This window comes from Kangiella shandongensis (assembly GCF_020005365.1).
In the GTDB taxonomy this organism is placed as follows: Bacteria; Pseudomonadota; Gammaproteobacteria; order Enterobacterales; family Kangiellaceae; genus Kangiella; species Kangiella shandongensis.
Genome location: NZ_JACNML010000009.1, coordinates 1 through 115,343, shown reverse-complemented (window position 1 = coordinate 115,343; position 115,343 = coordinate 1). Strand labels below are relative to the sequence as shown.

General features: G+C 44.4%; 102 protein-coding genes, 4 tRNA genes, 1 other RNA gene and 1 pseudogene (1 of these 108 running past the window's edge). 77 read left to right on the top strand and 31 right to left on the bottom strand.

Annotated elements, in window-relative coordinates; translation table 11 throughout:
* From lolA to H7708_RS10860, 6 genes are all read left to right on the top strand, one after another.
* Positions 1–429, top strand: the 3' portion of a protein-coding gene (gene lolA / locus H7708_RS10885; protein WP_223670807.1) for an outer membrane lipoprotein chaperone LolA. 252 nt of this gene lie to the left of the window's left edge; the window shows 429 of its 681 coding nt (coding positions 253–681); the start codon falls outside the window, past its left edge; the stop codon is at positions 427–429.
* Positions 430–441: 12 nt separating this feature from the next.
* A complete protein-coding gene (locus tag H7708_RS10880; RefSeq protein ID WP_223670806.1) occupies positions 442–1,779 on the top strand; it encodes a replication-associated recombination protein A in 1,338 nt (445 codons plus the stop codon).
* Positions 1,780–1,801: 22 nt separating this feature from the next.
* Complete coding sequence (locus H7708_RS10875; RefSeq protein ID WP_223670805.1) at positions 1,802–2,185, top strand: fluoride efflux transporter FluC; 384 nt, start codon at positions 1,802–1,804, stop codon at positions 2,183–2,185.
* A gap of 25 nt (positions 2,186–2,210) precedes the next feature.
* Positions 2,211–3,479 carry a serine--tRNA ligase gene (gene serS, locus H7708_RS10870; RefSeq protein WP_223670804.1) on the top strand — a complete coding sequence of 423 codons (1,269 nt, stop codon included), beginning with the start codon at positions 2,211–2,213 and terminating at the stop codon, positions 3,477–3,479.
* Between the two features lie 160 nt (positions 3,480–3,639).
* The gene (locus tag H7708_RS10865) at positions 3,640–5,907 is read left to right on the top strand and encodes a mechanosensitive ion channel domain-containing protein (protein ID WP_223670803.1); all 2,268 of its coding nucleotides are present in this window, start codon (positions 3,640–3,642) and stop codon (positions 5,905–5,907) included.
* 7 nt (positions 5,908–5,914) lie between these two features.
* A complete protein-coding gene (locus tag H7708_RS10860) occupies positions 5,915–7,312 on the top strand; it encodes an amidohydrolase family protein (protein ID WP_223670802.1) in 1,398 nt (465 codons plus the stop codon).
* Between the two features lie 43 nt (positions 7,313–7,355).
* On the opposite strand, the gene H7708_RS10855 is transcribed toward H7708_RS10860, so the two are convergent.
* Together H7708_RS10855 and pheA are read right to left on the bottom strand one after the other, a co-directional pair.
* The gene (locus H7708_RS10855; protein ID WP_328798981.1) at positions 7,356–8,390 is read right to left on the bottom strand and encodes a 3-deoxy-7-phosphoheptulonate synthase; all 1,035 of its coding nucleotides are present in this window, start codon (positions 8,388–8,390) and stop codon (positions 7,356–7,358) included.
* A 3-nt stretch (positions 8,391–8,393) separates the two neighbouring features.
* A complete protein-coding gene (gene pheA, locus H7708_RS10850) occupies positions 8,394–9,617 on the bottom strand; it encodes a prephenate dehydratase (RefSeq protein ID WP_223670801.1) in 1,224 nt (407 codons plus the stop codon).
* 306 nt (positions 9,618–9,923) lie between these two features.
* Here pheA and H7708_RS10845 point away from each other — a divergent pair, with 306 nt between their 5' ends.
* Positions 9,924–10,418 (top strand): DUF2489 domain-containing protein, encoded by a 495-nt coding sequence (locus H7708_RS10845; protein WP_223670800.1) that lies wholly within the window; start codon positions 9,924–9,926, stop codon positions 10,416–10,418.
* Positions 10,419–10,428: 10 nt separating this feature from the next.
* Here H7708_RS10845 and H7708_RS10840 read toward each other — a convergent pair.
* The 4 genes from H7708_RS10840 to cmoA form a co-directional block, all read right to left on the bottom strand.
* Positions 10,429–10,505: transfer RNA gene (locus tag H7708_RS10840), tRNA-Arg, on the bottom strand.
* Between the two features lie 142 nt (positions 10,506–10,647).
* Positions 10,648–11,340 (bottom strand): pseudouridine synthase, encoded by a 693-nt coding sequence (locus H7708_RS10835; RefSeq protein ID WP_223670799.1) that lies wholly within the window; start codon positions 11,338–11,340, stop codon positions 10,648–10,650.
* Between the two features lies 1 nt (position 11,341).
* A complete protein-coding gene (gene cmoB, locus H7708_RS10830; RefSeq protein WP_223670798.1) occupies positions 11,342–12,337 on the bottom strand; it encodes a tRNA 5-methoxyuridine(34)/uridine 5-oxyacetic acid(34) synthase CmoB in 996 nt (331 codons plus the stop codon).
* A gap of 1 nt (position 12,338) precedes the next feature.
* Positions 12,339–13,067 carry a carboxy-S-adenosyl-L-methionine synthase CmoA gene (gene cmoA / locus H7708_RS10825; RefSeq protein ID WP_223670797.1) on the bottom strand — a complete coding sequence of 243 codons (729 nt, stop codon included), beginning with the start codon at positions 13,065–13,067 and terminating at the stop codon, positions 12,339–12,341.
* 85 nt (positions 13,068–13,152) lie between these two features.
* Here cmoA and H7708_RS10820 point away from each other — a divergent pair, with 85 nt between their 5' ends.
* The 3 genes from H7708_RS10820 (at position 13,153) to H7708_RS10810 (ending at position 16,244) form a co-directional block, all read left to right on the top strand.
* A complete protein-coding gene (locus H7708_RS10820; protein ID WP_223670796.1) occupies positions 13,153–13,416 on the top strand; it encodes a chorismate mutase in 264 nt (87 codons plus the stop codon).
* A gap of 274 nt (positions 13,417–13,690) precedes the next feature.
* On the top strand, positions 13,691–15,760 hold the full coding sequence (locus H7708_RS10815) for a S9 family peptidase (RefSeq protein ID WP_223670795.1): 2,070 nt from the start codon (positions 13,691–13,693) through the stop codon (positions 15,758–15,760).
* A 79-nt stretch (positions 15,761–15,839) separates the two neighbouring features.
* Positions 15,840–16,244, top strand: a complete 405-nt coding sequence (locus H7708_RS10810; protein WP_223670794.1) for an ACT domain-containing protein — start codon at positions 15,840–15,842, stop codon at positions 16,242–16,244.
* Here H7708_RS10810 and H7708_RS10805 read toward each other — a convergent pair.
* Positions 16,138–16,938, bottom strand: coding sequence for an esterase/lipase family protein (locus H7708_RS10805; RefSeq protein WP_223670793.1), 801 nt, complete (start codon positions 16,936–16,938; stop codon positions 16,138–16,140). The two genes, H7708_RS10810 and H7708_RS10805, sit on opposite strands and share 107 nt — an antisense overlap.
* Positions 16,939–17,119: 181 nt before the next feature.
* On the opposite strand from H7708_RS10805, the gene H7708_RS10800 reads away from it, so the two are divergent.
* Positions 17,120–17,602: an Lrp/AsnC family transcriptional regulator gene (locus H7708_RS10800; RefSeq protein WP_223670792.1), complete on the top strand. Its 483-nt coding sequence runs from the start codon at positions 17,120–17,122 to the stop codon at positions 17,600–17,602.
* Positions 17,603–17,638: 36 nt separating this feature from the next.
* On the top strand, positions 17,639–18,850 hold the full coding sequence (gene megL, locus H7708_RS10795; RefSeq protein ID WP_223670791.1) for a methionine gamma-lyase: 1,212 nt from the start codon (positions 17,639–17,641) through the stop codon (positions 18,848–18,850).
* 74 nt (positions 18,851–18,924) lie between these two features.
* Here the strand turns inward: megL and H7708_RS10790 are convergent, their stop codons facing one another.
* Complete coding sequence (locus H7708_RS10790) at positions 18,925–20,685, bottom strand: hypothetical protein (RefSeq protein WP_223670790.1); 1,761 nt, start codon at positions 20,683–20,685, stop codon at positions 18,925–18,927.
* A gap of 122 nt (positions 20,686–20,807) precedes the next feature.
* Between H7708_RS10790 and H7708_RS10785 the strand changes: the two genes are divergently transcribed.
* The 3 genes from H7708_RS10785 (at position 20,808) to H7708_RS10775 (ending at position 24,258) form a co-directional block, all read left to right on the top strand.
* Positions 20,808–21,092 carry a DUF4404 family protein gene (locus H7708_RS10785; RefSeq protein WP_223670789.1) on the top strand — a complete coding sequence of 95 codons (285 nt, stop codon included), beginning with the start codon at positions 20,808–20,810 and terminating at the stop codon, positions 21,090–21,092.
* Positions 21,093–21,261: 169 nt separating this feature from the next.
* Entirely contained in the window at positions 21,262–22,035 is a 774-nt protein-coding gene (locus tag H7708_RS10780) for a DUF2884 family protein (protein WP_223670788.1), read from the top strand.
* Between the two features lie 93 nt (positions 22,036–22,128).
* Positions 22,129–24,258: an amidohydrolase family protein gene (locus H7708_RS10775; RefSeq protein WP_223670787.1), complete on the top strand. Its 2,130-nt coding sequence runs from the start codon at positions 22,129–22,131 to the stop codon at positions 24,256–24,258.
* 60 nt (positions 24,259–24,318) lie between these two features.
* Here H7708_RS10775 and fdxA read toward each other — a convergent pair whose 3' ends face one another.
* Together fdxA and mutS are read right to left on the bottom strand one after the other, a co-directional pair.
* Positions 24,319–24,642 carry a ferredoxin FdxA gene (gene fdxA, locus H7708_RS10770; protein WP_223670786.1) on the bottom strand — a complete coding sequence of 108 codons (324 nt, stop codon included), beginning with the start codon at positions 24,640–24,642 and terminating at the stop codon, positions 24,319–24,321.
* A gap of 39 nt (positions 24,643–24,681) precedes the next feature.
* Positions 24,682–27,297 (bottom strand): DNA mismatch repair protein MutS, encoded by a 2,616-nt coding sequence (gene mutS / locus H7708_RS10765; protein ID WP_223670785.1) that lies wholly within the window; start codon positions 27,295–27,297, stop codon positions 24,682–24,684.
* Between the two features lie 166 nt (positions 27,298–27,463).
* Here mutS and H7708_RS10760 point away from each other — a divergent pair, with 166 nt between their 5' ends.
* Positions 27,464–27,994 (top strand): CinA family protein, encoded by a 531-nt coding sequence (locus H7708_RS10760; RefSeq protein ID WP_223670784.1) that lies wholly within the window; start codon positions 27,464–27,466, stop codon positions 27,992–27,994.
* Positions 27,995–28,028: 34 nt separating this feature from the next.
* Here H7708_RS10760 and H7708_RS10755 read toward each other — a convergent pair whose 3' ends face one another.
* Both H7708_RS10755 and H7708_RS10750 read right to left on the bottom strand, forming a co-directional pair.
* Positions 28,029–28,415 carry a hypothetical protein gene (locus H7708_RS10755; protein ID WP_223670783.1) on the bottom strand — a complete coding sequence of 129 codons (387 nt, stop codon included), beginning with the start codon at positions 28,413–28,415 and terminating at the stop codon, positions 28,029–28,031.
* A gap of 118 nt (positions 28,416–28,533) precedes the next feature.
* Positions 28,534–28,917 carry a MerR family transcriptional regulator gene (locus H7708_RS10750; protein ID WP_223670782.1) on the bottom strand — a complete coding sequence of 128 codons (384 nt, stop codon included), beginning with the start codon at positions 28,915–28,917 and terminating at the stop codon, positions 28,534–28,536.
* 94 nt (positions 28,918–29,011) lie between these two features.
* Between H7708_RS10750 and H7708_RS10745 the strand changes: the two genes are divergently transcribed.
* Positions 29,012–29,773 carry a MauE/DoxX family redox-associated membrane protein gene (locus tag H7708_RS10745; RefSeq protein WP_223670781.1) on the top strand — a complete coding sequence of 254 codons (762 nt, stop codon included), beginning with the start codon at positions 29,012–29,014 and terminating at the stop codon, positions 29,771–29,773.
* A gap of 168 nt (positions 29,774–29,941) precedes the next feature.
* On the opposite strand, the gene H7708_RS10740 is transcribed toward H7708_RS10745, so the two are convergent.
* A complete protein-coding gene (locus tag H7708_RS10740; RefSeq protein ID WP_223670780.1) occupies positions 29,942–31,042 on the bottom strand; it encodes an alkane 1-monooxygenase in 1,101 nt (366 codons plus the stop codon).
* Between the two features lie 91 nt (positions 31,043–31,133).
* Between H7708_RS10740 and H7708_RS10735 the strand changes: the two genes are divergently transcribed.
* The 11 genes from H7708_RS10735 (at position 31,134) to H7708_RS10685 (ending at position 38,731) form a co-directional block, all read left to right on the top strand.
* A complete protein-coding gene (locus tag H7708_RS10735; RefSeq protein ID WP_223670779.1) occupies positions 31,134–31,493 on the top strand; it encodes a VOC family protein in 360 nt (119 codons plus the stop codon).
* Positions 31,494–31,675: 182 nt separating this feature from the next.
* The gene (gene recA / locus H7708_RS10730; protein ID WP_223670778.1) at positions 31,676–32,707 is read left to right on the top strand and encodes a recombinase RecA; all 1,032 of its coding nucleotides are present in this window, start codon (positions 31,676–31,678) and stop codon (positions 32,705–32,707) included.
* Between the two features lie 23 nt (positions 32,708–32,730).
* Positions 32,731–33,228, top strand: a complete 498-nt coding sequence (recX, locus tag H7708_RS10725; protein ID WP_223670777.1) for a recombination regulator RecX — start codon at positions 32,731–32,733, stop codon at positions 33,226–33,228.
* A gap of 62 nt (positions 33,229–33,290) precedes the next feature.
* Positions 33,291–35,915, top strand: coding sequence for an alanine--tRNA ligase (gene alaS, locus H7708_RS10720; protein WP_223670776.1), 2,625 nt, complete (start codon positions 33,291–33,293; stop codon positions 35,913–35,915).
* 93 nt (positions 35,916–36,008) lie between these two features.
* A complete protein-coding gene (gene csrA / locus H7708_RS10715) occupies positions 36,009–36,221 on the top strand; it encodes a carbon storage regulator CsrA (protein ID WP_223670775.1) in 213 nt (70 codons plus the stop codon).
* A 108-nt stretch (positions 36,222–36,329) separates the two neighbouring features.
* A complete protein-coding gene (locus H7708_RS10710) occupies positions 36,330–36,983 on the top strand; it encodes a hypothetical protein (RefSeq protein ID WP_223670774.1) in 654 nt (217 codons plus the stop codon).
* Positions 36,984–37,233: 250 nt separating this feature from the next.
* Positions 37,234–37,461, top strand: coding sequence for a carbon storage regulator CsrA (gene csrA, locus H7708_RS10705; RefSeq protein WP_068991165.1), 228 nt, complete (start codon positions 37,234–37,236; stop codon positions 37,459–37,461).
* Between the two features lie 62 nt (positions 37,462–37,523).
* Positions 37,524–37,614 (top strand) — tRNA-Ser (locus H7708_RS10700).
* A gap of 173 nt (positions 37,615–37,787) precedes the next feature.
* Positions 37,788–37,864, top strand: a tRNA-Arg gene (locus H7708_RS10695).
* 29 nt (positions 37,865–37,893) lie between these two features.
* Positions 37,894–38,041: non-coding RNA, RtT sRNA (locus tag H7708_RS10690), on the top strand.
* Positions 38,042–38,254: 213 nt separating this feature from the next.
* Positions 38,255–38,731: a hypothetical protein gene (locus tag H7708_RS10685; RefSeq protein ID WP_223670773.1), complete on the top strand. Its 477-nt coding sequence runs from the start codon at positions 38,255–38,257 to the stop codon at positions 38,729–38,731.
* Positions 38,732–38,789: 58 nt separating this feature from the next.
* Here H7708_RS10685 and H7708_RS10680 read toward each other — a convergent pair whose 3' ends face one another.
* Positions 38,790–39,836 (bottom strand): NAD(P)-dependent alcohol dehydrogenase, encoded by a 1,047-nt coding sequence (locus H7708_RS10680; protein ID WP_223670772.1) that lies wholly within the window; start codon positions 39,834–39,836, stop codon positions 38,790–38,792.
* Between the two features lie 223 nt (positions 39,837–40,059).
* Here H7708_RS10680 and H7708_RS10675 point away from each other — a divergent pair, with 223 nt between their 5' ends.
* Genes H7708_RS10675 through astE form a run of 3 tightly spaced genes read left to right on the top strand, consistent with a single transcriptional unit; the run spans position 40,060 to position 43,426 of the window.
* On the top strand, positions 40,060–41,541 hold the full coding sequence (locus tag H7708_RS10675; protein ID WP_223670771.1) for a DNA recombination protein RmuC: 1,482 nt from the start codon (positions 40,060–40,062) through the stop codon (positions 41,539–41,541).
* A 20-nt stretch (positions 41,542–41,561) separates the two neighbouring features.
* A complete protein-coding gene (locus H7708_RS10670) occupies positions 41,562–42,392 on the top strand; it encodes a M23 family metallopeptidase (protein ID WP_223670770.1) in 831 nt (276 codons plus the stop codon).
* Between the two features lie 5 nt (positions 42,393–42,397).
* Positions 42,398–43,426, top strand: coding sequence for a succinylglutamate desuccinylase (gene astE / locus H7708_RS10665; RefSeq protein ID WP_223670769.1), 1,029 nt, complete (start codon positions 42,398–42,400; stop codon positions 43,424–43,426).
* Positions 43,427–43,650: 224 nt separating this feature from the next.
* Here astE and ppsR read toward each other — a convergent pair whose 3' ends face one another.
* Positions 43,651–44,472, bottom strand: coding sequence for a posphoenolpyruvate synthetase regulatory kinase/phosphorylase PpsR (gene ppsR, locus H7708_RS10660; protein ID WP_223670768.1), 822 nt, complete (start codon positions 44,470–44,472; stop codon positions 43,651–43,653).
* 136 nt (positions 44,473–44,608) lie between these two features.
* On the opposite strand from ppsR, the gene ppsA reads away from it, so the two are divergent.
* From ppsA to H7708_RS10535, 25 genes are all read left to right on the top strand, one after another.
* On the top strand, positions 44,609–46,984 hold the full coding sequence (gene ppsA, locus H7708_RS10655) for a phosphoenolpyruvate synthase (RefSeq protein WP_235727594.1): 2,376 nt from the start codon (positions 44,609–44,611) through the stop codon (positions 46,982–46,984).
* 160 nt (positions 46,985–47,144) lie between these two features.
* Positions 47,145–47,552 (top strand): hypothetical protein, encoded by a 408-nt coding sequence (locus H7708_RS10650; RefSeq protein WP_223670766.1) that lies wholly within the window; start codon positions 47,145–47,147, stop codon positions 47,550–47,552.
* Between the two features lie 75 nt (positions 47,553–47,627).
* On the top strand, positions 47,628–48,059 hold the full coding sequence (locus tag H7708_RS10645; RefSeq protein ID WP_223670765.1) for a GNAT family N-acetyltransferase: 432 nt from the start codon (positions 47,628–47,630) through the stop codon (positions 48,057–48,059).
* Between the two features lie 22 nt (positions 48,060–48,081).
* The gene (locus H7708_RS10640; protein ID WP_223670764.1) at positions 48,082–49,737 is read left to right on the top strand and encodes an AMP-binding protein; all 1,656 of its coding nucleotides are present in this window, start codon (positions 48,082–48,084) and stop codon (positions 49,735–49,737) included.
* A 115-nt stretch (positions 49,738–49,852) separates the two neighbouring features.
* Complete coding sequence (locus H7708_RS10635; protein ID WP_223670763.1) at positions 49,853–50,107, top strand: GlsB/YeaQ/YmgE family stress response membrane protein; 255 nt, start codon at positions 49,853–49,855, stop codon at positions 50,105–50,107.
* A gap of 87 nt (positions 50,108–50,194) precedes the next feature.
* Complete coding sequence (locus H7708_RS10630; protein WP_223670762.1) at positions 50,195–50,767, top strand: glycine zipper 2TM domain-containing protein; 573 nt, start codon at positions 50,195–50,197, stop codon at positions 50,765–50,767.
* A 44-nt stretch (positions 50,768–50,811) separates the two neighbouring features.
* On the top strand, positions 50,812–51,102 hold the full coding sequence (locus H7708_RS10625; protein WP_223670761.1) for a PepSY domain-containing protein: 291 nt from the start codon (positions 50,812–50,814) through the stop codon (positions 51,100–51,102).
* Positions 51,103–51,131: 29 nt separating this feature from the next.
* Positions 51,132–51,806: a response regulator transcription factor gene (locus H7708_RS10620; RefSeq protein WP_223670760.1), complete on the top strand. Its 675-nt coding sequence runs from the start codon at positions 51,132–51,134 to the stop codon at positions 51,804–51,806.
* Between the two features lie 17 nt (positions 51,807–51,823).
* The gene (locus H7708_RS10615; RefSeq protein ID WP_223670759.1) at positions 51,824–53,197 is read left to right on the top strand and encodes an ATP-binding protein; all 1,374 of its coding nucleotides are present in this window, start codon (positions 51,824–51,826) and stop codon (positions 53,195–53,197) included.
* Positions 53,198–53,345: 148 nt separating this feature from the next.
* Positions 53,346–54,461: a DNA polymerase IV gene (dinB, locus tag H7708_RS10610; protein WP_223670758.1), complete on the top strand. Its 1,116-nt coding sequence runs from the start codon at positions 53,346–53,348 to the stop codon at positions 54,459–54,461.
* An 88-nt stretch (positions 54,462–54,549) separates the two neighbouring features.
* The gene (locus tag H7708_RS10605; protein WP_407929740.1) at positions 54,550–56,241 is read left to right on the top strand and encodes an alanine/glycine:cation symporter family protein; all 1,692 of its coding nucleotides are present in this window, start codon (positions 54,550–54,552) and stop codon (positions 56,239–56,241) included.
* Positions 56,242–56,451: 210 nt separating this feature from the next.
* Entirely contained in the window at positions 56,452–58,149 is a 1,698-nt protein-coding gene (locus H7708_RS10600; RefSeq protein WP_223670756.1) for an acyl-CoA dehydrogenase family protein, read from the top strand.
* 199 nt (positions 58,150–58,348) lie between these two features.
* Positions 58,349–59,767 carry a sodium-dependent transporter gene (locus tag H7708_RS10595; RefSeq protein ID WP_223670755.1) on the top strand — a complete coding sequence of 473 codons (1,419 nt, stop codon included), beginning with the start codon at positions 58,349–58,351 and terminating at the stop codon, positions 59,765–59,767.
* A 25-nt stretch (positions 59,768–59,792) separates the two neighbouring features.
* A complete protein-coding gene (locus tag H7708_RS10590) occupies positions 59,793–61,202 on the top strand; it encodes an amidohydrolase (protein WP_407929739.1) in 1,410 nt (469 codons plus the stop codon).
* Positions 61,199–62,476 (top strand): amidohydrolase family protein, encoded by a 1,278-nt coding sequence (locus H7708_RS10585; RefSeq protein WP_223670753.1) that lies wholly within the window; start codon positions 61,199–61,201, stop codon positions 62,474–62,476. Before H7708_RS10590 ends, H7708_RS10585 begins: the two co-directional genes overlap by 4 nt.
* A gap of 9 nt (positions 62,477–62,485) precedes the next feature.
* Entirely contained in the window at positions 62,486–64,135 is a 1,650-nt protein-coding gene (locus H7708_RS10580) for a Na+/H+ antiporter NhaC family protein (protein ID WP_223670752.1), read from the top strand.
* The gene (locus H7708_RS10575) at positions 64,119–65,525 is read left to right on the top strand and encodes a transglutaminase-like domain-containing protein (protein ID WP_223670751.1); all 1,407 of its coding nucleotides are present in this window, start codon (positions 64,119–64,121) and stop codon (positions 65,523–65,525) included. Before H7708_RS10580 ends, H7708_RS10575 begins: the two co-directional genes overlap by 17 nt.
* Positions 65,526–65,535: 10 nt before the next feature.
* A complete protein-coding gene (locus H7708_RS10570; RefSeq protein WP_223670750.1) occupies positions 65,536–66,417 on the top strand; it encodes an MBL fold metallo-hydrolase in 882 nt (293 codons plus the stop codon).
* Between the two features lie 260 nt (positions 66,418–66,677).
* Positions 66,678–67,559 carry an alpha/beta fold hydrolase gene (locus H7708_RS10565; RefSeq protein ID WP_223670749.1) on the top strand — a complete coding sequence of 294 codons (882 nt, stop codon included), beginning with the start codon at positions 66,678–66,680 and terminating at the stop codon, positions 67,557–67,559.
* Between the two features lie 95 nt (positions 67,560–67,654).
* Positions 67,655–69,310 carry an AMP-binding protein gene (locus tag H7708_RS10560; protein ID WP_223670748.1) on the top strand — a complete coding sequence of 552 codons (1,656 nt, stop codon included), beginning with the start codon at positions 67,655–67,657 and terminating at the stop codon, positions 69,308–69,310.
* A complete protein-coding gene (gene rnd, locus H7708_RS10555; protein WP_223670747.1) occupies positions 69,311–70,471 on the top strand; it encodes a ribonuclease D in 1,161 nt (386 codons plus the stop codon).
* A 28-nt stretch (positions 70,472–70,499) separates the two neighbouring features.
* A complete protein-coding gene (locus H7708_RS10550) occupies positions 70,500–70,763 on the top strand; it encodes a YcgL domain-containing protein (RefSeq protein WP_223670746.1) in 264 nt (87 codons plus the stop codon).
* A 5-nt stretch (positions 70,764–70,768) separates the two neighbouring features.
* A complete protein-coding gene (locus H7708_RS10545; RefSeq protein ID WP_223670745.1) occupies positions 70,769–71,215 on the top strand; it encodes a YcgN family cysteine cluster protein in 447 nt (148 codons plus the stop codon).
* 168 nt (positions 71,216–71,383) lie between these two features.
* Positions 71,384–71,460 (top strand) — tRNA-Asp (locus H7708_RS10540).
* 826 nt (positions 71,461–72,286) lie between these two features.
* Positions 72,287–73,087 (top strand): putative porin, encoded by an 801-nt coding sequence (locus H7708_RS10535; RefSeq protein WP_223670744.1) that lies wholly within the window; start codon positions 72,287–72,289, stop codon positions 73,085–73,087.
* Between the two features lie 76 nt (positions 73,088–73,163).
* Here the strand turns inward: H7708_RS10535 and H7708_RS10530 are convergent, their stop codons facing one another.
* The gene (locus tag H7708_RS10530; RefSeq protein WP_223670743.1) at positions 73,164–73,958 is read right to left on the bottom strand and encodes a hypothetical protein; all 795 of its coding nucleotides are present in this window, start codon (positions 73,956–73,958) and stop codon (positions 73,164–73,166) included.
* A gap of 257 nt (positions 73,959–74,215) precedes the next feature.
* Between H7708_RS10530 and H7708_RS10525 the strand changes: the two genes are divergently transcribed.
* Positions 74,216–76,174, top strand: a complete 1,959-nt coding sequence (locus H7708_RS10525; protein WP_223670742.1) for a GspE/PulE family protein — start codon at positions 74,216–74,218, stop codon at positions 76,172–76,174.
* A 66-nt stretch (positions 76,175–76,240) separates the two neighbouring features.
* Here H7708_RS10525 and sppA read toward each other — a convergent pair whose 3' ends face one another.
* Positions 76,241–78,112, bottom strand: a complete 1,872-nt coding sequence (gene sppA, locus H7708_RS10520; protein ID WP_223670741.1) for a signal peptide peptidase SppA — start codon at positions 78,110–78,112, stop codon at positions 76,241–76,243.
* 229 nt (positions 78,113–78,341) lie between these two features.
* Here sppA and H7708_RS10515 point away from each other — a divergent pair, with 229 nt between their 5' ends.
* The gene (locus H7708_RS10515; protein ID WP_328798983.1) at positions 78,342–80,369 is read left to right on the top strand and encodes an NADPH-dependent 2,4-dienoyl-CoA reductase; all 2,028 of its coding nucleotides are present in this window, start codon (positions 78,342–78,344) and stop codon (positions 80,367–80,369) included.
* Between the two features lie 26 nt (positions 80,370–80,395).
* A complete protein-coding gene (gene trhA, locus H7708_RS10510; protein WP_223670739.1) occupies positions 80,396–81,067 on the top strand; it encodes a PAQR family membrane homeostasis protein TrhA in 672 nt (223 codons plus the stop codon).
* Between the two features lie 34 nt (positions 81,068–81,101).
* Here the strand turns inward: trhA and H7708_RS10505 are convergent, their stop codons facing one another.
* A complete protein-coding gene (locus H7708_RS10505) occupies positions 81,102–81,575 on the bottom strand; it encodes a nuclear transport factor 2 family protein (RefSeq protein WP_223670738.1) in 474 nt (157 codons plus the stop codon).
* Between the two features lie 149 nt (positions 81,576–81,724).
* On the opposite strand from H7708_RS10505, the gene H7708_RS10500 reads away from it, so the two are divergent.
* Complete coding sequence (locus tag H7708_RS10500) at positions 81,725–82,507, top strand: hypothetical protein (RefSeq protein ID WP_223670737.1); 783 nt, start codon at positions 81,725–81,727, stop codon at positions 82,505–82,507.
* Between the two features lie 112 nt (positions 82,508–82,619).
* On the opposite strand, the gene H7708_RS10495 is transcribed toward H7708_RS10500, so the two are convergent.
* A complete protein-coding gene (locus H7708_RS10495; RefSeq protein WP_223670736.1) occupies positions 82,620–84,464 on the bottom strand; it encodes a M2 family metallopeptidase in 1,845 nt (614 codons plus the stop codon).
* A gap of 193 nt (positions 84,465–84,657) precedes the next feature.
* Between H7708_RS10495 and nagZ the strand changes: the two genes are divergently transcribed.
* Both nagZ and H7708_RS10485 read left to right on the top strand, forming a co-directional pair.
* Positions 84,658–85,674, top strand: a complete 1,017-nt coding sequence (gene nagZ / locus H7708_RS10490) for a beta-N-acetylhexosaminidase (protein ID WP_407929738.1) — start codon at positions 84,658–84,660, stop codon at positions 85,672–85,674.
* 28 nt (positions 85,675–85,702) lie between these two features.
* On the top strand, positions 85,703–86,047 hold the full coding sequence (locus H7708_RS10485; protein ID WP_223670734.1) for a DUF2288 domain-containing protein: 345 nt from the start codon (positions 85,703–85,705) through the stop codon (positions 86,045–86,047).
* A 68-nt stretch (positions 86,048–86,115) separates the two neighbouring features.
* Here H7708_RS10485 and H7708_RS10480 read toward each other — a convergent pair whose 3' ends face one another.
* Positions 86,116–86,412, bottom strand: coding sequence for a hypothetical protein (locus H7708_RS10480; RefSeq protein WP_223670733.1), 297 nt, complete (start codon positions 86,410–86,412; stop codon positions 86,116–86,118).
* A gap of 148 nt (positions 86,413–86,560) precedes the next feature.
* On the opposite strand from H7708_RS10480, the gene H7708_RS10475 reads away from it, so the two are divergent.
* Positions 86,561–87,808: a lipoprotein-releasing ABC transporter permease subunit gene (locus H7708_RS10475; protein WP_223670732.1), complete on the top strand. Its 1,248-nt coding sequence runs from the start codon at positions 86,561–86,563 to the stop codon at positions 87,806–87,808.
* The gene (gene lolD, locus H7708_RS10470) at positions 87,801–88,490 is read left to right on the top strand and encodes a lipoprotein-releasing ABC transporter ATP-binding protein LolD (RefSeq protein ID WP_223670731.1); all 690 of its coding nucleotides are present in this window, start codon (positions 87,801–87,803) and stop codon (positions 88,488–88,490) included. The genes H7708_RS10475 and lolD overlap by 8 nt, the downstream gene beginning before the upstream one ends.
* Position 88,491: 1 nt before the next feature.
* Here lolD and H7708_RS10465 read toward each other — a convergent pair whose 3' ends face one another.
* The gene (locus tag H7708_RS10465) at positions 88,492–89,100 is read right to left on the bottom strand and encodes a DUF2062 domain-containing protein (RefSeq protein ID WP_223670730.1); all 609 of its coding nucleotides are present in this window, start codon (positions 89,098–89,100) and stop codon (positions 88,492–88,494) included.
* Positions 89,101–89,175: 75 nt separating this feature from the next.
* On the opposite strand from H7708_RS10465, the gene H7708_RS10460 reads away from it, so the two are divergent.
* From H7708_RS10460 to H7708_RS10410, 11 genes are all read left to right on the top strand, one after another.
* A complete protein-coding gene (locus tag H7708_RS10460) occupies positions 89,176–91,500 on the top strand; it encodes a DNA internalization-related competence protein ComEC/Rec2 (protein WP_223670729.1) in 2,325 nt (774 codons plus the stop codon).
* 238 nt (positions 91,501–91,738) lie between these two features.
* Positions 91,739–92,362, top strand: a complete 624-nt coding sequence (locus H7708_RS10455) for a MotA/TolQ/ExbB proton channel family protein (RefSeq protein WP_223670829.1) — start codon at positions 91,739–91,741, stop codon at positions 92,360–92,362.
* An 18-nt stretch (positions 92,363–92,380) separates the two neighbouring features.
* Complete coding sequence (locus H7708_RS10450; RefSeq protein ID WP_223670728.1) at positions 92,381–92,800, top strand: ExbD/TolR family protein; 420 nt, start codon at positions 92,381–92,383, stop codon at positions 92,798–92,800.
* A 16-nt stretch (positions 92,801–92,816) separates the two neighbouring features.
* The gene (gene msbA / locus H7708_RS10445; protein ID WP_223670727.1) at positions 92,817–94,565 is read left to right on the top strand and encodes a lipid A export permease/ATP-binding protein MsbA; all 1,749 of its coding nucleotides are present in this window, start codon (positions 92,817–92,819) and stop codon (positions 94,563–94,565) included.
* A gap of 5 nt (positions 94,566–94,570) precedes the next feature.
* Positions 94,571–95,530 (top strand): tetraacyldisaccharide 4'-kinase, encoded by a 960-nt coding sequence (gene lpxK, locus H7708_RS10440; protein WP_223670726.1) that lies wholly within the window; start codon positions 94,571–94,573, stop codon positions 95,528–95,530.
* Between the two features lie 12 nt (positions 95,531–95,542).
* Positions 95,543–95,731: a Trm112 family protein gene (locus H7708_RS10435; protein ID WP_223670725.1), complete on the top strand. Its 189-nt coding sequence runs from the start codon at positions 95,543–95,545 to the stop codon at positions 95,729–95,731.
* Complete coding sequence (gene kdsB, locus H7708_RS10430; protein WP_223670724.1) at positions 95,724–96,494, top strand: 3-deoxy-manno-octulosonate cytidylyltransferase; 771 nt, start codon at positions 95,724–95,726, stop codon at positions 96,492–96,494. Before H7708_RS10435 ends, kdsB begins: the two co-directional genes overlap by 8 nt.
* Positions 96,495–96,505: 11 nt before the next feature.
* Positions 96,506–96,994, top strand: coding sequence for a low molecular weight protein-tyrosine-phosphatase (locus H7708_RS10425; RefSeq protein ID WP_223670723.1), 489 nt, complete (start codon positions 96,506–96,508; stop codon positions 96,992–96,994).
* Complete coding sequence (locus H7708_RS10420) at positions 96,984–97,523, top strand: DUF924 family protein (protein WP_223670722.1); 540 nt, start codon at positions 96,984–96,986, stop codon at positions 97,521–97,523. Before H7708_RS10425 ends, H7708_RS10420 begins: the two co-directional genes overlap by 11 nt.
* A gap of 116 nt (positions 97,524–97,639) precedes the next feature.
* On the top strand, positions 97,640–99,406 hold the full coding sequence (gene argS / locus H7708_RS10415) for an arginine--tRNA ligase (protein WP_223670721.1): 1,767 nt from the start codon (positions 97,640–97,642) through the stop codon (positions 99,404–99,406).
* 96 nt (positions 99,407–99,502) lie between these two features.
* The gene (locus H7708_RS10410; RefSeq protein WP_223670720.1) at positions 99,503–100,936 is read left to right on the top strand and encodes an NAD-dependent succinate-semialdehyde dehydrogenase; all 1,434 of its coding nucleotides are present in this window, start codon (positions 99,503–99,505) and stop codon (positions 100,934–100,936) included.
* Positions 100,937–100,993: 57 nt separating this feature from the next.
* On the opposite strand, the gene H7708_RS10405 is transcribed toward H7708_RS10410, so the two are convergent.
* The 4 genes from H7708_RS10405 to H7708_RS10390 form a co-directional block, all read right to left on the bottom strand.
* Positions 100,994–102,604 carry a BCCT family transporter gene (locus tag H7708_RS10405; protein ID WP_223670719.1) on the bottom strand — a complete coding sequence of 537 codons (1,611 nt, stop codon included), beginning with the start codon at positions 102,602–102,604 and terminating at the stop codon, positions 100,994–100,996.
* A 15-nt stretch (positions 102,605–102,619) separates the two neighbouring features.
* On the bottom strand, positions 102,620–103,726 hold the full coding sequence (locus tag H7708_RS10400) for a hypothetical protein (protein WP_223670718.1): 1,107 nt from the start codon (positions 103,724–103,726) through the stop codon (positions 102,620–102,622).
* A gap of 180 nt (positions 103,727–103,906) precedes the next feature.
* Positions 103,907–105,295: an MBL fold metallo-hydrolase RNA specificity domain-containing protein gene (locus H7708_RS10395; protein ID WP_223670717.1), complete on the bottom strand. Its 1,389-nt coding sequence runs from the start codon at positions 105,293–105,295 to the stop codon at positions 103,907–103,909.
* The gene (locus H7708_RS10390) at positions 105,285–106,880 is read right to left on the bottom strand and encodes a Na/Pi cotransporter family protein (RefSeq protein WP_223670716.1); all 1,596 of its coding nucleotides are present in this window, start codon (positions 106,878–106,880) and stop codon (positions 105,285–105,287) included. Before H7708_RS10390 ends, H7708_RS10395 begins: the two co-directional genes overlap by 11 nt.
* 172 nt (positions 106,881–107,052) lie before the next feature.
* On the opposite strand from H7708_RS10390, the gene H7708_RS10385 reads away from it, so the two are divergent.
* On the top strand, positions 107,053–108,042 hold the full coding sequence (locus H7708_RS10385; RefSeq protein WP_223670715.1) for an NAD(P)-dependent oxidoreductase: 990 nt from the start codon (positions 107,053–107,055) through the stop codon (positions 108,040–108,042).
* On the opposite strand, the gene H7708_RS10380 is transcribed toward H7708_RS10385, so the two are convergent.
* Genes H7708_RS10380 through H7708_RS10365 form a run of 4 tightly spaced genes read right to left on the bottom strand, consistent with a single transcriptional unit; the run spans position 108,026 to position 113,421 of the window.
* Positions 108,026–110,677, bottom strand: a complete 2,652-nt coding sequence (locus H7708_RS10380) for a cation-translocating P-type ATPase (protein ID WP_223670714.1) — start codon at positions 110,675–110,677, stop codon at positions 108,026–108,028. The two genes, H7708_RS10385 and H7708_RS10380, sit on opposite strands and share 17 nt — an antisense overlap.
* Entirely contained in the window at positions 110,674–111,585 is a 912-nt protein-coding gene (locus tag H7708_RS10375) for a ribose-phosphate diphosphokinase (RefSeq protein ID WP_223670713.1), read from the bottom strand. The genes H7708_RS10380 and H7708_RS10375 overlap by 4 nt, the downstream gene beginning before the upstream one ends.
* Positions 111,582–113,096 carry a thymidine phosphorylase family protein gene (locus H7708_RS10370; protein WP_223670712.1) on the bottom strand — a complete coding sequence of 505 codons (1,515 nt, stop codon included), beginning with the start codon at positions 113,094–113,096 and terminating at the stop codon, positions 111,582–111,584. The genes H7708_RS10375 and H7708_RS10370 overlap by 4 nt, the downstream gene beginning before the upstream one ends.
* Positions 113,097–113,130: 34 nt before the next feature.
* Positions 113,131–113,421 (bottom strand): hypothetical protein, encoded by a 291-nt coding sequence (locus H7708_RS10365; RefSeq protein WP_223670711.1) that lies wholly within the window; start codon positions 113,419–113,421, stop codon positions 113,131–113,133.
* 183 nt (positions 113,422–113,604) lie between these two features.
* On the opposite strand from H7708_RS10365, the gene H7708_RS10360 reads away from it, so the two are divergent.
* Entirely contained in the window at positions 113,605–113,877 is a 273-nt protein-coding gene (locus H7708_RS10360; RefSeq protein ID WP_223670710.1) for a DUF5676 family membrane protein, read from the top strand.
* A gap of 61 nt (positions 113,878–113,938) precedes the next feature.
* Here H7708_RS10360 and H7708_RS10355 read toward each other — a convergent pair whose 3' ends face one another.
* Both H7708_RS10355 and H7708_RS10350 read right to left on the bottom strand, forming a co-directional pair.
* A complete protein-coding gene (locus H7708_RS10355; protein WP_223670709.1) occupies positions 113,939–114,166 on the bottom strand; it encodes an Hsp20/alpha crystallin family protein in 228 nt (75 codons plus the stop codon).
* Between the two features lie 294 nt (positions 114,167–114,460).
* A pseudogene (locus H7708_RS10350) lies at positions 114,461–115,198 on the bottom strand (ATP-binding protein); the annotation flags it as partial.
* Positions 115,199–115,343 lie beyond the last annotated feature (145 nt).

Sequence of the window (115,343 nt, the reverse complement as noted above, 5' to 3'; positions counted from 1 at the left end):
GAACTTGTTGCAGACGGTCAAAACCTCTGGCAGTTTGACCGTGACATTGAGCAAATTAACGTTTCCGGTTTGGAGAAAAGTTTAGAAACTACCCCTGCTGCAATCTTGACTAAAGAAAAAGTGGAGATCGTTGATAAGTACAATGTGGCAGAAATAGACACTGATCAAGACGATGTCAGTTTATTTCAACTGAGCTCTCGCAACGAAGAAGCATTATTTGAGCGCCTGATGATAGAGTTTAAGGGCGATGAGCTGGTGGCATTGAAAGTCAGCGATAATTTAGGCCAAACCACGCTTATTGAGTTCAATAATGTGAGCCTTGAGCCAGACTTTGGTGATGAGTATTTCAAGTTCGTTGCCCCGGAAGATGTAGACGTTATTGATAATCGTGAAAAAGTGGCGGACAATGTTTCTCAAGAAGCGTTGTAACCAAGATATTGAATGAGTCAACAAAACCAACTGTTTGAAGATTCCCAAGTTTACGTACCGTTGGCCGACAGGATGCGGCCACAACAGCTCGAAGAGTATGTTGGTCAGGAACATCTGTTAGCCAGCGGTAAGCCGTTATATCAGGCGATTGAAGCGCAAAAGCCGTTCTCCATGATTTTCTGGGGCCCTCCAGGTACCGGGAAAACAACGTTGGCACGTCTCATTGCTAACACCTCTAATGCCCACTTCATTACTATCTCGGCAGTCCTCGCTGGCGTGAAAGATATTCGGGCGGCCGTAGAAGAAGCTAAACAATATCAAGCACAGGGCAAGCAAACCCTTTTATTCGTCGATGAGGTGCATCGATTTAATAAGGCGCAGCAGGATGCCTTTTTGCCCTACGTAGAGAACGGAACAGTTACTTTTATCGGCGCCACTACAGAAAACCCTTCATTTGAACTGAACAACGCACTACTATCGCGAGCCCGGGTTTTTGTATTAAAGGACCTTTCAGAGCAAGCTTTACGAGAATTAATAAAAAGAGCCATTAAAGACTGTGATAAAGGTTTGGGGGCCCTGAATTTAACGATAGAAGAAGATGCCGTTGAAATCTTAGTCCAGGCATCTGACGGCGATGGCAGGCGCTTATTAAATTTTCTTGAGCTAGCATCTGAACTGGCTTTGGCTGAAAACGATCAGGCTCCAGTCATCAACAATAAGGTTCTTGAGGAAACCTTAACTCAGTCTTTACGTCGTTTTGATAAGGGTGGTGAGCATTTTTACGATCAGATTTCAGCCCTGCATAAGTCTGTTCGTGGTAGTGATCCTAACGCTGCGCTCTATTGGTATTGTCGGATGCTGGATGGTGGTTGTGATCCACTGTATGTAGCCCGAAGAGTCGTTAGAATGGCCAGTGAGGATATTGGTAACGCTGATCCTCGAGGCCTTGCGCTGGCATTAAACGCATGGGACGTACAGGAACGTTTAGGCAGTCCAGAGGGAGAGCTCACCATTGCCCAGGCTATTCTGTATTTGGCTTGTGCACCCAAGAGTAATGCTGTTTATAAGGCCTATAATCATGCGCGTAAGGAAGTCAGTAATGAACCGACTTATGACGTACCGATGCACATTCGTAATGCACCAACCACTCTTATGAAGGAGCTGGATTATGGGCAGGGCTACCGTTATGATCATGACGAGCCAGATGCTTTTTCAGCAGGGCAAACTTACTTCCCTGAAGAGAAGGAGCCTGTAAATTATTACCAGCCAGTCGAGCGCGGGTTAGAGAAAAAGATTGCGCAGAAAATGCAGTGGCTACAACAACGAACTGATGAAGCCAATAAACGATAACGTGACAATAGTGGGACATTGAATGAATTTGGCAGTAATAGGGGCTATTGGAGCCGGAGGTGCCTTAGGTGCTGTTATACGATTTAAGATTCGCCACCTGTCGGAGTGGATGCTTGGTGAACAATTTCTTTATGGCACCCTGATAGCTAATATCCTAGGTTGTTTTCTGGCAGGCTTTCTGATTAATTACTGGGAAGGCAGCGATGCATCTGTGGCCGTTAAAGACGGTGTGATTATTGGTTTTCTCGGTGCCTTAACGACATTTTCCACCTTCTCATTAGAGACTTTGTATTTGCTGGAGCAGCAGGTATGGCTTAAGGCCGGCATGAATATTCTTGGAAATTTACTACTTTGCCTGCTTTTCGTGTTTGTCGGCGCCTGGCTTGGTGGTAGAATGTCGGGCTAATTGTCCACTAAACCTATAAAAAGTAATGCTTGATCCAAAATTATTACGTAATGACATTGACGCTGTAGCGGCCAACTTAGCCAAACGAGGCTTTGAGTTGGATGTTGCGACTTATCAAAAACTGGAAGATGAACGTAAAACTATCCAAGTTGAAACTCAGGAGTTACAAAGTAAGCGTAACTCGAGTTCTAAATCAATTGGACAAGCAAAGGCACGTGGCGAGGATATCCAACCTCTACTGGATGAAGTCGCCGACTTAGGAAAAAAACTGGATGCAGCTAAAGAACGCTTGAATGAAGTGATGGTTCAGCTGGACGATATGCTATACGGCATTCCGAATTTACTGGATGAATCGGTTCCAGTCGGTAAAGATGAAGACGAAAACGTTGAGATTCGTCGCTGGGGTACGCCAAAAGAGTTTAGTTTCGAGCCGAAAGACCATGTTGAAATCGGTGAAAACCTGGGAGGCATTGATTTTGCCAGCGCCGCCAAGATTTCAGCGAGTCGTTTTGTGGTTAAGAAGGGTGTCGTAGCTAGACTGCACAGAGCCTTGATTCAATTTATGTTGGACTTACATGGAAAGGAGCATGGTTATGAAGAAATATATGTTCCTTACATGGTCAATGCCGAAAGTTTAATGGGGACAGGGCAGCTTCCAAAATTTGAAGAAGACCTGTTTAAGGCCCAGGGCAAAAACCAGGATGGTAAGCAGCTTTACATGATCCCAACCGCAGAGGTCCCAGTGACCAATATGGTTCGTGATGAAATCATCGAGGTGGAGCAGTTACCACTGAAGTTCACCGCCCATACTCCATGCTTTCGCAGCGAAGCCGGTTCTTATGGTCGTGATGTTCGTGGCTTGATTCGATTGCATCAGTTTGAAAAGGTTGAGCTGGTTCATATGACCAAGCCTGAAGACTCGATGCAGGCACTTGAAGAGCTGGTTGGGCACGCCGAGAAGGTGCTTCAACTACTCGATTTGCCATACCGCGTGGTTAACCTGTGTTCGGGTGATATTGGTTTTGGTGCGACTAAAACTTACGACATCGAAGTCTGGTTACCGAGTCAGGATACCTATCGTGAAATTTCATCGTGCAGTAACACGGGAGATTTTCAGGCTCGTCGTATGCAGGCGCGCTGGAGAAACCCGGAAACAGGTAAACCAGAATTACTTCATACATTAAATGGTTCGGGCCTGGCTGTTGGTCGTACACTCGTTGCTATTTTGGAAAACTATCAGAAAGAGGATGGCACGATAGATATTCCTGAGGCTCTGAAGCCATATATGAATTAGTTTTAAAAAGCTGCTTTTTAGCAGCTTTTTTTATGGCTGTAGATTATAGCCGTTGAGTTTTGACAACTTTTTATGGAATAGCATCGACTGCCGCTGGTCTAGTGGTACACTATTTATACTGTAGTCATAATGTAGGTTAAGGGAGCGTAAACTGACCGCTATGAAGAACATATTGCCCAATAAGCTATTGTTGCTGCTAGGAGTCCTATTGTCATTGGGGATTAACCCTGTTTATTCAGCAAGCGGCAGCGATCCATTAAACTTACTGGGACAGAAAGAGCAAAGTGACGAGCCGGAGCTGCCAAATATTCGGGATATGAGTAGCCGCTGGTGGAACCAGTATGCAGAGTTGGAAGAAGCCAAAGCGTTCGAAACCTACTTTATCAAGTTCGTTGACAAATTGGAGCAGGCGGTACAGCAGGTTGAAAGCGAGCGCAAAGATACATTGTTAGAGCGGGTTGCCATTATTCGTAATCTCTCCCAGGAATACAAAAAGCTGCGTTATAAAACCAAGGATGATTACAGTGTTCCTCAGGCTTTTGTTTTAAAAGAGCAATACAGCGTTGATGAGTTTCTAGAAATTAATCAGTTAAGGCGGCAAATAGACTTCCTACGCGACCAGACGTTGGATGAAGTTGAACGCGTCACTCAGAGCATTCAACAGACTACCAATACCATTGATATCCTGAAAGTGTCTTACCTTAATAGTGAGGAGGGCAGTATTGAGCAGCTGGCGGTGGTTCTTAACTGGGTCAACAGCCAACTGAGCAAAGCCATCGAAAGCCAGTTACTGGAAAATTTAGAACGACGTGAAGACAGCCTCAGAGCTGAACTTGATACCATTATAAGCAGTCTTGAAACCGCCAAAGAAAGGATTCTATTTGAACCTTTCCCTGATGACAGAAGGGGGCGTCTGCAAGAGCAAAAGACCGAGCTGGAAGATGAACTTAAGCAGCTGAACTTGAAGTTGAGTCGCGATATTTCTGAAACCAGTATTGGTTTTACCAGCTACGAGATATTAAAGCTGGATCTTTCCTTAACACTTCTGGCCTACCGTGATGTTCTATTAAATCTGCAACGAGCGACTGAACAGGACAAGTTAGCTGAAATATCAAAGCTCGAATCGCCGGTAATGGCGGATATTGATGAAGTGCGAGAGGTGATCACTCAGTCTGAAGAAGCCATTCGACTTGCGGAAGAAGAAATTGATAAAGCCGAAGCGTTGGCACGCGATACGTTACTGTCGTCTGATATCAATCTGCAGCAACAAAGCACCGGTGATAGCCAGAATCTCTTGAAGTTATCAGAGGAGCGCCGCAAGAAGGCTCAGCAGTTGTTGAAGTCGATGTCTGACGTGCGTGCCAGCATCAGTGATAACCAGCTGCTGTTATCAATATTAAAAGATATAGAAGATATTCAACAGTCGGGTCTGAATAAGACCTGGGATTCTGTAAAAGAGTTTACTGGACAGGTGTGGGATAAAACCGTTGCTTTGGTAAACCGGCCTTTGTTCAGTATTAATGAGCGGCCAATAACTCTGCTACCGCTTATTCAGTTATTTTTTATTATTTTAATAGGTTACTTGGTTTCAAAGCTGGTTAATTTCTTAGTGCACCGGTTTGAGAAGAAGCATGAAATTAAAAATAATTCATCGCTTTATCTATTGCACAGACTAATCCACTATTTAATTATTTTTATTGCGGCGGTTGCTGGCTTTAGTGCGCTTGGACTTAACCTCAGTAATATCACCTTAATTGCTGGTGCTCTATCGGTTGGTATCGGTTTTGGTCTACAGAATCTGGTCAGTAACTTTGTTTCCGGTTTAACCATTATGTTCGAAAAGACGCTCAAGGTTGGCGATTACATTGAGCTTGAAGATGGTACGACAGGTCAGGTTAAAGAGATTAAAACCCGTAGCACACGAATTAATACGAACGATAATATTGATGTCATCATTCCGAACTCCTATATGGTGACTAATATCGTTACCAACTGGACGCTTAAAGAATCGACGCGTCGCGTTAAGATTCCATTTGGCGTTGCTTATGGAACCGATAAGGAAATTGTTAAAAAAGCGGCTATCGAGGCCGCCAATAACGTGCAGTACACTTTAAGAAACGTTCCGGGAAAAGAACCCGATGTGTGGTTGACAGAGTTTGGCGATAACAGTGTCAACTTCCTGTTGCTGGTCTGGGTTGCGCACTATGGAGTCCGGCGGCCAACGCGTATACAAAGTATTTACATGTGGGAGCTGGATACTGCTTTAAATAAATATGGAATTGAGATCCCATTCCCACAAAGAGATGTCCATCTAAATGTGGTTAAAGAAGAGGATAAACATTCTTTGCCCTTACAGTCTGTGACAGGGGAGTCGTTGCCTTTAGATGAGGACGCAGAAACTGAAGATAATGAATCAAAAAAGAAATGAGGTGTTTATGTCTCGATATCTAGTGGTTGTATTAGCAGCTTTACTAAGTCTCGTAAGCTTCAAAAGTTCTGCTAATGAATTAAAAGCTTTTGTCGGTGGTATGTTGGTTGATGGAACTGGTGGTAAAGTCATCCATGACAGCGTTATTTTGGTCAAAGGTGAGCGAATTGTTGCTGTTGGTACAGAGTCGAGTCTAGATGTACCGAACGAGTACCAGATGGTATCTACCGAAGGTATGACTGTCATGCCGGGTTTGTGGGATATGCATGTTCACTTGATGATCAATGGGCACTCAGATTATAAGCACTGGGATAAAGCTTATATTGATAAACTTGGCACGGAAATCATGCCTGCTTCAGCCGAACAACTGTTGTTGGCGGGCGTGACTAGCGCAAGGGATTTAGGGGCGCCGCTGGAGGAGTCTCAAACTATAAAAGCAAAGATTCAGTCTGGTGAGTTAAGTGGGCCCCGAATGTTTATGTCTGGTCCATTTATTCAGCATAAACCATACCCTGGTACGGAGGCTTTTCGATGGGGCGTGGACAACGAAAGAGATGCAAGGCGTAAGGTGCGTAAGTTAAAAGATGCCGGGATGGATGTGGTAAAACTTATCGACCATGATGTGATGCCTATAGAGCATGCTAAAGCTGTGGTCGATGAGGCTCATAAGCTGGACATGAAGGTTGTGGGTCATTCCCATAAGCCGGATGAAATCCGAGTTGGCTTGAAAATTGGTATTGATAACTTTGAACATACCGGCTTAACCACCGCGCCTGAGTATCCAGAAGATATTATGGAGCAGCTCAAGGAAAGAACGGCCAAAGGTAGAATCAGTGGTGGCCCCTTGTATTGGACGCCGACCGTAGAAGGGCTATGGAATTACGAATATATTAGAGAAAATTCTGAAGCGTTGGATAATGCCTGTTGGAAGCGAGGGTTAAGCAAAGAGACGATTCTGGATATAAAGCAATCCATTCAACATCCTGAGCGACTCGGTTATATGCAGTTGACTCCAAAACGTAAACCCACGCTTAAGACCAAATTTAATCAGCTGAGAGAGTCCGGTGCTATATTACTAGTCGGAACGGATAGTGGTATTCCGATGAAGTTTCACTGTCAGTCAACCTGGAATGAGCTGGATGTCTGGGTTAGAGAATTTGATGTGCCGGTAATGGAAGCGATTCAGGCAGCAACCTATTGGCCCGCCAAATTCATGGGAGTTGATAAGGACGTGGGAACCATCGTTCCTGGTAAGTACGCAGACATTATTGCCGTCAAAGGTGATGTATTGAAGTATATAAACTTGCTACAACGAGTGGACTTGGTGGTGAAGGGAGGTGTTATTTATAAACAGGATGGTAAGCCGCAGGAGCAGAACCTAACCCGCAAGTTTCCTCGCCTATAGGCTATTGAAAGGGTGCAGCCCGCATAAATCGTGCGGGCTGATATTACAGTAAAGAACCTAATAGCTTTTCAGTTGTTTCCCAATCGATACAGCTGTCTGTAATAGACACTCCATATTCTAAATTATCTGATAGTGACTGATTCCCAGCTTTTAAGTGGCTCTCTAGCATGATCCCTTTAAGCGCACTATTACCACTCTTGATTTGTGCGGCAACACTTTCTGCTACTGCTGGTTGTTTTGTGTGATCTTTACCGGAGTTACCGTGGCTGGCATCGACAATGATTTTCGGTGTAATCTTTGATTGCTCCAGTTCCGCGATACACTCTGCAATACTGCCTACATCGTAGTTCGGGTGCTTTCCACCTCGAAGGATGATGTGGGCATCAGGATTACCCTTAGTCCGAAGTAGCGCTGTACTGCCGCTATTATCAATACCAATGAAAGTATGCTCTGATTGCGCACTGATAATGGCATTGACTGCAGCGGTGAGCGAACCGTCAGTACTGTTTTTAAAGCCGACTGGCATAGAAAGTCCGGAAGCCATTTCACGGTGAGTCTGCGATTCCGTGGTTCTGGCACCGATAGCTGACCAGCTGATGAGATCGGCAATGTATTGAGGTGTCACCGGATCCAGCGCTTCGGTCGCAGCCGGTAAACCTAAGTCGGCTAACCATGCCAAAAACTCTCGAGCTTTTCTCAAACCAGAATTCATATCGTTGCTGCCATCCAGGTTGGGGTCATTAATTAACCCTTTCCAACCAATGTTGGTTCTAGGCTTTTCAAAATAGCAACGCATCACGATGTAGATCTTATCGGCCAACTTATCATGCAGAGCCTTTAAGCGCTCAGCATACTCCTTAGCGCTGCTAATATCATGGACAGAGCAGGGACCAACGATGGCTAATAAACGGTTATCTTTTCCGTTCAAGATATTTTTTATCGTTTGTCGGCCCGAGAGCACTGTGTTTGCCGCATTATGTGATAACGGGATATCCTGCTTTAATGATTCTGGCGTCGCTAATAAATCCAGCCGTTGTATATTAATATTTTCAATTGTTTGTATCGAAGACGTCATCATGATTTACCTTTGGATCGAATCAAATTCATTGCTGAGCGCATGGTTGTCGAGTTTTGTCGCTAAAATATCATGCAAAGGATAGCTACCAAGAATAGTGACCTCTGATGCTGTTTGTTTGAGTTCCATAAGCGCTTTTTCAATTACCAAATCATTGGAGTTGCCTTCGAAGTCAATATAAAACAATTCCTGCCAAGGCTTGGTCGGAATAGGGCGTGACTCCAGCTTGGTCATATTAATGCCATGGCTTTTGAAAACCTGTAAGCAGTCCAGCAGAGCACCTGGCTTTTGTGGCGTCTGCAACGTGACTGTGGTTTTAGCTGGCACGGCTGATGGAACCGTGATTCCTTGTTTGGAAATCAACAAAAAGCGTGTGTAGTTTTCCTGGTAATTGTTAATACCGTAACGCAAAACTTTCAGGCCAGAGTTTTCAGCAGCCTGTTCACTGGCTATAGCACCAATACTGGGGTTTTGATATTCAGCAACGAGCTTCAGTGCTGAGCTCGAACTACTGCGGTAATGACCCGTTATATGCGGATGTTGAGTGAAAAAGTCTTTGCATTGAGCGATAGCCTGTGGGTGTGAGTAAACATCCTTTAACGTTTCAATACTGGCATCCTGTGTCGCCACCAGACAGTGTTTTACCTTAAGCTTTTCTTCGCCAACGATGCTTAGTTTGTGGTGCATTAACAGATCGTAGACCTCAGTAATGTTACCTGAGGTGGTATTTTCGATTGGTACTATGCCTAATTCTGCCTGGCCCTCCTCAATGGCTTTGAAAATTGCCATGAAACTGGGGCAGTGAAGCGGTTCGAAGGAGCGCTTTTTGGTTGCAAAATGGTGTTGAGCGGCCAAATGACTGTAAGAATCTGGCCCGCCTAATACGGCAAGCGATATTGGTTCCAACGACTCGGGAGGTTGATTTTCAAGAAAATAGTCGTACTGAGAACGTACTGAGTCCTCAATAATATTATGGAACAGGCTCAAGGTAACGCTTGGCTCGATACCCAGGGCTTGACCTTTTTGAGTCAGGTTCGTCAGCAAGTTTTTCTCCTGAGCCTGATCCCTGACTTTCCTGTTTGCCGTGAGCTTATTAGCCGCAACGGCTATGCTCAATTTACGGCGCTCGGCGAAGATCTTTAATAAGTCCTCATCAAGACGTCCTATGGAATGGCGTAAATTGTCTAACTGATTCGCCTCATCAGTGGTGGTGTTTGTATCTCTGGTCATAGTCAACTCTACATACTCTCTTAAAATAATCAGGCAAAAAAAAACCTCCCAGTTGGGAGGTTTTCTTGCGATGCTCAATTTTCTTTAGACGAACACAGCTCCTCCCAACGAATCTGGAGTAAAAAAGTAAAAATAAAATTGCTGTGCTACTATATTCATGACTTCGATACTACACTCAAGTTTTCAATTAAGTCAATGTTTAATTAGTTATAAGGCCAGGAACGCAGCAAAAATGGGCGTGGTTCTACTATAAAAGCCAGCAGAATACCGGTATCCTAGCGACAAGTATTACTAGTGACCTACTATATGACCATTTTTTACTATATCGCATCTTTTATAACACTTTGTCTGGCTGTTTATGCAACTTATCTGTTGGTTAAGTTAAGACAGCAAAAAAGAATAGTGAAATCTGCAGAATCCGATTTTGCTATAAAGCAGCAGGCTCAATTGAACTCTGTGATTGAAAGTATCGTTACCATTGCTAAAGGGATGCAGCAAGGACAGTGCCCGACGATTGAAGGATGTATTCGTCTTAAGGTATTAATTGATCAGCTACGGCTGGATGAAGACAGTCGTAAACCTTTTGCGATCTTCTATACCATTTATGATAAAACCGAACATATTCCAACACATCAGGCCTGGGTAGAATTAGAAAAGCGGCAGAAGATGGCCTTTACCCGAGATATGATGCTTTTGGAAAGCGAGTATCAGGAGGAAATTGATAAAGCCGTTGAGCATGCCGTAGAGCACTTTAAAGAAGTCGAGAAAAAGTCAAAGTTTGATTTAGGGAAGGCTATCTAGAATCAGTAAATGGCGCACCCGGCAGGAGTCGAACCTGCGGCCTTCGCCTCCGGAGGGCGACGCTCTATCCAACTGAGCTACGGGTGCGTAATTGATAATGTAACTTCTTTTTAATCTATCAGTTAACTGATAATTCTTGGAACTTCGTTCCGTCCAACTGTACCCCGTGGGGCAGACCCAGCTACGGGTGTCTAGTCAAGTGCGCGGTATTTTTACAATTCTTCCGATTTTAATCAAGCAAAAATGTACAAGGGGCTGATGCTGTTACTGGTTCTCCTGTTTTGGGGTGCTTAATTGTTAGACTCTCAGCGTGAAGTAAGAGCCTGGAAGCTTTCTTTTCGGAACCGTTTTTATGGTAAAGATTGCAACCGAGAATAGGGTGCCCCAGTTCAAAGCAGTGTAAACGCAGTTGATGGCTACGCCCAGTTATGGGGATTAGTTTCAGGCGTGTTCGTTGGTTTTCATGATCGCGCTCAAGAACCTTCCATTCGGTGACTGCTTTTTTTCCCTGTTCAAAGTCAATTTTTTGTTTGGGTCGGTTCGGCCAGTCGGCAATCATGGGTAGATCAATCACGCCTTCATCCTTTTCAACGATACCATCGACCATGGCGATGTAGTGTTTCTGAGTTTCACGATGCTCAAACTGGCGACTTATTTCTCGGTGAGCCATTTTGCTTAGGGCTACCACCATAATGCCTGACGTTGCCATATCGAGGCGGTGAACCACCGTCGCTGTTTTCGACTTGTGATGACTTTGTAAGCGGGTAATGAGGCAGTCTTTGTTCTCTTCACGACGGCCGGGGATGGTTAACAGGCCGGCAGGCTTTGCCACAAACAAAAAATGCTTATTGGGCTTGATAATGCGTACGGGAGCCGGACAAAACGGCACTACGTGATAACTTTCCTGGTTTGACTCAGCCATATTATTTCTTATTCTTACGCAGTGGTTTTTGGGCAATTATAAAGGCCCGCTTGGGAGCGGGGTAGCCTTCGATGGTTAGAGTCCTATCTTGCGGATCAAGGTAATCTTCCAGCGACTGAAATGTCATCCAGTCGGTTGCCCTTTGTTCTTCGGTACTGGTCGTTGAGACATTAGCAACTTGTACATCCTCCAGACCGCATTTTTTCATCCAGTTTTTGAGCATGCCTGTGGTTGGAATAAACCAGACATTATTCATCTGTGCATATCGGTCTTTAGGGATTAAGCATTGATCGTCTTCGCCGTCGATAACCAATGTTTCCAATACCAGTTCGCCACCTGGCTTAAGCAGGTTTTTCAGGTGGAGGATATGATCGATCGGTGAGCGGCGGTGATACAGTACACCCATCGAAAAAATTGTATCAAAACCCTGCTTGTCCAGATTTTGTGGCAAGTATTCAAGGCCAACTGGCAGGTAATGGATTGGGTATTGCTCCAAGTATTTTTGCATGACGGCAAACTGCATTAAAAACAATTGTGACGGGTCAATCCCTAGAACCAGTCTGGGGTTTTGCGCGGCCATGCGCCAGCAGTGGTAGCCGTTGCCACAGCCGACATCCAATACCATGCGATCGTCGAGTGGTGAAATATGATCTTTGATACGATCCCACTTCCAGTCTGAGCGCCATTCGGTATCAATATGCTGCCCAAATAAGTGATAAGGGCCTTTACGCCATGGGTGAAATTGTTTTAATAGCTGCTCCAGTTTTTGTTGCTCGCCATCTGTGAGCTGTTCTCGCGAGCCAATAGATACTTTATTTGTGATGTCTATGCTGTCCGGCTCGATGTCGGGGAGCTGCTTTAATAGCTCTATCCACTGGGTAATGTTGCCATGAGTATAGTCACCCATGCGTTTATGAACGGCGTTTTTAAAGTCATCAACCCACAGGTGTAAGCGGGTATTGGCTATAGCGTTGTAGGTATCACTGAAATTTATCATGCTATTTTACGGCAATTAACGAAGCGAAATTATAGTATTGGAACCAGGTGTCGTATTGGCTGAAGCCTGCTGATTTGAAGCGCTGGTAGTGCTGTTCGCGGGTATCGGGAATCAATACATTTTCCAGCGCAGCGCGCTTTTGTGCAATCTCCATATCACTGTAACCATTTTGTTTTTTAAAGTTATGGTGGATATCAATAATATTTTGATCGATTTCAGAAAACCCCATAGTGAGCTTTTCTGATAGTACCAGAGCTCCACCATCATTGAGTCCGCTGTAAATCTTATTGATGAGGTTTTGTCTCTGGTCGCGAGGTAAAAATTGCAGTGTAAAGTTCAGTACGACAAAACTGGCATTTTCAAATTCGATATCGTTGATATCGGCTTCCTGAACATCCACAGGCGTTTCAAAGTTATAGCCTGACTGGATTGACTGACAACGCTCGATCATGGCTTTTGAATTATCAACAGCCATGATCTGGCAATCGGGCACGGTAATTGCCTGACGAATTGCCAGAGTCGCAGCACCCAATGAGCAACCGAGATCGTAGATTCGGCTGTTCGGCTGGACGTATTTCTTTGCCAGCTGTCCGATACCATCGATAATAGTGGTATAGCCGGGTACAGATCGCTTGATCATGTCTGGAAAGACTTCAACTACTTTCTGATCGAAGCGAAAGGTATCGACCTGATCTAAGGGGTTCGCGTATATATCGTCTGTTTTACTCATGCTGTCATAATGGATTCAACATATTGAGCGTAATTCTACTATAATAAGAAAAGGTTACCATGATTTATTCGTCACAAGGGTAGATATGTATTCGGTAGATGCAGTTCGTGAGGAAATTGACCAGCTGGATGAGAAGCTCGTACAGTTAATTGAACAGAGAGCAGAGTTAGTGCAGTCATTGGTTGCGCATAAACGGGAGCAGGGGATGAGCGCTCGACAGCCTGAGAGAGAAAAAGCCATTGTCTCGGCGCTTTATCAAAAGCACGGAAACCATTTTACGTTTGCTGAGCTGGAGGCCATTTATCGGCCCATATTTGATGCGTGCGTTAGAATGCAGATAACGGATTGATAATAAAGAAAAAAGCCCCCAAAACGGGGGCTTAAAGTCGCGTCTCAAAATGAGAAGGAGATATTTTGAGATGCGAGCGTACGATTAGGGGGTAAATTAATCGTTACACTCAAGAAGTACTTTAAATGACACCTTTAAATTTGGCTACGAGCTAATTGTAACAGTTTGTAACAATCCTGATTTACATTTACCTGCACTATTCACGAGAACGTCTAGATCTAGTTCACATTTTCTAATATGCTAACCTCGAAATCCTAAAAACATAGAGATGACAATGAAAAAAATCCTGTTTTTCATAGGGTTGGCTGCAATTTCTTCAATGGCTTCGGTGAAAGCTCAAGCTGCTGAAGAAAAAGGCCTGACTCTAGAAGATATCGCTAAAATCGAGTCAGTTAACTCGGTCAATGTATCACCGGACGGCAAGTGGATTGCTTATACCCAGAGCAAGAAGCGCGAGCCATATGTTGATGATGATGGTCCTGCCTGGGCAGAGCTATACGTTAAGCCGGTTGGCGGTGAAGCAAAGCCGTTTATTACGGGCAAGGTGAATATTGGTTCAGTACACTGGTCGAAAGACAGCAAACGTATTTACTACATTGCCATGCGCAATGACGATACTTTTGCCGGTGTTTACAGTATCGCTGTTGACGGCGGTGAGTCGCAAAAAGTGGTCGGCATTAAAAACAATATCTTAAGTTATACTCTGAACAAGAAAGGCGATAAGTTAGTCTTTATTGCGTCAGAAGAGTTGCCAGAGCATACGGAAAAACTGGTCCAAAAAGGCTTCCAGGCGAAGGTGTATGAGGAAGACATCAATAACGTTCATGCCTGGTTATATCCTCTGAATAACGATGAAGCGGAGCCATCAAAGTTGGAAATTGAAGGCAGTGTTATCAGCGCAAAGTTCAGTCCAGTCAATGATCAGTTATTGGTTCAAACCTCGCCGACACCTTTAATTGATGATATTTACATGAAGAAGTCTCTTCAAGTTATTGATTTGGAAGGCAATGTTATTACTGGTTTCGACACAGAAGGTAAGCAGGGTAAGGCTATCTGGTCGACAGATGGTAAGCAGGTGGCTTTCTTAGGGGCTAATGATTACAACGACCCAACGGCTGGAGCTGTGTATGTGGGTAACGTTGGCGACGGCGAGATATATAAAAAAGTAAAGAACACCAATAGCCATGTGATGGATATTGCCTGGCATGATGATGATCTTATTTATATCGAGCATAAAGGCTTAGAGAGTCGAGTGGTCAAAACGGCTCTAAAACGCCGAATCGCCGATCGTGCTGTGATCGACTTTGGCAAGGGGATCCAGCGTAAACTGAGTGTGGCCAATAATGGCGCGCTTTATGTATTAGCCGATACAGCTCAGCACCCTCGGGAACTGTTTGCAGTAACGGCGGCTGGTATGAAGCGTTTGACTAATTCAAACCCTTGGTTGGATAAGGTTGCGCTTGCGAAACAGGAAGCGTTCGAATATGAAGCGCGCGATGGGCTTAAGTTGCAGGGCGTGCTGGTTTATCCGCTGGATTATGAAGAAGGCGAAAGCTACCCAATGGTGGCTTACATCCATGGTGGGCCTGAATCCCATCGTTCGAACGGCTGGAATACGAATTATGCATCGCCAATTCAGGCCATGTCAGCACAGGGTTACTTTGCCTTTATCCCGAACTATCGAGGGAGTACCGGGCGTGGCGATGAATTTGCCCGCTTAGATCAGCATGCTTACGCTGACCCTGAGTTTACCGATATCTTAGACGGTAAGTTAGCGCTTGTAGAAAAGGGTATGGTTGATAGCGATAAAGTTGGTATTACCGGTGGTTCTTATGGCGGTTACGCTACCGCCTGGTCAGCGACTAAGTTATCGGATCACTATGCCGCTGCGGTCATGTTTGTTGGTATTTCTAACCAGTTGTCCAAGTTCGGTACGACGGATATTCCAAACGAAATGCACGCAGTACACGCACGTGCATGGCCTTGGGATGATTATCAGTGGATGCTTGAAACCAGCCCTATCTATCACGTAAAAAATGCAAAAACGCCATTGTTGATTATGCACGGCGACTCGGATACTCGAGTTCACCCATCACAGTCAATGGAGTTATATCGCTACGTTAAAACGTTAGGCCAGGCTCCCGTACGCCTGGTGCTGTATCCCGGAGAGGGGCATGGTAACCGTAAAGCCGCCGGCCAGTATGACTATTCATTGCGTATGCAACGCTGGATGAATCACTACCTGAAAGGTGAGGGTGGCGAGCCGCCGGTTTATGATCTTAAGCACGAGAAAAAGCTGGAAGAAATCAGTGAGGCAACTGAGTCTGATAAAGACGAAGCGTAATAAGAGCCTTGACTCGCTTAACTCAATCCCGCAACTTGTCAGGAGTTGCGGGATTTTTTTATATAATAGAGATGGTGGTATGAGTATTAATGATCTTTCGACTTTGCTATCCGATTTACAGCCTGAGCTGCATCAGGAGCTTTATGTTTTCTGTACGAGTAAGGCCGGTATTCCTCCGGGTGTCAAGCCGCTAGCAACGTTTCAGGAAGCCGAAGGGCTGAGTTTTGTTTGTACAGAGAAAGAGGCAAAGAACGTGGAACTGCAGTATGGGCAGGAGGAGGTTATGCGTCTTATTAGTTTAAATGTTTACTCCAGCTTAAGTGCGATCGGCATGACTGCCGCAATCAGTGACGTTTTAACACGGGCTGGTATCAGTGCTAACGTGGTGGCTGCTTATCATCATGATCATCTTTTTGTGCCTCAGGATAGGGCTGAGGAGGCGCTTTCTTTGTTGAGCCAGTTCGGGGATCGGCCGACTGTTTAGTGGCTTTGTTATCCTTAACGAAGTTAAACATGGAAATTTTCTGAGTGGGGCGATAAAAGTTACCGGTCGCTAAAAAGTTAGCAATGTGGTTTTTAACGCTGGCCTTATTCATGATAAATGTATGACCATGAGGGACCTGTATCATTTGTTTCATTTCGGGCAGTTGAGCACCATTGACAGAGACCTTACCGTCATGGGGGTGCTCGAAAGCATGGTTGAACCAGGGATCGGATGAGCGAGTGCCGGCAATGATGCCTACCTCGGTTTTGAGAGGTTTTAGTTCTTTAAGGAGCGGGTTATTATTTTGGTATAGTTGTTGTCCAGGTATCCCGGTTATCCACTTATACCAGAAGTGTTTTCGGTAACGCTCGGCAACCTCTGAGCCCTGATTGGGCGGGGAAAGCATAACAATGCGCCCCAGTTTTTTCATCTGGTGGTTGGATAAGAAATATCGTACCAGTAGCCCCCCCAGACTATGAGTTACAAAGTGGACGGTGGAGATGGATTCGTGCGAGATATTAGCCAGCGCTGAGTTGATATAGTGTACGGCAGAGCGCTCAACGTTGGCCACCGTTGAGGGGTAACTGCGGTTGTAGGTTACATAGCCCTTGGCTTTTAAAAAAACCTCTAGCTTTCTCATTGAGCGATGCGATCGCCCCATGCCATGAATAAGTATAACTGCTTCTTTTTTCAATAAATTCCTGCTTCTGAACAGTGCCACTGGTCTAATCTCAGTGTATCAGCTTGCATTTATTCGTTAAAGGACTGTTATATATTCTTTATATGAAATATTATTTCTTTAAATCATGATTTGCTTTGTATTATTCGTGTTTGTATTGTATGTGTTTAATATTGTTCATTGGTATGAGGATTAGATGATAAAATCGTCGGACGATAAGCTTGATGCTGTTGATAAGAAAATTCTGAATCAGCTGCAGCAGGAAGGAAGGCTAAGTAACTCGGAGCTGGCAAAGCGGGTCAATTTATCGCCGCCAGCAACCCACGCGCGGGTAAAGCGCTTAGAGCAGGACGGCTTTATACAGCAGTATGCCGCCTTGGTAGATCGGCACCGTTTGGGGTTTGATAACCTCTGTTTTGTCGAGTTCAGTCTTCAACTGCACAGCTCAGAACAAATTCAAACAGTATTGGCGACAGTGAAATCATGGCCTGAAGTATTGGAGTGTCACAATGTGACCGGCGAGTATGATTATTTACTCAAGGTAGCCGTTCGCAATACTCAGTCGCTGGAAAGCTTTGTCTCCGAGAAAATGATCCCCCTGGAAGGGGTGGCTCGAATTCATACCAGCTTGGTGCTTAAAGAAGTCAAGACAACCACGGCAATCATACTCGAAGACTAAGCTTTAATTTTTTGAATTAAGTGAGGTTACGTTAGTATGGCATCATCAAAGAATAACCATTTTAATCATCTTGAAACCCGAGCGATCCACGCTGGCCGGGTTGGGGATCCAAGCTTTGGTTCATTAGCCACCCCCATCCACCAAACATCGACATTTATTTTCGATAATGTTCAGCAGGGTTCTAACCGTTTTGCGGGTGAGGAGCAAGGTTATATCTACAGCCGTCTTGGTAATCCTACCGTTCGTGAGCTGGAGCAGAAAATGGCGGCTTTAGAGAATACGGAAGATGCTGCTGCGTTTGGCTCTGGAATGGGCGCGGTTTCAGCGACTTTATTAGCTAATCTGAAGCAGGGCGATCACCTGGTTGCTTCATCGGCTTTGTACGGTTGCAGCTTTGCCTTAATCAACCATAAGTTTGCCGATTTTGGTATTGAAGTTACCTTCGTCGATATTACGGACGAAAAAGAAGTTGAAGCAGCCATTCAGGACAATACCAAGCTGATCTATTTTGAAACACCGATTAATCCAAATCTGGTATGTGCAGATATGGCGGCTATTAGTCAGATTGCTAAAAAGCATGAGCTGTTAACCGTCATGGATAACACCTTCATGTCTCCGGTACTGCAACAAGCCAGCGAGTTTGGTATGGATTTGATCATTCACAGTGCAACTAAATACCTGAATGGTCATGGTGATGTGATTGGCGGTATCGTGTGCGGCACTTCTGAACAGATCGAACATATTAAGATGACTACGCAGAAGGATATGGGGGCGACCATGAGCCCGAACGATGCCTGGTTGATTTGTCGTGGTTTGAAAACGCTTTCGGTACGCGTTGAGCGGCACTGTGATAATGCTGAAAAGCTGGCTGACTATCTTGATACGCATTCTGATATCGAACAGGTTTACTACCCAGGCCTTAAGGGGCATCCTGCAAACCATTTAATAGGTAGTCAGATGAAACGCGCTGGCGGCGTGATTGCATTTGAAGTTGCTGGTGGTTTCGACGATGCGGTGCGCTTTATGAATCATCTTGAGCTTTGTCATATTGCCGTCAGTTTAGGCGACGCAGAAACTTTGATACAGCACCCAGCGTCAATGACGCATTCAACTTATACTCCTGAGGAGCGTGCCGCGGCAGGGATCAGCGAAACCTTGATTCGCATTTCGGTTGGGCTCGAGCACCCTGACGACATTATTGGGGATATTGAGCAGGCCCTGAACAAAATGAAAATCAGAGTCGCTTAATTAAGATATCAGTAATCTGAACAACAAAAAGCCCAGCATTAAGCTGGGCTTTTTAGTTTAGAGCTTAGTGTAACTTACTTCGCGTGGAACTTGCTTTCAGTTACGATGCCTGAGCCGTTGATGTCGAATGTACCTTTGATGGTACCATCAGCCTTCTTAAGCTCAGAGAATACTTCCCTTTGTTCTTCTAACATTTGCTTGCTGTCGCCGTAAGCATCTTCAGCTGCAGAGGCCATAACTTCTTCCATAATCCCCATGTACTTTTTAAAGTCCATAGTGAAGCTGATCAGGCCGTTTTTATCCATGCTGCTGTTGTTTTCAATTTTACCAGCAAGTGAATCAGTGTTACCTAACAGAAGAATGAGATCGTGACCACGTAGAGCAATTTTAACTTCAGGGCCCATACCCACTGGCAATGCTTGTGGCTCACCACCATCTTCCAACTGCATCTCAGCCAGCTCTGGAGCATACATGCCTAGAGACTGAAGAAGGTTTTGTGGCTTTTCAGCTGTAACCGTAACCAGGATTTGGCTGTTTTCCATGAACGCCATTGGGTTACGCTCAAGGTTAGACAGTGAGCTTTCATCCATTTCAACAATGCTGAAGCCCGCACCTTTAATGCCGGCAACCATGCCCGACATCATGCCAAGCATCATTGGGTTAGACTCACGCAAGCCTTTCTGCATCTCAACCAGAGGAGGGCAAGTAAAGTCTTCTTTAGTCAGGCCTTCCCAAACACTAGTGATAACCGGAACAACCTGATCCATATCCAGACCAAGGCCCATGCTCATGACATAGTCGTCTTTAGCAACGTTGCTCGAGATATGACCGCGTAGCTGACCCAGAGTATCTAATAGATCGGTATTCGCACCTTTTAACACCATTTTATAACTGGCATTGCTGTCATCAAACTCAGTATAACCTGCAGACAATAGAGGCCAGTTTTTAGTCAGCCCCGTTAATTCTGTATTACATGCTGGAGTTTGAATGTCCTGCATTTCGTTAGCAGCGCCATAAGCAGTCATTATTTCTTGGAGACTTTTACCAAAGGCATTTGCACTAGGCTTAGTAATACCGTCAACGATAGCCAGGTTGTCCAGCATAAAGATTGAATAACCAAGGTAACCGTTATCAGAAGCAACGTCATTTAATGAACCGCCGTCTAAGATGTTAGTTGCAGGCTTTTCGCTTAAAGTAACCTGTAGATCTTTGGCATCGTCTAGCAAAGTGTTAACCGTAACAATAGCCTGATTATCATGGCTGGCAACAACCAATTGGAATGGTACTTCGTCTGCACCGTCATTCATGCTGTATTGACGGTATTCAACGCCGTTTACCGTGTTAACAGTTGCAGTTACGTTTTGTTCAGTTTCGATTGTTTGAATCGCTTTCGCAAAAGTATCAGTACCATCCAGCTCTAAGCGAATAACAGGTAAGGCTCCCACTGTGTAGAATGCCATGTTTAATTCGCTACGAAGGCCAAGTTCGCTGATTGATTTATTTTTAACCGCTTCTAAGTAGTCACCATAAAGGCTAACTAAAACACGAGCTGCATCAGGAGCGTCGTCTAGATTAGCTTGGATATCTTCCATACCAGAGCCCATCATTGTGGCTGTGTCGAAGCCCATTTTGCTGCTCATTTCTAGAGCTTTAGCAAAATCCATTGGCTCAACGCTACCAGCGAAAAGTACCGTGTCAGCTGGAACATATTCAAGAACAGGGTTGTCAGATGGCAATGAAGTGCTGGTTAAGCCACCAAGCTTCCCTCCTTTATAAAAATAAATCCCTACTGCAATAGCAATTGCTATTACAATGATAATGAGTAGTTTTTTCATAATAGTCCTTCTATATTGTTGTGATCGCAGGCGAAATTATATGCGATCATAGTGTTCAGACCAATGAATTTTATGTTTCTTTAGCCTAGAATGGGTAAAAAAATGTTTCAAAGGTGGTAAATATGACAGATACAAGCAACAGTAATAAAGAGCTGACATCTAAAGTTGATGAGTTAGTGTCACTGATTGAGTCGCAAAAAGACTTTTCAGAAGATGAAACGAAAGTCCTGGCGCAATTGGAATTATTGATTGAGGCACGCTTATTCCAACAGGATGCCGAGGAAAACCCGGAAGAGTACCTGCTAGAGCGGTTCCAGGAGCGGCTGTATAATTTTGAAAGGGAGTATCCCTCTTTGAGTAGCTTTATCCGACGTATTTCAAATAGTTTAAGCAATATTGGTGTCTAAAAACAAATAGGGACTTATAAAACAACGGCTTAGGGCGTTTCCCCTCAGCCACAGGCGTTTACATTTTGTTACGCTATAGCGTGTATTTTCACACTATTTCACTAAACCTTTTTAGTGAATTCCTTCATCTTATAAGTGTACCAACGATTATTTAATAAAGGAGTTCACTATGATTCAATCTATGAAATCGACTGTATTGGCCGTTGGCCTGGTCTTAGCAGCCTCCGGTGCTACAGCACATTCTAATGACGTCAGTTGTGATGCTGACTTTGCCTACAACATCGACATTCAGGGCGATGATTTGAGCTTTTCCAGTGAGCAGCAGCAAAAAGTGCTGATCACAGCAGGTGATAGCCTGTATCTCGATGGTGAAAAGCAGATGCTATTCCCCGAGCAGTTAGCTCTGTTACAAGCATACAATCAGCAGGTTAGAGAGTTATTGCCCGTAGCGTCGGACGTTGCCGAAGAGGCAAGTGCTATCGCGGTTGAGGCCGTTGGTATGGTGACAGCGGCGCTAATGCAGGATGAGCCTGAAAAAGCTGAAGAATTTATGGCTAAGGTCGAGAAAATTTCGACGGATCTAAAACAGCACATCAGTAAAACCCATCTCCGCCCACAGGGTGTCGAAGACTATTTTGAGAGCTCTGATTTTGAAGCAGAGTTTGAAGCCCTGGTTGAAACGGCAGTGACGGATTTTGTCGAAAACAATGTCGGTGAAATGATCGCGGCTGCCATGAGTGGCAATGAGGAAAAGGTTAAAGCCTTCGAGCAGCGCATGGAGGCCTTTGGCAAAGAGATGGAAACTCAGATCGAAGCTAAAGCAGAGAAGCTGGAGCGACATGCCGAAGAGCTGTGTATGTTGGTCGAAAAGATTGATAAGAAAGAAGCCGATCTGGTTAAGGCTTTTGGCAGGTTTGACAATTATCAGTTGATCACTGATTAATCAGTGCTCTATGAATAAGCCCGGCTAAGGCTGGGCTTTTGTCGTATTTACTGGTACAACATAGGCACGACTAAAAACTAAGGACTAAAGGGTATGAAAAAACAATTAACCGTTTCCGCTCTTGCGATGAGCATCATATTGGCTATTAGTGGTTGTAATGATAATGCGGAGACTAAAAAATCCGTAAGCCAGCCTGAAAGTAAAAAGGACGTAGAGCAGGTACCGAAAACGAATGATAGCGTAGCTGAGAAAGAGCAGCAGCCAGGTGCGGCTACAACACCAACCGCGACTTACAACATTTATAATAAAGAAGACCAGGCGGGCTTTGTACAGGTAGAGCGTGATGGCAATACCATCAAAGCTCATATGGAGCTTGGCTGGAACAACCGTCGTATCAATATTGATGAAACCACTGTGGTCGGAGAGGGTGGCTATATCATCCAGCAGGACATTAAGGGCATATCAGCCTTTGGTGCGCCAATTGATGAGTCTTTCAGCATGGAGGGCGGTAAAGCTCAGTGGAAAAGCCTGAATGAAGAAGGTAGTGCTGACGTTGATACGAGTAAACTGTATATTTCAAGCGATGGGACCGGGATGACGTCCAATTTGCTGATAAAGCGTTTACTGGATGATGAAGACGGTAAAGTTGATCTGCTTCCGAGCGGTACGGCATCCCTAATCGAACTGGATAAAGTTACTTTAACTAACGGTGACGAAACGAAAACCGTTCGTTTATTAGGTATCGTCGGGCTCGGTTTCACGCCAGAGTTTGGCTGGTATGACGAAAACAACAATTTCTTCGCTTCTGACAGTGGCGGCTGGTTTGGTGTTATCGCTAAAGGCTGGGGGCGTGAAAACCTGGAGAAACTGCAAAAGAAACAGAAAGAGGCTGATAACCAGTATCTGGAAGATCTTTCGCATGAACTAACTCACACCTCTGATAAACCGATTTTGGTGATAAACGCTAATTACGTTGACGTTGAAAAAGGTGAGTTAATCGAAGGGAAGTCTATTCTGGTAAAAGACGGCACGATTACTGAGATTGGTCAGCTCGAGGCGAGCGATGACTATACCGTGGTCGATGCGAATGGTAAGACCCTGATCCCGGGACTTTGGGATATGCATGGTCACCTGACTAAGTCTAATGGTTTATTGAACGTCCCGGCTGGCGTAACCAATGTACGTGATATGGGCAATACTCACGATAATATTACGGCTATCGAAGAGTTGAGCGAAGGTGGTGACATCATTGGTAGCGATGTATACCGTGCTGGCTTTATGGATCGTGAAAGCCCTTATGCCATGAAAATGGGTAAAACGGTCAGCTCTTTAGAAGAAGCGAAGGAAGCGGTGGACTGGTATGCAGACCGTGGCTATATTCAGATCAAAACGTATAGCTCGATGGAGCCCGAGTGGGTAAAACCTCTGGCAGAACATGTTCACGCTAAAGGCTTGCGCCTGAGCGGCCACATTCCTGCCTTCATGACGGCAGAAGAAGCGGTCGATGCTGGCTTTGATGAGATCCAGCACATTAACATGCTATTCCTTAATTTCCTTGGCAAAGGTGTCGACACCCGTAAGCGACTACGCTTCTCCATGGTGGGTGAAAAAGCTGGTGATCTTGATTTAGACAGTAAAGAAGTGAATGACTTTATTGCCAAGTTAAAAGAAAAGGGGATTGAGGTCGATCCTACGGTATCTACGTTTAATAGCCTATTCCGTAAATCAGGTGAGATTGACCCAGAAATTGCGCCGGTTTATGAGCATCTGCCAGCCAACGTCGCGCGTGGCTATACTAAACCAGTGATGGACATTAGCGCAGAAGAACGAGCAGCCTATGATGCTTCGATGAAGGCTATGACGGCGATGGTTAAGAAGCTCCACGACAATGGCGTTCCTATCGTTCCAGGTACTGATGCCATTGCGGGCTTTACTTTGCATCGAGAGCTGGAACTGTATGCTGATGCCGGTATTTCAAATGCCGATGTTTTAAAACTGGCGACAATCGGTTCGGCCAAAGTCGTGGGTAATGAAGACAATGTTGGATCGATCACTGAAGGCAAACAGGCTGATTTAGTCTTTGTCGATGGTAATCCACTGGAAGATATGAGCGATTTGCGCCAAATTGCTTTAGTGATTAAAGGTCAGCGTCTTTATAAGCCAGATGAGATTTACGAAGCGATTGGTGTAAAACCGTTTACCGACTCAATTGACTTTGAATAATTAAGCAGCGAATATAAAAAAGCCCTCATTCTGAGGGCTTTTTTTAATGTACTGTTCTTGCTACTTTTCCAGCAATTCGAATTTACCTTCCTTACCATCCCACTCGGCAGCATCCGGTAGTGGATCCTTTTGCTCGGTGATATTAGGCCACTCTTCAGAGAGTTCGGCGTTGAGTTCGATAAAGTGCTCCTGGCCTGCAGGCACATCATCTTCTTCGAAAATCGCTTCGGCAGGACATTCCGGTTCGCATAATGCACAATCAATACACTCGTCAGGGTTGATGACCAGAAAGTTTGGCCCTTCGTAAAAGCAGTCTACCGGACAAACTTCCACGCAATCGGTGTATTTACATTTTATGCAGTTTTCGGTTACTACGAACGCCATGAATGTCTCCTAAATCTTTTGGTTTTGCTAACCGCAGCGTTATTTTAGCGATTCTTTTAACTTATACAATAGTTCCAGCGCTTCACGAGGCGATAAATCGTCCGGTGAAATACTTTCCAGAAGTTCCAAGGCTTCGCTTGAAGCTTGCTCTGTTTCACCTGCTTCAGCTAATAAATCAAGCTGTGGCATGACTTCATCGTTGTTACTACCATCTGCTTCATGCGTACCGTGTTGCTCAAAGTACTGTAACAAAGCTTTGGCATTTTGGATCACGGCTTTGGGTAAACCCGCAAGTTGTGCCACCTGGATACCGTAGCTTTGATTCGCGTGTCCTTCGGCAATCTGGTGTGAAAATACCAGTTTGGTTGAGCCAGACTGCTTTGATTCATACTCGGTCGCGCCAAAATGAACATTGGCACAATCGTTCCACTCCTGAATTTGCTGGGTCAGCTCAAAGTAGTGGGTTGCAAACAGGGTCAGAGAGTTCAGCTTCTCATGGATATAACGCATGGTAGCAGAAGCTAGCGCCAGTCCATCAAAAGTACTGGTCCCCCGACCAATTTCGTCTAATAGTACCAAGCTGTTTGCCGTGGCGTTATTTAAAATATTAGCTGTCTCTGACATCTCAACCATAAAGGTAGAACGGCCACTGGCGAGATCATCCGAAGCGCCAATTCGAGTAAAAATTCGGTCAACGGGCCCAATGTTGGCGATGTCAGCAGGGACAAACGAGCCGGTATAAGCGAGTAACGTTATAAGCGCAGCCTGACGCATGTAGGTCGATTTACCGCCCATGTTGGGACCCGTAATGATCAAGGAGCGCCGATTAGGAGATAGCTCTAAATCATTTGGAATAAAGGGCTCTTTACTATGGAACTCAACCACTGGGTGACGACCGGCGGTTATCTTAATACCCGGCTCGTTAGAAAAGTCAGGCTTGGCAAAGTTAAGGTTTTCTGCACGCTCGGCAAAGCAGGCGAACACATCCAACTCGGCAATAGCTGCCGCTGTTTGCTGAATACTGTGTACAAACTCCTGAAGCTCGGTAATTAAGCCATCATAGAGTTTCTTCTCTAGGCTCAACGCTCGGGTTTTACTGCTGAGGACTTTCTCTTCATATTCTTTAAGCTCTGGAGTAATAAAGCGCTCGGCATTCTTCAAGGTTTGACGACGGACATATTCCGCCGGAGCTAAATCACTCTGCGCTTTTGATATCTCAATGTAGAAACCATGAACTTTGTTATAGCCCACCTTAAGGGTATTGATACCCGAGCGCTCTTTTTCTCGTTGCTCCAGTTGCAACATAAAGTCGCTGGCATCGTTGGCGAGATTACGCAGTTCATCCAGCTCAGTGTTGTAGCCTTCGGCTATGACACCACCGTCACGAATGACCATGGGCGGTTGCTCGATAATGGCCTTGTTCAAGAGTTCCTGAACTTGCGGTAGTGGCTCAATAGAATCCACAAGCGGCAGGGAAACCTGATGCTGCTTTAAGTAGTCTTTAATTTCAGCTGATTTGGTTAAACCCACCTCGAGACGTTTTAGATCTCTTGGGTTAGCGCTGCCTAAAGCCAGCCGAGTAACGATACGCTCGATATCCGCGATCTCTTTAAGATGTGACTGCAAGTCGCTGTAAATCAAGTCCTGCTTTAATGCGGACACTGCTTCGAGGCGCTTCTCGACCGAAGTTTTTTTACTGAGTGGGCTATGCAGCCAACGTTTTAGCAGCCGGGCGCCCATCACGGTTTGCGTACTGTTCATCACTTCGAACAGCGTGTTATGCGACTGGCCCTGAATGTTCTCGGTCAGCTCCAGATTTTTGCGTGTTGCGGGATCAAGTACCAAGTGGTCCGCATCCGACAGTCGTTGCAGCATACGGATGTGGGGCAGGGCATTAAGTTGTGTTTTCTTGGCATATTCCAAGACCACACCTGCGGCCGACACTGCCAGACGATAGTCTTCACAGCCGAAAGACGACAAGCTGTTAACCTTAAAATGCTCCAGTAATTTATCGTGGTTCTGTTCGTAATCGAACTCCCAGTCAGGTTGCCACTGAATGGAGCTTTTAACTAACTGACTTAAGTTCTGTTGATTATCCGCCAGTAGTAACTCTGCTGGCTTAACGCGGTGTAATTCGGCCTGTAGTGCCAGCTTGTTATCGAATTCTGACAACCAGAAACGCCCACTGGCCATATCCAGACAGGCTAAGCCAAAATGATTATTTTTCTTGTACACTGCAGCCAGAATATTCTCTGAAAGTGCATCGAGCAGGTTTTCGTCGTAAAGCGTCCCCGGCGTCACAATACGAACAACTTTCCGCTCGACAGGCCCTTTGCTTGTCGCTGGGTCGCCCACCTGTTCGCAGATAGCTACCGACTCACCCAGTTTAACGATTCGAGCCAGGTATGAATCCACCGCATGAAAGGGCACGCCCGCCATTGGGATTGGCTCGCCCGCCGAAGAGCCGCGCTTGGTTAGCGTAATGTCCAATAACTCAGCCGCACGTTTAGCATCATCATAAAAGAGTTCGTAAAAATCACCCATGCGATAAAACAGTAGGTAATCCTTATGATCCTGCTTTAAACGCCAATACTGACGCATCATTGGGGTATGGTGTTGTAGTGCTTCGTCGTTAATAATTTCCGCTTTAGACATGCTTATTGTTATCAGTAGCTTTTCGGTTGAATGATGAGTTAAAAGCAATGACCATTGCCATTAAGCTCATGAGCGCCTATTCTTAGCACTGAAAAGAGCAAAGAATTACAGCGCTCAGACTAAGCCCATAGCTTAACGGATTTCGACCAAAAGAGGTAGATTAAGATTGCCCAATTCCAGAAAAAATACAGGGACTTCTGTCTTAGAAAGTAACCTCAAAAGTGACTTAGAAAACTTATTAAAAGAGTTATCTAACTTATTAATAAAAAAAGATTTAATGCTGGTCACGGCTGAGTCCTGTACCGGTGGTTTAATCGCAGCATCCTGTACCGAAATCCCCGGCAGTTCACAGTGGTTTGATCGCGGTTATGTCACTTATACCAACCAGGCCAAACACGATATGCTCGATGTTCCGATGGAGTTGATAGAGCAGCATGGCGCTGTTTCAAAAGAAGTAGTAGAGGCCATGGCTCTTGGTGCTTTCCAAAAGTCAGGCGGTAAAAAACGAATCGCCATATCTGTCAGTGGCATCGCAGGTCCAGACGGCGGAACTCCTGAGAAGCCAGTGGGAACCGTCTGGCTTGGGTATGCCGATGAGCATGTTGTTGAAAGTAAGTTGCTCAAATTAGAGGGAGAAAGGGGAGAAATTAGGTACAAAGCTGTCATTCAATCCCTAAAGGGTGTTTTGAATCTTTAAGTTGAGTTATTTTTTAACCGTTACAATTTACCAGTTATTTAGAAGTCACCCTAACTTTTGGCTTGCGGGCTTTTAACTCTTTTTGAATTAACTTTTCTAACTCTTCGTTCTCATTTTGCTCAGCTAATGTTTGTATTCTTTCATCGTATGAGAATAATCTAGCAATATTACTCCCACGATTTATGTCTTTCTCTATCAACTTTTGTTTCCTAGAAAATAGTGTAATTGATGCTATAAAGACCAATAAAGCTAATACTAATAATAAACCAAATTCAGGATGGTTATTGTAATTTTTATATGCTGAAATCATCACGCTTGCGAAAATGATAAGTGATAAAACACAAGCCAAGGATCTGATAATTAATCTTAATCTTAGTTTTGATTTATATTTCTCTAATTGAGCTCTAACCTTTTGATCCATTTCGTCTGCCAACTGATATTTTATGCCTAATATACTTTAGGGTGTTTTTTTTATTTTTTCAACTTTGTGACTAATACAAGCAAGATAATGCTACCAGTAGGGGAGTGTTATGAGTGATTCAAACCTCAAAAGCTTTCAAAATAGCGCAAGGCTTATTTTGCCCCCCTGACTCACATTGGTGGAACAGGTTTTTCAAACGATCTCTGGCTTGTTGCATTTCTTCGATCTTGTCATCGAGTTCTTTAATTCTGGCACTGGCGAGTTCCTGAGCGCGCTGATGGTCATGGCTGGTATCCAGCGCTAATAGCTCTTTAATTTCACTGAGCGTAAAACCTGCTTTCTGTGCTTCTTTGATAAATTTCAGTCGTCGCAGATCCTCTTCGCTATATTGCCTGAACCCTTCAGTTTTGTTGGGAACATCGATGAGCTCTTTCCGCTGATAGTAGCGAACGGTTTCTACGCCAATGTTGGCTGCTTTTGCCAGTTTTCCAATGGTCAGCATGGTTTCTACCTTTCGTTAAACAGAATGCCTTGACTCCGTACCATGGTACAGAGTTTATATTAGCATCATCATTTGAATCAAGGAGTACTTTTTTATGAGTGCGACTAACAAGAAAACCGCAACGCTTTACCGTATGTCTACAGACAAACATACCTGTCCCTTTGGATTAAAGTCTAAGGATTTATTAAAGCGCGAAGGTTATGAGGTGGAGGACCGTATCTTATCGAATCGTGAAGAAACGGATGCCTTTAAGGCAAAGCATGATGTCGAGACTACACCGCAAACCTTTATTGGTGGTGAGCGCGTCGGTGGCTATGAAGCTCTTCGTCAGCATTTAAGTAAAAAGGTTAAAGACCCCAGTAAAAAGACTTATCGCCCAGTGATTGTGTTGTTTGTGATGGCGGCTTTGACCGCAATGGCAGCGAGTTTTGCCAGTTCGGGACATGAGCTGGGTAATGCTTTTACCGTGCAAACAATTGAGTGGTTTGTCAGTTTCGCCATGGTATTACTGGCAATGTTGAAGCTGCAGGACGTCGAGAAGTTTTCCACCATGTTCTTAAACTATGATCTGCTAGCAAAACGCTGGGTGCCTTACGGCTATGTGTATCCTTTTGCCGAAGGGCTGGCGGGTGTCTTAATGGTTTCCGGTGCACTAACTTGGTTATCAGCTCCCATAGCGCTGTTTATCGGTACGGTCGGAGCGGTATCAGTCTTTAAAGCGGTGTATATCGATAAACGAGAGCTGAAGTGTGCCTGTGTCGGTGGAGGAAATAATGTGCCACTTGGTTTTATATCGCTGACAGAGAATTTGATGATGATAGCGATGGGGCTTTATATGGGGAGCAAGCTGTTTTAGTCAGTTATAGGCTGGGGCTAACCCCAACACATCATTGCTGGGCTTCGCAAGCTCAGCACCAGCTCACAGTTTTGTCATCCTGAGCTATGCACAGGAGCTTGTTGTTGGAATATCATAAAGGTGGTTTTGTTGGGTTACGAAGATAAGCTTCTAACCGAACCTATAATATTATTTGTAATACTGATCAATTATTGGGTTCATGACCTTTTTCCATAGCGGCGGTATCAGTGTCAATAACGTCATGGCGGCGTAGCCAGCGGGGAGCTGTGGGCTGTCCTCATGATGTTGCAATACCTGATAGCGTCGCTTGGGGAAGGCATGATGATCCGAGTGTCTTTGTAGATGAATCAGTAAAATATTGGTCAGGAAGAAGTTCGAGTTCCAAGAGTGGTGGTGAGTGACATATTCATACTTGCCATTGTCGAGCTTTTTACGGCGCAAACCATAATGTTCAACGTAGTTGATGATTTCCAATAGGGTAAAGGCAACAAAGCTTTGCGCCAGAAAAAACACCAAACCTATCCAACCAAAGAACACCAGCGCAAGAATTGCCCAGAGCAAACTGAATCCGTACCAGATAAACAGCTCATTCTTTAGGCTCCAAGGGGACAATTCTTTGCGCTTTAATCGCACAGACTCTAATTTCCAGGCGTTGGTGATGTTATGTCTCCAAGCTCTGGGAAGGAAGTGGTAAATCGATTGGTTATAATCTGCCGAAGAAGGATCTTCGGGCGTCGATACATTAACATGATGCCCGCGAACATGCTCTACCTTAAAGCCGCCATAACAGACCAGGCTGAGTAAAAGGCCGCCGCAGAAGCGCTCAAACTTACTGTTTTTATGAACAAGTTCATGTGCGACGTTGATTGCCAGTACACCACTAACAATACCTATGTTCAGTATCCACCCAATTTGCCCCGTGAGTGTTAAGGTGGGAGCGGTGACCTGATATAACCCAAGAGCCATTACGGCAAACATGATTGGTACTGTCAGGAGAGTTAGCCACTTATAAAAGGCTTGGTTGGAGACTGTGTCCATCAACTCTTTGGGGACATTCATCGAGTCCCGGCCTAATAGCCAGTCTAAAACAGGAATCACGCCAAAGAAAAACACAACGGCAAAGTAGGGCGCGAGATTTTCAGTCAGCATGTTTGTTTCTGATAGCCAGAATGAAATGAATGGGATGGCTCCTGATACCAGAAATAAGGAATAGGCGTATTTCTTCAGGGTAATGGTCAGCGATGGCTTTGCTATGTTGCTCTTGCTCATAATTTAATCAGTCCTTTTGTTAGTTCCATTATTTAACGGATGTGTGTAAATTGCAAAGAGTGAAGAGTCAACTTTAATTCTCGGAGGAGTCATGGAGCTTGGACAGGTTGCAATCACCGTTTCAAACATTCAGTCAGCATTATCTTTTTACCGGGATGCCCTGGGGCTGGAGTTCCTTTTTGCACCAAGTGACAATCTGGCATTTCTTCAGTCTGGCGACACGCGCATCATGCTGACTAAGCCACAGGGGGCTGGTGAAGTAGGAAAAAATTCGATTTTGTATTTTTATGCTAGCGATATTGAGGCGCGCTATAAAGACATTGTCTCTAAAGGTGCCAGTGGCGAGCGGGAACCTGAGCTTGCAGCTCAAATGCCGGACCATGAATTGTGGATAGGTTTTATCAAAGACCCGGATGGAAACTTGATTGGCCTGATGGAAGAGAAACGCTAGTACAAGTCGCACCAGAAGGTTGAAATTTAGACAGTATTTTTTAATCATCAATAGCTTACCGCTATCAGGGCGATTTTCTTAAGGGCGATCGAGAAATCACAGGTTACTTTTCGTAGCGGTTTGTGGAATAATCAGTCTAATTTTCTCATTCTTATAAACATATCAGTCAGTAGGTAACTTTGATGGATGACAACAAAAAGAAGGCACTCGGTGCTGCTTTAGGCCAGATCGAGCGCCAATTCGGTAAAGGTTCTATTATGCGCCTTGGCGACGGTTCTGCAGCTAAGGGCATCGAAGCAATTTCAACAGGTTCGTTGGGTCTGGACATTGCATTGGGTATTGGCGGTTTGCCAAAAGGTCGTATCGCTGAGATTTATGGCCCTGAGTCTTCTGGTAAAACAACGTTAGCCCTACAGGCTATCGCCAGCTGCCAGGCTGACGGCGGAACTGCTGCATTCGTGGATGCTGAGCATGCACTGGATCCGGTCTATGCTGAAAAGCTGGGTGTGAACCTTGATGAATTGATTGTCTCTCAGCCAGATACGGGTGAGCAGGCGCTGGAAATCACTGACATGTTAGTGCGCTCTGGTGCTGTAGACATCGTGGTCGTTGACTCGGTTGCTGCATTGACGCCAAAAGCGGAAATCGAAGGTGAGATGGGGGATTCGCACATGGGCCTTCAGGCACGTTTGATGTCACAGGCATTGCGTAAGTTAACGGCTAACATTAAGCGCTCGAATACGCTGTGTATCTTCATTAACCAGATTCGTATGAAGATTGGAGTCATGTTCGGTTCTCCAGAAACCACTACTGGTGGTAATGCGCTTAAGTTCTACTCTTCAGTGCGTCTGGATATTCGCCGTATTGGCCAGATTAAGCAGGGCGATGAAATTATCGGTAACGAAACACGCGTGAAAGTAGTTAAAAATAAAGTTGCACCTCCGTTCAAGCAAACCGAATTCCAGATTCTTTATGGTGAAGGTACGTCACTCGAGGGTGAGATCCTTGACTGGGGCGTCAAAGAAGGTCTGGTCGAGAAATCTGGTGCCTGGTACTCCTACCAGGGCAATAAAATTGGTCAAGGTAAACAGAACGTCATTCAGTTCCTGAAAGACAATACCGAGATCAAAGAAGAAATCGAAAAGAGTCTTCGCGACAGCCTTCTCGTAACGGCTAAGCCTCAAGAAGAGGTTGAAGCGCCGGAAGAAGCTTAATCAAAATGACATTTCTTTAGCCTATGGGGTTTAAGAAACCACCACGTGATTATAAAATCATCGCGATGGACTTATTAGCACGCCGGGAACATTCCCGGCGTGAACTTATTGAAAAGCTAAAAGTTCGTGGTTTTGAAGGGGAAGAGGTCGCAGCCTATCTTGGCCGGTTGGCAGAGCGAGGCTTACAAAGTGACCAGCGGTTTGCCGAAAGTTTCATCCGGCAACGTTCTCAGAATGGTTACGGTCCTGTACGCGTCCGGCAGGAGTTGCGGCAGAAAGGCATTGAAGACTCGGTTATTAGCCTCCATTTTGAGTCCATGGAGATTGATTGGTATAAAGTTGCTGTCATGGCATGGCGGAAAAAGTACAATCAGGCGCCCGGTTCGGATATGAAACTTCGAGCCAAACAAACCCGTTTTTTGCAATATCGGGGGTTTGACTTCGATATGATTAATTATGCTTTATCTTCCGGCCCTGTGTCTGAGGATGAAGAACAGGATGACGATTTTGGACTGCTTTAGTCCAGAACGTTTTATTAAACAGTAGCTTAAGAGTAGATAGTAAAGTAAAAGGTTAACTTAAAGTGAGCATGACAACGAACCAAATACGACAAGCCTTTTTAGAATTTTTTGAAAATAAAGGCCACAAGGTGGTGGAAAGTGCACCTCTGATCCCAGCTAACGATCCCACTTTATTATTTACTAACGCCGGTATGGTGCCTTTTAAGGATTGTTTCCTTGGTACCGACCAGCGCAGCTACACGCGTGCTACCAGCTCTCAGCGCTGCGTTCGTGCGGGTGGTAAGCATAATGACCTTGAGAATGTGGGTTATACCGCTCGTCACCATACGTTCTTCGAGATGTTGGGAAACTTCAGCTTTGGTGATTATTTTAAGAAAGAAGCTATTGGTTATTGCTGGGAGCTGTTGACGGAAGAATTCAAGTTGCCTAAAGAAAAGCTTTGGGTAACGGTTTATGAGGAAGATGACGAAGCCTACGATATTTGGGCTAAGGATATTGGGTTCCCAGAAGACCGCATTAGCCGTATTGGTGATAATAAGGGTGAGCGTTATGCTTCGGATAATTTCTGGGCGATGGGAGACACAGGTCCATGCGGCCCATGCTCGGAAGTCTTCTACGATCATGGGGAAAATATTTGGGGTGGTCCTCCGGGCACGCCAGAAGAGGACGGTGATCGATTCATTGAGATCTGGAATCTGGTCTTTATGCAGTATAACCGTCACAAGGACGGTACTATGGAGCCGCTGCCCAAGCCGTCGGTAGATACGGGGATGGGCCTTGAGCGCATCGCTGCTATTTTACAGGGTGTTCACAGTAACTATGAAATTGATACTTTCCAATACCTGATTAAACAGACCGCCGAGTTATTGACCGTAAAAGATCTGGATAATAAGTCGTTACGCGTTATTGCTGATCATATCCGCTCATGCTCGTTCTTAATTCTTGATGGTATCGTTCCTAGCAATGAGGGGCGAGGTTATGTACTACGCCGTATTACTCGCCGAGCTATTCGCCATGGTCACCAGTTAGGCGCTGAGGGTGTTTTCTTCTCGAAACTGGTTAAGGCACTGGTCGATACCATGGGCGATGCCTATCCTGCGCTTAAAGATCAGCAGTCGATTATTGAAGGTGTGTTGGAAAAAGAAGAGTTAGCTTTTGCTAAAACCTTAGATAAGGGTATGCAGATCCTTGAAGCGGATATTGCTGACATTAAAGACAAAACGATTTCTGGCGAAACTGTATTCAAGCTGTATGACACCTACGGTTTCCCACAGGATTTGACTGCTGATATTGCGCGTGAAAAAGGTTTGGAGATTGACTGGAGTGGTTTTGAGAAAGCCATGGAAGCCCAGCGTGAACGTGCGCGAGCTTCGAGTAACTTTGGTGTTGATTACAACGATTCTCTTACTCTTGAAGAAAAGTCGGAGTTTACCGGGTACGACTACCTGAGTCAGCAAGTCAGTGTCGTCAAACTACTTAAAGACAGTGAGTCAGTTGAACGTTTGAATGAAGGTGACAAAGGCATAGTCATCCTTGAAAAGACACCTTTCTATGCTGAGTCGGGGGGCCAGGTTGGTGATAAAGGCTCTCTGTATGGCAACGGTATTAACTTTATCGTTGAGGATACTCAAAATATCGGTGATGCGATAGCTCATATTGGTTATGTCGATAAAGGCAGCATTACTAACGAATCTGAGTTAAATGCGAATGTCGATGGTGGATTACGTCAAAGCACGATGCGCAACCATTCGGCGACGCACTTATTGCACGCAGCCTTGCGTGACGTTTTAGGCTCGCATGTCCAACAGAAAGGTTCATTGAACGACCCTGAGCGTTTACGTTTCGACTTTTCTAACCCTGAAGCGGTGTCTCGTGAAGAACTGGCCCAGGTAGAACGCTTAGTGAATGAAAAGATTTTTGAGAACCATCCTGTCGAAGCTGCCGTGATGTCCATGGACGAAGCGAAGGAGCAGGGCGCTATGGCGTTGTTCGGTGAGAAATATGGCGATGAGGTTCGTGTCTTAACCATGTCGCCGTTTTCTGTAGAGTTATGTGGTGGTACCCACGTTAAGCGTACCGGTGATATCGGTCCGTTCAAGATCGTTGCTGAAACAGGTATTGCTGCTGGAGTACGCCGTATTGAAGCCGTGACGGGAGAGAGAGCCGTTGCCTGGATGCAGCAGTCGGAAAGTAAGCTGCATACATTAGGTAAGTTGCTTAAGAGTGATCCGGCTCAGTCAGTGGAAAAAGTTGAGCAGCTGCTCGACAAGTCGAAGCAGCTGGAAAAGCAGATTGAACAGCTGCAAGGCAAGCTGGCTTCTAGTCAAGGCAGTGACTTGGCTTCTAACGCTGAAGATGTCAATGGTGTTAAGCTGTTAGTATCAAAGCTGGAAGGTGTTGAGCCGAAGGCTTTACGCGATATGCAGGATCAGCTAAAGAATAAGCTGGGTTCGAGTATTGTCGTCCTCGCTATCGCTAAAGACGATAAGGTCAGCTTGATTGCGGGTGTCAGTAAAGATCTAATCGGTAAAGTGAAAGCTGGCGATCTGGTGAAGATGGTTGCTGAGCAGGTAGGCGGTAAAGGTGGCGGTCGTCCCGATATGGCGCAGGCTGGCGGTAAAGATGCATCGGCGTTGCCTGCGGCATTGGAATCAGTCAAACCCTGGATTGAAGAGCGGTTAAGTTAGTATTAAGCTGTAATTGAGTATATTTGATTTGTAGATAGTTGAAGGTGCGCAATGATTGTAAGTCTTCAATAACATAGGAATGAGGAGATTAGGATGTTAATTTTAACCCGTCGTGTCGGTGAGACTCTGATGATTGGTGATGAAATCACGGTGACCGTTTTAGGTGTTAAGGGTAATCAGGTGCGGATTGGTATTAACGCACCAAAAGAGGTTGCAGTTCACCGTGAAGAAATATACTTGCGTATCCAACATGAGAAGCAGGCGCAAGCTTACCAGTCAGACGACGATAATAGCGGGAATTACTAGAATACAAGGGAGCTTTAGCTCGCTTTGTTCGTTTCATACCAGGGGCGCCCCTGGTAAGCTGCTTGTTGGGCATAACTAAACGTCGGGTTATTAGAATGGAGTTAGTACATGGATATAAAACGTCTGGCACTTTTTCTGCTGCTTATCCCAGCAGTTTTTACTGCCGCTGGGTCTGACAAAACGCCTTTACCAACGATTGATGAAGCTGCTGCAAACTATTTGAAAGTACATGCCGAGAATAATTACTGGCGTTTATTTTCAATTACTATGCCATCCGGGTCTAAACTGCCTGACCATCAAACCGGGCCGAGAGCAATTATTCCACTCACTCCCATAGTGATTCAGCGACTCGAAGGAAATCAGGAGCTGATGAAAATGCCGGCGCAGAAGGCATTTTGGTTAACAAATATAGAGTCTAAGGGGTTTCGTAATGCCGCAGACTCAGAGCTGGTATACCTGGTTTTAGAAGCACAGGATAAAAGTCTAGAGTTGTCTGAAGCACAGGACGTGTGCCAGGCGGGCACCACCTTGTTGAGTTATAAGAAGCTCCTTATCTGCTTGATAGAGCCAGCCAGGGGAATAGATATCCATACTGAGGGAAACAGTTGGGTATATATTCCAAAAGCTCAGGATAACGATAAACTCAAGTTTAATGGAATATTGCAACCACGACCGAAAAGTGGTGTTTTAAGCCTAACGGTGGGAACCTACCAGTTGTCGTACGAGCCCAAGCCTTTGCTTTTATTGAATTTCAAGCCATAAAAAATAACGGCACTTGTTTATAAACAGAAATCTTGGAATTTATATTCTTTTGAACTGGGCCACGCTGCGCTTGTAACAGAAAGTATTTTTGTGATTGAAGCCACAAAACCCTAGTGTTGGAATCAATTTATTGATAGAATTCGCGACTTCCGACGTGAGTGTCGGCTTTCTTTACAGTAGTTTTATTTTGTAGATAGTGGAGAGCAGCTGGGATTTGGCTGGGAAACTCTCTAGGAATGAGGAGATTGGAATGTTAATTTTAACAAGACGCGTTGGTGAAACGCTAATGATCGGTGATGAAATCACTGTGACGGTATTGGGTGTTAAAGGTAATCAGGTGCGTATTGGTATTAATGCGCCGAAAGAGGTTGCTGTTCACCGTGAAGAAATTTATTTGCGTATTCAACATGAAAAGCAAATGGAGAATTACCAAGGTAATCAACCAGGTAATAATTCTGACGACGATTATAATTATTAAAAAAAGTTGGACTGGAGTGTTGCATTTTATCCTGAATAAGGTAACATTCCGTCCGCGTCAACGGTGAGGTGGCCGAGTGGCTGAAGGCGCTCCCCTGCTAAGGGAGTATACCCTAATCCGGTATCGAGGGTTCGAATCCCTCCCTCACCGCCATTATTCAAAAATCGTGTATAATGCGAATTGATGAATAAGGGCGAAGAGATGAAAAGCGTTTGATTTCTAAGCGATTTTTGGTTTCTTAAAGAAGCAAAAACTTTTTAAAAAATAAATTAAAAAGTTAATTGACTTCTAAAAATCGGGTGGCATAATACGCCCCACAAAACGAAGCGCGTGTAGCTCAGCTGGATAGAGTACCTGGCTACGAACCAGGCGGTCGGAGGTTCGAATCCTTCCACGCGCGCCATTATTTGAAACCTCGCTACGGCGGGGTTTTTTATTGCCTGTGGTAAATGGATGAAAACCTCCGAAGGAGTTCGAGCCGAGCAGCTTTGCTGCGAGACAACATCGGGTTATTCTGTTAAGAATGTTCCGATGACCCGCAGGGCAAGGAGCGGAGCGACGTAGTCATCCTTCACCAGAATGTGCTCCTGTAATTCTGGATTTCCCGCCATCCATGGCGGTTACACACGGCCATTATTGAAAGCCTCGCTACGGCGGGGTTTTTTATTGCCTAATATTTCTTTAATCCTAGAAATTTTGAGCAATCCATACAGGCTGACTCAGTTTTAGAACTTTGGACTTTAAGAGTCTTATCCCCTAATATTCAAATTAAAGGAATAATTAACTATAACTTATGAAAAAGCTCTTGAAGCCACTGCTGCTCATAATAATCATTATTTGTTTGGGTGTAGTTTATTATAAGTTAAAAGATAATGGTTATATCAAGCCTACGAATTACGTCACTTGTCAGTCGGTTCCTATGACTGTGGTTTATAATGATCAATTGACATTAAAAGCTAGTTACTTACTTAAGCGGTGCAATGATACAGAGCATTTAAAAAATGTTGTTTTAATAAAAGATAAAGAAACAAAAACAGAAACTATGGTTTATGAATCGTTGGGTGAGTCTTCCGAAAGAATTTATTTAATTTGGGACGAGTATGACGGTTTATTAATTGCCACCCCTCGAGCTAATGATGTCGTCAAAGAAAAAAGATATCAAACTAAGTATCGCGTAGAGTATTTGCCACTGAAAAAGCTAAGGACAGCGGTTGGCAAAGCTTATTCAGAATATAAAAATTCTTATCACTTCAAGAAGAAAGCCCGATAACAATCGAGCTTTCTCTGAGTTGATGCTTTAAAAGCGTTATAGCTAGTTGAAACAGGTTTTAAGGTTTTAGTGACTTCATATCAATAACAAACCGGTATTTTACATCAGAGTCCATAACTCGTTTGTATGCAGAGTTGATGTCCTGCATATTGATCATCTCAACGTCGGACACAATGTCATGCTCCGCACAGAAGTCGAGCATTTCCTGAGTTTCTGCAATGCCGCCAATCAGCGACCCTGCGATACGCTTACGGCCGAGTATTAAGCCAGCGCCATGCACATCAGGTAAAGGATTCAATGCACCAACAAGCACCATAGTGGCATCGCGTTTCAGTAAACTAACGTACGGGTTTAAGTCATGCGATACTGGCACAGTGTTTAAAATAAAATCGAAGCTGCCTGTATGCTGCTTCATGGCGTCTTTATCTTTCGATACAAGAACTTCGCTGGCACCAAGGCGCTTTGCATCGGCACCTTTTTCCGGAGAGGTTGTAATCATAACAACTTCAGCTCCCATAGCTTTGGCCAATTTAACACCCATGTGACCAAGGCCACCAAGCCCTACAACACCAACCTTATCGCCTTTAGATACGTTCCACTGACGCAGAGGAGAGTAGGTGGTGATACCTGCACAAAGCAGGGGAGCTACCGCTTTCGTATCAAGTTTTTCAGAGACACTCAGCACAAACTTCTCATCGACTACGATTTGGTCAGAGTATCCGCCATGTGTTGGGCCGCCAAGAATAGGATCTTCGCTACCATAAGTCATAGTCGCCCCATTTTCACAGTACTGTTCTAAGTCATCGTGGCAAGCGCTACAGCTCTGGCATGAGTCGACCATACAACCTACGCCGACCAGGTCACCTTCTTTAAACCGGCTAACTTTGTTTCCTGCCGACTTCACTCGACCAATAATTTCATGGCCTGGCACTACCGGATAGACGGTTCCGCCCCAGTCATTGTGTGCGGTATGAATATCACTATGGCAAACACCACAATATTCAATATCAATGTGCACATCGCTTTCACCAACCTGGCGTCTTTCTATGCTGAGTGGGCTCAGTTCGGATTCTGCAGATTGAGCTGCGTATGCTGCTGTTTTCATTTTTACTTCCTAATGGGATGTGGGAGTAGGTGTCAGACTACGACTGGTCAGCGTTGTAGTCAATTAAGGTTTGATTGAAGTGTTATATGGGTACTTTGGCCGTGTCTATTGATGCCGGGATACGGTATACCGATATTTTGTATACTCAAAATGAAATCTAGCCACTACCTTTTATTACAAGTTTTGTTACACTAGACCAACTTCATTTCAAACGATAAATTTAATGGATTTCAGCACATTCTTTAGCCAAAACCTACCGCTTGCTATCATACTTGGTGTTATTGTTTTAATAACATTGGCGTTGCTCTTTATCATAATAAAGCAGGGCAAAGCACTTAAACAATTAGAACAGTCGGAAAGTGGTGCTATTGAGGCGATTAGGGCGCTAGAGCAAAAGCAGACTGTAGCTTTTGACTATGCAAAGTCTGATCGGGACCGAATGTCTGAGCAGCATCAGAGAGCTTCTGAGAATCTGGTGGAAAAACTTGCGGGTAACCAAGTTAAACTCGGTGAGTCATTTCAGTCTTTCCAGAGCCAACTGCAGAAAGGTTTTAACGAGCTGAGCAATGCGCTTGGCGAAAAAGTAAACAACAATACGGTGACTCAGCAAAAGGAATTAGCTGGATTTAAAGATAGCCTGCAGAAAGATATTTTAAAACTAAAAGAACAAATTGAGCTTAATCAAAAAGAGTCTCAGGCTCAGCTCCATGAGCAATTCAGACGTGGCATTAAAGATGTGCGAGAAGAACTCACCCTAAACCTCAAGACTCATGGCGAGAATTTTGAAAAGAACATGAAAGGTTTGACTCAGTCGACTGATGAGCGTTTAAAAGAAATCAGTGGTCAGGTTGAAAAGCGTTTGGCAGATGGTTTCGAAAAAACCACCAAAACGTTCCAGGACGTTCTAAAACGTCTAGCGCTTATAGATGATGCTCAGAAGAAAATCACGGAACTATCCAGTAACGTTGTCAGTCTACAGGAAATATTATCGGACAAACGTTCGCGTGGTGCTTTTGGCGAAGTTCAGTTGGAATCTTTGGTTTCCAATGTGATGCCGACCAGTCATTACAAATTCCAATATACGTTTGGTAACGACAAGATCGTTGATTGTGCATTATTCTTACCTGAGCCGACTGGCGTGATTGGTGTTGATGCGAAATTCCCACTGGAAAACTATCAGAAGATGGTTGATGTGGAGTTGTCTAAACCCGAAAGAGAAGCTTCGCATCGAGCTTTTGTGCAGGATATTAAGAAGCATGTTAAAGATATTGCCAGCAAATACATTATTGATGGTGAAACGGCTACCGGTGCGGTAATGTTCATTCCCGCTGAAGCAGTATTTGCAGAGATTCATGCGCACCACCCGGAATTGGTAGAATTCGCTCAGCAGAATAAGGTCTGGATGGTATCGCCTACCACTATGATGGCGTTATTGACGACTGCCAGCGCCGTATTAAAAGACGAAGCGACTCGTAAGCAGGTGCATATTATTCAAGAACATCTGGGTAAGTTATCCGTTGAGTTCGGCCGCTTTAAAGACCGGTGGGGTAAATTGAATACTCATATCGATCGTTTAACTAAAGGGGTCAAAGATATTAATACTACGGCAGATAAAATTACGAATCGTTTTGATAAAATTGAGCAAGTTGAATTAAAAGATGATGACGATAGCGATGATCCTATTGGGATTAGCCATCAGTCTTAAATGAATGGAGTTGAGCATTAATGACTAGAAAGTTTTTATTCATACTGGTTTTGGCAATTGTAACGCAATTAGCCCAAGCAAAAGAGCCATTACTGCTATCGCTTAAAGGCGACTTTGCTCAAGGTGGTTTAGTTGTAGGGCAAGCGGTTAAGGGTTCTGAAGTAACTTTTGAGGATAAGCCATTAGAGTTAACGCCAGAGGGTTATTTCGTTTTTGGTTTCCACCGAGATATGCCGGAAACAGCTAGGTTAACTGTGGCAAAGGGCAAGCAAAAAGAAATACAAAAGTTATTCATTCGTAAGCGTGACTATAACATTGAGCGGATTGATGGGTTACCTCCTTCTAAGGTTAGTCCGCAGAAGCCGGAAATAAAGAAGCGAATTCGCCGTGAGGGCGCTCTTGTTGCTAAAGCTCGTAGTAACAGCAGTAAGGACGAGTTCTTTATGCAGAACTTTATCTGGCCAGCGAAAGGACGCTTGAGTGGTTTTTATGGTAGTCAACGAGTATTGAATGGTAAGCCGAAACGCCCGCATTATGGCGTTGATGTGGCTGCGCCAACGGGTACAGCCGTCGTCGCGCCAGCTGATGGCATCGTTCGCTTGGCTTATGACGATATGTTTTACTCAGGTGGCACCTTAATCATAGACCATGGCTATGGCGTATCTTCAACTTTTATACACCTAAACTCGATCGATGTAGAAGAAGGTCAAAAAGTTAAGCAGGGCGATAAGATTGCTACGATTGGAGAAACTGGTCGTGCAACCGGACCGCATTTAGACTGGCGAATCAACTGGTACAGTTCGCGCCTTGACCCACAGTTATTAGTTCCCCCATTCAAAGAAGAAAAATAATTGATATGAATACGAGTGAGTTTTGTAAGACTTTTAATTTATTAGATTTTGTTCGCGAGCATTTAGAAGGGCACCAGCCTTTTTCGATGTCGCTAGAAGACTTCGTGGTTACTTTTCACGATGTTGGTATTATCGAGTTCAAACCAAAGCATGAGTCACAGCAGTATTTAGCCCTTTCTGCGGGTGTCCATGGTAACGAAACAGCTCCGATGGAGATAGTTTCTGATATGGTTTACGATCTGTTAAATGGGCGCCTGAATCTGCGCTGTCATTTATTAGTGTTGATTGGCCATCCGCAGGCGATGCTTAAAGAGCAACGGTTTCTTGATTTTAACCTTAACCGAATGTTTAACGGTGAGTGGAAAAAATACTGGGAACAAAAAGAAGAGATTTGCGAAGTTGAGCGAGCCAAGCGTCTTGAACAGGCCATGAATGATTTCTTCGCGCAAAGTTGCGCCAATGATACCCGGGCTCACTACGATTTACATACAGCAATCCGTGCTTCCAAATATCAAAAATTCGCTATTTATCCTTACCTGGATAGCCGTGAGCATAATCCAGCAGTGTTAAACCTGATGCAGGACTGTGGCGTCAATACGATTCTGCTTTACCATAAACCGAGTACTGTATTTTCTTATTATTCGAGCCATAATTTTAAGGCTGATAGTATTACGGTCGAGTTGGGTAAGGTAAAACCTTTTGGTGAAAATAACCGCGATGACTTTGCTGATGCTGAGAAGGCTTTGCGTCAGCTAGTTGAATCCAGTTACAGTTATGATCACAGTACGCGCTACAAAGTAAAAGGTCAGAAGGTTTTCAAGGTGAAGCAAGAGTTGTTGCGTGTCAGCGATGATTCTCACCTCAATGTAGACGATGATTTAGCCAATTTCAGTAGTTTTGAGAAGGGGTTTGAGTTACTGAGTGATCCAGAAGAGCCTTATATTGTTGAGAAGGATGGAGAAGCCATCGTTTTCCCTAATAATAACGTTCCTATTGGGCAGCGGATGGCTTTGGTAGTTGAGGAAGTTGAATAGGGTTTTCAAATTATAAGGCTGGTCATGAGCCATCGGTTAATATCTACGAAAACTACTTTGATGTTTATTTTTTTAACGATCAAGAACCGCCCAAAAGTTAGGTCCATAGGACTAGCCTCAATCGTCAATATTACTGATCAAGGCTAACTTTCAAGGGGGAAGAGGGTGCTAATAGTCAAACTTTGTTCGGTAAAGGTTGCGGCTTTGTTTTGTGGAATCAGAAACTAAAAAATCCTTCTCTCGATTCCGGTATCATTCATAATCTTGACTGCCAGCTCTTCAACCGAGCGCGATGTTGTATTAATGAAAGGGATATTTTCGCGCCGATACAGGGCTTCAACTTCTCGCGTTTCGTACATGCACTGCTGGAATGACGAATAGGTGCTGTTAGGGCGGCGGCCTGTTCGAATTTCATGCAGACGCATTGGATCAATACTGAGTCCATACAACTTATGTTTATTGGCTTGCAAGCCGGGGCGTAGTTTAATGTTGGGCAGATCTTCATCAGTAAACGGGTAGTTTGCTGCAAATATCCCAAACTGCATGGCCAGATAGAGTGATGTTGGTGTTTTACCGCAGCGTGATGGCCCAACCAAAATAATATCTGCCTTATCGTATTGCTTGGTGCTGGCGCCATCGTCGTTATTCAAAGCGAAGTTTACCGCACTCATCCGAGTATCGTATGCCTGCAAGTCATCCGTTGAATGAGATTTACCAACACTGAAAGAGCTTCTTACGCCTAGCTCTTTTTCCAGGGGCCCGATATAGGTATGGAAAAAGTCCAGCAGAATAGCCTCTGACTTAAGAATGATTTCACGGATTTCTGGGCGCACAATCGTCTCAAATACCAGCGGTGGTACGCCGTCACGTAATGTGGTCTGGTTAATCCTGGCAACTGCGCTTAATGCCTTTTCTTCATCATCGACAAAGGGAATCGTGTGATAGATAAATTCGACATCATCTTCGAACTGCGCGGTTAAAGATTGACCGAGTAATTCAGCTGTTATGCCCGTTCGATCTGAAATAAAGAAGACTGTACGTTTCATATTTGTGCAATAACCAGTAAAATGGCGACCTTTAATGACCAATAAGTGTGTGAATTTAAGCATTTACGCCTGTTTTCAGCAAGTAGCTGCTGGGATAGAGGGCGATTTTCTTTAATTGATACACGTTAACGGGAGAATGACTTTGGATAAGTACGTACTTTGGTATGAAGAACTAGGCATGGGCGATGTAGAGCGTGTTGGCGGTAAGAATGCGTCTCTCGGCGAAATGATCAGTAATCTGAGCAATATGGGTGTTAGTGTACCTGGCGGTTTCGCCACTACAGCTGATGCTTTCCGTGCATTTTTAGAGCAAAGCGGGCTGAACGAAAAAATTAACCAGGAGTTGGACGGATTAGACGTCGATGACGTCGAGAAGCTGGCGGAAGTCGGTGCCAAAATTCGTGGCTGGGTAATGGAAACACCTTTTATTCCAGAGATGGAAATGGCTATCACCGATGCTTACAACAAGCTGAAAGGTGATGCTAATGAAGAATTTGCAGTCGCTGTCCGCTCGTCGGCAACAGCGGAAGATTTACCAGACGCATCTTTTGCCGGTCAGCAGGAGACCTTCCTGAATGTTCGTGGTTTAGATAATGTGATGAAGGCACTTAAAGAAGTATTTGCCTCATTATTTAACGATCGCGCCATCGCGTACCGTGTCCATCAGGGGTTTGAACACAAATTGGTCGCTCTATCAGCAGGCGTGCAGAAGATGGTGCGTAGTGATATCGCTGCCAGTGGTGTCATGTTCACCATGGATACGGAGTCTGGATTTAATGATGTGGTCTTTATCACTGGCGCGTATGGTCTGGGTGAGACTGTGGTACAGGGTGCCGTCAACCCGGATGAGTTCTATGTTTACAAACCGACGCTGGAGCAAGGCCGCCAGGCTATCGTTCGTAAAAACTTAGGTGGTAAGGCCATTAAGATGGTCTATACCGAGAACGATGAACACGATAAGAGCATTGAAACGGTTAAAGTTGATCAGAACGAGCGTATGAATTTCTGTATTAACAATGCCGAGGTTCAAGAGTTGGCAAAGCAGGCCATGATTATTGAAAAGCACTACAAGCGTCCGATGGATATCGAGTGGGCTAAAGATGGTGCAGATGGCAAGCTATATATCGTTCAGGCACGTCCAGAAACGGTAAAAAGCCGTTCGGATAAAAATGTCATTGAGCGTTACCACCTGAAAAATAAATCAGAGTTAGTTGCGACTGGCCGCGCTATTGGGCAGCGTATTGGTAAAGGTAAAGCGCGCGTTATCAGCTCGATCGACCAGATGAAAGATGTTCAGAAAGGCGACGTTTTAGTTACCGATATGACGGATCCGGATTGGGAGCCAGTCATGAAACGTGCCGCAGCCATCGTTACTAACCGTGGTGGCCGTACGTGTCACGCTGCTATTATTGCTCGTGAACTGGGTATTCCTGCAATTGTTGGTTGTGGTGATGCAACGGATCGTATTAAAGATGGTGCAGAAGTGACGGTTAGCTGCTCAGAAGGCGATACAGGTAACATTTATCAGGGGCTGCTGGACTTTGAAGTGAATAAGAGCTCGATCAAGGACATGCCTGAACTGCCGTTCAAAATCATGATGAACGTAGGTAATCCGGATCGTGCTTTTGACTTTGGCCAATACCCAAACGCGGGTGTCGGTCTGGCGCGTTTAGAGTTTATTATTAACCGTATGATCGGCGTTCACCCAAAAGCATTATTGAATTATGACAAGCTGGAAGACGATAATTTAAAGAAAACTATCGCCATGCAGATGTCGGGCTATGCCAATCCTAAAGAATTTTATATCAGTAAACTGGTAGAGGGTATTTCCACGATTGCCTGTGCTTTCGCTCCTGAAAAAGTCATTGTGCGTATGTCTGACTTTAAGTCGAACGAATACGCCAACTTGATCGGTGGTCATTTGTACGAACCGCAAGAAGAAAACCCAATGTTAGGATTCCGCGGTGCTTCTCGTTATATCTCGGAAGAGTTCCGTGAATGTTTTGAACTTGAGTGTGAGGCAATTAAACGTGTCCGTAACAAAATGGGCTTCAACAATGTTGAAATTATGATTCCATTTGTGCGTACGCTTGGCGAGGCGAAGCGAGTTATTGAATTACTGGAAGAGAATGGCTTGAAGCGAGGCGATAATGGCTTACGTATCATCATGATGTGCGAGCTGCCTTCAAATGCTGTACTGGCCCAAGAATTCCTGAAGTACTTTGATGGCTTCTCCATTGGTTCGAATGACTTAACTCAGTTATCACTTGGTCTGGATCGTGACTCAGGTGTTATTTCTCACCTGTTTGATGAGCGTGACCCAACGGTCAAAGTCTTATTGGCCAATGCGATTAAGGCCTGTAAAAAAGCAAATAAATACATTGGTATTTGTGGCCAAGGTCCGTCAGATCACCCGGATTTAGCAAAGTGGTTGATGGAGCAGGGGATCGATAGCGTGTCATTAAACCCTGACACGGTGTTGGAAACCTGGTTATTCCTGGCTAAGCAGTAGAGAGTAATAGCGTCGTGGTGGTTTTGTTTGAAAATCTCACGGCGCTCGAAACTTTCAACATCACAGTTTAAAGAATTTTACTTTGCTATCAATAAAGCTCATGGCATACTGGTTTTTCGAGTGTTTGGAAAATTTCCATTGAAATGAGGAGGATAGCTCGATGAAACGTTTAGCTATAGCGCTTTTAGCTTCAACTTTAGCCGTTGCTTGTAGCGATGATAAGCAAGAGGAAGTTAAGAAAGAAACCAAGGAAGCTGCTGAAGCGGTGAAAGAAGCAACTGCTGATGCCGTAGAAAATACTAAAGAAGCAACTTCAGACGCTGTTGATAGTGCTGAAGAAATGGCATCGGAAGCAGCGGATACTACCGCAGAAGCGGCGGAAGACGTAAAAGATACGACTGTGGACGCCTATGAAACAGCCAAGGATGAAGGTAAAGAGATGATGGGGGATGCAGAGAAAAGTCTTGATGAAATGAAGCAAGACGCTGAAGACATGATGAGCGAAGCTGAAGAAGAGGTTGATAAGGCCGAAGAAGACGTTAAGAAAGAAACAGAAGACGATCAGTAGCCGGTGCTTGACTGAACCTATAAAGCCACTTGGAGTTTTCAGGTGGCTTTTTTTTATGCTTGAGTAATGATGATAATGATTAAAGAAGTTGCTGTTAACGATGTTTACCCTCTGAGAAGTAAGGTGCTTCGACCTGGTCAGCCTATTGAGGCCTGCCACTATAAAGAGGATTCGCGAGAAGGGGTGTTTCACTTGGCCGCGAGTGATAAGGGGGCAGTTATTGGTATTGCCTCATTCTATCCCGAGCAACATCCCCAGTTTAACGATGCTAATAGCTGGCGATTAAGAGGTATGGCGACGGATCCTGAGGTTCGTGGGCAGGGTTTAGGCTTAAAATTATTGCAACAGGGAATCAGGCATTGCCAAGCCAGAGGTGCGACAATTTTATGGTGTAATGCACGAACAAGTGCCATGCCTTTCTACCGCAAACTAAATTTTGAAATCTATGGCGATGAGTTTATGATAGAAAACATCGGACCACATTATTTGATGTATTATAAATATTAAACGTAGGGTAGGAATTGAATATATGAGTCAGTCGCCGAGCAGCCAGTTGGAGCTGCAGAATACATTGTCAGCATTTTATAGATGGGAAAAAGAGAAAGCGCAACAACCATTTTTAAGACAGCCCTTTGGTCAGGATTGGAAAGAGTACAGCTGGCAGGAGGCGGGACAGCAAATTAGAAAAATGGCCGCGTATCTAAAACGTGAGTTACCAGGAAACAGTAAAGTCGCCATCCTCTCCTATAACTGTTCGCACTGGGTGATGGCCGATCTCGCCATTATGTTGGCTGGTCACATAAGCGTGCCCATTTACCCAAGTGCGGGCTCTGATACGATTACCACCATTTTAGAACATAGCGAAAGCCAACTGGTTTTTGTCGGCAAGTACCCTGACTGGGACAAAAAGTCAGATACTATTCCTGAAGGTGTCAAAGTACTTGGTTGTCATGAACAACACACCGGCTTAGCTGACTGGGATGAAATTATAGCGGGCGAAGAACCTTATATGGAATCGCCTGTGCCAAATTTTGACGAGCTAGCCACCATCATTTACACCTCAGGCACTACAGGAATCCCCAAGGGTGTTTTAATCACACATAAAATTCTATCGAATGGAGCTGCTGCGGCGTCGGCTTTTATTAATTTAAATGATGAACGTTGTTTTTCCTACTTACCGCTTGCCCATTGTGCTGAACGAGAATTAACTGAAATTATCAGTATCCATACTGGTAGCACGATTTCTTTTACCGAGTCGTTGGATACATTTCAGGATAATATTCGCTCGGTACAACCCACCATCTTCTTTGGTGTGCCGCGTATTTGGCTGAAATTCCAGCAGGGAATTGAGGAACAGGTGGGTAAAGCCAAACTTAAGATTTTACTTAAGATTCCACTTATTAACTCACTGATAAAAAAGAAGATAATTAAAGGCCTTGGCCTTGATAAAGCTAAAATTTGTTTGTCGGGCGCGGCAGGACTTCCCAAAGGAACTTCAGACTTTTTCCGTACTGTAGGTATTACTATTTGTGAAGCATACGGGTTAACTGAGACCATGGCGTTCTCTCATGCGTCGATTCCGGGTACCTGGAAACAAGGCTCGGTGGGGGTAACTCTGCCGACAGCAGAAGCTAAGATTGCAGAGTCTGGTGAAATCCTACTGCGTAGCCCCTGCATTATGGCAGGGTATTACAAGGAGCCTTTAAAGACAGCTGAGGTACTTGATGAAGATGGTTATTTTCATACGGGGGACTTGGGACGAATTGATGATGACGGATTCCTGTTCATCACTGGACGCGTCAAAGACATTTTTAAAACTTCAAAAGGGAAATATGTTACCCCAGTGCCAATTGAAGCAACCTTAGAGCCGGAACTCGGAGTTGAGCACCTGTGTGTTATCGGTGACGGACTGCCATCACCAATTGCGATTGCATCCGTATACAATAAGAAACTAGCGGACAAGAAGGCTTATCAGGAAGAAGCGGTTCAATTAGTGCAGATGTTGAATAATAAGCTTGAAGGGCATGAAAAACTGGCAAAGTTGATCCTGGTTGACGACGAGTGGAATACAGAGAATGGCCTAATTACCCCAACGCTAAAGATTCGACGTCAACAAATCGAAGAGCGATATAAAGATCGTCTGGCCCGATATTTGAATTCAGATGATGTTGTTATCTGGGATTAGCTGACTTTACCCGATTTTACAGATTGTTAACGTTGTTTTACGTTCATATGACCTATAAAGCTAGGTCATATGACATACTATAAGCTGTTAAAAAACAACTCAAAAGGAGAGTAAAATGGGTATATTAATGTGGATTATTGTGGGCTTAGTTGCCGGTGCTTTAGCCAAGCTAATCATGCCTGGTCCCGACAAAGGCGGCTGGATCATGACCATTGTTCTGGGGATTGTCGGAGCTTTTGTTGGCGGCTTTGTCGGTGACCTTCTTGGAATTGGTTCAGCTCAAGCTAGTGGTTTTAATATAGAAACGATATTAACAGCCGTTGGCGGTGCAATTATCGTATTATTCTTATATCGTACTTTCAGTAAATAACCATTCCGGTTCATCTTTAATTCAGTTGTAGTTTTATAAACTGTCTCCTGTAATAAGCCAATATGTACGGCTGTCAGGAGACAGATTATGAACATTAAATATCCTTTCTTATTATCATCATTAGCGCTATCTATGGCTATCCTGCCGGATATTGCTAGTGCTGACCACCGTTTCAACGAGCGAGAATATCGTCATGCCCACTATAATAATGATTATGCTCGACACCATGCGGCTAAAGGCCGAGTGATAAGCGCATCCCCTGTTTTTGAGTATGTTGACTACGGTCATGACTCTGAAAGAGTTAGAACTTGTTATTCAGAAAGAACTCGCTATGATGCAGATGATGAGCGTCGAAATGCGGTGATCGGTGGCGTTGTCGGAGGATTAATTGGTTATAACATTGGCGACAAACAACGTCATAAAAACGTGGGTGCGGTAGCCGGAGCCGTCATAGGTGCTGCGGTGGGTAAAAAAAGCGCCCGAGGCCGTGACAGCTATTGTGAAACTCATTATGAGCCACGGGCACGACAAGCAAAAGAGCTTGTGGGTTATGATGTGGTTTATAAATATCGTGGTCGCCATTACACAACATTTATGGACTATAAACCGGGTCGATGGATTGAACTTGAAACAACAAGAAACTATCATCGCCGTAGATGATACTTGATTAGTGCTTGAATATTGAAAGGTTTTAAGAGATTTTAATGATTAAGAAATTAACTCTCATTTTATTTGGTTTGATTGCTTTTGCCGGTAGCTCCGAAGCTGCTTCGCAAAAACAGCTGCCTGTGTTGAAAAAGCCGCAAGCCGAGCAGTGCTCGCCAGTGGGTAAAGGCGCTGCGATGAGTACCGTTGCTCGTCAGACCAAAGGAAAAGTGCTTTCCGCCAGTCTGAATGCACGCGCGAAGCCGCCCGTTTATCGCGTTAAAGTATTAACGGATTCGGGCAGGGTTCGCCATTATTATGTCAATGCATGCAATGGTCGCTTAATGTAGCTTTCTTATCATTTGAGGTGTAGAAAAGCATGAAAATATTATTGATGGAAGATGATAGTGCCTTACGCCAGCAATTGGTGACGGCGCTAGAAAAACAGAGTTATGTTGTTGAGGAAGCCCCAAATGGTGAAGAAGGTTTATATCTTGGGCGGGAGTTTTCTTTTGACCTGGGCATTTTCGATTTAGGTCTGCCTGATACTTCGGGGATTGAAGTGATCGAAACCCTACGTAAAGAAGAGGTGTCTTTTCCTGTCCTGATCTTGACTGCTCGTGGCCATTGGCAGGATAAAGTCGACGGTCTAGCTGCTGGTGCGGATGATTACCTGGTTAAGCCGTTTCAAATCGAGGAGCTTCTGGCTCGGGTTAATGCCTTGCTTCGTCGGGCTTCTGGTTATGCTAAACCGGAAATTGAGAAAGGGCCAATTAGCTTAAACAGTCTGAAACAAGAGGTTAAAGTTCATGGTAAAGCGATGGACCTCACTGCTTATGAATATAAAGTTTTAGAGTATTTAATGCTCAATCCCGATAAAGTCGTCTCTAAGACCGAGTTGACAGAGCACTTATATGCCCAGGACTATGACCGAGATTCTAATGTACTAGAAGTGTTCGTTGGTCGTTTGCGTAAGAAAATCGACCCGGATGGTAGTTTGAAGCCAATAGAAACACTGAGAGGCAGAGGGTATCGTTTGAATAGCGAGCTCTAACTGGACAGGGAACCGCTTTGGCTAAACAGACTGAGATAAAACAGCCTTACTCATTACAAAGGCGCTTACTATTGAATACCAGTATCGTACTGGTATTTTTTATTGCTGCCATGAGTTTCATCTTGCTTGATACCTATAAAACCGGTATCAAGCAGGCTACTTATGAAAGATTGTATGCTCAGTTTTATAGCCTGCTGTCTTATGCCGATGAGATGGAACCAGGCAACCTGTTTCTTCCTGAAGAAATTCCTTCTGATAAACGATTTAATCAATATAACAGTGGTTTATCTGCTTTGGTGTATGATGAGACAGAAAGCTTGATCTGGAAATCATTGTCTGCCCGCTATGATCAGGAGCAGCACAAAGTACCACTGCCTCTGAGCTTACCTGGTGAAGCAACGTTAACGGATATCACAATGGAAGATACGGAGTATTTTCGGTTTCACTATATCGCAGAGTGGGAGTCCCCAGAAGGCGAAATCTCGCTATATCACTTTGTCATACTTGAGAATAAGCGTCCTTTTGATCAGGTGATTGACGCATATCGTAACCAGCTGTGGATGTGGCTTTCAATTCTAGCGCTGTCATTGTTGTTTATACTTTTCATTGTCATGCGTTGGACCTTACGTCCAATCCGACGGGCAGTAAAAGAATTGCGCCAAATTGAAAAAGGCTTGCTCAATAACTTGTCGGATCAATACCCGCAAGAGCTGCAGCGTTTAACGGAAAATATTAACCGCTTTATTAAGAATGAGCGACACCAAAGCAAGCGCTATAAAGAAACCCTGGGGAATTTAGCGCATAGCCTAAAGACGCCACTGGCGGTTATGAATACGGCGCTGCAAAATGAAAATGACGCAGAGAAACTGGCTAAAATTTGTTCAGAGCAGATAGGGCGCATGGATCAAATAGTGGCATATCAACTGCAAAGAGCTACCAGCGGACCTCAGGTTATGATGCGCTCCATGGAAGTTGAGCCCGCCGTTGATAAGTTGGTGGCCAGTCTCGGTAAAGTCTATCAGGATAAGAATATCGACTTTGCGGTTAGCGTAACCAAAGGACTTACTATAGCCTTAAACGAAGGTGACTTTTATGAAGTCTTCGGCAATATATTGGACAACGCCTGTAAGTGGACGGATTCAAAGATCCGAATTCATGCAGAAAGAGTGGCTGGACGTGTCCGTATCACGATTGAAGATAACGGTCCGGGGATTCCTGAAAATGTTCGTTTAGCTATTCTTTCTCGGGGTAAGCGTCTCGATGAAACCGTAGAAGGACAGGGTATTGGCATGTCGGTGGTTAAAGAAATTGTTGCTGCCTACAATGGAAAAATTCAGATCGACACCAGTGATCTTGGCGGCAGTTTGATGAGAGTGAGCTTCAAACAGTAGAAGCGTTTGGTATATCTCTACAGGTTGTTGATTCCATAGGATGGGATAGGCTTAACCGTACCCCATCGCTTAATAGCAGGCTTTAAACACCTGGGCTATTTCATCGAAGACAGAATGACAATGATTCCATTCCAGAATAAAATAAAGCATGCCTACTGCTCCAGCTGAAAACCACACGAATAGGAAAATCATTCATGTTGATATGGACTGCTTTTATGCGGCCATAGAAATGCGGGATGATCCTTTGTTGAAGGGTGCGCCGGTGGCGGTGGGTGGTTCGCCGGATAAGCGGGGGGTGATTGCGACCTGTAATTATGAGGCACGGAGTTATGGGGTGCATTCGGCGATGGCGTCGGCTCATGCCAAGCGCTTGTGTCCGAACCTCATTATTGTTCCTCCCAACTTCGATAAATACCGGCATGATTCCAAAGTGATTCGTTCTATTTTTGCCGGATATACGGATCTGATTGAGCCTTTATCCTTAGATGAAGCTTTTTTAGATGTAACAGAGTGCCGGCAGTATAAAGGGAGTGCTACCTATATCGCGCAGGCGATACGTCATAAGATTTATCAGGAGCTTAAGTTAACGGCTTCAGCCGGGATCGCCCCGAATAAATTTTTAGCCAAAGTCGCATCGGACTGGGAAAAACCTAATGGACAGTTTGTGATCACGCCAGATGATGTGGATGCTTTTATGTTGGAGCTGCCGGTGAAGAAAATCCCTGGAGTAGGTAAGAAAACCTCTGAAAAGTTACACAATGTTGGTGTATACAGCTGCGCAGAGTTACAAGAGCTGGAGTTACTGGAGCTCACCAGAAAGTTTGGCTCTTTTGGGCGAAATTTGTACTACTTGGCTCGAGGCATCGATCAAAGGCCCGTGATCACGCATTACCCACGGAAGTCATTGAGCGTTGAAAATACCTACGCTCATGATCTCTATACGCTGGACGAGTGTTTAGCGCAACTGCCTAATTTGTTGGAAACATTAAAGCACCGTTTGGCTCGCTCTAAAGTTAACGCTCCTGTCAGCAAAATGTTTGTCAAAGTGAAGTTTAGTGACTTTTCAGCAACCACAGTGGAAAGAACCAGTTTTGGAATAAATGATGATTTGTTCTATGAATTGATGGATGAGGGGTTCCATCGTCGCGATAAATCAGTGCGTTTACTGGGGATTGGCGTGCGTTTTCAAAATGCTGAGTCAGCAAACTTTGTCCAGCTGCCGTTGGAGTATATTGATGATGTATTCCACGAGGAGTGGGACTAAACCAGAACTAGCCAAGCTTTTCTCATAATGGTAAGGTTAGCCGATAATTTAAATTTATAAGTTTAATGGGGATTATTCTTTGGATATTATCGAGCAAATTAAAAATGGATTGGACTTTCTAAACGGCTATCTAGGCGGCGCAGATTACTTTCCATATTTGTTAATCGGTGTGGGTGTATTTTTCACTCTATATCTAGGCTTTCCGCAAATTCGTTATTTCGGTCAAGCGATACGCATCGTCCGGGGTAAGTACAGTAAAAAGTCCGACCCAGGGGATACTTCTCACTTTGGTGCCTTATCAACGGCGTTATCCGGTACCGTAGGTACGGGTAACATTGGTGGTGTTGCATTGGCGATTTTTGTTGGTGGTCCAGCAGCTATCTTCTGGATGTGGATCACGGCTTTCCTCGGTATGACGACCAAGTTTGTTGAGGTCACTTTATCCCACAAATACCGTGAAGTCACTGAAGATGGCACCATGGCCGGTGGTCCCATGTATTACATGGAGAAGAAGCTGAATATGAAGTGGCTGGCAGTTATTTTCGCCATTGCGACTATTATCAGCTCCTTTGGTACCGGTAACATGCCGCAAATCAATAACATCGCTCAGGTAATGAATGATACCTTTGCCTTGCCGAATTGGATTACCGGTGTTGGCCTGGCAATTTTGTTAGCCATGGTGATTATTGGTGGTATTCAGCGTATTGCTAAAGTTGCTGAGCGAGTGGTGCCGTTTATGGCTTTTCTCTATGTGGTTGGCGCTTTATTAGTTATTGTTTACAACTATGAGAATATCATTCCTTCATTCTCTGCCATTATTGGCAGTGTTTTCTCAGGCTCTGCTGCCGTAGGTGGCTTCCTGGGTGCTAGTTTTGCTTATGCGATGCAGCGTGGTGTAAACCGAGGGTTATTCTCGAATGAAGCCGGTCAGGGTTCTGCTGCAATTGCACACTCTGCGGCGAAAGGTAAACAGCCTGCTTCAGAAGGTATGGTGTCTTTATTAGAGCCGTTTATTGATACCTTGATTATCTGTACTTTGACCTCTCTAGTTATTTTGTCTTCAGGGGTGTGGAAAGATAAACACCAAAATACTTTTGACCGTATTGATATGGACTTTGTCGCCGGACAATGGACCGATCAAAACCCAGAGCATGTTGAGAAGTTAAGGGAGTTCTTAAATCCTCAAACTAACAGTGATTCAGCTATTGAACCATACAGTGGCAGTATCTCACTGCAAGACGGCGAAGCTATTTCAGAAGGTTTCACCTTGTTGAACGCTAATTCGGTTGCTGAAGAGGTGGTTTATAAGCAAAAAGATGATACGACGAATAAACTGACACCGATCACTGGTGTGATTACAGTAAAAGATGGCAAGCTGGAGAATAGATCCATCGTGGTGGAAGGTCGTTCATTGATTCACTCAGCGAGTCTTACTGCAGAAGCATTTACTCGTGGCTTTTTAGGTGAAAATGGTAAGTATATTGTTTCGCTGGGATTGTTGCTGTTCGCCTTTACCACAGCGATCGCCTGGTCTTACTATGGTGACCGTGCGGTAATCTATTTGTTTGGTCAACGTGGAGTCCTTGTCTACCGAGCCGTGTATGTTGTGATGTTCGCTGTTGCAGCGGTGGTGGATACGACGGTTGTCTGGGCACTGGCTAATGTGGCTATTGTCATGATGACCATACCTAACCTGATCGGTATCACTTTGCTGCATAAAGATATGAAGCAAACAGTTAAACAATACTGGGAAGACTTTAGGAAAGGGAAAGCTCATTAGGCTCATCATAAGTAAGAATACAGCCGCCCTCGGGCGGCTTTTTCGTTTGCGGTAGCAAATAACAGTTTTAGGTTAGTGACACTAGCAAAATAAACGGCATAGGCTCTGGACAACGGTAAATTTTTTTTCCTATACTAGGTCTGGTCAGACCAATGCGTCTGAGCAGCAGTTGTGTATTATTATTAATCTATAGTAGGTATAGGAGTCCTTATGCAATATCAATCACCGGTCGATGACATGATGTTCTTGGTCAAAGACGTTTTTTCACTCACTAAACGCTTAGGCGATATTGCAGACTTTTCAGAATTTGATGATGACCTGTATGCTGCTATTTTAGAAGAGGCTGGTAAGTTCGCGACCGGCGTGTTATATCCGATTAATCGTAGCGGTGACGAGGAGGGCTGTAGCCTTAAAGACGGAGTCGTGACGACACCTAACGGGTTTAAAGAAGCCTATCAGGCCTACGTTGAGGGCGGATGGCAGTCAATCACCGCTGATCCGAACTATGGTGGGCAGGGCTTGCCTAAAGCACTTCATGTCTTGATTGAAGAAATGTTCTATTCAGCCAATACCTCATTCTGCTTGTACGGCAGCTTAACTGCCGGTGCAACACAGCTTTTGCAGGCTCACGCCGATGAGTCAACCAAAGAAAAATACTTACCTAAGTTGATCAGTGGTGAATGGTCTGGTTCGATGTGCTTAACAGAAGCGCATGCGGGCTCGGACTTAGGACTACTTAAAACGAAAGCCGAACCTAATGATGACGACAGTTATTCGCTGGAAGGCTCAAAGATATTTATCACAGGTGGTGAGCATGATATGACGGATAATATTATTCACCTGGTGTTGGCCCGTCTGCCAGATGCCCCGCCGGGACCTAAAGGAATCAGTTTGTTTTTGGTACCTAAATTCATGGTTAACGACGATGGCTCTTTAGGAGAACGTAACGCCATTCGATGTGGTGCTATCGAGCATAAGATGGGTATCAAAGCCTCATCAACCTGTGTCATGAATATGGACGGGGCCAAAGGTTGGCTTGTCGGCCCTCCGCACCAGGGGTTGCGCTGCATGTTTACCATGATGAACCTGGAGCGTCTATCAATTGGTATTCAGGGCATTGGGCTCGGTGAGATGTCCTTCCAACAGGCGGATGCTTATGCTAGAGAACGCCTGCAGGGTAAGGCGAGTGATGGCGAAGCACCGGCGGCATTGGTTAAGCATGGTGATGTTCAACGCATGCTCAATACCATGGAGTCATTCAATAAAGCAGGGCGAGCACTGGCCGTATGGCTTGGTAGCTATCTGGACGTAGCTTTTCACAGCGAGGATAAAGAGGCGGTAAAAGTGGGCGATATCATGTCGGCCTGGCTAACCCCCATCGCTAAGGCCTATTTTACCGATGCGGGGTATGAAACCTGCACTATCGGTCAGCAGGTCTTTGGTGGACATGGTTATGTGCGTGAATGGGGAATGGAGCAGCATGTGCGCGACTGCCGCATTGCACAAATATACGAGGGTACTAATGGTATCCAGGCGCTTGATTTAGTTGGCCGAAAGCTTATCGCAAATGATGGTGAGTTTTTAAAGGTTTTCTTAAACGAGATACGTCGGGATCTGTCTGGATTCGCCAGTTCTAATCATAAAACTCTAGTTGAACAGCATTTGGAAGAATTGGAAAAGCTTTCGTTAGCCATTATTGAGAGCAGTAAAATTAACTCGGAGCTGGCTCAGTTGGTCGCTTGTGATTATTTACATTACACTGCACTCGTAACTTATTCCTACTTATGGTTAAAGATGGAAGTGGCTGCCAATGGTAAGTTTGATGAAAAATCGGAGTTTTTCTTCAAAAGAGTACTGACTCGTACTTTAGGCCTTAAAGCCGGTATCGAGAATGAACTCACGACTTAATATTTTCAGGCCCGCAGATCCGGCGGGCCTGTCCTCTTCTTGTCTGTTTTCTACACAAGCTGCCGTTTGACCTGGCTTCTGGCTTAAAAAATTAGCAGGATTTATCCCTCTGTACTTGAGTGATTAGCCTAAATATGGTGTTATTAGCGGCTAGGATCAAAACCTTCCAAATATAACAAACAATCATACGGTAGAAATAATGGCAACAAATAGAGGTCAATTTAACTCTCGGCTTGGATTTGTTCTGGCTGCAGCGGGTTCCGCAGTAGGACTGGGAAATATCTGGAAATTTCCATTTGAGGTAGGAGCAGGTGGCGGTGCAGCTTTTGTACTGATCTACTTAGCATTCTGTTTCTTATTGTGTTTTCCTGTCATGGTATCAGAAATTGCAATCGGCCGAAAAACTCAACTTAACGCAGTCGGCGCTTTCAAGAAGCTAGGGCACCACAATTGGGCCTGGATTGGTTTCTTAGGTGTTTTGGCTGGTGTCTTAATTCTTTCCTTCTACAATGTTGTTGCGGGGTGGGCGTTTGGTTACTTCCTCGAAATGTCGCAGGGTAACTTCGATTTTGGCTCTGTAGAAAAGTTTGTCGGATTTACGGCTGACTGGGAACACATCTTCATCTACGGTATTGTCTTTATGGGCATTACTGCGCTGATTGTGTCCAAAGGTATTCAGGGCGGTATTGAAAAAGCAGCAAAAATCTTAATGCCGACCTTGTTCGCCATGATCATTGGCCTAATGATTTATTCATTCACTTTAAGTGATGCCATGGCCGGTGTTTCCTATTATCTGGTTCCCGATTTCTCAGAAATTACGGGTGAGGTCATTTATTCAGCACTTGGTCAGGCCTTCTTTTCCTTATCGCTAGGGATGGGGGCATTAATCACCTACGGCTCTTACGTTTCCCGTAAGCAGGATATCGTGCGCTCGGCAGCCATGATTACTCTGACCGATGTTTCGGTTGCCTTCCTTGCTGGCTTAATGATTTTCCCCTTCGTCGCATTCTTAAACGCTGGAGATATGAGCAGCGTTTCTGGTGGTCCAGGCTTGATTTTTATGACACTTCCTGGCGTATTTGAAAGTTTGGGGCCGCTTCTAGGAAAAATTGTTGGCGCTGTATTCTTCTTATTACTTTCTTTTGCTGCATTAACCTCCACCGTTTCATTACTTGAGGTTCCGGTTGCGTATTTAGTTGATGAAAAGAAAATTAAGCGCCCAGTAGCAGTATGGAGCATGGCTATTATCATTTTTGCCATCGGAATTCCATCTTTATTAAGTTATGGTGCGTCAGATACCTTAAGCTCTTTTGTGAATTTGTTTAAGGCTGATGCTGACGGTGTCTTAAAAGAGACCGCGCTGCCTTTCCTTGACTTTGTTGAGTTAATTGCCAGCGATACTTTCTTACCGTTAGGCGGTACCTTTATCGCAATCTTTACAGCCTATGTCTGGAAGAAAAACAACTTGAATGCTGAGTTGATGGAAGGGCGTGAGACGCAAAGCCAATGGTTATCAAAGTATATTGACTTTGCGATTATGTTTATTTGTCCGGTTGTCCTTGGTGCTATTACCATTATTACAATTTTGGAACGCTTCTTTGGTATTCAGGTATTTTAATAACTATTTTGGGGATTAATGTATGATGATTGAACGATTCTCAAAACCGATGTTAGCAGCTCTTATTGGGGCTGCTTTTTTGGTTGCGTGTAGCGATGACGACACTGCTTCTAAATCACAGGAAGATAACCAGAAAGAAGCCTTTGAGTCTGAATATAAGGCGCATGAATATCACCCGGTGCTGATAAAAAACGCAACAGTTTTAACGGCTACCGGCGATAAAATAGAACAGGGCAAGGTGCTTTTTTCCGATGGCAAAATTGTTGCCGTTGGCGAAGAGGTCGAGATTCCTGATGATGACAATTTAGAAGTGATCGACGCAGTTGGTAAGTGGGTTACTCCTGGTCTGATTGATGTGCATTCACATCTGGGTGTGTACCCTGCGCCAAGTGTTGCTTCCAGTGCTGATGGTAATGAAATGACGTCGCCTGTTACTGCTGACGTATGGGCAGAGCACTCAGTTTGGCCGCAGGACCCTCAGTTCCAGCTTGCTTTAGCCGGTGGAGTGACATCATTACAAATTTTACCCGGCTCCGCTAACTTAGTTGGCGGACGTGGTGTCACATTGAAAAATGTACCTGGCCGATCCGTCATGGAAATGAAGTTTCCAGGTGCTCCTTATGGTTTAAAGATGGCCTGTGGTGAAAACCCGAAGCGCGTTTATGGTGAGAAAGGTATGGCACCGATGACTCGCATGGGTAACGTCGCCGGGTATCGTAAATCATGGATCGATGCCAAAGAATATATGAATAAGTGGGATGACTATGAAGCTGGCAAAGGTAACGGTCAGCCACCAAAGCGTGACTTACGACTGGAGAGCCTTGCCGGAGTTTTGCGCGGCGAAATTCTGATCCAGAATCACTGTTACCGCGCCGATGAAATGCTAGTTATGATGGAAATTGCTAACGAGTTTGGTTTTAAAGTGACGACTTTCCATCATGCCGTTGAGTCATACAAGATCGCGGATAAGCTTGCTGAAAATGACGTTTGTTCTGCCATGTGGTCAGATTGGTGGGGCTTTAAACAGGAAGCTTACGACATGGTCGAGTCTAATGTTGCTTTAGTGGATAAAGCTGGAGCCTGTGCTGTGGTTCACTCTGATTCGGCAACCGTTATTCAGCACTTGAATAAAGAAGCAGCAAAAGCGATGACCTCTGGCAATCGTTTAGGTATGGATATTGCTCCGGCTCATGCTATTAAGTGGATCACGCTGAATGCGGCTAAAGCCATTGGAGTTGATGATATGACCGGGTCTTTAGAGGAAGGCAAAATGGCGGATATTGTGCTATGGGATGGCAATCCGTTTAGTGTCTATACCAAAGCAGAGAAAGTTTATGTGGACGGCGCTTTGATGTTCGATCGTAATAATGACAAGTTCCAACCGGCCAGCGATTTTGAACTGGGCATAATCGAGCCGGAGGAGAATAGACTATGAGCAAAGTATTAAAAAGCTTAACCGGTTTTTTACTGGCTATGACGTTTGTGATGACGGACGTCAAGGCAGAAACGATACTGATCAAAAATGCTAAAGTTTATACCATGACCTCGGCTGGAACTTTGGATAATGCAGATATTTTGATTGAAGATGGCCTGATCCGGAATATCGGTGAGGATTTGTCAGCTGCGGGTGCCACAACTATTAATGGTGAAGGCAGAGTTGTTACGGCGGGCATTTTTGCTTTAGCTAACCAAATTGGTTTGGTTGAAATTGGTGCCATCGAAGGTACTAATGACGCCGCTAATCAGCTCGAAGGTTTAGGGGCTTCCTTCAGAGTAGATGATGTTTTTAACCCTAAGTCGACGCTGGTTCCAATGAACCGTGCGGGCGGGGTGACTCGAACTCTGATTACGCCGTATAACGGCTTGTCCCTGTTTGCAGGTTATGCAGCAATTATGGATATGACTGGCGATTATGAGTCACTAATTTTGAGTGATGTTGGCATCTTTGCCACTTACGGCGAGTATGCCGCAGGTTTGACTGGCGGCTCGAGAGCGAGTGCTTTGCATGAGCTTGAATCTGCATTCAACCAGGGCAAAGAGTTTTTAAATAATCCTGAAGCCATAAAAAGTGGTCAATATCGTGATTTAGATTATAGTCTGGGTGATTTAGAAGCAATTGGGCGTTTACTTGAAGGTGAAATTCCACTGGTTATCAGCGTCAATCGCGCCAATGATATCTTAACGATTATTGAGTTTTCCCAGAAACACCAAATTAAGTTGGTTCTGTCGGGCGTGGCAGAAGGCTGGAAAGTTTCTGAGCAGATTGCTGAAGCAGGTGTGCCTGTAATGGTTAACCCGATGGATAATATTCCTAGTAGCTTTGAGTCTCTAGGCAAGCGTTATGATAATGCTGCCTTGCTAAGTAAGGCTGGGGTCGATGTCATGTTCAAGGGTTCATCGCATAATGCGGATAATGTTCGTCAGGCGGCAGGGAATGCTGTCGCTTACGGCATGCCTTATGAGAAAGCGTTGGCGGCTATGACGAGTATCCCGGCTAGAGTATTTGGAGGTGCCAGCAATTATGGCAAGTTAATGCCGGGTTTTAAGGCCGAGCTTGTGGTATGGAGTGGTGACCCCTTTGAAGTGACGACTTATCCGGAAGCTGTGATTATTGACGGTAAGCAACAAAGCTTGATGACGCGCTCTACTCGTTTAGAACAACGTTACAAAGATATTAGTAACGATAATAATACATTTTACAGGAAATAAGAGGTTTTCATGGCAGATACATCAACGCGTCAGCCAAGCATGCTCCAGGCCCTGTTACCAGTAGGGCTATTGGTGATTCTTTTAGCTTTTTCAGTCTATTTATATGGTAGTGATTCCTCTTATGGAGCAAACCAGATAGCACTGGTCATTGCCGCTGCGGTGGCGTTACTGGTTGGCCTTAGAAATGGGCAAACCTGGAAAGAGCTGGAAAAGGGCATTGTCGATGGAATCAGTATTGCGCTGGCCGCTATGTTGATTTTATTAATGGTTGGTGCCTTGATTGGTGCCTGGATCCTGTCGGGGACCGTACCGACCATGATTTACTATGGTTTGCAGTTGCTTTCTCCAGAGTATTTTTATGTGGCGACCTGTGCTATCTGTGCCGTTGTTGCCTTAAGTATCGGTAGCTCCTGGACCACGGCGGGTACTGTGGGTATTGGCCTGATTGGTGTTTCTCAGGGTTTAGGCTTATCGATGGAAATAACTGCTGGCGCCATTATTTCCGGTGCTTACTTTGGCGATAAGATGTCGCCTTTGTCCGACACGACCAACCTGGCTCCGGCGGTTACTGGCACTGATCTCTTTACCCATATTCGTCATATGGTATGGACTACAGCTCCGGCACTACTTCTTTCTTTTATCATTTTTACAATCCTGGGGATAAACAGCGATAGCGAACAGCAAGTACTGGCATTACAGGGTACCTTGGATTTGCTGGATAATAATTTCAATATCTCGTTGTGGACACTGGTGCCAATGGCGGTCGTTTTTGTGTTGGCCTTTAAAAAGGTCCCTGCCGTCGCGACTATATTGATTGGTGCTTTGCTGGGTTGTATCTGTGCCGTTATGTTCCAGAGTAAAGTGATCGAAACTTTTGTTGGTGACGGTCGTTATAAATGTGAACGTTCATCGCAATATGAGTGTTCTGTTCAGAACTATCACATTGAGGGTGATTCTAGTACGGTGACCTTTGATATCGCTTTTAAAAATTCTGATGATACTTACTCAGAGACAGTGATGTTAAAAGAGGGCGAGGATAAGACTTTAACACTAGGAGAGCACTCTGTTGGTGTCTATAGTCATGGTGACTTCATGACAACGTTATCGGCAACTTGGACCTCACTCTTTAGTGGTTTTTCCGCCTCAACGGGCAATGATAACTTTGATAACCTGTTAAGTCGTGGTGGCATGGCCAGCATGCTGAATACCTTATTCTTGATTTTTACCGCGATGAGCTTTGGTGCCGCCATGGAAGTGACAGGCTTATTGCATAAACTGATTAAAACCGTTATCGGTATGGCAAAGTCCACTGGTTCGTTGATCGGTTCTGTACTCGCGACCTGTATTGGAATGAACCTTATTACGGCAGATCAGTATATATCGATTGTTCTGCCCGGACGAATGTATAAGGCAGAGTTTAAGCGGCGCGGGCTGGATGCTAAGAACTTATCCAGAACGCTGGAAGATTCAGCCACTATTACTTCCCCATTGATCCCATGGAATACCTGTGGTGCATATATGGCAGGCACTTTAGGCGTTGCCACAGGTGCTTATTGGATATATTGCTATTTCAATTTATTAACGCCGCTAGTATCCTTTATCTATGCGCTATTTAACTTCAAAATTACTCCAATAGAAGGCGATGAAGCGAGCAGCTAAACATCGTTTAAGCATGTTGTTGAAAATAGTCTTTTTAGTGACATGCTTCCTTTCTCTTACTTCCTATAATGTCTTTCAAAGACTATGGCAGCCGTCGCAGATAAAGCCATTTACCGAATGGGCCCAAATTAACTGGCAAGGGCAGATGGTCGGTTGGGCGAAAACTCGGCTGACTAGAGATAGCAACATTATTCGCGTGACGCAACAGGAACATTTTGAAGGACGAGTCAGGGGAAAGCGCTTTAAGTTTCTTTATGACAGCAGCCTCGAGTTTGATAGTGAACCTCCATATCGCTTATTGCAAGGTCAGGCACAAACCACCGAACCGGGTTTGTCGATGACGACCAGTTTTGTTAACCAACAGAGCTTATCCATCACGCAGACGCGAAACGGCAATGACTTTCGCTTTGAAGAACCTGCCCTGAATTACCACCTGAATAATTATTTGGCACTACGACAGTGGGTAGCGTCTCAGCCTAAAGTCGGTGACACTCGTATACATACTATTATCGATCCACATTCCTTAGAACCTGATCAGGTTAAGTATTCTGTTGCCAAAAAACCAGATAGTCGTCACCCGCGTTATGTTTTTAACAGGGTAAACATAAACGTCTTTTCTCCTTTGAGTTTTACTTTTAACTTATCAGGACGTATGACAAGGCAAAAACGCCAGCGGGGCATTGAATTGGTGGGAGTCAGCGCCAAACCCAGCCTTAATCCGGAAATGCAGCGGGATCTCTATGCTTCCAACGGGATCCCTCTCTCTGAACCATTGGGTGACGTTGATCTAGCTGACTCTATCAGTCTTTCGTTATTGGAGGGGGAACTTAATTGGCTGCAGCCTCATCCCAGCGTACAACTTAAAAACAATCAATTGATTACATCAAAAGGAATACGGTATCCAGCAAACCAGGCGCAAATAGAGCATTGGTCATTTTATAAGAGTAGTCCAAGAATCCTTAAGTTAGCTAACGGGCTCAACCTGAGTAGTCAAAACTCCTGGTCTAACGTTAGGGCTCTGGTCAGTTTTGTTAATGATTATTTATATTATCGGCCGACACCCGCCAGTTTTACCATTGATGAGGTGATCGATAATGGCTATGGCGACTGCACTGAATACACACAACTGTTACTGGCACTGTTAAACCAGGCCAGAATACCGGCAAGAGAAGTCAGCGGTTATATCTATCTTGGTGATGATGAGCAGCGTTTTGGTGGGCATCAGTGGGTGGAAGTATTAATTGATGGCGAGTGGGTCGGGGTGGACCCAACCTGGAACTTAACACAGGTTACCGCTGGGCATTTACCGATCACCATTTCACAAGAAAAGTCAGCTTCAGACTTGGTTTTTACTGTTGAGAAGATACACTATACTCAATCACTCAACTGACAGGCTTTCTATGTCAAATAATCCAACCCAAAAAACGTTTTATTCAATCAATGGTAACACCCAGAAGCTGGATGGCGGCGCCATGTTTGGTAATGCGCCTAAAGCACTGTGGCAGCGCTGGGTAAATGTGGACGAGCTGAATCGTATTGATTTAGTGTGTCGGGCCATGCTGGTTATTGATGGCGATAAAACCATATTATTTGAAACGGGAATTGGTGCTTTCTTTGAGCCCAAATACCGTGATCGTTATGGCGTTCAGGAGTCGCAGCATGTGTTGTTAGACTCTTTGAAAGAAGCCGGTTTCAGTCACGAAGATATTGATATTCTGGTGCTGTCCCACCTGCATTTTGATCATGCCGGAGGTCTGCTCACTCAGTGGGAGGAAGGCAAAGCGTCGGAACTGCTGTTTCCAAATGCAGAATTTATCGTCGGACAGGAAGCCTGGGAGCGGGCCTGCAATCCTCATCCGCGTGATCGTGCTTCATTTATCCCTGGCTTAACCGACAAGCTCGAAGCCAGTGGACGACTCCATCTGGTCAGTAACGACAGCTCTGATTTACTGGGAGCAGATTACTCATTCTACGTATCCAGTGGCCATACGCCGGGAATGCTGATAACTAAAGTTGAAACAATACAGGGACCGGTGGCTTTCGCTGCCGACTTGATACCGGGCGCCCCCTGGATGCATCTGCCGATTACCATGGGTTATGATCGCTATCCAGAAAGTCTTATTGATGAAAAGCGAGCACTACTCGAATCGTTAAAAGAGCAGGGGGGTAAAGTCTTTTTTACCCACGATCCAGAGGTTGCTTTAGGTGAGGTTGCAGTTAACGAAAAGGGTAAGTTTTTTGCTGACCAACCATTAAAGAAAGTTGTAAGATTATCGATGTAACTTATTGATAAATATTTCAGATTTTGTAATAAAGCATAAGTCAGAAGCATAACTGAAAAAATCTAGCTTTTTATGGAACTTATCTGGATATATTTGCTCAAAGATTATACAAGTAGCAAATAAAGCATAACTGCTTAGATGCTTACTTGGTTGTCATTGTCACTTCTCTTTGATGAGTTTTTTCTCATACCGGGCCATGTAAAATGGCCCGTTTTTTATGTGCTATGATAACGCCCATATACCACTTCATATGAACAACAATGTATTTTAGATTTGAACGCGAATATCACCTGGAAATCCATCATTGCAAAATCAGTGTTATTGAGTGGGGCAATCCCGACGGCGAGCCGGTATTATGTCTCCATGGTTGGCTCGATAATGCTGCCAGCTTTCACTATTTAGCGCCTCTGCTAACAAAGAATAGCAACTACCGGTTGATTGCTATTGAGTTCCCGGGACATGGACAGTCTGATCACTTGCATCCGGCAGCAGACTATCAATTTGTATCCGGAATCTCTGTTATTGATTCAGTTATTGATATTCTGAAATTAAACAAGCCTAAATTTCTGGCTCATTCCATGGGAGCGGCGCTTTCTGCAATTTATGCCGGGATCTTTCCGGATAAAGTTGACAGCATTGTGTCCATTGATGCGTTGGGGGCATTAGTTTCAACGCCGGAAAGTGCGGTGAAACAGTTACGAAAGGCGTTGCTTCAGCGCAAAGAAAAGGGAAACCGTAAACGTTATTTTAAAGATTTGAAAGCAGCTGCGAAAGCTAGAGCTCAAGTCTCGGAGTTACCGGTGGATATACTGCTTCCACTCATAGAGCGAGGGGTGACCCTGTGCGAGGAAGGCTATCAATGGTCCAGTGACTCGCGGTTGAAGCATTTATCATGGGTTCGAATGACCGAGCCCCAGCTGGAAGCAATAATGAGGAATATCACCTGTCCTATGCAAGTTATTATTGCCGAAAGCGGTCTTTTCGATGAGTATCCGGGGATAGAGCAACGGTTTGATTATTTAGACAGTGTGGAGCGAGTGGATATGAAAGGAGGCCATCATTTACACATGCAGTTTGCGGAACAGGTTGCAGAAAAAGTTCGCCAGTTCTGGTCGAAAAACGAGCAAAACAAAGCAAACTAACGGCAAGTGGTCGGAATAGTTGCGCTAAAGGACGGAATCATGTAATTTTCTTGTCCAAGATCAAAAACACATTCGCATATCTAATAGGTTTATTCATGGAAAAAGTTTGGCTGAAAAATTATCCCCAAAAAGTAGCGCACACAGTAGATATTAATGAATATGCTAATCTCGGTGAGCTCCTGGATGAGGCCGTGCGCAATCATGGGGATAGACCAGCCGTAACCAACCTTGGTGTCACATTAACCTATAAAGAACTTGAGCAGAAAGCTACGAATTTTGCTGCTTATTTACAAAACACACTGGGGTTGAGTAAAGGCGATAAGTTGGCGCTGATGATGCCGAACTTATTGCAGTACCCAATAGCACTGTTTGGTGCTTTGAAAGCAGGCCTGGCAGTGGTCAATGTTAATCCCCTGTATACGCCGCGAGAACTGGCACATCAGCTTAATGATAGCGGTGCAAAGTCCATCATCATATTAGCCAACTTCTCCGATACTCTTGAAGAGGCTCTGGACAAGGTTGAGTTGGATAATATAGTGGTAACTCAGGTGGGGGATGTTTGTTCTCAGCCAAAACGCTTTATCGTTAATTTTGTAGTTAAATATTTTAAGAGAATGGTGCCAAGCGTTAATTTGCCTGATGTAACTTCGTTTGTTGATGCGATGAACAAAGGAGCCGCTTCAACTTTTACACCTGTTGAAGTATCTCACCAAGATACGGCTTTCCTGCAGTATACCGGTGGCACGACGGGTGTTGCTAAAGGTGCTGTGCTAAGTCATAAAAATATGGTGGCGAATGTTCTGCAGACTTATGCCTGGATGGGACCGTTTCTAGAAGAAGGTAAGGAAATTATTATCACCGCGTTACCGCTGTACCATATTTTCTCTTTATGTGTGAATTGTTTGTTGTTCACCAAAGCAGCCGGGCATAACATTTATATCACTAACCCTCGTGATATGAAGGATTTCTGTAAACACCTTCGCACATATAAGTTTACAACGATTACAGGCGTTAATACCCTGTTTAATGGTCTGTTGAATCAGGAAAGTTTCCGACAGCTGGACTTCTCTAAATTAAAGCTGGCCGTTGGCGGCGGCATGGCGGTTCAAAAGTCAGTGGCTGAAGAGTGGCAAAAGTTGACTAAGACGCCTCTATTAGAAGGGTATGGCTTAACCGAAACTTCGCCAGTGGTGAGCATGAATCCTTTGGATTCGGAAGCCTATAACGGAACCATTGGCTTGCCGATTCCTTCGACCGATGTGCAAATACGTGATGAAGAAGGCAACGAACTGAGCTTTGACGAACCCGGGGAGTTATGGGTTAAGGGCCCGCAGGTGATGGAGCAATATCTTGGACGACTGAAAGAGACCGACGAGGTCTTGAAAGACGGGTGGCTTGCCACAGGCGACATGGCAACTATTGATAACGATGGCTTCTTGCGTATTGTTGATCGTAAGAAAGACATGATTCTGGTATCCGGATTTAATGTCTACCCTAATGAAATTGAGGACATTGTTGCTCTTCACCCGGGAGTACTCGAAGTCGCGGCGATTGGCGAGCCTGATGATATTAAAGGCGAGGTGGTTAAGGTAGTTGTGGTTAAGAAGGACTCTGACCTTACTGAAGAAGACTTAATTAAACATTGCCGTGAACACCTGACAGGGTATAAGATCCCTAAAGTCGTGGAGTTCAGAGAGGAACTGCCAAAATCCAACGTAGGTAAAATATTACGCAAGGAACTGCGTAAGTAGGTGAATTTGCATAGATTTGAATTAGATCATCACTCCGAATTGGTTGCGGTTGAGAAAGTCACAACCGCAGCACGTCTAGAAGAGCTTTGTCAGTCTTGGCTAAAACAAGAGGTTTTAGCCATAGACACAGAGTTTGATCGGACCAACACGTTTTTTCATAAACTGGCCTTAATACAGGTTTATGATGGTGAGGAGATATACCTCATTGATCCGTTGCAGCTCGAAAAGCTGGAAGTCTTCGGTAAGGTGCTGTCAAACAACTCGGTACTGAAAGTACTCCACAGTTGTAGCGAAGACTTAGAAGCTTTACATAACAGCTATGGCTTTCCCATTAACTCCATCTTTGATACGCAAATAGCAGCAGCTTTGGCCGGTTATGGTCCCATGATTGGCTATGGCAACATGGTTGAGCAGTTCTTAGGGCTAACATTGGATAAAGAACACACCAAAACCGACTGGCTGAAAAGGCCGTTGAGCGAAGAGCAAAAAGTTTATGCCGCGCAGGATGTTCAGTTTTTGCTACCTTGCTTTTATAAGCTTAGAGAAAAACTGCTGGAGAAAGGGCATTATGGTTTTGTTCTTGAAGATACAGAGTCTATTTACCGTGCTATTACTGACCTTGAAGATTTTGAGCAGGCTTACCTTAAAGTAAAGGGAGCTTTTAAGTTAAAATCAAAGCAGCTCAACCGTTTACGAGCCGTGGCTGCGTGGCGTGAGGCTTTGGCTCGACATAAGGATATTCCGAAGACTTTTATTTTTAGAGATCATCATCTGCTAGATATTTGTATGCAGCCGAATCCAACCACAGGTTTTTTACTAAAAATCGGCTGTAACCGAGGCAGTATTCGTAAATTTGGTGCTGAGTTGCTGAATAAAATTACCCAGGCCGATAAAATGGATAGCAGTGAATGGCCCGAACCTGTTCCAGCTTTCCATAAACTGCCTGGGGCTAAGCAGAAGATAAAAGCTCTGAAAGCTGCCGCCAGCCAAGTTTCCAGGCAACACGACATTCCAGAAGAGGCATTAAGCAGTAAACGTCTGTTAGAATATTACATTAAGACAGAGCAAGGCTTGATGACCCGACCAAATCATTTTTGGAACAGTTGGCGACGCGAGTTACTAGAACCTGCATTTCAAGCCCAGCTCGCCACTTTTTCTTAAATCAACACGACAAGAGATTGATACCGTTATGATGTGCAGTATTTACAAGAGCGCAAAGAAGCCTGATACCTATTTATATGTGCCTTTTGACACTGATTTTGAGGATTTGCCGGAAGGGCTAATGAGCGTCTGGGGAGAACCGGAGTTAGTGATGCACCTGGACCTGGCGAAAAGAGAGCAATTAGCCTTGGTGGATATTAATGAGCTTAAATCAAAACTGGATGAAGAAGGCTACTATTTGCAAATGCCTCCGTCACAGGAAGAGTTAGCCCAGCTAATAAAAGGTAAGTAATTTCGATGGATAAGTTCTGGCTAACAACACCCATGCATAAAATGACTCACCAGCAGTGGGAGTCATTATGTGATGGTTGTGGAAAATGTTGCCGAATTCAATTCCTGGACGATGATGATGCTTTGTTGATGCAAACCGATGTGGCCTGCCGGCTGTTAGACACAGAGACGCTTCAATGTACTGATTATCACAATAGGCTGAATAAAGTGCCTGACTGCGTTCAAATAACGCCAGATACGTTAGGTGATTACTACTGGTTGCCCGATAGTTGCTCATACAAAGTTGTTGCTCGTGGAGAGGATTTACCCAGCTGGCATCATCTGGTTAGTGGTGATCGCCAGTTAATTCATAAAAAAGGCAATAGTTTATACGGACAGTTAGTCAGTGAACGCGACTTGGCCCCGGAAACCATTGAAGATAGAATCATTGCCTGGATAGCTATAACTGATTGATTTTTAGCCTTTTTGTTCGTGTTTTGTACGGTTTTAAAAAAAAATAAATAAAATTGAAAAAAAGAGTTGACGGAATCGGGGAACGCCAGTAATATGCGCGTCGTTGACCGATGAGGTCACCAGCAAAACACTCTAACAAAGCACTTCGAGTACTAAGTTAGAAATCGCGGAGCGGTAGTTCAGCTGGTTAGAATACCGGCCTGTCACGCCGGGGGTCGCGGGTTCGAGTCCCGTCCGCTCCGCCACTATTTGAAAACCTGCTTTCTAGCAGGTTTTTTTATGCCCGAAATTTACAGGGACGAGAAGCCGCGTGACTGAAAGAGCTCTTTCAGGGGAAGCGGTGTTCGACAAAATCGTCTGGAACGATTTTGAACATCGGAGCTTTGCGACGATGGCCACAAAGTGGTCAATAACAGGGAGGTTATTGATAGTCCCGTCCGCTCCGCCACTATTTGAAAACCTGCTTTCTAGCAGGTTTTTTATGCCCGAAATTTACAGGGACGAGAAGCCGCGCGACTGAAAGAGTTCTTTCAGGGGAAGCTGTGTTCGACAAAATCGTCTGGAACGATTTTGAACATCGGAGCTTTGCGACGATGGCCACAAAGTGGTCAATAACAGGGAGGTTATTGATAGTCCCGTCCGCTCCGCCACTATTTAAAAGCCTGTACTTTGTTGCAGGTTTTTTATACCTGTGATGAATGTCGATGTTCCGGGGCAGCCTCAGATTTATTAGCAAATAGACTCCATAGACAAGGAGCCACTGTTACCAGTTTTTAACCTATCTCCTATATGAAAGCAACAAACGATCACTCATGTAGGGCTGTGGCATTGAAATTGGATAAAAAGTCGATATCGAAGCGGCTTACAGCAAGTTACCGTAATTTGTTTGGTTGTACAAAAGGAGGCTAACTGACTGTTATTGATAAGGAAAGCTAATATAAACTGGGCGAACAGCTTCCTTTATTTTATATGTTAAATTTATTTTAAGATTATTTGAAGATTTCGTTGACCGCCTAAAATCCTTTGTATAGAATCCGCGCCGCATTTGAACGTATACATGGAGATAACAACGTGAAATTAAAATTAATAACTGCAGCGGTTCTTCTTTCTTCAACTGTTTCTGTTTCAGCTGAAGAGTACCAGTGGTTTTCAGATCTTGAGTTAAGCAATACTGATGTTAACGGCCAATCTATTGATTCGGTTTCTTTGTCAGGTACTTACTTCTTCGATAAAAAACAAGCTCTAGGCCCATATAACGAGTTTGAATACATCAACAAAGTTAGCAATGTAAGCGCTGGCTATACCAATGTAGAAACAGGCGAGTATTATTTAGCAAACGTTGAAGGCGAATTGTTCGTAAATAACGTATTGCTAGGCCTTGGTTTTTCGGATGATAAATTCGATAACAACCCAACCCAGTTTTCTTTAGGTTACCTTTTCAACGACGACTTTTTAGTCCGTGTTGATGCAACTGATCCTGAAGAAGGTGATACTGTTTACGAGATCTCGGCAGCATATAATCATCAGATCAATGACACCGACTACTTAGGTTTCACTTTGTCTACCGATGATGACACTGACGTTGTAAGCTTGTCTTCGAAGTACTTTACACACTTAGGCGGCGAAAACTACTTCACAGCAGACTTTACCTATATTGATACTGATCTGGATAACTTCTGGAAATTAGGTGGTAGCTATTATTTCAGTAAAGCAACTTCAGTTTTTGCTAGCGTTGCTGACAATGACTTATATGAAATCGGTGCTAAACATTTCTTCAATGAGAATGTCGCGTTATATGGAAGTTTCACTTCTCAAGACGAAGATGGAATCGATGCTGAAACTTATACAGTTGGTTTATCAGCACAGTTCTAATAACTGCTAACAGTTTCAAAGTCAGTTAGTCATTTAGCCGAGAGTTTTGCTCTCGGCTTTTTTGTTCCTGTATTATTTATGGAGTTGGTTCAATCGTTACTCTGACTGGCTTGAAAGTAATAGAGTGTATTCTTGCGTCATCATGGCAGTTATTGTCATCACTGATATCCGCTGCATGAGTATCGCCAATGACAATGAGTTGTTTAACAAGCGGGTCTCCCGATGCTGTAGAAATGATTTCTTGTTGTCTAGAACTCATCACCCTATTTACAGAAGCGCTTCTACTTGGAGATACTCTGGAAATTCTAATATTTTGAGCACTGAATGATGGCCTCTGAGTGAGTCGATGGCTTGTTCCTATAGATGTCGGTGGTAGCGTTATTGTGGAGAAGTCACTTTCTGTTTCAGACCAGGTTGCGCTGATTTGCCCTAAAACATGAGTTCCACCGCCATTGGGTATCGCCGTAATGTTTGCAGAAAAGCGGGGGCCATGTCCCCAAAAGTCTCTATCACCTCTTTCGGGCTCTCCAGAAGGGCAGACTTCTTGACCATTGAAGTTGATAACTGTGTTTACCTGATAAGGGCATGCCGCGCGAGGGGTGCCGCTTATGCCACCAATAAACTGGGTGGGACCAATACTGCACTCTGCACTGCAATTACCGGCAGCATTAAAACCAAACCAAACAGGGTAACTATCGGGGGCTGCTTCCTGACATAACGCTAAAGCTCTTTGGCCGCATGTATGGCAGGCAGTCGAGTCTCCGATTGGCTCAAAGTCAGGTGAAGTGGACGGGGCAGGAACGATTCTTACATCGTCACAAGCGGTTAGAGCAATAGCTAATACTATGACAAGATGGCGTAAATAATACATAACATATCCTCCTTGAGTTAAGTGCAAAATCCTTTTACGAGTTTAAAGCTAGCATATTATAAGTCACTTTTCTGTGAAGTGATGGTAAGCTGCGTGAAATGGTGGTTGAAGTTTACCCCGTGAACTGGAGCTAATCTTAGCTTGCTCTTGATATAGATCAGGACGTCATCCGTGTTAGGCTCTAGTATAAGAGCTGAAACTCTAGGCTCACTAAAACCATTCAATAGGGTTTAGCCTTCATAATAGGAGGAATAACTGTGGAATTTAAGCAACTGCTTGTTGATGCAATCAAAAGCTCTAAAGGAGCCATATTCTGTGATACAGAAAACCAGTTATCAGAGCGGAATCTAATCGAAGTTGACTTTGAAGGAGGGGTATTTCAAACCGAGCAAGGAGCGGTCTCATTTAAAGAGATACAATATGTCGTCCTTCAGAAAGCCGTTTATGACAGTTTTGAGCAGTATCAGGAAGAAACCGACAACACCAATTATTCAAACTATCGAATAGAAATGAGTGAGCAGTTTTCGATCAAAGGGCAGTGTGTGTATTGTGAAAAAGAAAACGGTTTATGGAAAATTTTACGACTTCATAAGGATCATATCTTTATCGTTTTAGTCTCAGAAGAGAATATTACTGACATGAGGCTCATACAAAGTAATGGCCGATCAATGTTTGGCATTGAGGCGAATAGCCATGCCGATCAGATACAGGATGTTGATCTCCACATTGTGGAAATTGACGAAAAATGGATTAAGAAATTTCCATCAGACTTACTATTCAAGTATCAGGCACTTCCTCTGGGTAAGCACAATGGCTTCCTTGAGGTCGCCTTTTCTAACCCTAAGCAGATAGATGCGATTCAGGTTCTTAGCTTTATTGCGGGCTGCAATATCGAACCAAAAAGAGCGGATAAAAACGACTTGCTGGAGTACTTAAGTGGCTTAGTTCAGTTTCAGAACGAAAAAGAAGCATTGAATGAATTAAAGCTGTCAGGAGTATCAGCTAGTAACCAGTTAGCGACGAATGAAATTGAGAATTTAGGTAAAAAGAAAGGCGTGATTAATCTCATGGCGTCAATCATTACCGATGCCATTGAAAAGGGCGCTTCGGATATTCATTTGCATCCACGATCGGATCATCTACAGCTACTATTTCGAGTAGACGGTACCCTGACACCTGTGAGAAAGCTTAATATGTCGCTTCATCAAGCTCTCGTTAGCCGCATTAAAATAATCGGTGGTATGGATATTTCTGAGAGAAGGCTGCCGCAGGATGGCCGTATTGAGTACTCTGGTAATAATAAGAGCGTCGATATGCGTATTTCGATTATGCCAACGGTATATGGAGAAAGTGTTGTCATCAGGATCTTGGATAGCTCACAGGGGTTAAGAGATATTAAGGAAATTGGACTTAACGAGAAGGACACAGAGAAATTAACAAACTTATTGCGTTCCAGTTATGGCATTTTCCTGGTGACGGGACCTACAGGGTCGGGTAAAACAACCACGCTCTACGCCGCACTACAGGAAAAGGTCAAAGAAGGCCCGCACATCGTCACGGTAGAAGAGCCTGTTGAATATAAAATTAATGGGGTGACGCAAATCCCAGTTAACCATAAAACGGGCTACACTTTTGCTCGAGCCCTACGCAATATACTCAGGCATGATCCGGACGTTATTATGGTCGGAGAAATACGTGATAATGAAACGGCAAAAATTGCGGTTGAAAGTGCCTTAACCGGACATTTGGTGTTAAGCACACTACACACCAACAGTGCCGTAAGCACGATCACGCGTTTGATTGAAATGGGGGTTGAGCCTTATTTGCTGAAAGATGCTTTAGTTGGTGTTTTAGCGCAAAGGCTGGTTAAGAAGAACTGTCCTCATTGCTTAGAAGAGGAGCAGGTACCAGCTTCAATTCGACAGGAAATACAGGCATATAAAAAGGATATCTTTTATAAAGGTGCAGGCTGTGCTGAATGTTTTAATACCGGCATAGCAGGCCGTCGTTCTGTTTATGAGCTCTTGACCATTACACCGGATATTAGTCGTGAAATTAATGAAACGTTAGACATTGAAAAACTGACTCAGGAAGCAGGGAAGCAGGGAATGATCAGACTCGCTGATATGGCACTTGAGTTGGCGCGGAATAAGGAAATTTCAGCATTCGAGGTTTACAAAATACGAGCGAATGCGAGCCAGTTAAAATTGACCTAATCTCATAATGTTATGACAAACAAATAAAGGCAGCCGAAGCTGCCTTTTCTGTTTGAAATATAACAATTATTTTATCTCACACATACAGTGCGCGTAGGCGTAATTAGGATCGTTGTAGTTCATTAACAAGCTATAGACTTCTTGAAGCTGGTTGCCTACAGCGTGAAGCAGAGGGTTAGACTCTGCTCCCGAAGATACTAATGCTTGGTAGTCACCAGAAGCCTGGGCATTTTGAAGAATTTCACGGATCATTTTTTCCGTTGGGTCCATTTCGCGTTTAATGAAGCGTACTTCATAGTCGCTGATATTTGCTAGCTTGGCTGCAGAATCTACGGCATCGTCCAGGTCACCCAGCTTATCGACTAAACCCAAACGGTGAGCATCTTCACCAGACCAGACGCGTCCCTGAGCAATGCTATCGACTTCATCTTTGCTCATGTCGCGACCTTCGGCGACCAGGCTCAGGAAGTCATCGTAGCCTTTTTCGATATTCGCCTGAATGACGGCTTTAAGGTCGTCAGAAATCCCTGACATGATATCAAAAGAGCGCGACCATTTGGTTGTGCCAACGCCGTCACGATGAATGCCAAGCTGGTTTAAGGGTTCTTCAAAAGTAGGAACCATACCGAAGATACCAATAGAGCCTGTGATCGTCGTAGGGTGAGCCCAGATTTCGTCAGAAGTCGCTGAAATCCAGTAGCCACCTGAAGCTGCCATTCCTGCCATTGAAGTGACAACAATTTTGCCTTCTTTTTGCGCACGAGCTAGTTCGCTACGGATAACCTCGGATGCAAAAGCGCTGCCTCCCGGGCTGTCTACGCGCATGACAATGGCTTTTACTGAATCATCAAGACGGGCCTTGCGAATTAAACGCGCCGTGCTGTCGCCACCGATAATGCCTTCCTTACGTTTGCCATCGACAATTTCACCTTTTGCGACGATGACTGCAACTTTATCCTTGCTGCTAGGCATATCGATAAGCGGGCGGCGTGCTTTGAGGTATTTCTTGAAACCAATTGCCTGATAAGAATCTTTCTTATCATTGAAGCCAACGGTATTGATCATGTGTTCACGGAAGTCACCTCGAGTCATCAATTTATCGACAAAACCGTGTTCGACCGCAGCTTGGGCACCGTTACCATTATTCTCTTTAATGATGTCCAGGTAGTTTTCTACAAAAGCGTCAAACTCAACAACGCTCATATCACGTGAACCAGCAATATCACTTTTCATTTGTTGCCATAAGTCGCCCAACCATTCGATGTTGGCTTCTTTTGCCGCTTCGGACATGTTGTCACGAATAAAAGGCTCAACTGCAGACTTGAATGTCCCCACGCGGAATACGTGAACTTTCACACCAAGCTTGTCCAGTGCAGACTTGAAGTAAGTGCCGGTGCGAGCCATACCATCAAACATTAAGTTGCCCTGTGGATTCATATAGACTTCATCGGCTGCTGAAGCTAAGTAATACTGGCCTTGTGAATACCAGTCACCAACGGCAATTACTTTCTTGCCAGTTGTTTTAAAATCGTCTATAGCATCTCGCAAGTCCTGATATTTGCTGATGCCGCCGTAAGCACCCATTAAGTTGTTGGTTTGAATCACCAGAACGCTGATATCGTCGTCCTCTTTAGCATATTCAATGGCATCCAACAGGTCATACATAGACGTTTCAGCGTCTTTTGCACTTTTAGAGCCGGCGATGACTTCCTTGATTGGGTCAACGTATTTTTCCTGCTCAACTAAAACACCTGCAGGGTTTAAGATTAACGCTGAACCTTCATTAACGGTTGGCAAATCCGGGCCACTAACGCAGCTGCGAATCAGCAAGGCAAAAAGAGTAATCGCGATGAGACCGATAAAGAATCGACCAGTAACATCGACGGTTTTCCAGATACGGTAAAAAAATCTACCTATCATCGAGTTTGGTTTTGACACGTTTTCGTTTCCTTCTCTCTTGAATCTAATATTATGACGTTGAGCCAATTCTAACCAAATTGCTTATTTTATGACTAGTCTTTAAATGTAACGAAATAATAACTTATTGTTTTATAAGGTTTTTGGGTGGGTTTCTTTTGTAATTAAATATTACAGTAAGCATTGCACAAGACTGGTTATACCAGTAGACTTAGGTATAAGACCTAAGATTTAACGTATGCAGTAGAATATTGTGAAATATCCAAAATTATTAGAACCACTCGACCTGGGGTTTACCCAGCTAAAAAACCGAGTGTTAATGGGTTCAATGCACACTGGTCTCGAAGAAGAGAAAGGTGGTTTTGAGAAGATGGCTGAGTTTTATGCTGCGCGTGCACGTGGCGGCGTAGGGCTCATGGTTACTGGAGGTATTTCACCTAATTTCCGTGGCCGCCTGGCTCCGCATTCTTCGCAGCTGAGTAATCGTCGTCAGGTTAAGAAGCACCAGATTGTAACCGACGCGGTTCATGAGGCTGGCGGCAAAATAGCATTACAAATCTTGCATGCGGGACGGTACGCCTACCACCCGTTATCAATTTCTGCCTCAAAGCTTAAAGCACCGATTTCGCCGTTTACTCCAAAGGCAATGACTGAGCGGATGATTCAGAAAACGATAAAACATTACGCCCGCTGTGCCCGACTGGCCAAAGAAGCCGGCTACGATGGCGTGGAAATCATGGGCTCAGAAGGTTATCTGATTAATCAGTTTATCGTTAAACGCACCAATAAACGTACGGATCGTTGGGGTGGAGAGTATGAAAACCGCACCCGTTTTCCTCTAGAGATTATCAAAGCTGTTAAAGCAGCGGTTGGCGACGATTTCATCACCATCTTCCGTCTTTCAATGATCGACCTGGTCGATGGAGGTAGTACCTGGCCGGAAGTGGTGCAGTTAGCTAAAGAAGTGGAAAAGGCTGGTGCAACGATTATAAACACGGGAATTGGCTGGCACGAAGCGCGGGTGCCGACAATTACGACCTCAGTTCCCCGTCGCGCTTTTACCTGGGTTACCAAAAAGTTACGTGAAGAAGTCAATGTACCACTCATCACGTCGAATCGGATTAATATGCCGGAAGTGGCGGAGCAAGTGTTAGCTGATGATTGCGCTGATATGGTATCGATGGCGCGACCTTTGCTGGCTGATGCTGACTTTGTACGAAAAGCTGAGAAAGAGCAGAGCCATTTGATCAACACCTGTATTGCCTGCAACCAGGCCTGTCTGGATCATGTGTTTAAGCAAAAACGTGCGACTTGTCTGGTCAATCCGCGAGCATGTTTCGAAACCGAGCTCATCGCCCAGCCCTTAATGCTTAAAAAGAAGCTGGCCGTCGTCGGGGCCGGGCCTGCAGGACTGGCTTTCGCTACAGAAGCGGCACAAAGAGGTCATGAGGTTCATTTATTTGATCGGGCGAAGAAGATTGGTGGTCAGCTGAATATTGCCAATCAAATACCGGGTAAAGAAGAGTTCTACGAAACGCTTCGGTATTTTAACCACATGCTTGAAGAGACGGGGGTTTATCTCCATTTAGAAACGGAAGCAACGCCGGAAAAGTTGGCCGGTCAGTTCGATGATGTCGTCATTGCGACTGGCGTGACGCCGAGAACGCCTAACATACCAGGGATCGAGCATGAAAAGGTTCTGTCTTACGTTGATGTTCTGCTGCATAAGAAACCAGTGGGAGAGAAAGTTGCGGTTGTTGGTGCTGGTGGTATTGGTTTTGATGTTTCCGAATACCTGGTTCATGAAGGTGATTCACCAACACTGAATCTCGATGAATGGTTAAAGGAATGGGGTATTGATCGTCTTTATGCTGAAGACGGTGGGCTCCTTGATGAGCCTGAAATAACACCTCCGGCGCGTGAAGTCACCATGTTACAGCGCAAAGAAACCAAAATGGGTAAAGGCTTGGGCAAGACCACCGGCTGGATCCATCGCACTAGTTTGAAACATAAGCGTGTGAATATGGTTTCAGGAGTTGAGTACAAAGAAATTAATGACGATGGTTTGGTTATTGAACATAAAGCATCGGGCAAAACGGAAGTATTAAAAGTGGATAATATTGTCATTTGTGCTGGCCAGTTACCACGCAGAGATTTAGCCGAGCAACTCAAATCGAAAGGTTGCTCAGTTCACTTAATCGGCGGTGCAGATGTTGCCGCCGAGCTAGATGCAAAGCGAGCTATTCGCCAAGGCACTGAGTTAGCCCTGAGTATCTAGTGAGTCAAAATAAATCGGAGAATAGAATGTCAGCAGAAAAAGCTCATCTTGATGTCGAGCTAACGGAACATACTTACAGTATAAACGAAGAAATTGCGAATGCGCTGAGTCATGCCATTGGTGCTCTATTAAGTGTGTCAGCCATGACTCTCATGATCATGGACTCGCTGGAACCATTTAATGGTTGGAAGTTGGGAAGCTCTATCGTTTATGGCTTAAGTCTGGTCATGCTTTTCACAACCTCAACGTTATACCATAGCTTTCAGCCGGAGCCTGTAAAGAAAGTTTTTCAAACTTTGGATCACTGCGCGATTTATTTCCTAATCGCAGGGACTTACACGCCGTTTACCTTAGTAAGCCTCGATGGAGCATGGGGTTGGATCCTATTTGGAATTATCTGGGGGCTGGCTTTGTTTGGTGTGATTTTTAAAACCAAATATCAGCTTCGTTTCCCCAAAGTATCATTAATTACTTATATCTTAATGGGCTGGGTCATCGTTATCGCCGCTCCAGAAATGCTGGAAAAGGTTGCTCCGGGAGCTTTATGGTTATTACTAGCTGGTGGCTTATCGTATACCTTAGGAACGATCTTCTATGCCGCCGATAAACGTATTCCATTTAATCATGCTATCTGGCATCTTTTTGTGTTAGGTGGCGCGATTTGCCACTTCTTGGCAATCTATTTATTTGTCATATAAAGCTTAGAGCCAGTCATGCTGAAAGTGTCTGGCTTTATTTTGCAGTTTTGTGGTCATAGCTAACGATTCTTTTCACAACCCAACCCGTGTCAGTTTGCTGCCAAATTACTGCAAACTGCGCTGTCTCGACTAGGTTGCCATCCACGTAAAATTTATGCTTTCCAGTTTGAAAGGCTCCAAAATCGCCTAATTTATGGACTTCACTAGATATTAACTTGCGTGTTACATCGAACGGTTTCGAGCATTTATCCTTAAATGCTTTAACTTCTTTCTCAAAAGAGGTATTTAAGCCTGTTCGGTCATCATAAAACTCTAATTCTTCGCTGACGATACCTTGCCACACTTCGAAATTACACTGGTTAAAACCAATATTAAAGAGCTTATGATCCATATAATTAATTTGCTGGGGCAGGGTTTTATTAGAACTCTTCTTCATTATATTTTGAGCTGCTAACGCATCCCCAGTGGTAAGAGTCAGTGTAGCCCACATCAGTATAACGCTTTTCATTACATCTCCATTTGTATTGATATATCTTTTATTGTATCTACAGTAGCTATATCCATCTGTGTCCAAGTGTAAGAGCTTATTACGATGGATATTGACTGTAGTTCGTACCAATTTATAATGCCCTCATATTTTTAAGGGAATTTATAATAATGAAATTGATTAAATGCATTTTACCGTTAGCAACGGTGCCTTTTTTATTGGCTTGCGAGCCACCATCAAAAGATTCTACAGAGATCGAAACGTCACGTATCTACGCTGAAATAAAGATCGAAAATTCAGGTAGTGATTACACCGAAGTGAAAGTCGATCTTAAAGAAGGGCATGACTTTGGTAGCAGTATCAAGTTAGTAGAAGGTGAGAGAATTACGGCGTCATTTAAAGATCAATTTATTATCTTGCGAGAAGATGAAGATTTGCTCGATATAGATTACGAAGGAAACCTTTATACGGGTGATGCCGGTGGAAAAGTTACCGTTGTTTTAGAAAGAGTTGATGGTGAGCGAGTTCAGTCCGAAGTGTTTTTGCCCGAACCGTTTGAAGTGACATCACCGGGTTATGGTTATCACTTTGAAGAGCATGAAATCGTTGATGTACTTTGGCGTTATAGCTTACCGTCTAACCTGATAGCCTTACATGCAGAATTGGGTTGCACGGCTTATGATGACGGTGAAACCGATCATGAAACAGAAAACGAAACGTGGCTTGTTGATGATGATGGTCTGTCTGATGTTTCAATTCCGAAGCTTGTTTCTAATCTGGAGAATGAACTTGACTGGGAAGATGATGTTCTTAAGCGGCCTCAAACCTGCGATATGATCATTGATTTAACTCGGGAAAACTTAGGGGGTATTGCAACTGAGTTTGATAATGAAAGTTTTATTCAGGCAAAGCAGGCACGATATATAAAAGGATTAGAGGTGAGGTTGAATTAGGGGCTAGTATTAAACCTTAGCTAGTATCTGTTTCGATGAGATTACTTATGAAGAATAAAAAAGGCGCCGCTTGGCGCCTTTTTTAGACTTATGAGTCTCTTACACGAAGAGCTTACCAACCACAGTTGCGGTCTTTGTTTTGCTCGTCTAGCCATGTTTTCAATGGTGCATAGTACTCAAGTACCGCCGTTGCATCCATTTTGCGGCTGCCAGTCATCGCTTCCAGCGCGTCAGGCCATGGTCGTGAAGAACCCATCTCCAGCATCTTGATCAGCTTTTCACCAACTTCTTTGTTGCCATAGAATGAGCAGCGGTGAAGTGGTCCCTCATTACCCGACATTTCACACATTTCACGATAGAACTGGAATTGTAGGATATGGGCAAGGAAGTAACGTGAGTAAGGCGTGTTACCTGGAATATGGTATTTTGCACCTGGATCAAAGTGGTTCTCAGTGCGAGCAACCGGTGCTTCGATACCCTGGTATTTTTCACGTAGTTCCCACCAGCCCTGGTTGTATTCTTCTGGTGAGATCTCACCGTTGAATACTTTCCAACGCCATTGGTCAACCATTAGGCCGAATGGTAAGAATGCTACCTTGTCCAGTGCCGAGCGCATCAATAGAGCAATATCAGCGCTTGCGTCTGGCTCTTCGTCGATTAAACCAATTTGCTTCAGATATTTTGGTGTGATCGATAGGGCAACAGTGTCGCCAATTGCTTCATGGAAGCCGTCGTTAGCACTGCCTTTATAGAAGATTGGTTGATCTTTGTAAGCACGCTGATAGTAGTTATGACCTAGCTCGTGGTGTACTGTCTGGAAATCTTCGCCGTTGATTTCTGTACACATTTTAATACGAATATCTTCTTCATTGTCGATATCCCAGGCACTGGCGTGGCATTGAACGTCACGATCACGAGGCTTTACGAATAGCGAACGCTCCCAGAATGTTTGCGGAAGCGGGGCGAAGCCTAGCGATGAGAAGAAGTTTTCAGCGGTTTTAACCATTTTCTTAACGGCCACTTCTTTTTCATCATGACTGACTTCTTCTTTATCAACGCCATAGTGCTGGCGTAAGATTGGATCGATATCAATACCTTCGCCTGCGTTATCCGGGCCAGCGATATCGTAGATGTTACCCCATTGCTGAGCCCACATATTGCCTAGAAGGTGGGCAGGGATTGGCTTGTCAGTGGGCACGACGTCATCGCCGTATTGCTCGTTTAATTCAGCACGAACGTGGCAGTGTAAGGCTGTGTATAAAGGTTGTACCTGGCCCCATAGACGATCCATTTCGTTAGCGAAACCATCGGCTGGCATGTCATACTTTGAACGCCACATAGTACCGGTATCGGCATAACCCAGTTCTTTTGAACCTTCGTTAGCGATGTCGACCATCTGCTGATAAAGAGGGCGCATTTCTTTAGAAATTTCACGCCAGCCAGTCCAGGCTTTTAATTGTTCATTAGCATCGCGAGATTCGCGCAATACCTGAGTTAGCTCTCCCAGGCTACGTCCATCAGGGCTTTTGCCTTTTGCGTAGATACTGTCCAGTTTTGAGGTGATTTCCGCAAGCTTTTTGGTTTTTGCGGCATCAGCTGGTGCGGGTAACGTTAAAGCTAGCTTAATCATTTCGATTTTACGATTAACGTCGTAAGGTAAGTCTAGGCCGTTGAACTTCTTTGCTTCATTGGCAAGTTCAACGCCGAGCTTTGTAAACTCCTCGCCGACCTGTGCATTAAGTTTGGTTGTATCGTGGGTCACAAAGTTTGCGTTAACCCATGCGATTCGAGCAGCGTACTCGGAGATTTCAGTTAAGCGCTTTTCTGCATCAGCGACGAAGGCTGCAGCATCTTCAGCCGTAACCTTTTTGTTGTCTACAGCTTGAGCGATAACTGGTTGGCCTAATAAAGCACCAGCCAAAACGGCGGCACTGACGGCTCTTTTTAGCGTTATCATAAAAACACCTTTGGTTGTTTAGTGGATATTGTTGGTCATTTAGTTTCAATTTCGTGCCTTATTATAGCGAGTTTACTGAGCTTGAGAAATCCAATCGTAGAAGGGGACTGTTAAAAAGTGTTTCGCTCTTGGTGGTTGCTGGTGGATCGGGTATCATAGCGGCTTTATCAGGACAGCAGGAAATCGTATGCCTATAGGCCCTTTGATGCTTGATCTGGAAGGATTTGAACTCACTTCCCGAGAAGTGGATATGCTCCAGAATCCATTGCTCGGCGGGATTATTTTCTTCAGCCGTAACTACGCCAGTCCGCAACAGATAGCTGAGTTATCGCAAGCCGTGCGTGAGGTTGCCGGAGACGACATTCTTATTGCCGTGGATCATGAAGGAGGGCGTGTTCAGCGCTTCCGCGAAGGGTTTACCAGCGTCCCTGCCATGGCTACTATTTTGCAAAACGCAAAAGACTTGTCAGAAGCAAAAGCATCTGCTTATCGATGGGGAAGCCTTATCGCGATAGAAGTCCAAGCAGTAGGCATTGATTTTAGTTTTGCTCCAGTACTTGATTTAGGCAATGAAATCAGCCGTGTCATCGGAGATAGGGCGTTTTCGACAAAAGTCGATGAAGTGATTGAGTTAGGTCGTGAATTTATTCAGGGTATGAATGATTTTGGCATGGCGGCTACTGCTAAGCATTTCCCGGGCCATGGTTCGGTCGAAGCAGATTCTCACGTAGATATACCGATAGACGAGCGTCCTCGCGAGCAAATTATCAGCCAGGATATGCGAGTATTTGCCGAATTAGCGCAACATTATCAGGCGGTTATGCCTGCTCATGTGATTTACCCGAGTGTCGATAAACAACCGGCGGGATTTTCTGAACTATGGTTACAGGACATTTTACGCGGTCAGCTAGACTTTGATGGTGTCATTTTCAGCGATGACCTGAGTATGAAGGGGGCTGAAGTTGTCGGCGGTTATTATGAGCGGGCTAAGGCAGCAGTTAAAGCTGGCTGCGATATGGTGTTGGTATGTAACCATCCAAAGGAAGGCTGTGAGTTAATGCAGCAGTTTGATTTCGAGCAGGCTCCTAAGTCGAGCCAGCGATTGGAAAGAATGAAAGGGCAGGCGTTAAATTATTCGTTAACTCAAGTCCAACAAAGCGATGATTGGCTGCGCTTGGAAAGCGACTTAAATCTTGACAAGCTAGTTTAAATTAAAACTCTAACTTATTGATATATTTATGACTAAAGACAAAGATATTCAGCAGAAAAGCGATAGCTTTACCCAGCTGACACCAAGAGAAGAGCTGGTAGCAAAGTTAAATGGTGAGACTGCTATTGTGGCCTGGAAAGAGATCGAGCGCTTTTTCGCTAAAGGTAATTTACTATTGATAGATCAGGATGTTGATCTGATCAATGTTGCGGCCGACCTGTCGTTGGATAATGCGGAAGAAATTAAGCCTTTGATTGATTCAGAGAAGATACAAAGAATGCCGATGGAATTTGTCAAAGCGAACTGCAAACCAGAGACAGAATTCTGGACGGTTGTTGTCGCGCCTTATATTCTTTCTCAGTTAAAAAAGTAAGTGAGGTTTAGAGGGAACATAAAAAATGGCCCACAGCTTGCACTATGGGCTGGTATAAACTGTTATCTTTAGCCGTGATGAATGACCGAATGAATGACGTGGTCATACTCAAAATAAACCGTATAGCCGTCATAAATCCACTTAGTAATCGGTGGATCACCGACAGGGCCTTCGACACGGCTCGGAGTTCCAAACTTCTGCTCGACATACGATTTGGAGACGCCTTGTTTAGGAACTTGAACATTCTTTTGTTCGCCCTGTTGCGTTACTGGCACTTTTACTTCGTCGGCTTTAGCCGTATTAAGGCCAATCCCCGCGCCGACAATTAGCGACATAGCGCAAATTGCTCCTGTTATTGTTTTCATAATGTTGACTCCTCGGACATAATTTTCTCTAGAATATCAAAAAATTAGCGATAATTCCTAATGATATTGGTAATAATTCTACCGGATAACTTGACTACAAATTGTGAACCATTCAATATGACGCCAACTTAATTGAACAGAAAGCGCCATGAGGCTTCCTTTTTCCTTATTTGTCGGCCTTCGCTACACTCGGGCGAAGCGTCGAGATCATTTTATATCCTTTATCTCGCTGATTTCCATGATCGGGATCGCCTTAGGCGTGATGGTGTTAATAACGGTTATGTCCGTAATGAACGGCTTTGAAAGGGAGTTACGTGACCGAATTCTAGGTATGGCGCCTCACGTTCTGGTGAGTAATATTGGTGGTCCGATTGAAGATTGGCAGCAACTGGAAGAGGTTGTTTTGCAAAACCCTGGTGTTGTGGGGGCCTCACCCTATATCCAGTCTGAAACCATGTTTCAGCATCTTGGGCAGGATCATTTCGGTTTGATGCAAGGGGTTTTACCCGAGAAGATCGGTGAAGTAACCGTTGTTAAGGAAAACATGCGTAATGGTTCTTTCGATTCGCTGCAAGAGGGTAGCTACAACATCATTCTGGGTGCGTCGCTGGCAAGAAGTCTGGCCGCAAATGTTGGCGACAAGATTACGCTCATGTTCCTAAAAGAAGCTCGTATGAGTATCGCCGGCATAAACCCGAGAGCCAAGCGTTTTACCGTTACCGGTATTTTCGAAACCAGATCTGAAGCTGATAAAGGCATGGCTTTCGTTCACCTTAAAGATGCGGCGAAGATCCTGCGCATGACCGATGGTGTTTCGGCGTTACAGCTCAAAACTCAGAATGTTATGAAGGTCCATCAGGTGACAGAGTCGATCAGTAAAACTCTTGATTACAATTACTTTGTGACCAATTGGACGCGCCAGCACCAAACTCTATTTAACGCGATAGAAATGGAAAAGAGGATCATGTTTATTCTTCTAACTTTCATTATTGCCGTCGCGGCCTTTAATATCGTCACCTCTCTGGTGATGCTGGTGAATGAGAAGCAGGCCGATATCGCTATTTTGCGCACCCTTGGTGCCAGCCCCAGTTCCATCTTAAGAATCTTTATGACCAGTGGCATTATTAACGGCATTATCGGAACCGGTGCCGGAGTTATTCTCGGTGTGTTATTGGCTTTGAATTTACCGGATATTGTGAGCTGGATTGAGGTGACCTTTAATACCAGCGTTTTCCCCAAGGATGTTTACTTTATTAACTTCTTACCAACGGAGCTAATAGCTGATGACGTGATAAAGATCGCCGGTGCAGCTTTTGGGATCAGTATCCTGGCGACTTTGTATCCATCGTGGAAAGCATCACGTACGCAACCAGCTGAGGCACTGCGCTATGAATAATGACTCACAGTATTTGATAGATATTGATAGCTTAAGCCGCGAGTATGCGGATGGTGCTAATAAGGTCCAGGTGTTAACCAATTTAACGCTTAAGGTAGAGAAAGGGGAGCAATTGGCGATTGTCGGTTCCTCTGGCTCGGGAAAAAGTACTTTACTTCACCTGATTGGTGGTTTAGATAAACCAACGGCAGGAAAAGTGTTAGTGCATAATACGGATATCCATAGATTGTCAGCTAAGGCTCAGGGTAACTTCCGAAATCAGCATATCGGTTTCGTTTATCAGTTTCATCACCTGTTGCCGGAGTTTGAAGCACAGGATAACGTGGCTATGCCTCTGATTATCAGAGGCATGAAGCGCTCTGAAGCGCAGAAAAAAGCAAACGAGCTGATAGAGAAGGTTGGCCTGAGTCATCGTAAAACTCATAAACCTTCGGAATTATCGGGCGGTGAGCGTCAACGCATTGCTTTCGCACGTGCGCTAGTGACAGAGCCGGACTGTGTGCTTGCTGATGAGCCGACGGGTAACCTGGACCATGCTACGGCGACTCACGTCTACGAGCTGATGTGCGAATTGAATCGAGAGATGGGTACAACCTTTATAACGGTAACCCATGATCTGGAGCTGGCTGGAAAAATGCAACGTCAATTGCATTTAGAGGACGGGAAGTTAGCACCTCTGTAGCTTAATCATCCTGATGACGACGAGTGGATAGTTCTTTGTCGTCATCATCGTTTTCATCATCGTCGTTGTCTAAATGCAGGGTATGCTTGATTTTTTCTGCCCAGCGCTTTTGGCGTGCTTTCCATGCCTTTACCACATGATAACGCCATGACAGGCTAATCGTGTAATAACCGATTATTGATAATATTGTCGCGCAGATAAAGCAGCCGAGTAAGAAAGGCTGCCAGATATGGATCAACTCATTGCCCAACCATTCAAAGCTTAACTCGAAGGCGAACTCACTCGGTGGCCAGGATAAAACCCAGGCACCTACTAAATAGGCAAAGTAAAACATGGGAGGAATGGTCAGTGGGTTGGTTATCCAACAAAGTAGCACTGATAGTGGCAGGTTTACCCGGAACAGTATGGCCGCACCAGCCGCCAGCACCATCTGAAACGGTATCGGCATAAAACTCATGAACAAACCAACAGCAAAGGCACCAGAAGCACTGTAGCGGTTTAAATGCCACAAACCTGGATCATGGATAAGTTTACCGAAAATCTTTAAAAAACGGTTTTCAGTAATCTTCTTATGATCGGGTGTTATTTTTCTCAGTATCTTGCGTGGCATAGTACTTCACAGTTAAACTTATTAGCGTCAATCGTACAATACTTTTGTTTAAGCTTGGATAAGGATTATCCTCAAATGTTCATATGGATTCTTGGCTTACTGCTCGGTTGCTGCAGTTTATTTCTTTTGCCCATCATTCCTTCAGCAACCATTCTAACATTCAGCTTCATTATTGCCGCTGGTGCTCTATGGTGCGTTAAAGCCTTAACAAATGTATTAATTAAAAATATTGTGGTGATAATCAGCGGTATTGCATTTGGGTTCGCCTGGGCATCACTCCATGCTGATGCTCGACTACAACAACAAATCCCTTCACCTCAAAATCTAAGCGAGCACATTATAGAAGCTGAAGTTGACTCATTACCAGTGCTTTATCCAGAATATTGCCAGTTTCGCTCAAAAGTTGTTCAGGCCAAATCATCGACCTTGATGAACAAAACAGTCCTGCTGAAAGATTATTCAAAAAAGTGTCAGTATCAACTGGGTGATGTCTGGTCTTTAACTGTTAAACTAAAGCCGATACACGGGCCTGTAAACCTCTCTGGTTTTGATTATGAGTTCTATATGTTCCATGCGGGTATTGACGGTAAAGGCTATATCAAAAACGCAGAGCGAGCTTCAACACCGGGCAAATACACGATTTCCTGGGCCAGGCAGCATCTTTATCACCAACTGGACTCACTATCGCAGGCTGGGATTTTTCAGGCTTTAGTGCTGGGCGATAAGGCAAACATTTCACACCAACAGCGTGAGCAATTACGGCAGTTTGGCTTGAGCCATCTGGTCGCTATATCCGGGCTTCATATTTCCATTATTGCCGGTGTCAGTTTCTGGTTGCTCTTCAAACTGGTTGGTTTCGGGGTGAGACTCTTTCCTAAAATAGAGTTTCAGCCACTGACAACAGCATTAATCGGTAGCTGTATTATGGCACTTCTATATAGCGCCTTAGCTGACTTTTCATTACCTACTGTGCGAGCGCTAATTATGTGGTGTTCGGTTGCTTTCTGCGTGTTATTCAGACGAGCCGGTGCTTTTATGTCGGGTTTAAAGGTAGCTTTACTGGTTATACTTCTTATCGAGCCACTATCTGTTTTATCGGCTAGCTTCTGGATGAGTTTTATTGCGGTAGCCGTGATTAGTCTGCTGTTATTTGGCCGAGTCGGGGCCGATAGTTCTAAGTTCGCCAAGGTTAAGACACTAATAAAGTTACAGGTAACCATAACTCTGGTATTACTACTACCCAGTTTATTATTGTTTCAACAGGCCAGTTTGCTCGGAATGGTGGTTAACCTGGTGATGATACCGCTGTTCAGCATCATTATACTGCCTTTGGTCTTGTTCAGTATCGTGCTCATGCTTCTCTTTGGCAACTATTGGTTATTGCATACTCTGGATGGGCTGGTTGAAGGTTTTTTCCAGTTACTATCAACCGTAACTCCCCACACGGAACTATTTTATTTTGATTGGGCGGTGGAGCCATGGGTATTGGTTATTTTGTTTGTCATTGCATTAATGGCGTGCTGTCCCTTAGGCAAGGTTAAACGCCCCCTGATGGTATTAAGTGCCCTCGTGTTATTACCAGCGGCTTTGGCTAATATCAATAACAGCAAGCTCCCTAAAATGGTTATTTTTGACGTTGGCCACGGGCTATCAGTGCTACTGACTGACGGGGAGCACCATATCCTTTATGATACGGGCTATGCCAGTGAACACTCTTCGGCATTTGAGAGTTATATTTATCCAAGCCTGCAGCGAATGGGGATCCGGCGACTGGATGCATTGATATTGAGCCATAAGGATAATGACCATGCCGGGGGAACTAAGAGTATTATCGAGACTATGCCGGTGGAGCGGTTGGTTGCTGGCGGGTGGCTTGCTGTCAGATACTCAAAGCAACCGTCCATCGCCTGTCATAAGGGGACTCAGTTTGTTGTCGGTAGTTTTAAACTACAGGTATTACATCCGCAAGCGGCGTACGAGGGTGATAATAATGATTCCTGTGTCATTCGCGTCACGGCGAACACTTCTGAGCCGGCATTTTCTGTGCTCTTAACAGGCGATATCGAGCGGGAAGTCGAGTACAGGCTGGCCGAAGAGCTGCAGCATCAGATAGCATCCGATATATTAATGGTACCGCATCATGGCAGTAGGAGCTCATCAATATATCCATTTGTCAAAATGGTCAATCCATCCCTGGTGCTTTACCCCTCAGAGCGTTACAGCCGCTATAACTTGCCGAGCAGTGATGTTGTGAAACGGTACGATGTCTTTGGTGCCAAACAACTGGGGACAGGGTGTTTGGGGCAAATTACCATTATGCTTCAAAGTCTGGACTATCGGTTCCAGCGGCAGCAGCAAAAGCTGTGGCGCGTAGCGCCTTGCTCACTGGTTGAGAATTAATCAAAATGCCTTAAAGCGGTGGACTCGTTCACAGTTGCCGCTAATAAGTTCTTGCTCTTAGTGGCGAGCTGCTGCACAATAAATTGATTAAACAAACAATAAACGATTAATATTTAAACAGTTTTTCTTTGAGCGTTGAACGCATTCGTATTAAAACAAACGCATTGAGGTAATGGGGACAATGGCACTTTCTGCAACAATCATTTCTACGGCACTGGTTGCAACTTCAACAGGCACACTGTTTGACCTTTTTAAAGCTGGTGGCTGGACCATGATCCCAATCGCAATATGCTCATTAATCGCGATGGGTATCATTGTCGAGCGCTTCTGGGCGTTAAAGCGCGAACGTATTTTGCCTAAACACCTGGTGGCTCAGGTTTGGACCTGGATTAAGCAGGGACAGTTCGATAAGACCAAGATGCGAGATCTGAAGAACAGCTCTGAACTGGGTGAAGTTTTAACCGCCGGCCTGCTTAATCATCAGCATGGCCGTGAAGCCATGAAAGCCAGCATCAACGAAGCGGGGAGAGCTGTTGTGGTAAGGCTTGAACGTTATCTGAACATGCTTGGCTCGATCGCCTTGGTTGCGCCTTTGCTGGGTTTGCTGGGAACCGTAATTGGTATGATCAAAGTCTTTACCGTGATGCGAATTGAAGGTGTTGGCAATGCCGATGCATTAGCTGGAGGTATTTCAGAAGCATTGGTTACTACTGCTGCTGGTATGGCTGTCGCTATCCCAACGTTAGTGCTGCACCGTCACTTTATCCGTCGTGTCGAGGAGCTGGTGACAGATATGGAGCAGGAAGCGTTAAAAATGGTTGAAGTGCTTCACGGTGAGCGTGAAATTTTCACCTCCAATTAATTCGGTGCAGCACTGATTATGTGGTTAAAGAAGAAAAAAGAAGACATCCAGATAAACCTGACGCCGCTGATTGATGTGGTGTTCTTATTGCTGATCTTCTTCATGGTGTCGACCAGTTTCAAAAAAGAAACCAAAGTCAGTTTGGAGTTACCGGAAGCCAGCGGCGAAATGATGGACTCTAAACCCAGCGCCATTGACGTGCGTATAACCAAGGCTGGTGAAGTTTATATTAATGGAAAAGGGCTGGTGAATCGTAACGTTGATACCATTAAACAAGCCATAAAAGAATCGTCCACAGATACTCAAACACCTGTTATAATCAGCGCAGATGCAGCTGCACCTTACCAGTCCGTGATTACGGTTATGGATGCAGCGGGTCAGGCCGGGTTTAACAATCTGACGCTGCCAACGCAAAAGCCTGACTCTGACAATAACTAGTGTTTGAAGCCATTGAATGTCTGAAAAGAAAGTTGAAAAAAACTCTACAATTTATAAACGCTTATTAGGATATACCAAGAGATACAAATGGGTATTTTTGATAGGTGTTCTTGCTAATGTATCTTTTGCCTTAGTCGAAACGTCATTCGTTAATGCCATTCAATACCTTATAGATGATGGTTTAAAAAAAGGTGATCGCCATTTTCTGTTGGTCGTCACGCCATCATTTATTCTTGGTGCGATCTTTTTAAGAGGCATTTTCAACTTTATTTCTACCTACTGTATGGGTTGGGTTGGAAGAAAAGTGGTCCAAGACTTACGCGAGAGCCTTTACGCAAAATATATCCGCCAACCGGCTAAGTTTTTTTCTGAAAGAGCTCCCGGTAACTTATTGTCGACCATGACATTTAATACCGAGCAGGTTGCCATAGCCAGCTCCGATGCCATCACTCTGGCTTTGAGAACCGGGGGCACCATCCTTTTTGTTTTGATTTACCTGACCTTCATTAGCTGGCGACTGACTTTATTTTTATTCATTGTGGTTCCTGTTATTGCTTGGATCATTAATGTCAGTGCCAAGCGCCTAAAGAAAGTAAGTGGCAATATTCAAAACGTGGTGGGGGACGTGACTAAGACCGCGGAAGAGACCATTAAAGGTAATCAGGTCATTAAAGTTTTCGGTGGTAGTCAGCGTGAGATTAAAAACTTTAATAATAAAGCTAACCGCAACCGCCAGCAGGAAATGAAGTTGATTGCGACCAAAGGTATTGCTTCGCCTGTTATTCAAATCGTTGCTGGTTTTGGTTTTGCTGCGATTATGTATTTCGGCAGTTTGGAGTTTCTCGAAGGGCGCATGAGTAGCGGTGAGTTAGTGACGTTTATCACCATGATGGGCATTATTCTCAAACCAATGCGTGATATCAGTAACGTCAACACACATTTACAACGGGGAATTGCTGGCGCACAGAGTGTTTTTGAAATCCTTGATCTTCCAGATGAACCTGATGAAGGAAAGCAGGTTATAGAGCGAGCCGACGGCAAGATCACTTTTGACAAAGTCGGCTTCTCATATGACTCTGAAAAAGCCATTCTTAACGATATTAGCTTTGTGGCTGAGCCAGGGCAAACGATCGCATTGGTTGGACGTTCGGGCAGTGGTAAAAGCACTATTGCCAGTTTAATACAGCGCTTTTACAACCCAGAGCATGGCAAGATTTTTGTTGATGATATTTTAATTGAAGATTTGACGCTGTCGTCGCTTAGGCAACAGATTGCCACTGTTTCGCAAAATGTGGTGTTGTTCAACAATACCATTCGCCATAACATTGCTTACGGTAGACTGGACGATGCGACAGATGAAGAAATCATCAAAGCGGCTAAAGATGCCCATGCGTGGGAGTTTATCGAACAGCTACCATACCAGCTGGATACCGAAGTGGGTGATAATGGTTTAATGCTATCCGGAGGCCAGCGTCAGCGTATTGCTATCGCACGCGCCATGCTCAAGGATGCGCCTATTCTCATTCTTGATGAAGCTACTTCTGCTCTGGATACCGAGTCTGAGCGCCATATTCAGAAGGCACTGGAAGCACTAATGATCGGCCGAACCACCATCGTCGTTGCTCATCGTTTATCGACGATTGAGAATGCGGATAAGATTCTGGTGGTAAAAGAAGGCCGTATCGTTGAGGCTGGTTCTCACCAAGAGCTGATGGCTCTTGATGGAGAATATACCCGCCTACAACAGATGCAGTTCAGCGAGTAGAGCAGATGGCCGTTTCCGCAAGCCAACGATTTTTTGAGCGTTTGTGGTATCGACCAACTGTCTGGTGGCTGTGGCTCTTCCTACCGTTGCAGTTGCTATTGCGATTCGTTGTGTGGCTAAGGCGCTCTTTTTACCGTGTAGAGCTTTTTAAGTCGACCAAAGTTGATAAGCCGGTGGTTGTTATCGGAAATATCAATGTCGGTGGCACCGGTAAAACACCTTTATCTATCTACCTTATCGAATGGCTCATGGCCAAAGGCTATAAGCCGGGCCTGGTTACACGCGGTTACGGTGGAAGCTGTGACTCTTTCCCATTATTAGTGCTCGATGAAACGAGCGCTGCATTGTGTGGCGACGAGCCTTTTCTTATTTATCAACGAACCCGGGCGACCGTTGTCGTTGATCCTGTTCGTAGCCGCGGTGCGCACAAACTGGTTGAACTCGGCTGTGATATCATTTTGTGCGATGATGGACTACAGCATTACGCGTTACAACGCGACTTAGAAATTGCTGTGGTCGATGGGGGGCGTGGCTTGGGCAATGGCTGGCTTATGCCCATGGGGCCGTTAAGAGAACCTAAATCGAGACTGAATGACGTTGATATAATCATTACCAATGGTCAGGATATGGTGCTAGATCCCCAGCCAGTGAAGCCGTTGGCACATCAGGAGAAAATACAGAAGCACAGCGTTTATGCCGTTGCTGCCATTGGTAATCCCAAACGTTTTTTTGATACGCTTAAGGCAGAAGGCTATAGCGTCGAGGCGCATAGCTTTCCCGATCATCATAAGTTTTCGCTTAGCGATTTCGAGGGGATGCAAGGTCCCATTCTGATGACCGAGAAAGATGCGGTAAAATGTTATCCATTTGCAGATAATAGAATGTATTATCTGCCTGTAAATACAGTATTAAACGACTCATGTGCAGAAGCAGTACAGCAAAAATTACTGCAGCTGCTACGATAAACGAGAAAGACTATGGATCATAAGTTAATTGATGTGCTGGTTTGCCCTTTATGTAAAGGCGAGCTGCTCTACGATAAAGATGAACAGGAACTGATTTGCCGCTTTGATAAGTTGGCTTACCCGATTCGTGATGACATTCCTGTTATGCTTGAAGACGAGGCGCGTAAGGTGGCCGCTGAGGAGCTGGATAAATATGCCTAAGGCACGGTTCATTGTCGTTATCCCGGCTCGCTATGCTTCAACTCGCTTACCGGGTAAGCCTCTATCGTTGATCGGTGATAAGCCGATGGTGCAACATGTCTACGACAGAGCACTTTTGTCGGGAGCTGACAAGGTGATTGTGGCGACTGACGATAAGCGGATAGAGCAGGTGATAACTGACTTCGGTGGCTACGCCTGTATGACTCGAGCCGATCATGCTTCGGGAAGTGACCGCTTAGCTGAAGTCTGTGAAAAAGAGGGGCTGGATGACGATGATATCGTGGTCAATGTGCAAGGAGATGAGCCTTTTATTTCACCGGAAAATATCAGCCAGGTGGCACAAAACCTCGGTGAGCATAAAGATTGTGTTATGTCGACTTTAAGTACTCCAATCACCGGCGAGTCAGAAGTTTTTAATTCCAACGTTGTTAAGGTTGTTACGGCAGATAACGGTAAAGCACTCTATTTTTCAAGGGCCCCGATCCCTTGGCAAAGAGGAAGCTTCGAAGAGAACAAAGTGGCAGCTTTGGAGGGTTGTCAGCGACACATTGGTATTTATGCCTACCGCGCTGGGTTTTTAAAGCAGTATGTGCAAATGAAGCCGGCTGATATTGAGAAGCTGGAATCACTGGAGCAGCTAAGAGTTCTTGCTAATGGATACCACATACACGTAGAAGCAGCGCAGGAGGTACCTGGATTAGGCGTTGATACCCCTGAAGATCTTGACGCTGCCAATACGTACTATAGAAAGCACCAGTTATAGAGGTCTAAAGAATGCATCAGTTTTCGGTTCTTTTTGTGTGTTTGGGGAATATTTGTCGCTCACCAACCGCTGAGGGTGTGTTTCAGCATAAGGTTAATCAAGCGGGGCTTGAGCAACAAATTAGGGTGGACTCCGCTGGCACCAGTGCATTTCATATTGGTGAGTCACCTGATAGCCGATCACAGCGCGAGGCGCGTAAAGCCGGTTACGATCTGTCCTATATTCGGGCCCGCCAAGCCGAAGCAAAAGACTTTGTGGACTTTGATCTTATTATTGCCATGGACCTCGAAAATTACCATAACTTATCTCTTTTAAAAACAACACGATATAATGATAAGTTGAAGTTATTTATTCGTGATTATGCTCCAGATTTGGAGATAGATGAAGTGCCAGATCCATATTATGGTGGAGCGGACGGGTTCGCCAACGTATTGAATATGATAGAACTGGCAAGCAACAATTTACTGGAAGAGATAAGAGGGCAGCTTGATGAATCCTAAAGAGGTATTGTCTTTTTGGTTTGAAGAATTAAGTCCTAAAGATTGGTGGACTAAAAGTGAGTCTCTGGATCAAAGTATCAAGGAGCGCTTTGGGCAATTACATCGTCAAGCGTCTCTCGGAGAGCTTTTTGAGTGGCGCAGTACGGCTAAAGACAGTCTGGCAGAAGTTATCGTCCTGGACCAGTTCTCACGTAATATTTACCGTGATTCGGCAAAAGCTTTTGCACAGGATGCACATGCCTTAACTCTGGCTCAAGTCGCTATTGAGAAAGGTTTTAATCAACAGCTATCTCAGCAGGAACAGCAGTTTTTGTATTTACCTTTCATGCACAGTGAGTCGAAAAAGATCCATCAGGAAGCCGTCAAGCTATATGCTCAGCTGGATAAGGACTACGGCTACGATTTCGAGCTTAAACATAAAGAGATTATCGACCGTTTTGGCCGCTACCCCCATCGAAATAAAGCGTTGGGCCGCCGCTCAACCACCGAAGAACAGAAGTTTTTACAGCAACCCGGTTCCTCTTTCTAGCATTAATCAGTAAAGCCGTGATTAATTGTTACTGGCATAGCAATTAAGACCAGGATTTTAGTATAATGCCGGCAGTTTTTTACTCTCAATTTTTATAGACATTAAGAAGTTAAGCCATGTTAACCACCATTGAACACGATTTAAGCCAACTATTTGGTCAAGCATTCGAAGCAAACGATTTATCTTTTGATTTTGGCGCGACTGTGCGCTGCTCGCGTCCAGAGTTGGGTGATTTTCAATGTAACGGTGCTATGGCGGCTGCCAAGCAAGGGGCTGGCAACCCGTTTGTTACTGCCGAGAAAGTAGTTGCAGCCTTACCTGATAACGACATAATCAAAAACGTAGAAATCGTTCGTCCGGGTTTTATTAATGTTTTCCTCCATTCGGATTATCTCGCTACAAAGTTAAAGTCATTCAGTAATGATCACACATTCGGTTGTGCAGAAGATTTATCTGATACCAAGGTTATGATCGACTTCGGTGGGCCTAACGTGGCTAAGTCCATGCACGTGGGGCACTTACGTACGGCGATCATCGGCGACGCCTTACAGCGTATCTTCCGTTTTAAGGGCTACAATGTGGTTTCTGACGCGCATTTAGGGGATTGGGGGACTCAAATGGGCATGCTCATTGAAGGGCTGAAAAAACGCCAGCCTGATCTGCCTTATTTTGATGAAAACTATACGGGTCCTTACCCGGAAGAATCGCCAGTCACGATTCAGGATCTCGAGACGATCTATCCTGAAGAATCAGGGTTATGCAAAAGCGATGATGCAGCGGCAGAAAAAGCCCGTCAGGCGACTTTAGAGCTACAGAATGGCCGAGAAGGCTACCGTGCCTTATGGAAGCATTTCGTTGAAGTGTCGATTGCTACTTTAAAACGTGATTATGGCGAGCTCGGCGTGACGTTTGATTTATGGAAAGGTGAAAGTGATGCCGATCCATTTATTCCGAAAGTACTGGCTGAGCTGGAAGAGAAAAATATTTCGATAAAAGATCAGGGGGCGTTAATCGTACCTTTCCTTGATGAGGAAGGTGAGAAGTTGATGCCACCGCTGATCTTAAGAAAGTCAGATGGCGCCGTGATGTATGGCACAACGGATTTGGCGACGCTGTATGAGCGTGTTCATGATGATAAAGCTAATATTGTTCTCTACGTAGTTGATGGGCGTCAGCAACAGCACTTTAAACAGGTTTTTGCCGCTGCCGATCTTATGGGAATGGAGCAGAGCACGGTTTATGAGCATACGTACTTCGGGACGGTGAATGGTAAAGATGGTAAGCCATTTAAAACCCGTAGTGGTGGAGTCATGAAACTGCATGACTTAATTCAAATGGCTAAAGACGAAGCTCGTAAAAAGCTGGCTGAGTCAAATTTTGGTGTCGACTTTGAAGAGGCCGAAAAAGAAGACATTGCTCATAAAGTTGCTATCTCGACGTTAAAGTTCGCTGACTTACGTAATTTCCGTATCAAAGACTACATTTTTGACTTGGAGAAGTTCAGCGAATTTGAAGGTAAGACCGGACCTTACTTATTGATGCAGGTGGCTCGTATTAAATCAATTCTACGTAAGGCTGCTGATATTAACGCTCAGCCAGGCGAGTTATTACCGACATCGGATAATGAAAAAGCGTTAACCTTTAAACTGCTTGAGTTTAATGGGGCGCTGGATAAGACGATTGAAAAGCGAGCTCCACATTTCTTATGCGAGCACTTGTATAATTTGGCACAGGACTTCAGCTCCTTTTATCAAAAACAACATATTCTCAAAGAGCCGGATGAGCTTAAGCGTGCCAGCTTGTTGAAACTGTCATCAATCTGCCTGGCTCAAATGGAAATAGGGCTTGAGCTGCTAGGAATCGAAACATTGGAGCGAATGTAGGTGTAAAGAAATACAAATATTACCAACTGTTCTTTTGAAAAAATGGTTTTGTTCGTTAAGATGGCTCTTACTATAGAGCCATCTTTTTTTATGGATATGAATAAACAATTATTGAAAGAACAAGCGTTTATTAACGGTCAGTGGATCTCTACAGATAGTACTTTTGAAGTAGATAATCCCTTTGATAATGGAGTCATCGCAAAAGTTGCGAACTGTGGTCCAGAGCATACCGAGCAAGCTATTGCCGCCGCCTCAGATGCTTTTAAAACATGGGGTAAAACGACCGCTAAAGATCGATCCAATCTGTTACTTACCTGGTATCAGCTGATTATCGACAATGTGGACGATTTGGCTGAAATCTTGACCATTGAGCAAGGTAAACCATTACAGGAGGCCAAAAATGAAATCATCTATGGTGCTTCCTACATCAAGTGGTTTGCGGAAGAAGCATTAAGGATCAACGGTGACTTGCTGCCTTCCCCCGATGGTAATAAACAAATACAAATCCATAAGCTCCCTGTCGGGGTTGTGGGGATTATCACTCCCTGGAATTTCCCCCAGGCCATGATTGCCCGAAAAGTAGCGCCAGCGCTGGCGGCTGGGTGTACTGTCGTTATAAAACCTGCTGCCGAAACACCTCTGTCGGCTTTGGCAATGGCTGAATTAGCGGATCAGGCAGGTATACCGAAAGGCGTTATTAACCTTGTCCCAACGACAAACTCCAGTGAGGTTGGCAAGGCCTTAACCTCAAGCCCAACGGTAAGAAAAATTTCGTTTACTGGTTCAACAGCCGTGGGTAAAAAACTGATAGCCCAATCAGCCGATAATGTGCAAAAGGTAACTATGGAACTGGGAGGCAATGCACCGTTTATTGTTTTCGATGATGCGGATATTGATGCGGCGGTTGATGGATTAATGGCCAGCAAATTCAGGAACTCTGGACAGACTTGTGTGTGTGCAAATCGTATCTTTGTACATGAAAACTTGTATCAGGAGTTTATTAAAACCATTGGAAAAAAAGTGTCGGAATTGACGCTTGGTAATGGCCTTTCGGATGGGGTTCAGATAACGCCCCTGATTAACCAAAATGGCATCGACAAGGTATTGAGGTTAATAAAGAGTTCTACCGAGGCTGGTGCCGAAATACTGGCTGGTGGACATATGAGTAAAGAGTTTGAGAACATTGTTGAGCCGACAGTGTTATCCAATGTTAACGCCGATATGGATATCGCTTGTGAAGAGATTTTTGGCCCAGTCATTGCGTTGATTTCTTTCAGTGATGAAGAGGAGGTCATCGCGGCGGCCAACCAAACCCTGGCAGGATTGGCTGCTTACGCTTATACTGAAGACCGACAAAGAATTCAACGATTAATCCAGAACCTGGAGTATGGCATGATTGGGCTCAATACCGGTATGTTGTCCAATGAAATGGCGCCATTTGGAGGTGTCAAAGAGTCTGGTATGGGGCGAGAGGGTTCGAAGTATGGGGTTAGTGATTATCTGGATATAAAGTACGCCTGCATCCAATAATAGAATTGATTGAAATATAAGAAAAAGCCCCTGGGACAGGGGCTTTTTTGTGGGTGTTTATTTATTTTTGTAGTTCAAATTGTAGGCTGCTCTAAGTCCCAGGAATAAGCTGACACACATCAGCAATAGGACAAGTGAGAAGGGTAGCCCTACAGTAATGGCTGCTGCCTGTAACGCACCTAAGGCTTGCTCTCCACCTCCATATAGTAGAACTGCGGCAATAACACCTTCCATCACTGCCCAGAATACACGTTGTGTTACTGGTGCATCAATCTTACCACCGGCGGTAATACTGTCGATGACCAGAGAGCCGGAGTCAGAAGAGGTGATGAAAAAGACCAGAACTAACACAATGGCGATAAAGGAGGTAACAAAGCCTAGTGGCAAGTTCTCCAGCATCTGGAATAGGGCAAGGGATTTGTCAGTAATACCATTGGCTAACTCACCAATGCCATTCTGAACCTGCTCTAAACCCATGGTACCAAAGGTTGACATCCAAACGACTGTTAGTAGCGTTGGGATAACCAGAACTGCGCCAATGAACTGTCTGACGGTACGTCCTTTTGAAACACGGGCGATAAACATGCCGACAAAAGGCGACCAGGAAATCCACCAGGCCCAATAGAAAATCGTCCAGCCACTATAAAAGTCTGTATCTTCACGTCCAACCCAGTTACTGAGCGGTATAATGTGTTCGACATAAGTTACTAGCGTACTACCAATACCGTTAAGTATCAGGGTGGTTGAGCCAGCAATAATAACGAAAATCATTAGAATCCCAGCAAGCGACATATTGATGTTACTGAGAATTTTAACGCCGCCTTCAAGGCCTCGAACGACCGAAAAGATTGCCACCATCGTAACACCGAAGATGATCGCCAGCTGGGTAGTAATGGTATTCGGCACATCGAATAAGAAGTGCAAACCGGAAGCCGCTTGCTGGGCACCGAAACCCAGTGAAGTTGCTAAACCAAAGATGGTCGCTAAAACAGCTACGGTATCGATAATATTGCCTGTTACTCCCCAAACGCGCTCTCCAAACAAAGGGTAGAAGCTTGAGCGTATGGTTAGAGGTAAATTACAGTTATAAGCAAAAAATGCGAGCGACAAAGCGACGACCGCATAGATAGCCCATGGGTGTAGCCCCCAGTGAAACATGGTCGCTCCCATGGCTAAATCCCTACCTTCTTCGGTTAGTGGTGGGACATTAAACGGTGTTCCTGCCCAGTCAGTAAAGTAACCGACAGGCTCTGCCACGCTCCAGAACATCAAGCCAATTCCCATGCCTGCAGCAAACAGCATGGCAAACCATGAAAGGATACTGAAGTCGGGTTTGGCGTCTTTGCCACCGATTCGTATTTTTCCGTAAGGAGAAACAAGTAAAAATAAGCAGAATAGAACAAAAACATTGCCGCTTATCATAAATAACCAGTCAAAGTTTGCTATTGACCAGTCTTTTGCTGCCTCGTAATAATCACTCGATTCCTTCGGGAATATTAACGTTAAAATGACAAAGAAAATAACGAAAAAAGAGGAGGTGAAAAATACTGGGTTATGTAAATCCATACCCAGCAATTCGACGTTATCTTCGCCTATTTCGTGTTCTGTATCATATTTTTCATGGAGTGGATTTTGTGTTTCATTATGCTCTTTATCAGAGTCACTCATGTATCCCCCTTTAGATTAAAAGTAATAGCCAATATTAATATTCAAGCGTGAACGCCACTTTTCTGGTCCATTATAGACGCCAATACCTGGGCCGCCCGCAAACCACATATTTTTACCGGCAATCCAGTCAATGTAAGTATAGAGTCCATTTTTAATTAAGGTACAACCAGTAACATTCTGGATTGAGTCCGTTAGACCGGGCTCATTTTTAGTTGCTGTATAAGTAAAGTCATTGTAGCAAACCACCTTATCTACGAACTCATTACCAACCTTGAAGGTTTTTGCAACATTGAAACTTGTGACATTTGCTTCAGCAGCAATTTCAAACGGGAAATCGAATGCTGACATCGCAATTCTGTTGTCTGCTGTTTGAAGTTCTGGTGCATCTTCAAAGTAATAATAGATATGCTGTAGTTGAATGTTCCAGGTATCATAGCGCCCATCAAAATGAACAGCGGCAGCTGCATGCTCGCCTTTTTCACCAGTGGTACGGTTGCGGAATTTGCCGCCCTGAACCGAAGCGCCTATTACATGGTCGCCCCACTGATATTGCGCTCTAAAGTTAGCATGGCCGTCTTCTTTGTTGTCTCGACCATCTATACTGGCAACGTCAAACGAATATCTGCCATAACGGGCCGAATCGTCGTATTCGCTGTTGAAAAAGTAAGCCGTGTCGAAAGTCCAGTCGCCGGCTTTATGTGTCCACTTCGCACCGGTATCGTAGTCATCCTCAAACCCCAGGTAATAAGTTCCGCCGAACCAGAAGCCATGGGAAGAGTAGGGGCTGATGCCGAAAGGTACTTGAGATACGCCGACTGCAACACGATCCGACTCATCAAAATTATAGCCAACTTCAGCGTGATGCACGGCATTAAAAGACTGATAAAAACGAAACTGTGAGTCAACGAACCACTTACCTTTAGTGATGTCAACGTCTACAGCAAATAGCTCAAAGTCAAACTGACCGTCGCTATCATCTGTATAATCTTTCCAGCCATAGTTTAGGCGAACGGCGCCGCCTAGCTTGATATCGGTTTCATCCTCTTCTGCAAACGAGGTCGTTGGAGCAGCAAGTAAACCACACAATACTGCCAGAGATATTTTCGTCCAATTGTTACACATATAAAATCCCTCAACTCCTATTTTCAGTTACCACTATACCGAGCGAGAGATGTAAATCAAATCAAGCGCTCGAACTCAGGCTATAAAAAAGCCGTGGATTGTAAATAATATAGCCGTGATATGCCATGATAAAAGATCAATGGAACCATACGGTTAGGCCGAAAAGTCATAACACCGGCGTCATAAGTTGAATGTTTGGCCTTTTTTCGCAATAGTTATATCGCCGGATGTATGCTGTTGTAAAAAATCTTTAAATTCTTCTATGGTCGATGCTGAACCATGGTTCAAAATAACTGGCGGGCTGTTACTGAATTTTTGATACCAGTGAAGCAGATCACGTTGACCGGCGTGTGCTGAGAGCCCTCCTATAGTGTGAACGGATGCGGCGACTCGGATAGATTCTCCCCAAAGCTTAATAAAAGGGGAGCCATCAACAATTCTTCTTCCTACCGTTCCTTCCGGCTGGAAACCTGTAATGATTAAGTCGCACTGGCTGCGCCATAAGTTATGTTTCATGTGGTGTTTTATTCGCCCACCCGTCATCATGCCACTTCCGGCAATGATAATGGCGCCACTCTTTATCGAGTTAAGAGCCATCGACTCGTTGGTATCTGCGGTAAAATGCAGATTTGGGATATGACGGCATAATGCTCCTTTTGACCAGAAGGGTTGTGTTGTTTCTTTATAGAGATAGCTGTAGCCTTCATAAGCTTCGGTTACCTTTATGGCCATAGGACTATCAAGGAAGATATCCCACTGATCCAGGTGCCACTCGCGGAAGTACTTTGCAAAGTAGTGAAGTATGGTCTGCGTACGCCCTACAGCGAAGGCCGGTATCAGCACATTACCGCCGTCTCGGGCAGCATGTTCGATAGACTCTTTCAATTCTTGTTCCGACTCTTCCCACGAGATATGGTTACGATTGCCGTAGGTTGACTCCATAATGACCAGATCCGGCTGACCATCAATGTCTGGATCCTGCTGGATTGGAGCGCCAGGGTTGCCGATATCACCACTAAAGACGACCGTTTTTTCTTTGCCTTGTTCATTCGCATAAAACTCTAAATGGGAAGAGCCTAATATATGCCCGGCATTTCTTAAGCGGAATGCCGTATCCTTCGACAGCTGGAGCTTTTCTTTGTATTCGACTAAATGTAGTTGCTCTAAAACTGCTGGCACATCAGCGCGAGTATAAAGTGGCTCTATTTCGGGTAAGCCTTTGCGCAATCGTTTTCGGTTATTCCATTCGGCTTCTTTTTCTTGTAGATAAGCGCTATCCAATAATAGAATTTCAAGTAACTCTCGATTAGCCTTATGACAGTAGATTGGTCCTGAAAAACCTGATTTAACAAGCAAAGGTAGACGACCGCTGTGATCGATATGGGCGTGGGTCAAAATTAAGGCATCAATATCGGCGGGCTCAAAAGGGAACGGTTCGGCATTCCTTTTTTCATGTTTCCAAGAGCCTTGAATTAACCCACAGTCAACCAAAAACTTGTTATGGCCGACTGATATTTCTGAACATGAGCCTGTAACTTCTTCCGCAGCCCCATGGATGTTAATTTTCATGAGAACTCTCCTTAACAACAAGGTTAATACTATTTAGTGCACTAATAAAGTATTTAGATGACGTATATAGCTGTTTATTAATGTTCAACAAGGTTGAAACTTGTTCAATTGGCAAATCTTGTGACACCTCCGAGCTGAAGAGGGTTTCCTGAGTCGACCTGAATGTATGATAAAACTCTTCTGCCGTTTCCTGCATATCCTGTGAGCTGTCGTCAGCGTTAATGCCGAGATGAACCTGTTGCTCATCATAAAATGCTTTGGTTAATGTAAAGAGTGGAACAATATTGGTTTTATTTAGTTGGTTTTGTATGTCCATAACCTCTAAGTCCGGCGCTATATCTTTTAACGCCTTAGCCGAGTAGGTTCCGTCTCTTATGGCTGATAGCAGGCTGTAAATATCATTAGTTTGCTGATCATTAATCACCTGCTTCGATAGCTTCTGACAGGTATCAATAAAAACGCCTTCGGTTTTCTTTAACTGCAAATACTCGCTGGCATAGTTACGGTTTTGTTTTAAGCCGCGCTGATTAAACTTGGCCACTGCAAGAAGAAAATGTTTCCCTTCATCGCTGAGCTGTTTTAATGCGACCGCCGGGGCATCTAAAGGAATTAATGAAAAGCGAGATTCGATAGTATTACGCTGCTCACCGAACCTTTTGGATACAAATGCAACAAATGGTTTTATCGATAGAGAGAATAGAAGGGTACCCAGGGCGTTATTCAGGCTATGGAACGTAACGATAGGCAGTAGCGGATCATGCCAGTTGAGCCAGTCTAAAACGTTATTAACCTGAGGTAACAGCACAAATAAACCAATAAAAGCAATAACAAAATTAAAACTGAAGTGAGTAAGCGCGAGTTGTTTTTTAATCTTTGCGCCATTGATGCTGCCCAGTGCTGCGGTACTGGTTGTACCCAGATCAGCGCCAATCACGACCGAAATAGCACTTTCCAGATTAATGAGCCCGGCGTTGGCGGCGCTTAACGTCATAATCATGACTGCCGAGCTTGATTGGAACAGGGTTGCCAAAGCGATACCTGTTATAAAAAAGGCAAAAGGTACAGCCGTACCGCTTGCATTGATATCAATCGTTTCGCTGAGACCTAAAGTTGAGTTTTTAATTAAGTCCAGACTGAATAGAATTAAACCAATGCTAATAATTAAAGAAAGCGTCAGGCCATATTGGCTTCTGTTTCTGAAAAATAAGCGAGCTAAGGCCGATACGCCGATAATATAAATGGCTATATCACCGAGACTGATCTTAAATCCCAGTAAGGTAACCAGCCAGCCTGTAGCTGTGGTACCTAAATTGGCGCCAAAAATAACGCCAACAGCCTGTTTCAGGTTCAGCAGTTTCGAACTCGCCAGGGCGAGTACGATAAGAGTTAATAAGGAACTACTTTGGATTAATGCTGTGCACAGCGCTCCAGTGATTACCGCGGACAGAGTAGTATTGGTCCAGGTTCCGATATAGTAGTGCAGCTTTCCAGAGGCGAGTTTTGTCAGACTAGCTTCAACCATGGACATTCCCCAAAGAAATATCCCAACACCAGAAAGTAATAGGAGCCAGTCCAAGTTAAGCATTAATAGGAATACCCTCTGTTTTCCTTATCTAATAATATAACACTATCGTTTTATTTTGCTGTCTGTTTTTTGATCGGTATCAATGATTGCTCGGATAAGCATTGCCTTTTACGGGTTGTTCAATAACACTAAACAGAAGATCATCTCAGTAAGCATATAAGGAAGTGTTGTCATGAAGCTCGTTCTGTTTGGTGTGCAGGATTTTGAGAAGCCGATCTACCGACAAAAGAATAAAGAGTCTTTTAATTTTGAGCTGTCGTTTGTTGATAGCGCATTAACAGAGGAACATGTTTCACAACTGGCGTCAGCCTCTGCGATCAGTATTTTTGCTAATAACCCGTTAGATAAAGCTCTCTTATCGTTTATTCGAGCGCAAGGAGTAAAACTGATACTGTTACGCTCGACGGGATATGATCATGTCGATATCACTGCAGCAAAAGAACTGGGGATGACGGTTATGAACGTACCAGGCTATTCACCTCAGTCAGTTGCCGAACACGCTGTAACATTACTGCTATGCTTATATCGGAAAATGTTTTTATTACAAAAACGGCTAATCAATAGTCAATTCGCGCTCAATGGAAATCTGGGAGAAAGTGTCTACGATAAAACCATAGGCGTTATAGGAGTAGGGGATATTGGCAGCGCCTATGCATCGATCATGAAAGGTTTCGGCTGCCGGGTGATTGGTTATGATCCAGCTGTTAGCGAATCTAAACCCGAGTTGCTAGAATGGGTTAGCTTAAATGAAATATGGCAACAAGCGGATGTCATTAGTTTACACTGTCCTTTAAATGAAACAACTAACCACTTGATTAATAAAGAAACTATTGAAAAGATGAAGCAAGGGGTTACGATTATCAATACCGCTCGTGGGCCTGTGATTCGAACCACAGATCTAATCGATGCTCTCGATACAAACAAGGTGCGTTATGCTGGTTTGGACGTTTATGAATACGAAAAGAACCTGTTCTTTAAGGATCATGCTAAGTCAGTAGATGATGCCATGTTCAATCGTTTCAAGCAGATGGATAATGTGGTTATCACACCTCATATTGCATTTTATACCAACGATTCCATCGATAATATCGCCTATACAACCCTGCTAAATGTTCAGAACTTTAATAAATTTGGTGATAAGGCTCCTAACGTCGTCGAATAATCGGCCAAAGGTGGATGATATTAAACAACGGAACGGTTAGGAAACTAAAGCCGAAGACCAGAAGCCAGGAGCTCCAGCCCATAGGCACGATATTCAAAACCTTAGAAAGCAGAGGAATATGCACGGCAAACAATAAGAGAAGGGAGCATATCGCAAGGGCAATCCAGATATAGAGGTTTCGAGTAATCTCATTCTTCCAAACTCTTTTTTTCTCCTCGCGCATATTAAAAACGTGTAACAGTTGCGAGATAGCCAGCGTGAGGAAGGCTATCGTCACAGCGTGATCCGAAGACGACTCAAAATAATATAAATCTACCAGGAAAGCTGAAAAGACGATGATGGACAATAGCACGGCGTAGGTGACTATCTGTAACCAGTGTTCTTTCTCAATAATAGTCTCTGCAGGATCACGAGGCGGTTGTTTCATCACATCTTCTTCACCTTTGCAGGTTCCTAAAGCCAGGGCGGGAAAGACATCTGTGACCAGGTTTAAGAAGAGGATTTGTAGTGGCAGTAGCGGGATCGGAAAACCGGACAGGACCGCTAAAGAAACCACCAAAATTTCGCTTAAATTACACGATAGCAAATAGAGGACAAACTTCCTGATATTGTTGAAAACGGTACGGCCCTGGGAAACCGCCTCTGCTATAGCAGGGAAGGAATCATCCAGCAGCACCATATCCGCAGCCTGTTTGGCGACTTCAGTGCCTCGAATACCCATGGCTATACCAATGTCTGCATTCTTAAGGGCAGGCCCATCATTGACCCCGTCACCTGTCATTGCCACGATGTGCTCTCTTTCCTGATAGAATTCGGCCAGATCATATTTTTGTTTAGGACTAACGCGCGAGAAGATATCGACCTGATACAGCTTTTCATCGCTTTCTTTCGACTGATGTTTTACGATTTCCTCGAGCTCAACGCCCGTTAGTGTCGTATTGTCACCTTGTTCCCCGAGGTTGATTTTTTTGGCAATTTTACTGGCGGTTAACCCGTTGTCTCCGGTCACCATGACAATTCGGATACCCGCATCGTGACACTGCTGAATAGCCTCTGGCACGGTTTCTCGTAAAGGATCTTCCATACCGACGATACCGATAAGGCAGAAGTTGCCATCCACCGCTACTGAAGAGGTATCACTCACACGATAAGCTAACGCCAGAACCCTTAACCCCGACTCTGCCATCTGATTTATACTGCTTAGCCACTGGCTTTTCAGGTCTGGGCTTAATGCGACCTTGTTAGAGCCATCAAGGTAATAATGACAATGCTCAATAATGCTCTCGGGAGCTCCCTTGATTGATACTTGAAATTGCGACGAAGAAGGTAGTGAATGGCAGGTAATCATGTACCGGACATCTGGATCAAAGGGTTGCTCCGCAACTTTCTCATACTGATTCAGTTTCTGTAGCTGTTCCGGAGCAATTTGCTGTGCCATTTTTATTAAGGCAATCTCGATAGGATCGCCTTTTAACTCATCCCGGTTGGTATTGTTGCAAAGCACTGCAACGTCAACCAGGGAAGCTACCGCTGGATCTATGGGTTGTTGTAACTCATTCAGGTGGGCTCTTTCAGTTAGGTTCGTTAACAGTTCGGTGACTAACATTTTGTTTTCAGTTAAGGTTCCGGTCTTATCAGTCATGATCAGGGTCGTTGAGCCCAGCGTCTCAATGGCTGATAACCTTTCGATCAGCACATTCTTCTTAGCGAGCTTTAGCATCGAACGTGCCAGCACCAATGTTGTTACAATAAGCATCCCTTCGGGGATCGCTGCAACAGCTAGCGCGATACTGGTTTTAATGAGCTCAAGATAAGATTCTGCTTTAATCAGTCCTAAAATAGTAATGGCAAGGATCAGGCCCAGCGTTAGCTTGATCAGCTGTCCGCTTAAATGCTGAATTCTATTCTCCAGCGGCGAGCGCTCCGGCGTCGCTTCTGCAATCAGTATGCTGATCCTTCCCAGTTCGGTATGAGCGCCAGTATTGGCAACGACAGCGACACCAGTACCTCTCAGCACAGCTGTACCTTTATATAATAGCCTGGGATTTTGTATGTCTTCGATATAATGTGTGGGGGTGTTATTCTTAGAAATGGGCAACGACTCACCGGTTAATGCAGACTCATCGACCTGTAATTTATTTGACTCGAGTAAACACATATCTGCGGTTACCAGATCTCCGGCGGCTAACAAAACAATATCACCAGGAACTAACTCGGATGAGTTTATGGTGATCCGCTTTCCCTGCCGTAAAACAAGTGCCTGAGCTTCGCTCATGCTCCTTAATGCTTCCATCGAATCAAGCGCTTTCAGCTCGGTAATAGCCCCAATGGCCGCATTGATAAATAACACAGCCAAAATCGCGTACATTTCTAGATAGTCTTGGAAAACAAGAGAAATAAGTACCGCTACCAGCAATAACCAGGCGATAGGGTTGGTAAACTGATTTAAAATGATGCGCAATAGGGAAGTGCGGTGATATTTTATAACGCTATTGGCACCGTATTGTGCTTGCCTTTGCTCTATATCGTGATCATTCAGGCCTTGTGACACATCAGAGCCCAGCGTACTGAGTAATTTTTCATTACTCAGTGTTGCAAGCTTTTTGATTGAGTCTATCTGGGTCCCTGCATTCATAAACCTGCGCCATATTGCTTGTCTGTACCACAGGCGGCATAACCCCGATATATTTCTTCGGAAACATCAATTTGGTTAGAAATATGTGGGACTGTATTGGTTGTGATAACTTTATCGAAATAATTCTTTGATAAACGCATATAAGCATCACCGGAGAAAATGGCGTGAGTGGCGATACAGATGCTTTCATTAAAGCCTTCGTCTTTCAGTCGTTGACCAATACCCACCATGGTATAACCTGTCGAAATGATGTCGTCGATGACCACTGGGGTATGTCCCTGACAGTGATCTAATCCTTTGATTATGATACTGACATCCTGATCGCCTTTACGACTTTTCTCGGCGACTAAAAAGGGTTGTTGTAACTGTCTGGCAAGAGGCGAGACCCATTGTGAACTTTCCATGTCAGGCCCAATAAATAGAGGGTTTTTCACATGATTTTTGACCCACTCGGCGATTGGAATCGTGCTATGCACCGTTTCTGTCGGTATCGAAAAAATAGTATCCAGCCGAAGAATACGGTGTAGATGGGGTTCTACCGTAATCACTTTATCAAAATGAGCAGACAGCAGCTCTGCAAAATGCCTGGCCAGTTGCGACTCGCCGGATGTAAACTGCGCATCCTGTCGCATGTATGGGAGGTAGGGGGCAATTAAATTGATTTCTTTTGCTTTTCGCTCCCGGAGTATTCGTGTCAGTAATAAGAGCGGAAGTACTTTTTCATTGGGGTGGGACAGGTCCGCCATAACAATCACCTCGCGGTCCTCGCAGTCTTCCATGACCTTGATACTCGACTCACCATCTGGAAAATTACGGAGCGTAAGCGAACCCAGTTCAGCGTCAAGCTTTTGTCTCACCTGAGCTGATAAGTTTAGATTATAGGATAAATCAAAAAGTATCGGCTTCATTTGAGCTCCTTAAGCTTCAGCATGCTCATGTTATCTTTATAGAAGTTTATGGCGTAATCCAGTTCTCCGGGAGCTTCGGCGTGAATTGTCATTAAAGCACCATCCTCACTGACTGTATCACCGACCTTTGCATGTAAAAATACTCCTGCGGTTTTATCCGCTGGCGCTCCAGCAAGCTTCGCTAACCGTGCCAGTTGCCGGTTATCAAACTCTTCCACAAGCACACGGCGAGGTGTTGTAATAGTGTAGGTACAGCACGAAGTTTTGGGTTCAGTGAACCCGCCCTGTAATTCACAGATTTGTCTGAACTTATCCCAGGCCAAGCCAGAAGTCAGTGTGTCTAAGGATAACTTGTATCCTTGTCCGGGGGGAGACTTTTCTGTCAACTCTAAAAGTTTTGCAGAAAGCGTGACGGCTCTTTCTCGCAGATCAGCGGGGGCATGGCTATCATTTTTTAATACCGCTAACACGTCCTGAGCTTCTAATGCGGGCCCGATACCATTGCCGACAGGTTGAGAACCGTCGGTGAGAACGACATTAACTTTAATACCGAGCTGGCTTCCAGTATAGATGAGTTGTTTTGATAGAGCTTCCGCAGCGGCACGACTTCTTACCTTGGCTGTTTTACCAACGGGGATGTCAATCAGAACTTGTTGTGAACCAGCTGCAATTTTCTTTGACAGAATAGAAGCGATTAACTGTCCCTCAAAGTCGATATCTAACGCTTTTTCAACAGTGATCAAAATATCGTCGGCGGGGCTTAAGCTGACAGAACCTCCCCACGCTAAACAGCCTCCAGTCTCTTTGACAATTTTTTTAAGCGACTCGAACGTAAAGTCGACGTTAGTCATGGTTTCCATCACGTCAGCGGTGCCAGCGGGTGATGTGATGGCTCTTGACGAAGTTTTGGGGATTGTTAGGCCATTAGCCGCCAGAATTGCGACAATGATAGGGGAGGTGCGATTCCCTGGTAACCCGCCGATACAGTGTTTGTCTATAACCGTCTCGGCCTCCCATTCGAGCTTTTGCCCCGTATTAACCATCGCTTCGGTCAGATAAATAATTTCATCGGCATTGAGATTACTGTTAGCACAGGCAGTAATAAAAGCCGCCAGATGCACATTCATATAATAGCCGTCGACAATATCCTTAATAATGCTATGAAACTGTTTACGGTTCAGCTTATGGCCAAATGCTTTGGCACGGATATAGGAAAGGGAGCTGATTGGAGGGGCATGGCTGAGTTTTAATCGCTCACCAGGCTTAACTTTTAATGCACGCCATGCTTTTTCCGATAATCCGGCATGACCGGGCTCTAATAAGTCGCTATAAACGATCATTAAAGTCGCCAAGATTCGTTTGTCATTAACCTCGACGGCTATACGAGACATAGACTCGAAGCCCTCGGAACGAGCTACCGGTGATTCCCTACGGAGGAAAATCACAGGCTCATGTCCTGTGTCTATGCCCAGACGATGGGCTAAGGGCAGGGTGGTCTCAGGCTGCTCCATGGCACTTTCCTGAAATTAAATTAATTGTTATATATCAATCGGTTGAGTCTTTAGACTTAACGCTTTGCTTTAAGTCATTATAAGCGTGTTTGAGTTCTTCACCAAGGTGTTTAAAACCCTCGGCAACATCATCGGTCGCCTTGTCAGTACCTCGACTTAGAGAGTGAAACTTGGCAGCAAAATGGTGCCATTTATCCTCGGTTTCTTTCCATTTATCTTTTAACTCTAACTTCGCCAAATGCGCCTGTACTCTGAGATCATCGCGTTGTCCTTTGATATATTCAAAAAGCTCTTCAGCTTCTTTTTTCTGTTTATCATTACTCATAACCTCATCTCCTTTAATTTGAAATGATATGGATAACAATATGATATCTATAGGTATAACATAGAATAGGTTGCAAATGTTGATGTAAGTCAAAAATAGTTGTTCACAAAATGACCTGCATCAAACCATTTTTAAGGAAAGGGTGTAACATGGTAAGTGTGAATAAATGCAAGGGAGGCTATTATGAAAATTGATGCGCTACGCCTTGGAGTCGCTACGGCTATTGGGTTAGCTATAATCTGGATTCTGTGTGTCGTCTTTATCTGGTTATTACCTACAACCAGTATGGGGATATTCGCTGATATGATGCATAGCAACATAGCTGATATGGGCATGGGATGGCACTTAACATTTTCTGGCATATTCGTTGGCATGCTCGCATGGGCAGTATGTGGCGGAATTACCGTTTGGTTGATCGCGACAATATACAACAAACTGTCATATAAAGACGGTTAAAATCAGGCTGGAACAAAAAGAAGACAAGCATGAGTACATGCTTGTCGTCAGCCCTATATTACTAAGAAATATTAATATCAACAGACTTAGTTATTTCTTGTGGTGCCTTCATCAAATGCAGGTAAAGCATACCGTTCTTATGCTCGGCTTTAATTGACTTTTCATCAACATTATCCGGCAAAGAAAAGCTTCTGGAGAAATGCCCATAAAAACGCTCTGTGCGATGTTTCTTTTTATCACTTTTCTCGTAATTACGTTCACCTGATAACGTTTGACACTTTACATTCACATATTCGCATAACTTATATTATGTTAAATTAATTGTTGAGCCAAAGTAATGGCCACAGAGACATATGGGTGTTTAACAAAATTACTTTAATCTTTTTAAGTAAATGTACAGACAAGTACTTCTCCGAAAATCCTGCAAGTACTTTTCTAAAAAACAACCACTTTTCTAAAAAATATGCAAATGCACTTATTTTATAGATAAATACTTGTATTGCGCATTTTTTATAGAAAAATAGTTGTATTCATCCGACTGTCTACAGAGTTAGAAGTTACCAGAAAAGAAAGATAAATTCTTTTAAGTATTAATAGAAAACACAAACTCGTTGATGGCGTGCGATATTGGTGGGACTAAGCAGTCGGATAGCAGTTCTTTAGAAAGCGTAAGGTTTGTATTATCGTTTTCTGATGCTACATCAAGTAAATGTATAATATAGCCCATTACCTGTTCCATAGGCAGTTCTTTAATTAATCTTTGGTTTCCATGGTTATAGGAATCGTGATTAATGCTACCTATTAATAATTCATATACTTCCTTTGAGTATTCTCTTATTTTAAAGGAGCCCTTTGTTGCAGCCGGAATAAAATATGAAACCAAGCTTTGTTCCTTATTGTTGATCTTTATTTTTGTATTATCGATTGCTGACAACAAGCTATTGATATCACTCGGAACTGAAAGCCCCGGAAATCTATACTCCATAGTCATAAATCTCCTAGTAATTTGCCTTTGGCCTAGTTTCTTTAAAGACTCCTTTTTATCCTTAAGCTCATTTGTTCCTACTAGAATGGTCATCAATTTGACGTGATTATGTTTAATCTGATTCTGAATGGAGATTAGCCAACTAAGTTGATTGTGGGACAGATTTTCAGCTTCATCAATAAATAGCATTACACGTGACTCCCCTACTTCTTGTGCTCTCGCCGAAAGAAAATCAGCGATTCGAGCTCTGTTATTTGCAACTGACCCTCTATGATTTCGTCTATTGTTGTTGAAGTTGAGGTAATTCAGGATTTCCTTATAAAAGTTTGCTTCACTTGTTTGGCTGGAAGAAACTGTAGTGGCAGACTAAACCCGAACACTCTTTTAAGTGGTAGTATTACCCTTAACAAAGAGGTGTTCAATGGTAAGAAGAAGACAACGTCGGTCATTCAGTCCGGAGTTTAAACGAGATGCTGCGAGT

Bases quoted from the DNA above. Each gene is read 5' to 3' on its own strand.
- H7708_RS10880 (WP_223670806.1), top strand. From the start codon at position 442: ATGAGTCAACAAAACCAACTGTTTGAAGATTCCCAAGTTTACGTACCG.
- H7708_RS10875 (WP_223670805.1), top strand. From the start codon at position 1,802: ATGAATTTGGCAGTAATAGGGGCTATTGGAGCCGGAGGTGCCTTAGGT.
- serS (WP_223670804.1), top strand. From the start codon at position 2,211: ATGCTTGATCCAAAATTATTACGTAATGACATTGACGCTGTAGCGGCC.
- H7708_RS10865 (WP_223670803.1), top strand. From the start codon at position 3,640: ATGAAGAACATATTGCCCAATAAGCTATTGTTGCTGCTAGGAGTCCTA.
- H7708_RS10860 (WP_223670802.1), top strand. From the start codon at position 5,915: ATGTCTCGATATCTAGTGGTTGTATTAGCAGCTTTACTAAGTCTCGTA.
- H7708_RS10855 (WP_328798981.1), bottom strand. From the start codon at position 8,390: ATGATGACGTCTTCGATACAAACAATTGAAAATATTAATATACAACGG.
- pheA (WP_223670801.1), bottom strand. From the start codon at position 9,617: ATGACCAGAGATACAAACACCACCACTGATGAGGCGAATCAGTTAGAC.
- H7708_RS10845 (WP_223670800.1), top strand. From the start codon at position 9,924: ATGACCATTTTTTACTATATCGCATCTTTTATAACACTTTGTCTGGCT.
- H7708_RS10835 (WP_223670799.1), bottom strand. From the start codon at position 11,340: ATGGCTGAGTCAAACCAGGAAAGTTATCACGTAGTGCCGTTTTGTCCG.
- cmoB (WP_223670798.1), bottom strand. From the start codon at position 12,337: ATGATAAATTTCAGTGATACCTACAACGCTATAGCCAATACCCGCTTA.
- cmoA (WP_223670797.1), bottom strand. From the start codon at position 13,067: ATGAGTAAAACAGACGATATATACGCGAACCCCTTAGATCAGGTCGAT.
- H7708_RS10820 (WP_223670796.1), top strand. From the start codon at position 13,153: ATGTATTCGGTAGATGCAGTTCGTGAGGAAATTGACCAGCTGGATGAG.
- H7708_RS10815 (WP_223670795.1), top strand. From the start codon at position 13,691: ATGAAAAAAATCCTGTTTTTCATAGGGTTGGCTGCAATTTCTTCAATG.
- H7708_RS10810 (WP_223670794.1), top strand. From the start codon at position 15,840: ATGAGTATTAATGATCTTTCGACTTTGCTATCCGATTTACAGCCTGAG.
- H7708_RS10800 (WP_223670792.1), top strand. From the start codon at position 17,120: ATGATAAAATCGTCGGACGATAAGCTTGATGCTGTTGATAAGAAAATT.
- megL (WP_223670791.1), top strand. From the start codon at position 17,639: ATGGCATCATCAAAGAATAACCATTTTAATCATCTTGAAACCCGAGCG.
- H7708_RS10790 (WP_223670790.1), bottom strand. From the start codon at position 20,685: ATGAAAAAACTACTCATTATCATTGTAATAGCAATTGCTATTGCAGTA.
- H7708_RS10785 (WP_223670789.1), top strand. From the start codon at position 20,808: ATGACAGATACAAGCAACAGTAATAAAGAGCTGACATCTAAAGTTGAT.
- H7708_RS10780 (WP_223670788.1), top strand. From the start codon at position 21,262: ATGATTCAATCTATGAAATCGACTGTATTGGCCGTTGGCCTGGTCTTA.
- H7708_RS10775 (WP_223670787.1), top strand. From the start codon at position 22,129: ATGAAAAAACAATTAACCGTTTCCGCTCTTGCGATGAGCATCATATTG.
- fdxA (WP_223670786.1), bottom strand. From the start codon at position 24,642: ATGGCGTTCGTAGTAACCGAAAACTGCATAAAATGTAAATACACCGAT.
- mutS (WP_223670785.1), bottom strand. From the start codon at position 27,297: ATGTCTAAAGCGGAAATTATTAACGACGAAGCACTACAACACCATACC.
- H7708_RS10755 (WP_223670783.1), bottom strand. From the start codon at position 28,415: ATGGATCAAAAGGTTAGAGCTCAATTAGAGAAATATAAATCAAAACTA.
- H7708_RS10750 (WP_223670782.1), bottom strand. From the start codon at position 28,917: ATGCTGACCATTGGAAAACTGGCAAAAGCAGCCAACATTGGCGTAGAA.
- H7708_RS10745 (WP_223670781.1), top strand. From the start codon at position 29,012: ATGAGTGCGACTAACAAGAAAACCGCAACGCTTTACCGTATGTCTACA.
- H7708_RS10740 (WP_223670780.1), bottom strand. From the start codon at position 31,042: ATGAGCAAGAGCAACATAGCAAAGCCATCGCTGACCATTACCCTGAAG.
- H7708_RS10735 (WP_223670779.1), top strand. From the start codon at position 31,134: ATGGAGCTTGGACAGGTTGCAATCACCGTTTCAAACATTCAGTCAGCA.
- recA (WP_223670778.1), top strand. From the start codon at position 31,676: ATGGATGACAACAAAAAGAAGGCACTCGGTGCTGCTTTAGGCCAGATC.
- recX (WP_223670777.1), top strand. From the start codon at position 32,731: ATGGGGTTTAAGAAACCACCACGTGATTATAAAATCATCGCGATGGAC.
- csrA (WP_223670775.1), top strand. From the start codon at position 36,009: ATGTTAATTTTAACCCGTCGTGTCGGTGAGACTCTGATGATTGGTGAT.
- H7708_RS10710 (WP_223670774.1), top strand. From the start codon at position 36,330: ATGGATATAAAACGTCTGGCACTTTTTCTGCTGCTTATCCCAGCAGTT.
- csrA (WP_068991165.1), top strand. From the start codon at position 37,234: ATGTTAATTTTAACAAGACGCGTTGGTGAAACGCTAATGATCGGTGAT.
- H7708_RS10685 (WP_223670773.1), top strand. From the start codon at position 38,255: ATGAAAAAGCTCTTGAAGCCACTGCTGCTCATAATAATCATTATTTGT.
- H7708_RS10680 (WP_223670772.1), bottom strand. From the start codon at position 39,836: ATGAAAACAGCAGCATACGCAGCTCAATCTGCAGAATCCGAACTGAGC.
- H7708_RS10675 (WP_223670771.1), top strand. From the start codon at position 40,060: ATGGATTTCAGCACATTCTTTAGCCAAAACCTACCGCTTGCTATCATA.
- H7708_RS10670 (WP_223670770.1), top strand. From the start codon at position 41,562: ATGACTAGAAAGTTTTTATTCATACTGGTTTTGGCAATTGTAACGCAA.
- astE (WP_223670769.1), top strand. From the start codon at position 42,398: ATGAATACGAGTGAGTTTTGTAAGACTTTTAATTTATTAGATTTTGTT.
- ppsR (WP_223670768.1), bottom strand. From the start codon at position 44,472: ATGAAACGTACAGTCTTCTTTATTTCAGATCGAACGGGCATAACAGCT.
- ppsA (WP_235727594.1), top strand. From the start codon at position 44,609: ATGACTTTGGATAAGTACGTACTTTGGTATGAAGAACTAGGCATGGGC.
- H7708_RS10650 (WP_223670766.1), top strand. From the start codon at position 47,145: ATGAAACGTTTAGCTATAGCGCTTTTAGCTTCAACTTTAGCCGTTGCT.
- H7708_RS10645 (WP_223670765.1), top strand. From the start codon at position 47,628: ATGATTAAAGAAGTTGCTGTTAACGATGTTTACCCTCTGAGAAGTAAG.
- H7708_RS10640 (WP_223670764.1), top strand. From the start codon at position 48,082: ATGAGTCAGTCGCCGAGCAGCCAGTTGGAGCTGCAGAATACATTGTCA.
- H7708_RS10635 (WP_223670763.1), top strand. From the start codon at position 49,853: ATGGGTATATTAATGTGGATTATTGTGGGCTTAGTTGCCGGTGCTTTA.
- H7708_RS10630 (WP_223670762.1), top strand. From the start codon at position 50,195: ATGAACATTAAATATCCTTTCTTATTATCATCATTAGCGCTATCTATG.
- H7708_RS10625 (WP_223670761.1), top strand. From the start codon at position 50,812: ATGATTAAGAAATTAACTCTCATTTTATTTGGTTTGATTGCTTTTGCC.
- H7708_RS10620 (WP_223670760.1), top strand. From the start codon at position 51,132: ATGAAAATATTATTGATGGAAGATGATAGTGCCTTACGCCAGCAATTG.
- dinB (WP_223670758.1), top strand. From the start codon at position 53,346: ATGCCTACTGCTCCAGCTGAAAACCACACGAATAGGAAAATCATTCAT.
- H7708_RS10600 (WP_223670756.1), top strand. From the start codon at position 56,452: ATGCAATATCAATCACCGGTCGATGACATGATGTTCTTGGTCAAAGAC.
- H7708_RS10595 (WP_223670755.1), top strand. From the start codon at position 58,349: ATGGCAACAAATAGAGGTCAATTTAACTCTCGGCTTGGATTTGTTCTG.
- H7708_RS10590 (WP_407929739.1), top strand. From the start codon at position 59,793: ATGATTGAACGATTCTCAAAACCGATGTTAGCAGCTCTTATTGGGGCT.
- H7708_RS10585 (WP_223670753.1), top strand. From the start codon at position 61,199: ATGAGCAAAGTATTAAAAAGCTTAACCGGTTTTTTACTGGCTATGACG.
- H7708_RS10580 (WP_223670752.1), top strand. From the start codon at position 62,486: ATGGCAGATACATCAACGCGTCAGCCAAGCATGCTCCAGGCCCTGTTA.
- H7708_RS10575 (WP_223670751.1), top strand. From the start codon at position 64,119: ATGAAGCGAGCAGCTAAACATCGTTTAAGCATGTTGTTGAAAATAGTC.
- H7708_RS10570 (WP_223670750.1), top strand. From the start codon at position 65,536: ATGTCAAATAATCCAACCCAAAAAACGTTTTATTCAATCAATGGTAAC.
- H7708_RS10565 (WP_223670749.1), top strand. From the start codon at position 66,678: ATGTATTTTAGATTTGAACGCGAATATCACCTGGAAATCCATCATTGC.
- H7708_RS10560 (WP_223670748.1), top strand. From the start codon at position 67,655: ATGGAAAAAGTTTGGCTGAAAAATTATCCCCAAAAAGTAGCGCACACA.
- H7708_RS10550 (WP_223670746.1), top strand. From the start codon at position 70,500: ATGATGTGCAGTATTTACAAGAGCGCAAAGAAGCCTGATACCTATTTA.
- H7708_RS10545 (WP_223670745.1), top strand. From the start codon at position 70,769: ATGGATAAGTTCTGGCTAACAACACCCATGCATAAAATGACTCACCAG.
- H7708_RS10530 (WP_223670743.1), bottom strand. From the start codon at position 73,958: ATGTATTATTTACGCCATCTTGTCATAGTATTAGCTATTGCTCTAACC.
- trhA (WP_223670739.1), top strand. From the start codon at position 80,396: ATGTCAGCAGAAAAAGCTCATCTTGATGTCGAGCTAACGGAACATACT.
- H7708_RS10505 (WP_223670738.1), bottom strand. From the start codon at position 81,575: ATGAAAAGCGTTATACTGATGTGGGCTACACTGACTCTTACCACTGGG.
- H7708_RS10500 (WP_223670737.1), top strand. From the start codon at position 81,725: ATGAAATTGATTAAATGCATTTTACCGTTAGCAACGGTGCCTTTTTTA.
- H7708_RS10495 (WP_223670736.1), bottom strand. From the start codon at position 84,464: ATGATAACGCTAAAAAGAGCCGTCAGTGCCGCCGTTTTGGCTGGTGCT.
- H7708_RS10485 (WP_223670734.1), top strand. From the start codon at position 85,703: ATGACTAAAGACAAAGATATTCAGCAGAAAAGCGATAGCTTTACCCAG.
- H7708_RS10480 (WP_223670733.1), bottom strand. From the start codon at position 86,412: ATGAAAACAATAACAGGAGCAATTTGCGCTATGTCGCTAATTGTCGGC.
- H7708_RS10475 (WP_223670732.1), top strand. From the start codon at position 86,561: ATGAGGCTTCCTTTTTCCTTATTTGTCGGCCTTCGCTACACTCGGGCG.
- lolD (WP_223670731.1), top strand. From the start codon at position 87,801: ATGAATAATGACTCACAGTATTTGATAGATATTGATAGCTTAAGCCGC.
- H7708_RS10465 (WP_223670730.1), bottom strand. From the start codon at position 89,100: ATGCCACGCAAGATACTGAGAAAAATAACACCCGATCATAAGAAGATT.
- H7708_RS10460 (WP_223670729.1), top strand. From the start codon at position 89,176: ATGTTCATATGGATTCTTGGCTTACTGCTCGGTTGCTGCAGTTTATTT.
- H7708_RS10450 (WP_223670728.1), top strand. From the start codon at position 92,381: ATGTGGTTAAAGAAGAAAAAAGAAGACATCCAGATAAACCTGACGCCG.
- msbA (WP_223670727.1), top strand. From the start codon at position 92,817: ATGTCTGAAAAGAAAGTTGAAAAAAACTCTACAATTTATAAACGCTTA.
- lpxK (WP_223670726.1), top strand. From the start codon at position 94,571: ATGGCCGTTTCCGCAAGCCAACGATTTTTTGAGCGTTTGTGGTATCGA.
- H7708_RS10435 (WP_223670725.1), top strand. From the start codon at position 95,543: ATGGATCATAAGTTAATTGATGTGCTGGTTTGCCCTTTATGTAAAGGC.
- kdsB (WP_223670724.1), top strand. From the start codon at position 95,724: ATGCCTAAGGCACGGTTCATTGTCGTTATCCCGGCTCGCTATGCTTCA.
- H7708_RS10425 (WP_223670723.1), top strand. From the start codon at position 96,506: ATGCATCAGTTTTCGGTTCTTTTTGTGTGTTTGGGGAATATTTGTCGC.
- H7708_RS10420 (WP_223670722.1), top strand. From the start codon at position 96,984: ATGAATCCTAAAGAGGTATTGTCTTTTTGGTTTGAAGAATTAAGTCCT.
- argS (WP_223670721.1), top strand. From the start codon at position 97,640: ATGTTAACCACCATTGAACACGATTTAAGCCAACTATTTGGTCAAGCA.
- H7708_RS10410 (WP_223670720.1), top strand. From the start codon at position 99,503: ATGAATAAACAATTATTGAAAGAACAAGCGTTTATTAACGGTCAGTGG.
- H7708_RS10405 (WP_223670719.1), bottom strand. From the start codon at position 102,604: ATGAGTGACTCTGATAAAGAGCATAATGAAACACAAAATCCACTCCAT.
- H7708_RS10400 (WP_223670718.1), bottom strand. From the start codon at position 103,726: ATGTGTAACAATTGGACGAAAATATCTCTGGCAGTATTGTGTGGTTTA.
- H7708_RS10395 (WP_223670717.1), bottom strand. From the start codon at position 105,295: ATGAAAATTAACATCCATGGGGCTGCGGAAGAAGTTACAGGCTCATGT.
- H7708_RS10390 (WP_223670716.1), bottom strand. From the start codon at position 106,880: ATGCTTAACTTGGACTGGCTCCTATTACTTTCTGGTGTTGGGATATTT.
- H7708_RS10385 (WP_223670715.1), top strand. From the start codon at position 107,053: ATGAAGCTCGTTCTGTTTGGTGTGCAGGATTTTGAGAAGCCGATCTAC.
- H7708_RS10380 (WP_223670714.1), bottom strand. From the start codon at position 110,677: ATGAATGCAGGGACCCAGATAGACTCAATCAAAAAGCTTGCAACACTG.
- H7708_RS10375 (WP_223670713.1), bottom strand. From the start codon at position 111,585: ATGAAGCCGATACTTTTTGATTTATCCTATAATCTAAACTTATCAGCT.
- H7708_RS10370 (WP_223670712.1), bottom strand. From the start codon at position 113,096: ATGGAGCAGCCTGAGACCACCCTGCCCTTAGCCCATCGTCTGGGCATA.
- H7708_RS10365 (WP_223670711.1), bottom strand. From the start codon at position 113,421: ATGAGTAATGATAAACAGAAAAAAGAAGCTGAAGAGCTTTTTGAATAT.
- H7708_RS10360 (WP_223670710.1), top strand. From the start codon at position 113,605: ATGAAAATTGATGCGCTACGCCTTGGAGTCGCTACGGCTATTGGGTTA.